Source organism: Vibrio sp. 1731 (assembly GCF_033339955.1).
Taxonomy (GTDB): domain Bacteria; phylum Pseudomonadota; class Gammaproteobacteria; order Enterobacterales; family Vibrionaceae; genus Vibrio; species Vibrio alginolyticus.
In genome coordinates this window covers 1-111,592 of the sequence record NZ_JAWOVO010000016.1, presented here as the reverse complement: position 1 = coordinate 111,592, position 111,592 = coordinate 1, and the positions used below count along the sequence as shown (strand labels likewise).

The 111,592-nt window shown below is 44.8% G+C and carries 115 protein-coding genes; 65 read left to right on the top strand and 50 right to left on the bottom strand.

Features of this window, described 5'->3' with window-relative positions; genetic code table 11:
- Nucleotides 1–883, top strand: an 883-nt coding sequence (locus tag R7035_RS17900; protein WP_318146210.1) for a GGDEF domain-containing protein, incomplete at its 5' end; no start/stop codon positions are given.
- Between the two features lie 33 nt (nucleotides 884–916).
- On the opposite strand, the gene csdA is transcribed toward R7035_RS17900, so the two are convergent.
- The 4 genes from csdA to R7035_RS17880 all read right to left on the bottom strand — a co-directional run bounded on the left by csdA (nucleotide 917) and on the right by R7035_RS17880 (nucleotide 4,568).
- Entirely contained in the window at nucleotides 917–2,128 is a 1,212-nt protein-coding gene (csdA, locus tag R7035_RS17895) for a cysteine desulfurase CsdA (protein WP_025768229.1), read from the bottom strand.
- Nucleotides 2,128–2,727 (bottom strand): DJ-1 family glyoxalase III, encoded by a 600-nt coding sequence (locus tag R7035_RS17890; protein ID WP_006742560.1) that lies wholly within the window; start codon nucleotides 2,725–2,727, stop codon nucleotides 2,128–2,130. The genes csdA and R7035_RS17890 overlap by 1 nt, the downstream gene beginning before the upstream one ends.
- The gene (gene panE, locus R7035_RS17885; RefSeq protein ID WP_262651771.1) at nucleotides 2,724–3,614 is read right to left on the bottom strand and encodes a 2-dehydropantoate 2-reductase; all 891 of its coding nucleotides are present in this window, start codon (nucleotides 3,612–3,614) and stop codon (nucleotides 2,724–2,726) included. The genes R7035_RS17890 and panE overlap by 4 nt, the downstream gene beginning before the upstream one ends.
- 108 nt (nucleotides 3,615–3,722) lie before the next feature.
- Nucleotides 3,723–4,568 (bottom strand): outer membrane protein OmpK, encoded by an 846-nt coding sequence (locus R7035_RS17880; protein WP_005391741.1) that lies wholly within the window; start codon nucleotides 4,566–4,568, stop codon nucleotides 3,723–3,725.
- Nucleotides 4,569–4,891: 323 nt separating this feature from the next.
- On the opposite strand from R7035_RS17880, the gene R7035_RS17875 reads away from it, so the two are divergent.
- From R7035_RS17875 to R7035_RS17860, 4 genes are read left to right on the top strand one after another with little or no spacing between them, the layout of a single operon-like run.
- Nucleotides 4,892–5,488 (top strand): LON peptidase substrate-binding domain-containing protein, encoded by a 597-nt coding sequence (locus tag R7035_RS17875; protein ID WP_025768231.1) that lies wholly within the window; start codon nucleotides 4,892–4,894, stop codon nucleotides 5,486–5,488.
- Complete coding sequence (locus tag R7035_RS17870) at nucleotides 5,485–6,843, top strand: DUF4397 domain-containing protein (RefSeq protein WP_256901290.1); 1,359 nt, start codon at nucleotides 5,485–5,487, stop codon at nucleotides 6,841–6,843. The genes R7035_RS17875 and R7035_RS17870 overlap by 4 nt, the downstream gene beginning before the upstream one ends.
- A 44-nt stretch (nucleotides 6,844–6,887) precedes the next feature.
- Nucleotides 6,888–7,472 carry an RNA polymerase sigma factor gene (locus R7035_RS17865; RefSeq protein WP_005380255.1) on the top strand — a complete coding sequence of 195 codons (585 nt, stop codon included), beginning with the start codon at nucleotides 6,888–6,890 and terminating at the stop codon, nucleotides 7,470–7,472.
- Nucleotides 7,469–8,128, top strand: a complete 660-nt coding sequence (locus R7035_RS17860) for a ChrR family anti-sigma-E factor (RefSeq protein WP_005380256.1) — start codon at nucleotides 7,469–7,471, stop codon at nucleotides 8,126–8,128. The genes R7035_RS17865 and R7035_RS17860 overlap by 4 nt, the downstream gene beginning before the upstream one ends.
- 63 nt (nucleotides 8,129–8,191) lie before the next feature.
- Here R7035_RS17860 and R7035_RS17855 read toward each other — a convergent pair whose 3' ends face one another.
- The 4 genes from R7035_RS17855 to R7035_RS17840 all read right to left on the bottom strand — a co-directional run bounded on the left by R7035_RS17855 (nucleotide 8,192) and on the right by R7035_RS17840 (nucleotide 11,917).
- Nucleotides 8,192–9,544: an AmpG family muropeptide MFS transporter gene (locus R7035_RS17855; RefSeq protein ID WP_256901289.1), complete on the bottom strand. Its 1,353-nt coding sequence runs from the start codon at nucleotides 9,542–9,544 to the stop codon at nucleotides 8,192–8,194.
- 71 nt (nucleotides 9,545–9,615) lie between these two features.
- Nucleotides 9,616–10,161 (bottom strand): peptidylprolyl isomerase, encoded by a 546-nt coding sequence (locus R7035_RS17850; protein ID WP_186584710.1) that lies wholly within the window; start codon nucleotides 10,159–10,161, stop codon nucleotides 9,616–9,618.
- Nucleotides 10,161–10,730, bottom strand: a complete 570-nt coding sequence (locus R7035_RS17845; RefSeq protein ID WP_005380259.1) for a YajG family lipoprotein — start codon at nucleotides 10,728–10,730, stop codon at nucleotides 10,161–10,163. Before R7035_RS17845 ends, R7035_RS17850 begins: the two co-directional genes overlap by 1 nt.
- A 32-nt stretch (nucleotides 10,731–10,762) precedes the next feature.
- A complete protein-coding gene (locus R7035_RS17840) occupies nucleotides 10,763–11,917 on the bottom strand; it encodes a methyltransferase (protein WP_005385302.1) in 1,155 nt (384 codons plus the stop codon).
- A 243-nt stretch (nucleotides 11,918–12,160) separates the two neighbouring features.
- Here R7035_RS17840 and bolA point away from each other — a divergent pair, with 243 nt between their 5' ends.
- From bolA to nqrM, 9 genes are all read left to right on the top strand, one after another.
- Nucleotides 12,161–12,469 carry a transcriptional regulator BolA gene (bolA, locus tag R7035_RS17835; RefSeq protein WP_005380262.1) on the top strand — a complete coding sequence of 103 codons (309 nt, stop codon included), beginning with the start codon at nucleotides 12,161–12,163 and terminating at the stop codon, nucleotides 12,467–12,469.
- A gap of 473 nt (nucleotides 12,470–12,942) precedes the next feature.
- The gene (locus R7035_RS17830) at nucleotides 12,943–14,283 is read left to right on the top strand and encodes a Na(+)-translocating NADH-quinone reductase subunit A (protein WP_005380264.1); all 1,341 of its coding nucleotides are present in this window, start codon (nucleotides 12,943–12,945) and stop codon (nucleotides 14,281–14,283) included.
- A gap of 5 nt (nucleotides 14,284–14,288) precedes the next feature.
- Complete coding sequence (locus R7035_RS17825; RefSeq protein ID WP_005380265.1) at nucleotides 14,289–15,533, top strand: NADH:ubiquinone reductase (Na(+)-transporting) subunit B; 1,245 nt, start codon at nucleotides 14,289–14,291, stop codon at nucleotides 15,531–15,533.
- Nucleotides 15,523–16,293 carry a Na(+)-translocating NADH-quinone reductase subunit C gene (locus R7035_RS17820; RefSeq protein WP_005380267.1) on the top strand — a complete coding sequence of 257 codons (771 nt, stop codon included), beginning with the start codon at nucleotides 15,523–15,525 and terminating at the stop codon, nucleotides 16,291–16,293. The genes R7035_RS17825 and R7035_RS17820 overlap by 11 nt, the downstream gene beginning before the upstream one ends.
- Nucleotides 16,293–16,925 (top strand): NADH:ubiquinone reductase (Na(+)-transporting) subunit D, encoded by a 633-nt coding sequence (locus tag R7035_RS17815; RefSeq protein WP_005380269.1) that lies wholly within the window; start codon nucleotides 16,293–16,295, stop codon nucleotides 16,923–16,925. The genes R7035_RS17820 and R7035_RS17815 overlap by 1 nt, the downstream gene beginning before the upstream one ends.
- A 7-nt stretch (nucleotides 16,926–16,932) precedes the next feature.
- Nucleotides 16,933–17,529, top strand: a complete 597-nt coding sequence (gene nqrE, locus R7035_RS17810; RefSeq protein WP_005380270.1) for an NADH:ubiquinone reductase (Na(+)-transporting) subunit E — start codon at nucleotides 16,933–16,935, stop codon at nucleotides 17,527–17,529.
- A 33-nt stretch (nucleotides 17,530–17,562) separates the two neighbouring features.
- Entirely contained in the window at nucleotides 17,563–18,786 is a 1,224-nt protein-coding gene (gene nqrF, locus R7035_RS17805; protein ID WP_005380271.1) for an NADH:ubiquinone reductase (Na(+)-transporting) subunit F, read from the top strand.
- Nucleotides 18,787–18,943: 157 nt separating this feature from the next.
- Entirely contained in the window at nucleotides 18,944–19,948 is a 1,005-nt protein-coding gene (locus tag R7035_RS17800) for an FAD:protein FMN transferase (protein WP_005380272.1), read from the top strand.
- Between the two features lie 22 nt (nucleotides 19,949–19,970).
- Nucleotides 19,971–20,204 carry a (Na+)-NQR maturation NqrM gene (gene nqrM, locus R7035_RS17795; RefSeq protein WP_005380273.1) on the top strand — a complete coding sequence of 78 codons (234 nt, stop codon included), beginning with the start codon at nucleotides 19,971–19,973 and terminating at the stop codon, nucleotides 20,202–20,204.
- A 158-nt stretch (nucleotides 20,205–20,362) separates the two neighbouring features.
- Here nqrM and R7035_RS17790 read toward each other — a convergent pair whose 3' ends face one another.
- Complete coding sequence (locus R7035_RS17790; RefSeq protein WP_005380276.1) at nucleotides 20,363–21,580, bottom strand: response regulator; 1,218 nt, start codon at nucleotides 21,578–21,580, stop codon at nucleotides 20,363–20,365.
- Nucleotides 21,581–21,767: 187 nt separating this feature from the next.
- Here R7035_RS17790 and R7035_RS17785 point away from each other — a divergent pair, with 187 nt between their 5' ends.
- Complete coding sequence (locus tag R7035_RS17785; protein ID WP_005380277.1) at nucleotides 21,768–22,001, top strand: DUF2789 domain-containing protein; 234 nt, start codon at nucleotides 21,768–21,770, stop codon at nucleotides 21,999–22,001.
- A gap of 76 nt (nucleotides 22,002–22,077) precedes the next feature.
- Complete coding sequence (dinB, locus tag R7035_RS17780) at nucleotides 22,078–23,142, top strand: DNA polymerase IV (protein WP_025768236.1); 1,065 nt, start codon at nucleotides 22,078–22,080, stop codon at nucleotides 23,140–23,142.
- Here dinB and R7035_RS17775 read toward each other — a convergent pair.
- Nucleotides 23,139–25,064, bottom strand: coding sequence for an ATP-dependent DNA helicase RecQ (locus tag R7035_RS17775; RefSeq protein WP_005380279.1), 1,926 nt, complete (start codon nucleotides 25,062–25,064; stop codon nucleotides 23,139–23,141). The two genes, dinB and R7035_RS17775, sit on opposite strands and share 4 nt — an antisense overlap.
- 76 nt (nucleotides 25,065–25,140) lie before the next feature.
- Between R7035_RS17775 and R7035_RS17770 the strand changes: the two genes are divergently transcribed.
- Together R7035_RS17770 and R7035_RS17765 are read left to right on the top strand one after the other, a co-directional pair.
- A complete protein-coding gene (locus tag R7035_RS17770) occupies nucleotides 25,141–25,620 on the top strand; it encodes a GreA/GreB family elongation factor (protein ID WP_165935369.1) in 480 nt (159 codons plus the stop codon).
- A 61-nt stretch (nucleotides 25,621–25,681) separates the two neighbouring features.
- Nucleotides 25,682–26,425, top strand: coding sequence for a YggN family protein (locus R7035_RS17765; protein WP_053306726.1), 744 nt, complete (start codon nucleotides 25,682–25,684; stop codon nucleotides 26,423–26,425).
- A gap of 136 nt (nucleotides 26,426–26,561) precedes the next feature.
- Here the strand turns inward: R7035_RS17765 and R7035_RS17760 are convergent, their stop codons facing one another.
- Complete coding sequence (locus R7035_RS17760; protein WP_318146209.1) at nucleotides 26,562–29,108, bottom strand: Ig-like domain-containing protein; 2,547 nt, start codon at nucleotides 29,106–29,108, stop codon at nucleotides 26,562–26,564.
- Between the two features lie 378 nt (nucleotides 29,109–29,486).
- On the opposite strand from R7035_RS17760, the gene R7035_RS17755 reads away from it, so the two are divergent.
- Nucleotides 29,487–30,851, top strand: a complete 1,365-nt coding sequence (locus R7035_RS17755; RefSeq protein WP_269334279.1) for a sodium-dependent transporter — start codon at nucleotides 29,487–29,489, stop codon at nucleotides 30,849–30,851.
- 104 nt (nucleotides 30,852–30,955) lie between these two features.
- Here the strand turns inward: R7035_RS17755 and R7035_RS17750 are convergent, their stop codons facing one another.
- The 5 genes from R7035_RS17750 to tsaA all read right to left on the bottom strand — a co-directional run bounded on the left by R7035_RS17750 (nucleotide 30,956) and on the right by tsaA (nucleotide 34,834).
- A complete protein-coding gene (locus R7035_RS17750; protein ID WP_033905530.1) occupies nucleotides 30,956–31,147 on the bottom strand; it encodes a DUF4250 domain-containing protein in 192 nt (63 codons plus the stop codon).
- Nucleotides 31,144–31,353, bottom strand: coding sequence for a YaeP family protein (locus tag R7035_RS17745; RefSeq protein ID WP_033905529.1), 210 nt, complete (start codon nucleotides 31,351–31,353; stop codon nucleotides 31,144–31,146). The genes R7035_RS17750 and R7035_RS17745 overlap by 4 nt, the downstream gene beginning before the upstream one ends.
- 111 nt (nucleotides 31,354–31,464) lie before the next feature.
- Nucleotides 31,465–32,133, bottom strand: coding sequence for a tellurite resistance TerB family protein (locus tag R7035_RS17740; protein WP_042521399.1), 669 nt, complete (start codon nucleotides 32,131–32,133; stop codon nucleotides 31,465–31,467).
- A gap of 178 nt (nucleotides 32,134–32,311) precedes the next feature.
- Nucleotides 32,312–34,027, bottom strand: a complete 1,716-nt coding sequence (locus R7035_RS17735) for a proline--tRNA ligase (protein ID WP_042521401.1) — start codon at nucleotides 34,025–34,027, stop codon at nucleotides 32,312–32,314.
- Nucleotides 34,028–34,138: 111 nt separating this feature from the next.
- Nucleotides 34,139–34,834: a tRNA (N6-threonylcarbamoyladenosine(37)-N6)-methyltransferase TrmO gene (gene tsaA, locus R7035_RS17730; RefSeq protein ID WP_005380294.1), complete on the bottom strand. Its 696-nt coding sequence runs from the start codon at nucleotides 34,832–34,834 to the stop codon at nucleotides 34,139–34,141.
- Between the two features lie 123 nt (nucleotides 34,835–34,957).
- Between tsaA and R7035_RS17725 the strand changes: the two genes are divergently transcribed.
- The 3 genes from R7035_RS17725 (at nucleotide 34,958) to R7035_RS17715 (ending at nucleotide 37,163) form a co-directional block, all read left to right on the top strand.
- Nucleotides 34,958–35,218, top strand: a complete 261-nt coding sequence (locus R7035_RS17725; protein ID WP_005380295.1) for a type B 50S ribosomal protein L31 — start codon at nucleotides 34,958–34,960, stop codon at nucleotides 35,216–35,218.
- Nucleotides 35,219–35,221: 3 nt separating this feature from the next.
- Nucleotides 35,222–35,347, top strand: coding sequence for a type B 50S ribosomal protein L36 (gene ykgO, locus R7035_RS17720; RefSeq protein ID WP_005380299.1), 126 nt, complete (start codon nucleotides 35,222–35,224; stop codon nucleotides 35,345–35,347).
- Between the two features lie 229 nt (nucleotides 35,348–35,576).
- Complete coding sequence (locus R7035_RS17715; protein WP_005380301.1) at nucleotides 35,577–37,163, top strand: AbgT family transporter; 1,587 nt, start codon at nucleotides 35,577–35,579, stop codon at nucleotides 37,161–37,163.
- Nucleotides 37,164–37,269: 106 nt separating this feature from the next.
- On the opposite strand, the gene R7035_RS17710 is transcribed toward R7035_RS17715, so the two are convergent.
- The 8 genes from R7035_RS17710 to R7035_RS17675 form a co-directional block, all read right to left on the bottom strand.
- On the bottom strand, nucleotides 37,270–38,343 hold the full coding sequence (locus tag R7035_RS17710) for a hypothetical protein (RefSeq protein ID WP_042521403.1): 1,074 nt from the start codon (nucleotides 38,341–38,343) through the stop codon (nucleotides 37,270–37,272).
- Nucleotides 38,340–39,452 (bottom strand): ATP-grasp domain-containing protein, encoded by a 1,113-nt coding sequence (locus R7035_RS17705; RefSeq protein WP_132936891.1) that lies wholly within the window; start codon nucleotides 39,450–39,452, stop codon nucleotides 38,340–38,342. Before R7035_RS17705 ends, R7035_RS17710 begins: the two co-directional genes overlap by 4 nt.
- A complete protein-coding gene (locus tag R7035_RS17700) occupies nucleotides 39,440–40,708 on the bottom strand; it encodes a F390 synthetase-related protein (RefSeq protein WP_256901284.1) in 1,269 nt (422 codons plus the stop codon). Before R7035_RS17700 ends, R7035_RS17705 begins: the two co-directional genes overlap by 13 nt.
- Nucleotides 40,696–41,559 (bottom strand): MBL fold metallo-hydrolase, encoded by an 864-nt coding sequence (locus R7035_RS17695; RefSeq protein WP_005380307.1) that lies wholly within the window; start codon nucleotides 41,557–41,559, stop codon nucleotides 40,696–40,698. Before R7035_RS17695 ends, R7035_RS17700 begins: the two co-directional genes overlap by 13 nt.
- Nucleotides 41,528–42,514, bottom strand: coding sequence for an NAD-dependent epimerase/dehydratase family protein (locus tag R7035_RS17690; RefSeq protein WP_256901283.1), 987 nt, complete (start codon nucleotides 42,512–42,514; stop codon nucleotides 41,528–41,530). The genes R7035_RS17695 and R7035_RS17690 overlap by 32 nt, the downstream gene beginning before the upstream one ends.
- Nucleotides 42,511–43,500, bottom strand: coding sequence for a ketoacyl-ACP synthase III (locus R7035_RS17685; RefSeq protein WP_213894089.1), 990 nt, complete (start codon nucleotides 43,498–43,500; stop codon nucleotides 42,511–42,513). The genes R7035_RS17690 and R7035_RS17685 overlap by 4 nt, the downstream gene beginning before the upstream one ends.
- 194 nt (nucleotides 43,501–43,694) lie before the next feature.
- Nucleotides 43,695–44,144: a YaiI/YqxD family protein gene (locus R7035_RS17680; protein ID WP_005380310.1), complete on the bottom strand. Its 450-nt coding sequence runs from the start codon at nucleotides 44,142–44,144 to the stop codon at nucleotides 43,695–43,697.
- Nucleotides 44,141–44,434: a hypothetical protein gene (locus R7035_RS17675; RefSeq protein WP_005391777.1), complete on the bottom strand. Its 294-nt coding sequence runs from the start codon at nucleotides 44,432–44,434 to the stop codon at nucleotides 44,141–44,143. Before R7035_RS17675 ends, R7035_RS17680 begins: the two co-directional genes overlap by 4 nt.
- 932 nt (nucleotides 44,435–45,366) lie before the next feature.
- Between R7035_RS17675 and R7035_RS17670 the strand changes: the two genes are divergently transcribed.
- Entirely contained in the window at nucleotides 45,367–45,852 is a 486-nt protein-coding gene (locus R7035_RS17670; protein ID WP_025768243.1) for a GNAT family N-acetyltransferase, read from the top strand.
- On the opposite strand, the gene R7035_RS17665 is transcribed toward R7035_RS17670, so the two are convergent.
- Complete coding sequence (locus tag R7035_RS17665; protein ID WP_005380315.1) at nucleotides 45,812–46,111, bottom strand: DUF3301 domain-containing protein; 300 nt, start codon at nucleotides 46,109–46,111, stop codon at nucleotides 45,812–45,814. The genes R7035_RS17670 and R7035_RS17665 overlap by 41 nt on opposite strands.
- Nucleotides 46,112–46,124: 13 nt before the next feature.
- Nucleotides 46,125–47,162 (bottom strand): DUF3549 family protein, encoded by a 1,038-nt coding sequence (locus tag R7035_RS17660; protein WP_017636035.1) that lies wholly within the window; start codon nucleotides 47,160–47,162, stop codon nucleotides 46,125–46,127.
- 76 nt (nucleotides 47,163–47,238) lie between these two features.
- Between R7035_RS17660 and R7035_RS17655 the strand changes: the two genes are divergently transcribed.
- Both R7035_RS17655 and truC read left to right on the top strand, forming a co-directional pair.
- The gene (locus tag R7035_RS17655) at nucleotides 47,239–47,553 is read left to right on the top strand and encodes a YqcC family protein (RefSeq protein ID WP_005391784.1); all 315 of its coding nucleotides are present in this window, start codon (nucleotides 47,239–47,241) and stop codon (nucleotides 47,551–47,553) included.
- A gap of 4 nt (nucleotides 47,554–47,557) precedes the next feature.
- A complete protein-coding gene (gene truC / locus R7035_RS17650; RefSeq protein WP_256901281.1) occupies nucleotides 47,558–48,328 on the top strand; it encodes a tRNA pseudouridine(65) synthase TruC in 771 nt (256 codons plus the stop codon).
- Nucleotides 48,329–48,419: 91 nt separating this feature from the next.
- On the opposite strand, the gene R7035_RS17645 is transcribed toward truC, so the two are convergent.
- The 3 genes from R7035_RS17645 to map all read right to left on the bottom strand — a co-directional run bounded on the left by R7035_RS17645 (nucleotide 48,420) and on the right by map (nucleotide 52,557).
- Nucleotides 48,420–48,803 (bottom strand): DUF3461 family protein, encoded by a 384-nt coding sequence (locus R7035_RS17645; RefSeq protein ID WP_005380322.1) that lies wholly within the window; start codon nucleotides 48,801–48,803, stop codon nucleotides 48,420–48,422.
- A 142-nt stretch (nucleotides 48,804–48,945) separates the two neighbouring features.
- Nucleotides 48,946–51,570: a bifunctional uridylyltransferase/uridylyl-removing protein GlnD gene (gene glnD, locus R7035_RS17640; protein ID WP_017636037.1), complete on the bottom strand. Its 2,625-nt coding sequence runs from the start codon at nucleotides 51,568–51,570 to the stop codon at nucleotides 48,946–48,948.
- A gap of 108 nt (nucleotides 51,571–51,678) precedes the next feature.
- Nucleotides 51,679–52,557: a type I methionyl aminopeptidase gene (gene map, locus R7035_RS17635; protein ID WP_005380326.1), complete on the bottom strand. Its 879-nt coding sequence runs from the start codon at nucleotides 52,555–52,557 to the stop codon at nucleotides 51,679–51,681.
- Between the two features lie 384 nt (nucleotides 52,558–52,941).
- On the opposite strand from map, the gene rpsB reads away from it, so the two are divergent.
- From rpsB to R7035_RS17530, 21 genes are all read left to right on the top strand, one after another.
- The gene (rpsB, locus tag R7035_RS17630) at nucleotides 52,942–53,670 is read left to right on the top strand and encodes a 30S ribosomal protein S2 (protein WP_005380327.1); all 729 of its coding nucleotides are present in this window, start codon (nucleotides 52,942–52,944) and stop codon (nucleotides 53,668–53,670) included.
- A gap of 132 nt (nucleotides 53,671–53,802) precedes the next feature.
- Complete coding sequence (gene tsf, locus R7035_RS17625) at nucleotides 53,803–54,648, top strand: translation elongation factor Ts (RefSeq protein ID WP_005380328.1); 846 nt, start codon at nucleotides 53,803–53,805, stop codon at nucleotides 54,646–54,648.
- A 147-nt stretch (nucleotides 54,649–54,795) separates the two neighbouring features.
- The gene (pyrH, locus tag R7035_RS17620; RefSeq protein ID WP_005380329.1) at nucleotides 54,796–55,521 is read left to right on the top strand and encodes a UMP kinase; all 726 of its coding nucleotides are present in this window, start codon (nucleotides 54,796–54,798) and stop codon (nucleotides 55,519–55,521) included.
- A 100-nt stretch (nucleotides 55,522–55,621) separates the two neighbouring features.
- Complete coding sequence (gene frr, locus R7035_RS17615) at nucleotides 55,622–56,179, top strand: ribosome recycling factor (RefSeq protein WP_005380330.1); 558 nt, start codon at nucleotides 55,622–55,624, stop codon at nucleotides 56,177–56,179.
- 96 nt (nucleotides 56,180–56,275) lie between these two features.
- The gene (locus R7035_RS17610) at nucleotides 56,276–57,031 is read left to right on the top strand and encodes an isoprenyl transferase (RefSeq protein WP_005380331.1); all 756 of its coding nucleotides are present in this window, start codon (nucleotides 56,276–56,278) and stop codon (nucleotides 57,029–57,031) included.
- 12 nt (nucleotides 57,032–57,043) lie between these two features.
- Nucleotides 57,044–57,886 carry a phosphatidate cytidylyltransferase gene (locus tag R7035_RS17605; protein ID WP_005385351.1) on the top strand — a complete coding sequence of 281 codons (843 nt, stop codon included), beginning with the start codon at nucleotides 57,044–57,046 and terminating at the stop codon, nucleotides 57,884–57,886.
- Nucleotides 57,887–57,936: 50 nt separating this feature from the next.
- On the top strand, nucleotides 57,937–59,142 hold the full coding sequence (ispC, locus tag R7035_RS17600) for a 1-deoxy-D-xylulose-5-phosphate reductoisomerase (protein WP_005385353.1): 1,206 nt from the start codon (nucleotides 57,937–57,939) through the stop codon (nucleotides 59,140–59,142).
- A complete protein-coding gene (rseP, locus tag R7035_RS17595; protein ID WP_005380334.1) occupies nucleotides 59,142–60,500 on the top strand; it encodes a sigma E protease regulator RseP in 1,359 nt (452 codons plus the stop codon). The genes ispC and rseP overlap by 1 nt, the downstream gene beginning before the upstream one ends.
- Nucleotides 60,501–60,544: 44 nt before the next feature.
- Nucleotides 60,545–62,959 (top strand): outer membrane protein assembly factor BamA, encoded by a 2,415-nt coding sequence (bamA, locus tag R7035_RS17590; protein WP_005391802.1) that lies wholly within the window; start codon nucleotides 60,545–60,547, stop codon nucleotides 62,957–62,959.
- 13 nt (nucleotides 62,960–62,972) lie between these two features.
- Nucleotides 62,973–63,482, top strand: a complete 510-nt coding sequence (locus R7035_RS17585; RefSeq protein WP_165935368.1) for an OmpH family outer membrane protein — start codon at nucleotides 62,973–62,975, stop codon at nucleotides 63,480–63,482.
- Nucleotides 63,483–63,488: 6 nt separating this feature from the next.
- Nucleotides 63,489–64,520, top strand: a complete 1,032-nt coding sequence (gene lpxD / locus R7035_RS17580; protein ID WP_005380347.1) for a UDP-3-O-(3-hydroxymyristoyl)glucosamine N-acyltransferase — start codon at nucleotides 63,489–63,491, stop codon at nucleotides 64,518–64,520.
- Between the two features lie 232 nt (nucleotides 64,521–64,752).
- Entirely contained in the window at nucleotides 64,753–65,205 is a 453-nt protein-coding gene (gene fabZ, locus R7035_RS17575; protein ID WP_005380349.1) for a 3-hydroxyacyl-ACP dehydratase FabZ, read from the top strand.
- A gap of 1 nt (nucleotide 65,206) precedes the next feature.
- Nucleotides 65,207–65,995: an acyl-ACP--UDP-N-acetylglucosamine O-acyltransferase gene (gene lpxA / locus R7035_RS17570; RefSeq protein WP_005380357.1), complete on the top strand. Its 789-nt coding sequence runs from the start codon at nucleotides 65,207–65,209 to the stop codon at nucleotides 65,993–65,995.
- Between the two features lie 119 nt (nucleotides 65,996–66,114).
- Nucleotides 66,115–67,254, top strand: a complete 1,140-nt coding sequence (gene lpxB / locus R7035_RS17565; protein ID WP_017636041.1) for a lipid-A-disaccharide synthase — start codon at nucleotides 66,115–66,117, stop codon at nucleotides 67,252–67,254.
- Between the two features lie 9 nt (nucleotides 67,255–67,263).
- Nucleotides 67,264–67,899 carry a ribonuclease HII gene (gene rnhB, locus R7035_RS17560; protein ID WP_085570097.1) on the top strand — a complete coding sequence of 212 codons (636 nt, stop codon included), beginning with the start codon at nucleotides 67,264–67,266 and terminating at the stop codon, nucleotides 67,897–67,899.
- Nucleotides 67,900–67,980: 81 nt separating this feature from the next.
- Nucleotides 67,981–71,460, top strand: coding sequence for a DNA polymerase III subunit alpha (dnaE, locus tag R7035_RS17555; protein WP_005385364.1), 3,480 nt, complete (start codon nucleotides 67,981–67,983; stop codon nucleotides 71,458–71,460).
- A gap of 46 nt (nucleotides 71,461–71,506) precedes the next feature.
- Nucleotides 71,507–72,466, top strand: a complete 960-nt coding sequence (gene accA / locus R7035_RS17550; RefSeq protein ID WP_005380365.1) for an acetyl-CoA carboxylase carboxyl transferase subunit alpha — start codon at nucleotides 71,507–71,509, stop codon at nucleotides 72,464–72,466.
- A 107-nt stretch (nucleotides 72,467–72,573) separates the two neighbouring features.
- Nucleotides 72,574–73,884 (top strand): tRNA lysidine(34) synthetase TilS, encoded by a 1,311-nt coding sequence (gene tilS, locus R7035_RS17545; protein ID WP_053349817.1) that lies wholly within the window; start codon nucleotides 72,574–72,576, stop codon nucleotides 73,882–73,884.
- Nucleotides 73,885–73,954: 70 nt separating this feature from the next.
- The gene (locus R7035_RS17540) at nucleotides 73,955–74,269 is read left to right on the top strand and encodes a c-type cytochrome (RefSeq protein ID WP_033905507.1); all 315 of its coding nucleotides are present in this window, start codon (nucleotides 73,955–73,957) and stop codon (nucleotides 74,267–74,269) included.
- A 188-nt stretch (nucleotides 74,270–74,457) separates the two neighbouring features.
- The gene (gene glnB, locus R7035_RS17535) at nucleotides 74,458–74,796 is read left to right on the top strand and encodes a nitrogen regulatory protein P-II (protein ID WP_005380372.1); all 339 of its coding nucleotides are present in this window, start codon (nucleotides 74,458–74,460) and stop codon (nucleotides 74,794–74,796) included.
- Between the two features lie 140 nt (nucleotides 74,797–74,936).
- Nucleotides 74,937–75,782 (top strand): endonuclease/exonuclease/phosphatase family protein, encoded by an 846-nt coding sequence (locus R7035_RS17530; RefSeq protein ID WP_318146208.1) that lies wholly within the window; start codon nucleotides 74,937–74,939, stop codon nucleotides 75,780–75,782.
- A gap of 1 nt (nucleotide 75,783) precedes the next feature.
- On the opposite strand, the gene R7035_RS17525 is transcribed toward R7035_RS17530, so the two are convergent.
- From R7035_RS17525 to gloB, 3 genes are all read right to left on the bottom strand, one after another.
- A complete protein-coding gene (locus R7035_RS17525; RefSeq protein WP_132936886.1) occupies nucleotides 75,784–76,470 on the bottom strand; it encodes a YIP1 family protein in 687 nt (228 codons plus the stop codon).
- Nucleotides 76,467–78,050: a LysM peptidoglycan-binding domain-containing protein gene (locus R7035_RS17520; RefSeq protein WP_005391819.1), complete on the bottom strand. Its 1,584-nt coding sequence runs from the start codon at nucleotides 78,048–78,050 to the stop codon at nucleotides 76,467–76,469. The genes R7035_RS17525 and R7035_RS17520 overlap by 4 nt, the downstream gene beginning before the upstream one ends.
- A gap of 254 nt (nucleotides 78,051–78,304) precedes the next feature.
- Entirely contained in the window at nucleotides 78,305–79,063 is a 759-nt protein-coding gene (gene gloB, locus R7035_RS17515; RefSeq protein WP_005380380.1) for a hydroxyacylglutathione hydrolase, read from the bottom strand.
- 37 nt (nucleotides 79,064–79,100) lie between these two features.
- Here gloB and R7035_RS17510 point away from each other — a divergent pair, with 37 nt between their 5' ends.
- A complete protein-coding gene (locus tag R7035_RS17510) occupies nucleotides 79,101–79,847 on the top strand; it encodes a class I SAM-dependent methyltransferase (protein ID WP_017636046.1) in 747 nt (248 codons plus the stop codon).
- On the opposite strand, the gene rnhA is transcribed toward R7035_RS17510, so the two are convergent.
- Entirely contained in the window at nucleotides 79,844–80,308 is a 465-nt protein-coding gene (rnhA, locus tag R7035_RS17505) for a ribonuclease HI (protein WP_005380384.1), read from the bottom strand. The genes R7035_RS17510 and rnhA overlap by 4 nt on opposite strands.
- A gap of 59 nt (nucleotides 80,309–80,367) precedes the next feature.
- Between rnhA and dnaQ the strand changes: the two genes are divergently transcribed.
- From dnaQ to R7035_RS17480, 5 genes are all read left to right on the top strand, one after another.
- Nucleotides 80,368–81,090: a DNA polymerase III subunit epsilon gene (dnaQ, locus tag R7035_RS17500; protein ID WP_005380385.1), complete on the top strand. Its 723-nt coding sequence runs from the start codon at nucleotides 80,368–80,370 to the stop codon at nucleotides 81,088–81,090.
- Between the two features lie 8 nt (nucleotides 81,091–81,098).
- Nucleotides 81,099–82,349 carry a TIGR03503 family protein gene (locus tag R7035_RS17495; protein WP_256901278.1) on the top strand — a complete coding sequence of 417 codons (1,251 nt, stop codon included), beginning with the start codon at nucleotides 81,099–81,101 and terminating at the stop codon, nucleotides 82,347–82,349.
- Between the two features lie 180 nt (nucleotides 82,350–82,529).
- Nucleotides 82,530–83,102 carry a hypothetical protein gene (locus tag R7035_RS17490; protein ID WP_137282305.1) on the top strand — a complete coding sequence of 191 codons (573 nt, stop codon included), beginning with the start codon at nucleotides 82,530–82,532 and terminating at the stop codon, nucleotides 83,100–83,102.
- 191 nt (nucleotides 83,103–83,293) lie between these two features.
- Nucleotides 83,294–83,686, top strand: a complete 393-nt coding sequence (locus R7035_RS17485) for a DUF1353 domain-containing protein (RefSeq protein ID WP_137282304.1) — start codon at nucleotides 83,294–83,296, stop codon at nucleotides 83,684–83,686.
- A gap of 84 nt (nucleotides 83,687–83,770) precedes the next feature.
- Nucleotides 83,771–84,181, top strand: coding sequence for a GNAT family N-acetyltransferase (locus R7035_RS17480; protein ID WP_005391824.1), 411 nt, complete (start codon nucleotides 83,771–83,773; stop codon nucleotides 84,179–84,181).
- 73 nt (nucleotides 84,182–84,254) lie between these two features.
- On the opposite strand, the gene R7035_RS17475 is transcribed toward R7035_RS17480, so the two are convergent.
- Together R7035_RS17475 and fadE are read right to left on the bottom strand one after the other, a co-directional pair.
- Nucleotides 84,255–86,030, bottom strand: a complete 1,776-nt coding sequence (locus R7035_RS17475; protein ID WP_005380390.1) for a SulP family inorganic anion transporter — start codon at nucleotides 86,028–86,030, stop codon at nucleotides 84,255–84,257.
- Nucleotides 86,031–86,234: 204 nt separating this feature from the next.
- On the bottom strand, nucleotides 86,235–88,679 hold the full coding sequence (gene fadE / locus R7035_RS17470) for an acyl-CoA dehydrogenase FadE (RefSeq protein ID WP_005385392.1): 2,445 nt from the start codon (nucleotides 88,677–88,679) through the stop codon (nucleotides 86,235–86,237).
- A gap of 376 nt (nucleotides 88,680–89,055) precedes the next feature.
- On the opposite strand from fadE, the gene lpcA reads away from it, so the two are divergent.
- Nucleotides 89,056–89,631, top strand: coding sequence for a D-sedoheptulose 7-phosphate isomerase (gene lpcA, locus R7035_RS17465; protein WP_005380392.1), 576 nt, complete (start codon nucleotides 89,056–89,058; stop codon nucleotides 89,629–89,631).
- A 50-nt stretch (nucleotides 89,632–89,681) separates the two neighbouring features.
- A complete protein-coding gene (locus tag R7035_RS17460; RefSeq protein WP_005380394.1) occupies nucleotides 89,682–90,527 on the top strand; it encodes a class II glutamine amidotransferase in 846 nt (281 codons plus the stop codon).
- A gap of 389 nt (nucleotides 90,528–90,916) precedes the next feature.
- On the opposite strand, the gene purN is transcribed toward R7035_RS17460, so the two are convergent.
- Together purN and purM are read right to left on the bottom strand one after the other, a co-directional pair.
- Nucleotides 90,917–91,573: a phosphoribosylglycinamide formyltransferase gene (gene purN, locus R7035_RS17455; RefSeq protein ID WP_025768256.1), complete on the bottom strand. Its 657-nt coding sequence runs from the start codon at nucleotides 91,571–91,573 to the stop codon at nucleotides 90,917–90,919.
- A 151-nt stretch (nucleotides 91,574–91,724) separates the two neighbouring features.
- Nucleotides 91,725–92,765 (bottom strand): phosphoribosylformylglycinamidine cyclo-ligase, encoded by a 1,041-nt coding sequence (gene purM, locus R7035_RS17450; RefSeq protein WP_005389861.1) that lies wholly within the window; start codon nucleotides 92,763–92,765, stop codon nucleotides 91,725–91,727.
- A 179-nt stretch (nucleotides 92,766–92,944) separates the two neighbouring features.
- On the opposite strand from purM, the gene upp reads away from it, so the two are divergent.
- Complete coding sequence (gene upp, locus R7035_RS17445) at nucleotides 92,945–93,571, top strand: uracil phosphoribosyltransferase (protein ID WP_005380401.1); 627 nt, start codon at nucleotides 92,945–92,947, stop codon at nucleotides 93,569–93,571.
- A 116-nt stretch (nucleotides 93,572–93,687) separates the two neighbouring features.
- Here the strand turns inward: upp and R7035_RS17440 are convergent, their stop codons facing one another.
- Nucleotides 93,688–94,941: a uracil-xanthine permease family protein gene (locus R7035_RS17440; RefSeq protein ID WP_005389855.1), complete on the bottom strand. Its 1,254-nt coding sequence runs from the start codon at nucleotides 94,939–94,941 to the stop codon at nucleotides 93,688–93,690.
- Nucleotides 94,942–95,306: 365 nt separating this feature from the next.
- Here R7035_RS17440 and R7035_RS17435 point away from each other — a divergent pair, with 365 nt between their 5' ends.
- A complete protein-coding gene (locus R7035_RS17435) occupies nucleotides 95,307–96,515 on the top strand; it encodes a DUF2066 domain-containing protein (RefSeq protein WP_005380405.1) in 1,209 nt (402 codons plus the stop codon).
- 140 nt (nucleotides 96,516–96,655) lie between these two features.
- Here the strand turns inward: R7035_RS17435 and R7035_RS17430 are convergent, their stop codons facing one another.
- Genes R7035_RS17430 through R7035_RS17415 form a run of 4 tightly spaced genes read right to left on the bottom strand, consistent with a single transcriptional unit; the run spans nucleotide 96,656 to nucleotide 99,507 of the window.
- Nucleotides 96,656–97,096, bottom strand: a complete 441-nt coding sequence (locus R7035_RS17430) for a DUF2069 domain-containing protein (protein ID WP_005380407.1) — start codon at nucleotides 97,094–97,096, stop codon at nucleotides 96,656–96,658.
- Between the two features lie 22 nt (nucleotides 97,097–97,118).
- Nucleotides 97,119–97,688 (bottom strand): NAD(P)H:quinone oxidoreductase, encoded by a 570-nt coding sequence (gene wrbA, locus R7035_RS17425; protein WP_005380409.1) that lies wholly within the window; start codon nucleotides 97,686–97,688, stop codon nucleotides 97,119–97,121.
- Nucleotides 97,689–98,039: an arsenate reductase (glutaredoxin) gene (gene arsC / locus R7035_RS17420; RefSeq protein ID WP_064368710.1), complete on the bottom strand. Its 351-nt coding sequence runs from the start codon at nucleotides 98,037–98,039 to the stop codon at nucleotides 97,689–97,691.
- Between the two features lie 16 nt (nucleotides 98,040–98,055).
- A complete protein-coding gene (locus R7035_RS17415; RefSeq protein ID WP_005394337.1) occupies nucleotides 98,056–99,507 on the bottom strand; it encodes a tetratricopeptide repeat protein in 1,452 nt (483 codons plus the stop codon).
- 257 nt (nucleotides 99,508–99,764) lie between these two features.
- Between R7035_RS17415 and R7035_RS17410 the strand changes: the two genes are divergently transcribed.
- Nucleotides 99,765–100,001 (top strand): sulfurtransferase TusA family protein, encoded by a 237-nt coding sequence (locus tag R7035_RS17410; protein ID WP_005380414.1) that lies wholly within the window; start codon nucleotides 99,765–99,767, stop codon nucleotides 99,999–100,001.
- A 1-nt stretch (nucleotide 100,002) separates the two neighbouring features.
- Nucleotides 100,003–101,076, top strand: a complete 1,074-nt coding sequence (locus R7035_RS17405; RefSeq protein ID WP_005389843.1) for an AI-2E family transporter — start codon at nucleotides 100,003–100,005, stop codon at nucleotides 101,074–101,076.
- 77 nt (nucleotides 101,077–101,153) lie between these two features.
- Here R7035_RS17405 and bcp read toward each other — a convergent pair whose 3' ends face one another.
- Together bcp and R7035_RS17395 are read right to left on the bottom strand one after the other, a co-directional pair.
- Entirely contained in the window at nucleotides 101,154–101,624 is a 471-nt protein-coding gene (bcp, locus tag R7035_RS17400) for a thioredoxin-dependent thiol peroxidase (RefSeq protein ID WP_318146207.1), read from the bottom strand.
- Nucleotides 101,625–101,640: 16 nt separating this feature from the next.
- The gene (locus R7035_RS17395) at nucleotides 101,641–102,183 is read right to left on the bottom strand and encodes a glycine cleavage system protein R (RefSeq protein WP_005380420.1); all 543 of its coding nucleotides are present in this window, start codon (nucleotides 102,181–102,183) and stop codon (nucleotides 101,641–101,643) included.
- Nucleotides 102,184–102,659: 476 nt separating this feature from the next.
- Here R7035_RS17395 and dapA point away from each other — a divergent pair, with 476 nt between their 5' ends.
- Nucleotides 102,660–103,538, top strand: a complete 879-nt coding sequence (dapA, locus tag R7035_RS17390; protein ID WP_005380422.1) for a 4-hydroxy-tetrahydrodipicolinate synthase — start codon at nucleotides 102,660–102,662, stop codon at nucleotides 103,536–103,538.
- A gap of 80 nt (nucleotides 103,539–103,618) precedes the next feature.
- On the top strand, nucleotides 103,619–104,638 hold the full coding sequence (bamC, locus tag R7035_RS17385) for an outer membrane protein assembly factor BamC (RefSeq protein ID WP_005380424.1): 1,020 nt from the start codon (nucleotides 103,619–103,621) through the stop codon (nucleotides 104,636–104,638).
- Between the two features lie 106 nt (nucleotides 104,639–104,744).
- Here the strand turns inward: bamC and R7035_RS17380 are convergent, their stop codons facing one another.
- Genes R7035_RS17380 through R7035_RS17365 form a run of 4 tightly spaced genes read right to left on the bottom strand, consistent with a single transcriptional unit; the run spans nucleotide 104,745 to nucleotide 107,163 of the window.
- Complete coding sequence (locus R7035_RS17380) at nucleotides 104,745–104,948, bottom strand: DUF2897 family protein (protein WP_005380425.1); 204 nt, start codon at nucleotides 104,946–104,948, stop codon at nucleotides 104,745–104,747.
- On the bottom strand, nucleotides 104,945–105,643 hold the full coding sequence (locus R7035_RS17375) for a M15 family metallopeptidase (RefSeq protein WP_053306708.1): 699 nt from the start codon (nucleotides 105,641–105,643) through the stop codon (nucleotides 104,945–104,947). The genes R7035_RS17380 and R7035_RS17375 overlap by 4 nt, the downstream gene beginning before the upstream one ends.
- Nucleotides 105,644–105,657: 14 nt before the next feature.
- Nucleotides 105,658–106,794, bottom strand: coding sequence for a succinyl-diaminopimelate desuccinylase (gene dapE / locus R7035_RS17370; protein ID WP_005380429.1), 1,137 nt, complete (start codon nucleotides 106,792–106,794; stop codon nucleotides 105,658–105,660).
- Nucleotides 106,795–106,812: 18 nt separating this feature from the next.
- On the bottom strand, nucleotides 106,813–107,163 hold the full coding sequence (locus R7035_RS17365; protein ID WP_171343220.1) for an ArsC family reductase: 351 nt from the start codon (nucleotides 107,161–107,163) through the stop codon (nucleotides 106,813–106,815).
- Nucleotides 107,164–107,454: 291 nt separating this feature from the next.
- On the opposite strand from R7035_RS17365, the gene R7035_RS17360 reads away from it, so the two are divergent.
- Nucleotides 107,455–107,742: a helix-turn-helix domain-containing protein gene (locus R7035_RS17360; RefSeq protein ID WP_005380433.1), complete on the top strand. Its 288-nt coding sequence runs from the start codon at nucleotides 107,455–107,457 to the stop codon at nucleotides 107,740–107,742.
- Nucleotides 107,743–107,776: 34 nt separating this feature from the next.
- Here R7035_RS17360 and R7035_RS17355 read toward each other — a convergent pair whose 3' ends face one another.
- Both R7035_RS17355 and R7035_RS17350 read right to left on the bottom strand, forming a co-directional pair.
- Complete coding sequence (locus R7035_RS17355; protein WP_005380435.1) at nucleotides 107,777–108,109, bottom strand: DUF4156 domain-containing protein; 333 nt, start codon at nucleotides 108,107–108,109, stop codon at nucleotides 107,777–107,779.
- Nucleotides 108,110–108,112: 3 nt separating this feature from the next.
- Nucleotides 108,113–108,466: a DUF2956 domain-containing protein gene (locus R7035_RS17350; protein ID WP_005380437.1), complete on the bottom strand. Its 354-nt coding sequence runs from the start codon at nucleotides 108,464–108,466 to the stop codon at nucleotides 108,113–108,115.
- Between the two features lie 144 nt (nucleotides 108,467–108,610).
- Here R7035_RS17350 and R7035_RS17345 point away from each other — a divergent pair, with 144 nt between their 5' ends.
- The 4 genes from R7035_RS17345 to R7035_RS17330 all read left to right on the top strand — a co-directional run.
- Entirely contained in the window at nucleotides 108,611–109,096 is a 486-nt protein-coding gene (locus tag R7035_RS17345) for a DUF2919 domain-containing protein (protein ID WP_171343224.1), read from the top strand.
- Nucleotides 109,097–109,142: 46 nt separating this feature from the next.
- Nucleotides 109,143–110,045: a Dyp-type peroxidase gene (locus R7035_RS17340; RefSeq protein WP_033907102.1), complete on the top strand. Its 903-nt coding sequence runs from the start codon at nucleotides 109,143–109,145 to the stop codon at nucleotides 110,043–110,045.
- Nucleotides 110,046–110,188: 143 nt separating this feature from the next.
- Nucleotides 110,189–111,328: a flagellin gene (locus R7035_RS17335; protein WP_042521439.1), complete on the top strand. Its 1,140-nt coding sequence runs from the start codon at nucleotides 110,189–110,191 to the stop codon at nucleotides 111,326–111,328.
- A partial coding sequence (locus tag R7035_RS17330) for a hypothetical protein (RefSeq protein WP_318073604.1) occupies nucleotides 111,321–111,592 on the top strand: 272 nt, incomplete at its 3' end. The genes R7035_RS17335 and R7035_RS17330, both read left to right, overlap by 8 nt.

Here is a 111,592-nt window from a genome sequence, read left to right as displayed (position 1 = left end):
GTTTGGCGATAAAACTCTATCACTTACTACCGTTTTTGTTTTGAGTTCCCGCTTATCCGCGATGAACCATAAAAAAGCCTATCACGATGGAAGCAATTTGATAGGTAAGACACTTCACGGCGTACTTGAAAAAGATAAAGCCGACTGGTTTATCGAACAGATAAATCGGTCACTGAAACAAGACAGTATTGTGACGATCGAGTACAAGATGTGCGCCGACAGCATTCAGGGAATAGATGCTAACAGTGGGCCAAGAGGCGACCTATACTACGAAGGCAAGATCTGCCCACTCGCTATAAAATACCGAGGTCGTCGCGTTGTCCTTATTCTTACACGCAACATCTCCAATCGCCACCGAGTTGAAACCCTTCTTCGCCATCAAAGCCAAATTGATGCTCTTACCAACATCTACAATCGACGTGTCTTTTTCGAAAAGCTCACAGAAGAGGTCATTAAAGCTCAAGAGCCGAACTATCACTCCGCGTTGTTATTGTTTGATTTGGACTTTTTTAAAGTCATCAATGATAAACGTGGTCATGATGCGGGGGATTATGTCTTAGAGACCTTAGCTGATTTGGTTTCTCACTTACTCGTCAAAGACGAAATTTTTGCAAGAGTCGGAGGGGAGGAGTTTGCGATTATTTTGCCAGAAACTTCTCTGTCGGCGGCGAAAGAGGTAGGAGAGGAAGTACGTTCCCACATTCAAAATTGTCAGTCCGAATTTGAAAAGATTGAAATTCCGGTCACGGTGAGTGTAGGCGTGGTGGAAATAGGCAGAAATGAAACCACCAAACGTTTGTATGCGCATGCAGATAAAGCGCTTTATGCTGCGAAAAGAAATGGCAGAAATTGCGTGGCGACTCTGGATAGGCAGATGGAGTAACCTTGTTGGTTACTCCAAATCAAACCGTTGGCGTTATAGCATGTCGACGGCTTTCTCTACGGCGGCGATGAGTCTTTCCACATCGCTCGTCGTGTTATAAATACCAAAAGAGACGCGTACCGTGCCTTTCACATTTAGCGCATCCATCAATGGGTGAGCGCAGTGGTGTCCTGCTCGTACCGCAATGCCTTGTTGATCGAGCAGCGTCGCAATATCTTGGTGATGAACGCCGTCCATTACGAAGGTCAGTACAGAGGCATTCGGTTGATAGCCTAGAATATGGATGTCATCCAAAGCGCTTAGTGCTTGGTAGGCCTTATCCTGAAGCGCATGGAGATGAGTCTCTACTTCGTGATGGTCAAAACCTTGGTACCACTCAATGGCTTTCGCTAGAGCAATCGCGCCCGCAACGTTTGGTGTGCCCGCTTCAAATTTTCCAGGAAGTGCAGAAAACGTCGTTTTTTCGAAAGAAACGCGTTCAACCATTTTACCGCCGCCGTGCCATGGTGGCATGGCTTCCAAAAGTTCAAGCTTGCCGTATAAAACCCCAATGCCTGCTGGTGCATAAAGTTTGTGACCTGAGAAAACGTAGAAATCGATATCTGATGCCGATAAATCAAGTTGCTCATGTACGATGCCTTGCGCGCCATCAACTACAATAACCGCGCCAACGTTGTGCGCCAGTTCAGTGATTTTTTCTATAGGTTGGCGTGTGCCTGTTACGTTGGTTATTTGCGCGCAAGCAACAATTTTACAGCGGTCAGACAGAAGCGCCTCAAATGCACTGATGTCGAACTGGCAATCTGATGTCATCGGAACTTTAATGACTTTAGCACCCGTTTGCTCTGCCACGATTTGCCAGGGCACGATGTTGGCGTGGTGCTCCATCTCGCTAATCAAGATCTCATCACCTGGTTGTAACGTGCTACGGGCGTAGGTTTGAGCAATTAAGTTCAGTGCTTCGGTTGCGCCCCGTGTCCAAATGATCTCTTTAGAGCTGTTTGCACCAATAAAGCTTGCCACTCGTTCTCGTGCCGCTTCAAATTGGCTGGTGGCATTAGCCGTTAAACTATGGCTGCCACGGTGAACATTGGCATTTTGCGCACTGTAGTAATGACTGATGACATTAATCACACATTGCGGTTTTTGCGTTGTCGCTGCGCTATCTAGATACACTAAGGGCGTATCGTTGACGGATTGGTTTAGAGCAGGAAATTGCTCGCGTACAGCATTTACGTCAAACATTATTCTTCACCAAGCTTGTGGTAGTGCAGAGTAGGCAGAGGGATCATTGGTTCAGCAACTGACCATGCGTGTTTTTTACCTGAGAGTTGAATGATTACTTCCATCGCGAACTCTAAAGCTGTACCCGGACCTTGACTGGTGATCAGGTTGTGGTTGATATCAAAGGTCACGCGTTTGCTGCGCCACTTCTCTTCCGGGATATGTGACTGAAAGCTCGGGTGACAGGTCATCAGTGATTGTGGGAAAAGATCATGGTGTTGCAATACCAACGCCGGTGCTGCGCAGATAGCAGCGACCAATTTTCCCTCGTAGATGTGCTGCTTAAGGATTTCTATCATCACCGTGCTATCACGAAAAATTTCTGCACCACCAACACCACCAGAAAGCGCTATGGCGTCAAACTCATCATCAGCGATATCGACTAGCTTACAATCGGCAGTTAGTGTGACTCCGCGAGAAGCTTTCATCGTCAATGAGCCATCAAAAGCAGCACTCGCTACTGTAACGTCATAACCCGCGCGAACCATCATGTCGATAACGGTGACGGCTTCCATTTCTTCGGTGCCTGGAGCTATTGGCACTAAGATTTTCTTACTCATTGTTCTGTCCAGCTTTGTTCTATTTGTTTGATGCGTTGGTAAAGTTTTAAATTCTCAGGCGTATTGATGCGATGTTTCTTGGCAGCCTTTAACAAGTATCCGGTTATAAAATCAATTTCCGTTCGACGCTGATGGAATACGTCTTGTCTCATTGAAGAATAGTTCTCAGCTGTGGCGTTCACCACTTGCATTACCGTATCGAAAAGAGAGCGAAACTCGATAGCAATACCTTCTTTACTCATTACTTCAACCAGTTCTTGAGTGATGCTTTCGAGTTGTATCTTAAACTCGGGCTTCGCAAGTTCACCATTCTTACACTGGAGAATCGCAGTCAGTGGGTTAATCGCGCAGTTGATCGCTAACTTAGTCCATAACGCAGATTGGATGTGTGGATTCCAAATGACCTCTGGAAGAGCATGATGCATAACATCTTGCAGAAAAGCGCACTGCATTCCTTTGTCATTATAACCACCCGCTTGCGTTGTTCCGTGACCGGTATGCAATACGTGTTGGTTATCTGGTTTGTATGCGCCGTGCGTCGTTGTTGCGAGCACTATCGGATTGTTTGGCACAACCTTCTCCAAGGCAGAGGCAGTACCCATACCATTGTGCATCAGCATGATAATCGTGTCTGTATTGATATGAGGGAGCAAAGGCTGAATGGCGTCTTCCACTTGCCAAGCTTTTACCGTGATCAAAATGAGGTCCGCTTGATTTACGGAGGAAATATCTTGATTACTGAATACGATTGCGGGTGTGTCATCCAACTGAAGTGGTTGTTGTCTCTCTGAACTTCTTCCCCACAATGAAACATTGTGCCCGGCAAGCTTAAATTTTGTTGCCCAGAGTGAGCCCACCGCACCTGGACCGAGGATAAGGATATTCACCAAACGCTCTCATTAAAAAGGTTTGCTGCAAGGATAATGAGGGAAAAAAGGAAAGCAAATAAAAATGGCGCCGAAAGGCGCCATTTTTGAGCAAACTTAGTGGTTCAATTAGAACTTGTAAGTTACAGCTAGGTAGTGGCTTACACCAGTCGATTCTAGCTCAACACCTGGAGCAACTTGTAGACCGTCTTTTACGCCATATACTTCTTTGTATGCTTTCAGGCCGTAACCAACCGCGAAGCGATCTGAGTGCCAGTAAATGCCGTTGAACATTGCACCACCGTTTGACGCGGTAGTACCAAATTTGTTACCAGCATCATCATCCATACCGAATTGGTAATCAATGTAACCTTGGTAAGAAATGAATGAACCATTGTCGAAGAAGTAGAATGGTTTGAACCAGTTAGTCGAGATTTGGAAACCGTTCCAACCTTTGTTGTTGCCATCGTAAGTGCTGTACAGGTTTAGGCCGATTTTACCTAACCAAGGAACCATTACATCAGAACCTAAACCGATTTTCTGGTTGTTTACACCACCGTTGTTACCGCCCCATTCCATTAGAGATGCAATGTATAGCTCTTGAACTGGACCGAAAGATAGGTCTTTACCAGTTACGGCATCTAGAGACATACGTGGTGCAAATTTCATGAACATCTTGTCAGGAGCGCCGTTCTCAATTGACTTATCTTGGTTATCTTTAGTCGCTAGGTTAAATACGTCTACGTAACCGTATAGGTCGAAAATACCAGAGCGACCGCCAAATTCCATTTCTAGGTAATCGTGAGCGTTGTCGTCAGCGCCTTTAACTCGTGGCATTTCATCAATTGAGTACATGTAGTTGAACTGCATCCACTTGTAATCGTTTTTGTGGATATCGCCGTCAGAGTAATCTGCCGCCATAACTGGAGCTGAAGTAGCCGCTAGAAGGCTAAGAGCTAAAAGTGATTTACGCATAAGGGGACTCTCTATGTTTGTAATGATTCAGAACACGCAATCTATGCTGCGCTTTCCAATTGGCGGGAATAATAGCGATAAAAATCCCAAATGAAAGTGATAAAGGGTGCAAAATTGAACGTTTTTGGTGAGTTGTGTCACGAAATTATCTTTATTTACGGAACTTTTTGTTCGTTGCATTTGATTGCAATAAATATGTGATTTAGATCGTTTGCGTAAGCGATTTTATGACTTTTTAAGCCAGTCGATTAACCAACATAAATCGTTAGTGATCGGAGTGATAAGGGATTCGTATGTATCCGTGAATCAAAGAGGACGTTTGAATGAAAGAAGTCATGTTATTCCCACTCACTTCAGTTGTACTCCCTGAAGGTAAAATGAATCTGCGCATTTTTGAGCCACGATATAAGCGAATGGTAAAGGAATGCAGCCTACAAAATGTGGGTTTTGGAGTTTGCCTAGTAGGAAGTGAAGGTGACCCTAAAGACGTGGGTAACGTTTCATCTATCGGAACTTTGGTCAGGATCGTTGATTTTGAAACACTCAGTGATGGCCTTCTTGGTATTACAGTTGCTGGTGAGAAACGCTTTGTTGTTAAACGTGTTCGTGCAGATGCGGATGGCTTACGCCATGCAGAGGTTGAATGGTTAGATAATTGGCAACATCCAGACAACTCACCAGATTTCTTCTATTTAAGCCAGCAGTTATCCCATGTTTATGAAGAGTTTCCTCAACTTGGAAGCCTCTACCAGCATCGTTTTTACGATGACTCTGCTTGGGTTACTCAGCGTTGGCTTGAGTTACTACCCCTAGACTGCAATCTGTTCGAACAGCTAGTCGGCGCAGAGGACTGTATTCCTGCGTTGCAATTTCTGACAGAAGCCATAGAAGCCCCGACTAACAAAGAGGCAAGGATATGAAAGGATTTAACAAAGCTGCGCTAACTGTTGTTGCGGCGTTAGGACTGGCGGCGTGTGGCTCCGACAGTGACACTATCGAGTATTCCAATTTACAAGCAGTGCATGCGTCTTCTGATGCGCCGCTTGCAAATGTGTGGATCAACGATAAACCATCATTAACGAATGTTGATTATGGTATGGGATCTGGCTACGTTAAATTGCGAGAGGGGATGAATTCGATTCAGGTCGATGTTAAGCTCCCAGGTAATGAAACCGCGACCGTAATACCTAAAACAGAACTAGATCTTGATTCCGACCTCAATTATAACGTGTTCGTTGTTGGCGATGCCGATGGTTCGCCAAACCCAGTTGAGCCTTTAGTTGTGACTCGCAGCGCCGATTCAATGGCTGATGCCAATAGTCTAGATGTTCAAGTTGTTCATGCAGCTTCAGGCGTTCCTGCTGTTGATCTTTATGTCACTGAGCCAGGTGCTGCTCTTGCTAGCGCGACTCCAATAACTAACCTTGCTTACAAAGCTTCTACCGACGTATTGAACATCCCAACTGGTGAGTATCAAGTTCGACTTGCCGTAGGAGACAGCGTTGCTTTTGACTCGGGCACAGTATCTCTTGCGGCTAATTCCAACTTGACGATTGCCGCTATCGGCACAGGAGATTCGAATAGCACGTCACCTGTCAAACTCTTGGTGTTGGACGGTTCGGGCTCTTCTATAATTGAAGATATGGGCAGCCAAGCTGAAGTAAGAGTCGGACACCTTGTCGATGGAGCGCCAGTCGTCGATGTTAACGTTAACGGGGCGGCCTTCGCTCCTCTTGCCGACTTAGCGTTCAAAGAGATTCGTGGTTATTTGGATCTTGCTGCTGGCGCTTACGATATTGACGTTTACGTGGATGGCACAACAACCAATCCGATCATAGATGTTGACGGGTTAATGGTTGCAGGTGGAATGGATTACAGTGTTTATGCAGTCGGTGTTGTTAGCCCAGCGATTGATATCGAAGCTCTGGTCGTTGAAGATATGAGACGCGCTGTGGCGACTAGCGCGACATTGAATGTGACACACGCGGCGGCTAATCCTATAGCGGAAATGGTGGATATTTACCTCACTACGAGTGCAGGAATAGATGGAAGTGATCCAACTATTGCTAATTTTGCGTATAAAAATAGTGTACAAGGATTATATGTCGCTGAAGGTACATATTATGTAACGGTAACAGTGGCTGGTAACCCAAGTATTGTTGCGGTTGACTCAGCACCAGTCAATGTAATGAACGGTGTTGTGTACCAAGTCGTTGCCATTGATGATGGGAACAACGGTGGTTTCAACTTGTTGGTCGATGACGTGACCGATTAGGACGAATGGGAGGAGGAGACTCCTCCCACAAATTAAGGCCGATTATGATGAGTGATAGCCCGAAAAAACTGGGGCGCAGTGATTGGAACGATTACATGGATAAAGTGAAGGCTCGAGACAAAGACGCGTTCGCTTTTGTATTCCGTTTTTACGCACCCAAGCTGAAGCAATTCGCTTACAAACATGTTGGTAATGAGCAAGTTGCTATGGAGATGGTGCAAGAGACCATGGCGACAGTTTGGCAGAAAGCGCACCTCTATGATGGTGAAAAGAGCGCGTTATCGACTTGGATATATACCATAATCCGAAACCTTTGTTTTGATCTGCTCAGAAAACAGAAAGGTAAGGAATTACACATTCATTCTGATGACATTTGGCCGTCAGAGTATTATCCACCTGATCTTGTTGATCACTATTCACCAGAACAAGATATGTTGAAAGAACAGGTGGTTAAGTTTTTAGATATATTACCGAAAAACCAGAGAGATGTTTTACAAGCGGTATATCTTGAAGAGTTACCTCATCAACAGGTCGCGGAATTATTTGATATACCCCTCGGTACCGTAAAATCCAGGCTGAGGCTTGCAGTAGAAAAGCTAAGGCATTCAATGCATACGGAGCAACTATGAACAAACACCCAGATAACAGCTTGTTAGAAGCATACGCTTCGGGAAGCATTGATGCAGTTTCTGGTCTTGTGGTCGCAACCCATTTAGAAACATGCACCAAGTGCCGAGCTTATGTGAACCAAGTCGAAGCAAGTCAAGCGAACATCGTAAGTGACATACCTTCTGAGTATGTTTCTGAATTTGACGACATGTTTAATGACATCATCAATGCGGAGCCAGCGACTGATAATATCGTGATCCGCGACTCTGCTGCTGTTAATGTGGCAGGAAAAAGTTTCGCTCTTCCTAAAACTCTAGCGCGTTTCTCTGACCTCGTAGGGTCATGGAGAAGTTATGGAGGCAAGGTTTTCAGTGCTCAGATTGACCTAGGGGAAGACGCTCGTGTCAGCTTAATGTACATCGGGGAAGATGTGCAAATTCCTCAACATACGCACAAAGGCCTAGAGTCTACATTGATCCTACATGGTGGATTTAGTGACGAGGATGGCCAATATGAAGAGGGCGATTTGATGATTAGAGACGCATCAGTGAAGCACAGCCCTTACACTAAGGCCGGAGAAGACTGCTTGTGTTTAACCGTATTGACTGAGCCGATGATCTTTACTCAAGGCGTGGCACGTATATTTAATATGTTTGGTAAAGGGTTATACCCATAGACCTCTTATCTTATATCTCGCAAAACAAAAACCACCGAATTCGGTGGTTTTTTATATGTTTCGTTAATGCTTGTGACGTGCTTTTTCCAATAGAGCATCAAAGTAATGTCGTAGCGAGTACAACATAATCAAGCTTGGCACGACCATGACAGCGGTAAGCACGAAGAATGTGCTCCAATCATTAAGATAATCCACTAGCTCGCCACTGAAAGAAGCAAGAGTCGTCCGTCCGAAGTTTCCTAGAGAAGCAAGCAACGCATACTGAGTTGCCGAAAATGCTTGCCCGGTTAGAATCGTCAAAAATGAAACAAAAGCGACAGTTGAGAAAGCAGTCGTAAAGTTATCGACAATAATCGTGGCTAAGTACAAGTGCTCGTTTGGGCCTACCGAAGCAATCCAAGCAAACATCAAGTTACTGGCAGACATAGCAATACCGCCGATCATTAATCCACGTACAATACCAAACCTAACGTTGAACATGCTTCCGACAAAAGTAAAGAAGATGGTGGCTCCCCAACCGATTAGTTTGGAGTAATAGCCAATCTGTTCATTGCTAAAACCAATATCTTTATAGAACGCGATCGACATCCTGCCCAAAAACGCTTCGCCAATTTTAAATAGGAAAACGAACAGCAACAGAGTAATCGCGACACGGACGCCATTGCGATTAAAGAAATCAAGGAAAGGTTCTACAACAGTCACGGTAAACCAAGCTACGACTTTTGAACCAACCACTTCTTTGTGGCGTTGTTCAGCGGCAGACTGAAGTTGTTCGCGTTGAGTCTTCGGTTCTCCGATTAAAATCGTAAAGACCATTAGAATGCCGACTATCACCGCCATCCCGTAATACACGCCATTCCAACCGACGCTATCAGCATTAACAAACGCTAAATAACCCGGTAGTGAATAACCTGTCCACCAGCCAATGACCGCCATTGCAGAAGCTTGTGGCAGCTTAGATTCTTCTGATTTTGGGAAAGTATCAATACGAAAAGCATCAATTGCGATGTCTTGTGTCGCTGAAGCCGTTGCAATACACAAGGCGAGTAGTGACGCAAACACCAAGTTTTCCGCTGGATTTACGCCGGCAATAAATAGGGTAGCGACGAGTACGATACTTTGACAAAAGAAAATCCAGCTACGTCTTTGCCCCAGTAGTCTAAAGAGGACTGGCAGCTTCACGCGGTCAACCAGAGGTGCCCACAGAAAGTTGATCGCATAGACCGCAAAAACGCTACCAAAATAGCCAATTGCGGAGAGGGTCAAGCCGGCATCTTTTAGCCAACCTGACATGTTTGAGCCGATAAGAACCCACGGAAAGCCGCTAGAGCAGCCCAGCATGAAAACCCACATGAGTCGTTTATCGAGGTAACTTTTTACCGTTTCCAACCAAGTGATGGAAGGTAATGAAGACATAAATCAATCCAATAAAATGAAGCCGTTGAAAGAGAAAGCCCTTCGATTATTCAAAGGGCTTATCGTTTTGGCTATTTAAGTAGTGTAGCTTTGGTGATGACGATTTGCGTCTCTGGTACATCACGCATTCGGCCTACCGTCGTGGTCGGCTGCTGAGCCATTTTCTGGATAACGTCGAACCCCTCAGTAACCTCACCAAATACAGCATAACCTGGTGGTCGAGCGCCATAGTTGAGAAAGTCATTGTCGACTAAGTTGACGAAAAACTGACGAGTTGCAGAGTTTGGTGCATTGGTTCGTGCCATGGCGATGGTAGCACGGTTATTGTTTAGACCATTATTTCCTTCGTTTTTGATTGGCGCGTATGTTTTCACCATCTGCATATCTTGGTTAAAGCCGCCACCTTGTGCCATGAAGCCTGGGATAATACGATGAAAAATAGTACCTTCGTAGCTCCCATCTTCTACATATTTCAGAAAATTAGCGACAGTGATAGGTGCTTTCTCTTCGTTTAACTCAACCGTAAATGAGCCAAGTGTCGTTTCAAACGCTACTTTTGGTCCAGCCCAAACGCTGCAGCTGAGTAATGCTAAAGACAGAATCGCTTTGCGTAACATTAGAAACGCTCCTGCATGTATTGACGAAGCTCAGGGTCATTGGCAATCTCTTTAAGCGTCAATGTCACCACATCATTCAATGTCTCTTCAATATCGGCATCAGAAGCACTCAATGTGCCAGATCGCTTTGCTGTACCTGTATAAGTTTTGACTAGCTTGCCCTCAGGTGTCTCTGCTGTGATTTCCAGCACAACTTTAGCATCCATCTCATTTTCCATCACCGAATGCTTCACGTTGACCAACGCTTCTTGAACGCTCAATTCAATCGCGTTGTTGCTGTTTAGATCCGCATGGAAACCTTGAGATGAGAATTGCTTCTCTAATGCTTCTTCTAACGCAATACGTAAATTCTGTTTAGCATGAAGAGGAAGAATGTTCGAACGGCCGTTATCCACCAACGCCACGTACTGCGCTGCACGTACATCTTTGCTGGTCAAACTGTAAGTCTTGCCTTGAACAATTGGATTGGTGCTCAATGTGCTTTCTGGCATCAGGTTCAGCTGAGGTTGTTGAGGGGCTGAACACGCAGCAAGCAACGCAACCGAAGCCGCAAGTACCAATTTTCTCATTTTATTATTCCTTTTAACTATTTTGCTAAAGCTTATTTTGCGCTTAATTTAGCAGGATTTTTTGTAGCCTGTAAAATCACAAACTTATTGTTGGAAGCGATAAGTTTCACATTTTTATCGCCAAACAGACGTTTGAGTTTTGCGTCGTACCCGAGGTGACGATTTCCGATAACCAGTAAACGGCCATTTTCACTTAATACTTGTTTAGCATCGCAGAACATTTGCCAAGCAATATGATCGGTGATTGCCTGTTGTTGATGAAACGGTGGATTACACATAACCATAGAGCTGCTGCTGTGTTTAAAACCGTCCAAGCAATTGTTCGCTATGCACTGTATGTCTCTATTTTCACCAAGGTTGTCGCGTAGGTTCTGTTTTGCTGATTCAAGCGCCATAAAACTTTCATCAACACATGTTAGCCGAGCATTTGGATTCAACTGACCAAATTTAACAGACAGAACACCATTGCCGCAGCCAAGATCGATGACATTGTCTATCGAAGGGTCTTGAGGCAGGTGCTGCAGCATAAAGCGTGCACCTAAATCTAAACTTTCTCCTGAATAGACATTTGGCATGTTCTTGAGTTCGATATCTTCGCCATCAACGCGCCAAGTCGTGAAAGGCATTACTTCAATCGGAGGCTCAACTGTTGCTTGAGAAAACACCAATCTGTGCTTTTTCCAGGCCAAAGATGTTTTTGTTTCGCCTAAGTATTTTTCAAACAGTTTTAGCGTCGAAGTATGAATGTCTTTCGCTTTATTGACTGCAATGACGGGGCAGGAAGCCGGTAGCGCCTTTCTTAATTGGCTTAGTATCCACACTAGATGGCGGTTACTTTTGGGCAGTTGCAGCAAGACGAGATCAATATTGGCAGGAACGAGGTCCATCGTGGTGGCAAACGCTACTTTATTGCACTGGTTTTGCTCGAGATTTTGCTGTGCACCTTTATGTGAGATGAATGAATCACTCATTAGCGTTACATGGTGCTTTTCCGAAAACCAGCAGGAGAGGGCACCAAAGCTGTCATTAATCACGAGGATGTTTTGATTGTCTGGCAAAGCAAGCTCTTCAACATGATTAATAAGATACTCATCACCGGCATCCCACGCTTGTAGCGTTTCGTTACTACGTTTTGGGAAACGATGAAGTGTTAAGCTTCGCTCGTGAAGGTTCAGTTCGGTTTTCATAGCTAAATGTAAGTTGATTTAGAAATTAAGTGTTATTGTCGCAAATGATGACGTGTCGAGATACAAAAAGCTGTCAAATTTTACGAGTTCAGTGATGGCTGCTCTCTAGGCATGTTCATGGAGTCGAGCGCCTTGAGACAATATGTCTACAAAGTGCGTCAATAATGAGAGTGACGTTTGAGTGATGCATGTCTGCTTTACTTAGGTATATACTTATGGAATTCGCATCAATGAGGAACGAATATGATCCAAGAAATCATAGAGAAGAAACTACACAGTGAGCTGCAACCCAGCTATCTCAAAGTCATTAATGAGAGCTACATGCATAATGTGCCACCAGGCTCAGAGAGTCATTTCAAAGTGATTGTTGTGAGTGATTCGTTCGCGGGACAGCGTTTGATTGGGCGCCATCGTCAAGTTCATCAAATTTTGGCAGATGAACTGGATAACCACATTCATGCATTAGCTATTCATACATACACTGATGAAGAGTGGAAGCGTGAACAAGATGGCGCCCCTGATAGCCCGATGTGTATGGGTGGCGGTCACTAAAAACGCAAGATATAAAGGTGCAGAGAAAGGTGGCTTAAGGCCATCTTTTTTCGTTTTACATTCTTTAGGGACGTTAACGTGGCACAAATTCTGGTTAAAAAATGTGTTAACAGTGTTTCAACAAATGAATGGAAATTGCAGAATATTTCAGGCGATGAATATCACTTTTCCATAAGATATGTATGGAATATGGCATTTGTGCGATGGGTCAAAGTTATGACTATTCTTTGACCTTTTAGACCTGATTCTACCGAAATAACCCCTCTATTCTAATGATTGATCATGGCATCAAGTTCCTAAAAAATGCTAGACTACGGCACCTGATAAATCTCGCGTATTCCTTGTGACGAGATTTTTAATAGGATGTTGCGATTTTGATGTTTAAAACAACATCAAAACCGGACACTGATGTCGTGTCTAAAAGTTACGCAATCAAAAGAATCTTTTTCCCGATAAAAGTAGTGCAAGTGCGTATGATTACAATAAAGAAGGGCTTGGATCTTCCTATCGCAGGAACTCCATCCCAGGTGATTAATGATGGTAAGACCATCAAAAAAGTCGCCTTGCTTGGCGAAGAGTACGTTGGCATGCGACCTACCATGCATGTCCGCGTTGGTGATGAAGTGAAAAAAGCGCAAGTTCTTTTTGAAGATAAAAAGAACCCAGGCGTGAAATTTACTGCACCAGCAGCCGGTAAAGTGATCGAAGTTAACCGTGGCGCTAAACGTGTCCTTCAATCTGTAGTGATTGAAGTGGCAGGTGAAGAGCAGGTGACATTTGATAAGTTCGAAGCCGCTCAACTTTCAGGTCTAGATCGTGAAGTGATCAAGACTCAGTTGGTTGACTCTGGCTTATGGACCGCTTTACGTACTCGTCCGTTTAGCAAGGTTCCTGCAATCGAGTCTTCTACTAAGGCTATTTTCGTAACTGCAATGGATACTAATCCACTAGCAGCTAAGCCTGAGTTGATCATTAATGAGCAACAAGAAGCATTCATTGCTGGTCTAGACATTCTTTCAGCCCTGACAGAAGGCAAGGTTTACGTATGTAAATCTGGCACTAGCTTGCCACGCTCTTCACAGTCTAACGTAGAAGAACACGTCTTCGATGGCCCTCACCCAGCAGGTCTTGCTGGCACCCACATGCATTTCCTATACCCAGTAAATGCAGAGAATGTGGCATGGAGCATCAACTACCAAGACGTTATCGCGTTCGGTAAGCTGTTCCTAACTGGTGAGCTATGCACAGATCGTGTTGTGTCTCTAGCTGGCCCAGTTGTGAATAACCCTCGTCTAGTTCGTACCGTAATGGGTGCAAGCTTAGATGACCTAACAGATAACGAGCTGATGCCTGGCGAAGTTCGTGTGATCTCTGGTTCAGTACTAACAGGTACACATGCAACTGGTCCACACGCATACCTTGGCCGTTACCATCAACAGGTTTCTGTATTACGTGAAGGCCGTGAAAAAGAACTATTTGGCTGGGCAATGCCTGGTAAGAATAAGTTCTCGGTAACTCGCTCTTTCCTTGGTCACGTATTCAAAGGTCAGTTGTTCAATATGACAACGACGACCAATGGTAGTGATCGTTCAATGGTTCCAATTGGCAACTACGAACGCGTAATGCCTCTAGATATGGAGCCTACTTTGCTGCTTCGTGATCTATGTGCCGGCGACACAGACAGTGCTCAAGCACTGGGTGCGCTTGAACTGGATGAAGAAGATCTAGCATTGTGTACCTTTGTATGTCCAGGTAAGTACGAGTACGGTACGTTACTTCGTGAATGCCTAGATACTATCGAGAAGGAAGGGTAATTTTCATGGCTCTTAAAAAGTTTCTTGAAGACATCGAGCATCATTTTGAGCCTGGTGGCAAACACGAAAAATGGTTTGCCCTGTACGAAGCTGTAGCAACAGTTTTTTACACCCCAGGTATCGTAACAAATAAAAGCTCGCACGTTCGTGATAGCGTTGACCTAAAACGTATCATGATCATGGTTTGGTTTGCGGTATTCCCAGCAATGTTCTGGGGTATGTACAACGCAGGTGGCCAAGCTATTGCAGCACTTAACCACATGTACGCTGGTGACCAACTAGCGACAGTTATCGCAGGTAACTGGCACTACTGGCTAACAGAAATGCTTGGCGGCACTATCGGTGCGGAAGCGGGTGTTGGCAGTAAGATGCTACTAGGTGCGACTTACTTCCTGCCAATCTACGCAACAGTATTTATTGTTGGTGGCTTCTGGGAAGTGTTGTTCTGTATGGTGCGTAAACACGAAGTTAACGAAGGTTTCTTTGTAACTTCTATCTTATTCGCACTTATCGTTCCACCAACGCTACCTCTATGGCAAGCGGCACTAGGTATCACATTTGGTGTTGTTGTAGCAAAAGAGATCTTCGGTGGTACAGGTCGTAACTTCCTTAACCCTGCACTTGCAGGTCGTGCATTTCTATTCTTCGCTTACCCAGCGCAAATTTCGGGTGACGTAGTATGGACTGCAGCTGACGGCTTCTCTGGTGCAACTGCTCTTAGCCAATGGGCTCAAGGTGGTAACGGTGCTCTAGTTAACACAGTAACTGGCGCTCCTATCACTTGGATGGACGCGTTCATCGGTAACATCCCTGGCTCTATTGGTGAAGTATCGACTCTAGCTCTAATGATCGGTGCAGCGATGATCGTTTACATGCGAATCGCTTCATGGCGCATCATTGCGGGTGTGATGATCGGTATGATCGCAGTATCGACTCTGTTTAACGTGATCGGTTCTGACACTAATCCAATGTTTAATATGCCATGGCACTGGCACCTAGTTCTAGGTGGTTTTGCATTCGGTATGTTCTTCATGGCAACGGACCCAGTATCAGCGTCATTTACTAGCAAAGGTAAATGGTGGTACGGCATCCTGATTGGTGCAATGTGTGTGATGATCCGTGTAGTTAACCCAGCGTACCCAGAAGGTATGATGCTGGCGATTCTATTCGCGAACCTATTCGCACCTCTGTTCGACCATGTAGTGATTGAGAAGAACATCAAGCGGAGACTAGCACGCTATGGCAAGTAATAACGACAGCATTAAAAAGACGCTGGGTGTTGTTATCGGGTTGAGCCTTGTTTGTTCAATCATCGTATCAACAGCAGCAGTAGGTCTGCGTGATAAGCAAAAAGCTAACGCTGTCCTAGATAAGCAATCAAAGATCGTTGAAGTTGCAGGCATTGACGCAAACGGTAAGAAAGTACCAGAGCTATTTGCTGAGTACATCGAACCTCGTCTAGTAGACCTTGAAACAGGTAACTTTACTGAGGGTAATGCATCTACGTACGATCAACGTGAAGCATCAAAAGATGCAGAACGTTCAATCGCATTGACACCAGAAGAAGACGTAGCTGATATCCGTCGTCGCGCGAATACAGCAGTGGTGTACCTTGTAAAAGATCAAGATGAAGTCCAAAAAGTTATCCTGCCTATGCACGGTAAAGGACTATGGTCGATGATGTATGCCTTTGTAGCCGTTGAAACTGATGGTAACACTGTGTCTGCTATTACTTACTACGAGCAAGGTGAAACTCCTGGACTTGGTGGTGAAGTAGAGAACCCTTCATGGCGCGATCAATTCATTGGCAAGAAATTGTACAATGAAGATCACCAGCCAGCGATTAAGGTCGTGAAAGGCGGCGCACCGCAAGGTTCTGAGCACGGTGTTGATGGCCTATCAGGAGCGACGCTCACTAGTAATGGTGTTCAACACACATTTGACTTCTGGTTAGGTGATATGGGCTTTGGTCCTTTCCTAGCAAAAGTTCGTGACGGAGAACTTAACTAATGTCTAGTGCACAAAACGTTAAAAAGAGCATCCTAGCGCCAGTGTTGGATAACAACCCAATCGCGCTACAAGTTCTTGGTGTATGTTCTGCTCTTGCAGTAACAACTAAACTAGAAACAGCTTTTGTAATGACACTAGCGGTAACATTTGTAACTGCGTTGTCTAACTTCTCTGTTTCATTGATCCGTAACCACATTCCTAACAGTGTGCGTATCATCGTTCAGATGGCAATCATCGCATCGTTAGTAATCGTGGTAGACCAAGTGCTAAAAGCTTACCTATACGATATCTCTAAACAGCTATCTGTATTCGTTGGTCTGATTATCACTAACTGTATCGTAATGGGTCGTGCTGAAGCATTCGCAATGAAGTCTGCGCCAGTACCATCTCTTATTGACGGTATTGGTAACGGTCTAGGTTACGGCTTCGTTCTTATCACTGTAGGTTTCTTCCGTGAGCTATTTGGCTCAGGCAAACTATTTGGTCTAGAAGTTCTACCTCTAGTGAGCAACGGTGGTTGGTACCAGCCTAACGGCCTAATGCTACTAGCACCATCAGCATTCTTCCTAATCGGCTTCCTTATCTGGGTAATCCGTATTCTGAAACCAGAACAAGTAGAAGCGAAGGAGTAAGGACGTCATGGAACATTACATTAGTCTGTTAGTTAAATCGATTTTCATCGAAAACATGGCTCTGTCTTTCTTCCTAGGTATGTGTACTTTCCTTGCCGTATCTAAGAAGGTTAAGACCTCTTTTGGCCTAGGTGTTGCAGTTGTGGTAGTTCTGACTATCGCTGTTCCTGTGAACAACCTAGTATACAACCTAGTTCTGAGAGAGAACGCGTTAGTTGAGGGCGTGGACCTTAGCTTCCTAAACTTCATCACCTTTATCGGTGTAATTGCAGCACTTGTACAGATTCTAGAGATGGTCCTAGACCGTTTCTTCCCACCTTTGTACAACGCGCTAGGCATCTTCCTACCGCTGATCACAGTAAACTGTGCGATCTTCGGTGGTGTATCTTTCATGGTACAACGTGACTACAACTTTGCTGAATCGATCGTTTACGGTTTCGGCTCTGGTGTGGGCTGGATGCTAGCAATCGTTGCTCTTGCAGGTATCCGTGAGAAGATGAAGTACTCTGACGTACCTCCAGGTCTACGTGGTCTTGGTATCACATTTATCACTGTAGGTCTTATGGCGTTAGGCTTTATGTCTTTCTCTGGTGTTCAACTGTAAGTCGGGTAAACCGCAACAATTAAGGAATAGTCAATGGACATTATTCTTGGTGTAGTGATGTTTACTCTGATCGTACTAGCACTAGTACTAGTGATTCTTTTCGCTAAGTCTAAGCTTGTACCAACAGGTGACATTACAATTTCTGTGAACGATGACCCTTCTCTGGCGATCGTTACACAACCAGGTGGTAAGCTACTGAGTGCTCTAGCAGGTGCTGGCGTATTCGTATCTTCTGCTTGTGGTGGCGGTGGCTCATGTGGTCAGTGTCGCGTAAAAGTTAAATCAGGTGGTGGCGACATCCTACCAACCGAGCTTGACCATATTACTAAAGGTGAAGCGCGTGAAGGTGAGCGTCTAGCGTGTCAGGTTGCAATGAAAACTGACATGGATATCGAGCTTCCTGAAGAAATCTTCGGCGTTAAGAAGTGGGAATGTACTGTTATCTCTAACGATAACAAAGCGACATTCATCAAAGAGCTTAAGCTGCAAATTCCAGATGGCGAATCAGTACCTTTCCGTGCTGGTGGTTACATCCAGATTGAAGCTCCTGCTCACCACGTGAAATACGCAGACTACGATATTCCTGAGGAATACCGTGAAGACTGGGAGAAGTTCAACCTTTTCCGTTACGAGTCTAAAGTTAATGAAGAGACCATTCGTGCATACTCTATGGCTAACTACCCAGAAGAGCACGGTATCATCATGCTTAACGTTCGTATCGCAACTCCGCCGCCGAACAACCCAGACGTACCACCAGGCATCATGTCTTCGTACATCTGGTCTCTAAAAGAAGGCGACAAGTGTACTATTTCTGGTCCATTTGGTGAGTTCTTTGCGAAAGATACAGATGCAGAAATGGTATTCGTTGGTGGTGGTGCTGGTATGGCTCCAATGCGCTCACACATCTTCGACCAACTTAAGCGTCTGCACTCTAAGCGTAAGATGTCTTTCTGGTACGGCGCACGTTCTAAGCGTGAAATGTTCTACGTTGAAGACTTCGATATGCTACAAGCTGAGAATGACAACTTTGTATGGCACTGTGCACTGTCTGATCCACTTCCAGAAGATAACTGGGATGGTTACACTGGCTTTATTCACAACGTTCTTTACGAGAACTACCTACGTGATCACGAAGCGCCAGAAGACTGTGAATACTACATGTGTGGTCCACCTATGATGAACGCTGCTGTAATCGGCATGCTAAAAGATCTAGGTGTAGAGGATGAAAACATCCTACTAGATGACTTCGGTGGTTAATTCCTCCAAGTGATTGAATCTATGGCTAGCTCTCCAAGAGAGCTAGCCATTATTTTTTATAGACATAAAACTGATACTCAACAGTTGATATAGGTAATCGGATTGAAAGGATTGGTCCTATTTCCCATATCAATTCAACAACATTGGGAGTTAACAAGTGAAAAAGTGGCTTGTTGCATTCGCTTCTCTATTGATTTTGGCTGGCTGTGAGCAGCCTGCAGATCAAATTCATTTAAGTGGCCCTACCATGGGGACTTCTTACAACATCAAGTATATCGAGCAAGATGGTATTCCAACGCCAAAAGCGATGCAGACAGAAATTGATCGCTTATTGGAAGAGGTTAATGACCAAATGTCGACCTATCGTGACGACTCAGAGTTAAGTCGTTTTAATCAGCATCAAACGAGCGAGCCATTTACAGTTTCGACACAAACTGCAACGGTAGTGAAAGAAGCAATTCGCCTTAACGGTCTTACTTTAGGTGCATTGGATGTGACGGTCGGCCCTCTAGTTAACCTGTGGGGGTTTGGTCCAGAAGCTCGTCCAGATGTAGTTCCAACCGATGAAGAACTCGCTGCTCGCAAAGCAAATACCGGTATTCACCACCTATCTGTTGATGGTAATACACTGTCCAAAGATCTTCCTAACTTGTACGTCGACCTATCGACGATTGCGAAAGGTTGGGGGGTTGACGTGGTTGCTGACTACCTTCAATCTGAAGGGGTACAGAACTTTATGGTCGAAGTTGGCGGTGAAATGCGTCTCAAAGGTGTCAATCGTGAAGGTGTGCCTTGGCGTATCGCAATTGAAAAACCGACCGTTGATGAACGTTCAATTCAAGAAATTATTGAACCAGGCGACATGGCAATTGCAACAAGTGGTGACTATCGTAATTACTTTGAGAGTAATGGTGTGAGATACTCTCATATTATTAATCCACGAACAGGCAAACCAATTCATCATAAAGTGGTGTCTGTAACGGTATTAGATAAATCGTCGATGACTGCTGATGGTCTTGCAACTGGTCTTATGGTGCTAGGTGAAGACAAAGGCATGGCAATTGCGAACGAAAATAATATTCCTGTTTTCATGATTGTGAAAACGGAAGATGGTTTTAAAGAGTTGGCTTCGGAAGCATACAAGCCATTCATGAAGAAATAACAACAGAAGTGAGCATGTTTTTATGAATACATTTCTAATTACCTTTGCTGTGTTTGTCGCGGTAATCACTGCAATGGCTGTCGGATACATTTTCCAAAAGAAAGTCGTGAAAGGTAGCTGTGGTGGCTTAGGGGCAGTTGGCATCGAAAAAGTGTGTAATTGTCCAGAACCCTGCGATGCGCGTAAAAAACGTGAAGCGCGCGAGGCTGCGCGTGCTGAGAAATTGGCGGCGTGGGAAAAAGATAGAATTGCTTAGTATTGGTTAATCGTACTAAGAAAGTGATAAAGCTCAGCGTTCTGCTGAGCTTTATTTTTAGGCAGCTAACCAAAGCTCAGATGTCCGAGAAAGAGCCCAATACCGTGTTTTGTTGTTTCTTTCTCTCATGTTACAGAGCAAGACCACACTGATAGTCATTAGGACGAAGAAATGATTTGGTTACGTCCGTTCTCTTTGGCCATGTAAAGTCGCTCATCCGCCACTTTTATTTGTTGTTCCAGCTCCCCCTCGATGTTGCTTACACCAATACTCGCGGTCACAAGAATGTTTTTGTCCAAATAAGTTATTGGCGTTTTTTCTATGCGCTGTCTCATTTGTTCTAAGCGTGTTAGAAAGCCGTCATAGTCGCCACTGGCTTGAATACAAAACTCCTCGCCACCAAGCCTAGCGACAATATCATTTGGAAAATAGATTTTTAGAATATTCGCTATCATGACTAACACTGCATCGCCGCCCTCATGTCCGTGTGTATCATTTACTTGCTTAAAGAAATCGATATCAAGCATCGCGATGTTTCTTTGAGCGTTTTCTACATGGGGTTGCTCAAACAGAAAGCGGCGGTTCCATAAGCCCGTTAGCGCATCTTGATTTGCCATTTTAAACAGTTCAGATGTTGCGTCTTTGATATCTAACAGTTGGTGAATACGGCAAAAAAATTCTTCTTGATTAAATGGCTTGTATAAAAAGTCATTGGCCCCTGCTTTTAGAAACCTAGCCGTCATGGTCTTAGAGTTACTACCCGACAAGCCGAGAATGGCTAATTGATTTTTATCCCACTTCCGACGTAATTCACGCACCATAGTAATGCCATCTTTAACGGGCATATCATGGTCGGTTAAAACGAGAGTGATATCTGGATTTTGCTCGACAAGCTCTAGGGCTTTTTGCCCATTGTCAGCTTCCAACGTCTGAATATATTGATGCTCCAAAAGTTGGGCAATGTGTCTTCTTACGGTGTGTGAATCATCAACGACTAAACATTTGTGTTGTTGATTGTTGGTTAGTCGCTTGAGGAGTGGTAATAGATAGGAAACGGACGCCATGCTGTCTTTCAAAATATAGTCGAGGACACCTTTTGCAAGCATCTTTTCGCGAGTGTCTTCTTGAAATCGAGCCGTTAAAACAATGACACGATGACCATGTTCCAAAACGAGGTCAATAATCTCGCCATCTTGAGCATCCGGTAAACAATAGTCTAAAACCGCACAGAAGAGGTCCTGTGCTGAAGATAACAAGTTCTTTGCCTCCGCGTAGCTTTCCGCTGCGATGACCTCATAACCAGCTTGGCTTATTGTTTGGCAAAGAAAGTTTTTAAATGCACGACTATCTTCAACAACCAGAATCTTATTACTCAAGCGCAGTCCCCAAAATTAATTGTTTAAAATCAATGATAACTAAAATTAAACTTATCGCCATCAAAAAACACATGTCAACCAAAAGTAGAACAACTACTCAAATGTTTGACACGCATCCGTTAACATCACATCATTATTCCTGTCTTAGTTATATAATTATGTTTAGCTAACGTAGGGAGAAAGTAGTATGGAAATGCATCAACATGGTATGGCTGAGCTATTTCAACAACTGGGCCTCGGTAGCTCTCCTCAAGAAATGAAAGATTTTATTAATCAACATCGACACAAAAGAGATTCTGCGCCTTTACATGAAGCTAGCTTTTGGACGATGTCACAGGCGAACTTTCTAAAACAAGCCATCGAAGAAGATGCAGATTGGGCCGAATTAGTCGATCAATTGGACGTAATGCTTCGAGATTGACGTTCGCTTAAACACGCCCATTTCTCTTCAGGTAGATTTGATTTATACTGTTTTTTTGAACAGTGCTTTGATGGCTATGTCAGATCGAATTAGAAAAATTATTCATGTCGATATGGATTGTTTTTATGCTGCCGTAGAGATGAGAGATAACCCCAGTTACCGTGGCATTGCACTCGCTGTTGGCGGACATGAAAAGCAGCGTGGAGTGATTAGCACCTGTAATTATGATGCGCGTAAATATGGTGTTCGCAGTGCAATGTCAACGGCGCGCGCGCTGCAACTCTGTCCTCATTTGTTGGTTGTGCCCGGTAGAATGCATGTATATAAGCAAGTCTCTCAGCAGATTCGTGCTATTTTTGAGCGTTATACGCCTATCATTGAACCTCTCTCATTGGATGAAGCATACCTCGATGTCACGGACTCGACAGCTTGCCGTGGCTCCGCTACGTTGATCGCAGAGTCAATTCGCCGCGATATCTGGAGTGAACTTGGGTTGACGGCATCGGCGGGCATTGCTCCGATAAAGTTTCTTGCCAAGGTCGCGTCAGACATGAACAAGCCCAACGGTCAGTTTGTGATTCCGCCAGAGAAAGTCCAAGAGGTTATCGATAGTCTTCCGCTAGAGAACATTCCTGGTGTGGGGAAGGTGAGTCTTGAGAAGCTCCACCAAGCCGGTTTTTATCGATGTGAGGACATTAAAAACAGTGACTATCGAGAGTTGTTGAGGCAGTTTGGTCGTCAGGGTGCCTCCTTATGGCAGCGAAGCCATGGAATTGATAATCGAGAAGTCGTTGTTGAGCGCGAGAGAAAGTCCGTCGGTGTGGAAAGGACATTCAGCCAGAACATCGCAACCTATGATGAATGTTGGCAAGTGATTGAGGAGAAACTTTATCCTGAACTCGAGAAACGTTTAGAGCGTGCAAGCCCAGATAAGTCGATTATTAAACAAGGTATTAAAGTCAAATTTGCCGACTTTCAACTGACAACAATTGAGCACATCCATCCGCAATTAGAGCTTGAGGACTTCAAGATCTTGCTAAGAGATATTCTTAAACGCCAAAATGGACGGGAAATTCGCCTTTTAGGCTTGAACGTGATGCTCAAGCCCGAAGACCAAGCGCGTCAATTGAGCTTTTTTTAGGCCCTTACCGTTTCTACCTGCGTTAATACCTGCTCAAAACTTACATTTGCCATTGCACCATAACCTGCTAGCTTTGAGGCTTTTAGCTGGCTAATCAAAGGAGTGCTGATTCCGCACAAGAAGCGAGCAACGGCATCATTACTGATGGCCGATGGGGAAAGCTGAATAAACTCCCGCGCCCATATCGATACTTGAGATTGTTCAATATCTTCAGGTTCTGGTGCTGTGAATGTGGCGACGTGACCACGACACACGGAGCAGTGACCACATTGCTTTGGTGCATCGTGATCCGCAAAGTAGTTCGCCAATTGTGAGCTCAAACAGTGCTCGGACTGGAACAAGTGCAGCATGGTGTGGATTCTTTCGATATCTTTGCTTTCTTTGGATTGGAACAGTTCATACAGTTGTTGGATTAAAACATCCGAGCTCTGTTTGGTTGGCATAACTGAGTACACGTCCGTCAGTTGTTTGCTCTCTAGTTCTATCCAGCCGTTCTGGTGAAAATAGTCGAGCGCTGCGACAACTCGGCTGCGTTCCGATTGATAGTTCATCCATAGCGCTTCTAGATCAACTTGGCACCACACTTTGGCTTTTTGTGAGCAGGAAAAAATAGCCTCCACAAATTGACGTCGCTCGCCTTGAAATTGATTCACAATAAATTGCTGATCGTGCAAAAACTTAAACCGATATTCCGCAAAGTAACTGTACTTTGCTTCAATGACGTTATGTAGCTCCAAATAAACCAACAAGGTTTTGAGTGGCAATTGGCGGATATTACTTTCACGCGACAAACGCAGTGGCACTACCTCCCATTGTGGAGCATGTTCTTTCGCTTGCTCGACTACATAGTTAATTGACGTAAATTCTGGTGTGTCACCATAGACAAAATTCTCCAACACCGTTAGGCCGGACGTATTGCCTAGCAGAATGCACTCCGAGCGTTGCCCGTCCCTGCCTGCACGTCCAATCTCTTGTGCGTAGTTCTCGATTGATTTGGGTAAGTCGAAGTGAATGACGCGTCGAATATCAGATTTATCGACCCCCATACCAAATGCAATCGTTGCAACAATACAGTCAATTTGGCCATCCATGAACTGCTGTTGGATTTGTTCACGAACGTCGCTTTTCATGCCAGCGTGGTATGCGTGAGCGTTAATGCCAATATGGATTAATGACTTTGCTACTCGTTCTGCTGTTTGCTGCTGCGTCACGTATACGATGGTCGGAAGCTTAGGTGAAGAGGCGATGATCTCACTGAGCTGTTCTTGTTTCTTTGTTTCCTCACACGGGATCACCGAGATATCCAGATTAGAGCGGTAGAAGCCTGTAACGGTAATATGTTCACTGGAAATATCGAACTTTTTTTGCATGTCTTCAATAACTGCAGGCGTTGCCGTTGCGGTGAGAAGTAAAGACTGTGGGATGTTCAGTTCACGTTGATATTGCGGTAGTTTGAGATAATCTGGACGAAAGTTATGCCCCCATTCGGAAATACAGTGCGCTTCATCAATGACCATCAAAGAAATCGGTACTTGGCGAATGAATTCACGAAAACGCTCATTTTTTAGTCGCTCAACAGAAATCATCAAGATTTTGATTTGTCCATTCTTCACGCCAGCCATGACCTGTTGTGCTTCTTCTCTACTTTGACTGCTATCGATAGAAGCGGCCGCGATTCCTTTACTTTGTAAAAAGCTCAGTTGATCCTTCATTAACGCCAACAACGGAGAGATCACCAACGTAAGGTTGGGTAATATGGTTGCAGGTAGTTGATAACAGAGTGACTTCCCCGAGCCTGTAGGAAAGATTGCCGCAGCAGAGTAACCATTCATAACGGCTTCAATAACGGGTTGCTGACCTTGGCGTAATGAGTCAAAACCAAATACAGATTGAAGTGTTTGATGCAGCGAGTCACTTTGCATAATAGGGAAACCTTTCTTTGATGGTAAACTTGGCTACATTAACACACCCCGAATACTAAACGCGCGTCCTAAAAGTATGAACAAAGCTGACTTAGTCCAAATTATCATCCAACATCTGGAAGAAAAACTTCAAGTTGCCCATTCATCGGCTCAGCGAGCTATCGATGCCGCCACAGATGAAGAAACTGTTCCCGAGCACAAGTACGATACATTGGCACTTGAAGCCGCGTATCTTGCTCATGGACAAGCCATGCGAATTCAAGATAGTGAAGAGGAGTTGCGTCAATATCGTTCTTTAGTGACTCGTAACTTTAAGAATGCGCCTGTTGGTGTTGGTGCTTACGTTGTTCTCGCAGATGAGAATTTGATCGAAAAGCACTTCTTTGTAGGCCCTTGCTCTGGTGGTTTGACTGTTCAATATCAGGCTCAGGAAGTCTTTGTCTTAACAGCAAAATCTCCTCTTGGTCGAGCGTTGTTCGGAAAAGAAGAAGGTGATGAGGTTGACGTAAAAATAGGAGATAAAACAACTTGTTACGAAGTCGTGACGATTTGCTGACATCTCATGTATCACTCAGTGTTATGTTTAACACGAGTAATGTTAAATAAAAGAGAATGACATGAAAAAGCTTTTTACACTCTCATTGCTGATGGTCAGTGCTACTGGTTATGCAGCGCAGTGTCGTGTGGACATCAATAATGAAGTCCGTATGGATGGGCAAAGCTTGGAAATTCGCCAAACGACAGGTGATAAAGCCGTCGTGGATGAGGATAACAACCTCTTCATCAAAGGTGAGCTAATTGAACTCAATTCTGACCAGAAAGCGGCAATTGAAGACTATCGCGAAAAAATGAACGCGTATATTCCACAAGCAAAGCAATTGGCGAGTGATGGTTTAGCGCTTGCGAATGATATTATTGATGATGTTGCGGAAAGCCTCGATGCACCTGGTGCGTTTGATAATGTAAAAGTCGCAGTAAAGGACTTTTTCGCTGATGTTGAATCACGTTACTACAAAGATGGTGATTTCATCCTGCCGGCGGAGAGTTTTGAGTCTATGACACAAGGGTGGACTAAAGACTTTGCAAAAGCACAAGAGATCTTCAATAAAGAGTTTTTAGCCAGTTCGTTGGATGCTTTATCGAAAAAAATGAAGGAAGAGGGAGGGATAAACCTCACTGCATTATCAGAGAGTATGGCTGAACTCAGCGCGAAAGTAGAAGAGCGTTTAGCCGAGCATTCGAAAGAGGTAGAACAACAAGCAGAAGACTTGTGCGATTCGCTGGATGACATGGCAGGGCAAGAAGACGATCTGTTGAAGAAAATCCCTGAGCTAAAAGATTACCGAGTATTTACGATTTAATTACTCATTAAAAAGTAAAAAACTCAATGAGATAAAGAAAGAGAGCACGATTGTGCTCTCTTTTCGTTTTTACATACTTGAATAAGTAATGGAAACAAGACGATATTTGCGTTTTACTCGCTTGTTCTTTGATAGCTTATTGCGTATTCATCTCGGTGAGTTTATCGCCGACAGGTTTTGAGAAGTTAAAGCCATCATGCTGATCCCAGTTGATAGACCATGTCATTACCCCTGCATAATTCGGGTAATGGTACGCTGGTTTAACGGTGCCACATGAAGTGCCTTTGGTTAAACAATCTAGTGCGTTGATAATATTCTGTGTTGGAGCCTGCCCTGAATTTGCCGAGCTAGGACCTGAAGGTAAACCGATTGCGACTTGATCATCGCGCAATGGTGCAAATTGAGTGCCGTCGGCCAACTCAAAACCTTCGATAAGCATTTTAGATTGCGCTACCATCATATCCACAGAGCCTTCTGGTGCACTGCCTGGCAGGTATGGGTTTGGCAAACCGCCGTTGTTATATAACTGGACGTGAAGCAAGTCGAGCGTGCTGCGTGTCTCGTTTATCACAGGAATGTAAGCTCCCCAAATACCGCTGTAAGCTACATAGCCGCCTTGAACATAAGGGTGCTCAGGCGCCATGGTTAGGTACATATCGCCACCCATGTTTTGCTCTATTTGAAGCAAAGCACGACCAAGGCGAGCTTGAATTTGCGAGCCATGAACTAAGTTAGAACCACTCTCTAAATCCACATCTAGACCATCAAAGCCCCAATCAGCGATAAGACCTGTTAGGCTAGAGACAAAGTTTGCTTCATCTTGGTCGGTATTCAGCGTAATCGTGCCTTCTGCGCCGCCAAGAGAGAGAACAAACTTCTTACCTTTAGCTTGAAGCGCTGCCATGTCCTGCTTGAATTGTGTTGGATCGAGTGCTGGACAATCGCTGTAAATATCGCCTGAATATAGATTAAAGTGCACAGTGCCATCACTGTTGCGATCATTTTCAGCAAAGGCAATATCAATCACATCCCAAGCATCTGCCATATCTGTTAGACGAATTGGACAGCCCGCACCATTTACAAAATTGTGCCAGTAACCGATGAGTTTATGGCGTTTCTCTACTTGCTCAACCACCGTTATTGCAGCGGCGTCAGACAGTGCATTGCTTCCCGACAAATCCACAGCTTGGGCGCTAACTGTAAAGTTACCAAGTGCAGTTGGTGTCCAGTTGGCTGTGTAAGGTGCTGTGGTATCGGTTGCAACAATAGAGCCGTTGATCATGAAATCAACGTGTTTAATGCCTGAAGTTAAAGACGTTGCATCGGCGCTTAATGCGAGACTTTCGCCTAATCCGACGGTTTGACCGCTGCTTGGTGAAGTCAGAGAGACGACCAAATCTTTATCGCTGACTTCCACACCAACCAGGGACTCTGACGTGTTGTTATCATTATCGGTTGCGACGGCTTTAAGCTGGTTAGCGCCAATAAGTGTGGCGTTCCAAGTAACGGAATATGGTGCTTGAGCGGTGACCCCTAAGCTAGTGTTGTTCGCAAAAAACTCAACTTGCGTGACTGTGCCATCAGCATCGCTTGCATTTGCCGTGATTTCGTTATTGCTGCCAGCGAGCACGACTTGTCCATCCGTTGGTGCCGTAATGGTAACTTGCGGTGGTGTCGAACAAGCACCTAGGCCACTCCAAGCATCTTGCCAGTATAGCCCTTCACCAGGCTCGTAAGCCCATGTCGCATCCGAGGAGCACCAACCAGCAACATCACAACGATATTTTTGGTTGAAGTGAGAAACCAGGTCGCCAGATTGATAACTTGTGCCTGCCACATAAGGTACTGCATCTGCACATCCGCCTGTTCCGGTTTCTGCATTACTAATAACCAGCGCTACTTCTTGGCTCATCGTTGCGAGGTTTGTATCATCAGTCGCTTGTGCTTTGAATGAGTATGTACCTGGACTCGCGGTCCATTGATATTCGTAAGGTGCACTAGTATCAATGGCGACAGATTGATTGTTTACGAAGAACTCAACTTGTGTGACCACACCATCAATATCGTCAGCTTGAGCGGCTACGGTTAGGTTATCGCCTACATTAAGCACTTCTGTGCCTACTGGGCTGGTCAATGAAATGCTTGGTGGTGGTAATTCGACTTGTGGTTGAATTTGGATAGAAATCGTCGTGGTGCTAACAGCTCCCTCATTATCTGTCGCAATTGCGGTCAATTGCGAGATCCCTTCAATAGCTGTCCAAGAAGCTTCGAATGGTGCTTGAGTTACCACAGCAACGGTTTGGTTGCCTGCAACAAACTCAATTTGTGTGATTTGGCCATCTTCGTCAGCTGCGTTGGCTAACAAAGTGATCGCACTGCCTTCGGGAATTTGTGCGTTGTTTATTGGAGAGGAGAACGACACCGTTGGTGATAAATTGTTGCTTCCACCATCACATTGCCCTAACGCTTTCCATGCTTCCCAAGATCCTGAGTTGGTCACGGGATCATTGCCTTGCGTCCAATATGCAGCCTCATAAGCGGCTCCTTGCGTTTTTACTAAAGCGCCCGATGTATAAGTCGCAGTGCTGTCCCAGTCGGGTAGACTTTGACAGTTATAGGCTTGAGCTTGGTAGCTGGCGCTGAGTGCTACAACCATCGCTCCGTGAAGTAGGGTGACCTTCATTTTCCTCTCCTTGAATCATGGGTATAAATGAGAACAGAGTAATAACTAGCTGATAAATAGACATTAGGGGGAAAAAGCGAAGCACAATATTCTGCTTTTCGACACAGTATCACGAGGAACAGTTCGTCCCTTACACCAGAGCTCATTATTTTTCGGCTCACTTCACGGCAGAAGGATTGGTAAAATTCAGCCACGTAAAACGAACAACAGTCGCGAGGCTTTTGAGCGATGAATATGAGATGTACGTTAAAATTTACAAGCTGAATGACTACAAATTGTTTCAACTGTCGAGGATTTAACCGAGGTGCTCTTGTTGAATAGTGAATGTTGCTATAGTGTACTAGTTAGCTAGTTCAATGATATTTTTGTGTGAGTAGTATGACACAGCAAACCTCTTCTCAGCCTCGCGAGCATTTTGGCTCTCGTCTCGGGTTCATCTTAGCTGCCGCAGGTGCCGCAGTTGGCCTTGGCAATATTTGGGGCTTCCCAACTCAAGCAGCCAGTAATGGTGGCGGTGCTTTCCTGTTAGTTTATTTGGTGATGATTCTTATCGTCGCATTTCCGATGCTGGTGGTTGAAATGGCGATTGGTCGCCATGGTCAAGCCAACCCTGTAGACAGTATGCGTGCAATCACAGATAACCCTGCCGGTAAAAAGCTCGGCGGCATTGTGGGTTGGATTGGTTTAAGCGTACCAAGCGCTGTCTTAGCGTTTTATTCAATTGTTGGTGGTTGGTTGATCTGCTTTTTACTGGGTGCAATCACAGATCTAATGGGGTTAGAAGCTGAAACTCAATGGCTAAAGGGCTTTAGTGTTGAACGTAACTTGTTCGGAACCATTACTTTTTATGTACTGACGATTCTCATCGTACAAGGTGGCGTAAAACAAGGTATTGAGAAGTGGTCCACACGTTTGATGCCAGCATTGTTTGTTTTGTTTGCTCTGCTATTTGCTTACATCATGACGCAAAACGGTGCGATGGAAGGTCTGAAACATTACCTAGTGCCGGATTTTGAAAAGGTATGGGACCGCAAGTTGATTCTTGCTGCAATGGGGCAGGGCTTCTTCTCGCTTACGATCGGTGGCTGTTCAATGCTGATTTATGGCTCTTACTTGAGTAAGAAAGAGAACCTACCAAAGATGGCGATGAACGTGACCATGGTAGATACTGCCGTTGCTTTCATTGCAGGATTAGTGGTGATGCCAGCGATGTTTGTGGCAATGCAAAAAGGCGTTCAGATCTATGCAGAAGATGGCTCTCTATTAAGCTCTGATACGTTGGTATTTACCGTATTGCCATTGATGTTTGATAGCTTAGGTTTGCTTGGTCAATTGTTCTCTATTGTGTTCTTCTTATTGCTGACGATTGCGGCGCTAACGTCCTCCATTTCAATGTTAGAGTGTCCAGTGGCTTTAGTGAGTGAGCGCTTCAATACTAAGCGCAGCGCAACGAGCTGGGTTTTAGGTGGTCTCATTGCCTTGTTCAGTGTGGTGATTGTTTATAACTTTGGCGCTCTGTTTGGTATGGTCGCGACGGTTGCTACTCAGTATCTACAACCAACCGCTGCGCTCTTATTCTGCTTATTTGGTGGTTGGGTATGGAATCGCAACTCAAAAATCAAAGAGCTTGAGCAAGGTTGCCCGGAGTTTACGCAAGGTTGGTTTGGTAAGTTATGGCCTGCGTATGTGAAGTTTGTATGTCCAATTCTTGTGGCGACAGTCATCTGGGCTTCATTTGGCTAACCGAGACGCCTATCGAATAAAAGAAAAGGGCTTGATGGTAACTCATCAAGCCCTTTTTCATATTGGTTATTCTCGTTTCGGTTATCCGCCAAGCATGGTGTGGATTAACGGAATTGTCCTGCTTCTGGAAGAAAGTCAAAACCAGCAGAAGCCAGTTTTGTCTCCAGTGCTGTGCGCTCGATATCGAAGAAAGCCACCAGTTTGTCCAGATCACCTCCGAAGTCATCGCGTAGCTTCATATTCACAATGCTCATCAGCATGACAGGGTCCATGGATTCAAAGTTCGTTAGATTCATGACTTATCCTCAAAATCTGAAATCAGTAGGTTTGCCGCAGCAAATGCCGCTTTTTCACGCACTTCTTTTGGTAGCGATTCATCCGCTGCAACATCGTTCAGTGCTTTAACTGCACATGAAATTGCTTGGGGAATATAAGCTTGATCGCCACTACCAATCTGAGCATAAAGCTCACGAACCAGTTCACAACAGCCGTATACTTGCATGTTTTCTTTCCACTAAATGATAACTTATCTCAATATACACACAGCGGATTTGAAACTCAAAGTACAGAGTTGTTTTGGCTCAAGTTGAAGGTTTGCTTGAGCGAGATTTAATCACTGCATTTGTGCTTCTAACTGCTGAGTGACTTCTGGTGAAAGTTGAAGTTGTTTTGCTAGTTCTTGCAGATACGCTTTTTCCATAAAGTTTTGTTCATCAGCGACGATCAAAGACGCTAGGTAAATTTCTGACGCTTGTTGAGGAGAGGTCGCCTGATTAGCAATTTCAGCAGGATCAAGCGGTTTGTTTAACTCTTGCTGAACGAGGTGACGAACGTGCTCATCTGCGCCCATATCCGCGAGAGCTTGTTCAATGCGCGCCATTTCCTCTTCATCAACGTGACCATCAGCTTTTGCAGATCCAATCATTGCTTTTAAAATTAAGACACTGTGTTTACTGTCATCGGGGTCAAAGGTTTCTTGAACACCTTGACCGGATTGCTTGGCTTGCCAGTCGTTATACACTTTGTAGGCCAAGGCTCCAAGCGCAGCTGCGCCACCGACTTTTAATGCGTTTGACCCTATTTTTTTAGTCATTTTTTTACTTTTCTTTGAGCCCATCAGCATACCGATGAGGCCTCCGCCTACAGCACCTGCTCCTAGCGTTTTTAGACTACTTGAATTTGATGAGGATTTGATGTTGTTGGTTTGTTTGCCCAATGCATCTGCACCTTGCTTAAGTAAGTCTGATTTGAGTGCTTGGTTTAGAAGACTTTTTAAATCCATAACTGACCTCCTTTAGATGATGAAATCAGTTTAATAGCAAGAAGCTGAACCAAAGATTAACAAAGTGAATAGTTCGAAAAAGGTGGAGGGAGGATGTTGAGCTGTAATAAAAAGGGCTGACCGAAGCCAACCCTTTTTAACTATTTGAAACTACTTCAAATGCGAACTCGTCTAGTGCTTACTTTAGTTGAGCTTTTACGTGCTCAACAATGTCAGTCATTGCGACTGCTGTTTTCTCACCAGTAGCACGGTTCTTGTATTCGAAGTTGCCTTCTTTCATTGAGCGGTCACCGATAATAATGGTATGCGGTACACCAATAAGCTCCATGTCAGAGAACATTACGCCTGGGCGTTCTTTACGGTCGTCAAATAGCACTTCGATGCCCATTGCTGTTAGCTCAGCGTACAATTTCTCAGCGGCTTCTTTCACTTCTTCTGACTTGTGCATGTTCATTGGAACGATCGCTACCTGGAATGGTGCGATTGCATCTGGCCAGATGATGCCGTATTTGTCGTGGTTTTGTTCAATAGCAGCCGCTACTACGCGAGTGATACCGATACCGTAACAACCCATTTCTAGGATGACGTTCTTACCATCAGGACCCAGTACACCACAGTTCATCGCTGCGGAGTAAGCGTTACCTAGTTGGAAGATATGGCCAACTTCGATACCACGCTTCAGCTGGATAATGCCCTTGCCACATGGGCTTGGGTCACCTTCCACAACGTTACGTAGGTCTTCAACTTGGCCAAGCTCTACATCACGACCCCAGTTAATACCGAAGTAGTGTTTGCCATCGATGTTCGCGCCCGCACCGAAGTCGCTCATTACCGCAACGCTGCGGTCAACAATGAACGGCAGTTTAAGGCCAACAGGGCCAAGTGACCCTGGGCCTGCACCGATAAGCGCACGAATTTCTTCTTCAGGTGCCATTTCCAGTGGAGCTGCAACCTGAGGAAGGTTTTCTGCTTTCACTTCGTTCAGTTCATGATCACCACGAATAATAAGCGCGATGATTGGCGCATCAACTTCGTCAGATGCTTTCACAAACAGTGTTTTCACTGTTTTTTCAATTGGTAGTTCGAACTGCTCAACCAATTCAGCGATTGTTTTCGCGTTTGGCGTATCAACCAACGTCATTTCTTGTGTTGGTGCCGCAGCCTCAGAGGCTGGAGCTAGTGCTTCTGCTTTTTCAATGTTTGCCGCGTAATCTGACTCGCTAGAAAATGCGATGATATCTTCGCCGCTTTCAGCCAGTACGTGGAACTCTTGAGAGCCGCTACCACCGATAGCACCGCTATCTGCAAGTACAGGACGGTAATCCAGACCCATGCGATCGAATGCTTTACAGTAAGCATCATGCATTGCGTCGTATGACTTTTGTAGTCCGTCTTTATCAATGTCAAAGCTGTACGCATCCATCATTGAGAATTCACGTGAACGCATTACGCCAAAACGTGGGCGTCGTTCGTCACGGAATTTAGTTTGGATTTGGTACAGGTTTAGCGGAAGCTGTTTGTAAGAGCTCACTTCATTGCGAACAAGGCTAGTGATCACTTCTTCAGCGGTTGGGCTAAGTACAAACGGACGAACATGACGGTCAGTAAAGCGAAGTAGCTCAGGGCCCATCTTTTCGCTGCGGCCTGTCTCTTCCCATAGTTCAAACGGCTGAACAACGGGCATCAAAGTTTCGACTGCGCCTGCATTGTCGATTTCTTGACGAACGATGTTTTCGACTTTACGCAGTACACGTAGACCAGTAGGTAGCCAGGTGTATAAACCTGAAGCCAGCTTACGGATCATACCTGCACGTAGCATGAGCTGGTGGCTCACTACTTCTGCGTCGTTTGGAGTCTCCTTCAGAGTAGAAAGAAGATAATTACTGGTACGCATTAAATTTATCCGTTTATTTAAGTTAGATACTCAAGCTTGAATAAGCAGGAGTATGGGAGTTCCCGAAAGGGAAATTTGTTAGCCGTCTATAATATCAGCCAATTGCGTTTGTCAAAAGCTTTCAATAGCGGTAACCGTTATTAAGTTGCTTGTTGCTGTGAACTTTACGTTCAAGTCGAACAAATTTACCGCATATTCTTTGTCGTCCGGTTTGTTTTTCTTATATGCAGGGCGAGGATCTTGTGCCAGAACTTGTTCAATGACTGATCTTACATAGTCAGTATCGGATCGATTTTCTATCGTTGCTAATGCTTGAGCAGAAAAGGTGACTTGTGACTTTTCTGGCTCTTGGTCTGCGTATCCGCCTTGTGCTTCCGAAATAGAATCCGAATAGGGGATATAAGGCTTAATATCCACAATCGGTGTCCCATCCACGAGATCTACACTGCCTAAATCAAGATAGATTTGATCGCCTTGCTTAGTGACTCCTTTCACTTCAACGGCTGACATTCCGATTCCGTTTGGACGGAAAGTCGAGCGCGAGGCAAAGACACCAATTCGTTCATTGCCGCCTAATCGTGGCGGACGTACAGTTGGTTTCCAACCAGCTTCCAGATTCTGATCAAATAGAAACAACAACCAAACGTGAGAGAACTGTTCTAGCCCACGCACTGCTTCAGGGCTATTTGCTGCACCTAACAGTTTTACGCGTGCTTTAGCCTCTGGTACTAAGCGTGGTTGGCGCGGAACTGCAAACTTTTCTTTGTACGGTGTCTCAATGACGCCGATGGGTTCGATGGAATACATGGTGGACATCTTTAAGAATTCATTGAGATGAAAAGTATCACAAATTTCTCTTGCTTTTCTTGTTGATAATGATTATTAATTAAAATGTTATAACATAACAATTTAATTGAAAGGAAAAGTATTATGAAACCAGGAATCCACCCTGAATATCGTCCTGTGGTGTTCCACGACACGAGTGTAGATAAGTACTTTGTCGTTGGTTCTACGTTGAAAACGGAGAGAACCATCGAATGGAAAGATGGCAAAACTTACCCTTACTTTACGTTAGATGTGTCGTCAGCTTCTCACCCGTACTACACCGGTAAACAGCGCGTTGTACAAACCGAAGGTCGCATTGCGAACTTCAACCGTCGTTTTGGTCAATTTAAGAGCGAAAAGGAATAAATCATGAAGGTAGTAAAATCATTAAAAAGTGCAAAAAGTCGTCATCCGGATTGCCAGATTGTAAAACGGAGAGGGCGTCTTTATGTCATTTGTAAAACGAACCCGAGATTCAAAGCTGTGCAAAAGTAATCAACCTGCATATATCTAACTTATGGTTTTGTTTAATTGATAATATTGAGTTAATTATCTTACATGGATGAAATATCTACATTTTTATTCAATGTTGGTTATAAATGCCTCTGTTCGTCACAGTTTGTAACATTTAGGGCTTTTATTTGACCTTCTACTCAAGTACCCTTCGCACGCTTTTTGACATTTTTGTCACATTTGCATAGGAATAAAAACAAGGAGGGAACAGATGAGTTCATCTGATTCAATTAAACAAAACTCGCCTAAGAAGCCGCTGTTTACGCGCTTTTTGGATACTGTCGAATATTTGGGGAACTTATTACCCCACCCGATCACACTATTTGCCATTTTCTGTTTAGCCATTCTGGTGATGTCGGGTATTGCAGGATACTTCGAAGTTTCCGTAGTTGACCCTCGTCCTGAGGGTGCAAAAGGTCGTGCCGCGGATGGCATGATTCATGTCGTTAGCTTGCTTAACGCTGATGGCCTTGAGCTAATCGTTACCAATCTAGTGAAAAACTTTGTCGGCTTTGCACCTTTGGGTACGGTATTGGTTGCGATGTTGGGTGTTGCTATTGCTGAATACTCAGGCTTGCTATCTGCAGCAATGCGTGGCTTAGTCATGGGTGCATCTCAACGCATGGTAACAGTGACGGTCGTTTTCGCGGGTATCATTTCAAATACGGCATCAGAGCTTGGCTATGTGGTACTTATTCCACTGGCTGCAATGCTGTTCCATTCTTTAGGTCGTCACCCACTTGCCGGTCTTGCTGCGGCGTTCGCTGGTGTATCTGGTGGTTACTCAGCAAACCTACTTATTGGTACGGTTGACCCGCTGTTGTCAGGCATTACTGAAACGGCGGCGCAAATGATCGACCCAACTTACACTGTTGGTCCAGAAGTTAACTGGTACTTCATGTTTGTGTCGACATTCTTCATTGCAATCACAGGTGCGTTTGTTACTGAAAAAATTGTTGAGCCAAAGCTTGGCAAATACAGTGAAGAAGAAGCCTCAGAAGATTTGTCGAACGACAAAATGGGTGGCTTAACAGACATTGAGAAGAAAGGCCTAAAACTAGCAGGTGTTGCTGTACTGGTTGTTTCAGCGCTGCTTGCTTGGACGGTTGTTCCAGAAGACGGCATTCTACGTTCTGATGCAGGTACAATTGCAGGTTCACCATTCCTGAAAAGTATCGTGGCATTCATCTTTGTGTTCTTTGCTATTCCAGGCTTTGTGTTTGGTAAAGTTGTTGGCACGATGAAGACGGATCGCGATGTAATTGATGCAATGGCGAAATCTATGTCTTCTATGGGCATGTACATTGTATTAGTTTTCTTTGCGGCTCAGTTCGTTGCTTTCTTTAAATGGACTAACTTCGGTCAGGTATTCGCGGTTGCTGGCGCTAGCTTCCTGCAAGAAATTGGCTTAACTGGCCCAATGTTGTTCTTTGCCTTCATCCTGATGTGTGGATTTATCAACCTAATGATTGGTTCGGCATCGGCACAGTGGGCAGTAACGGCTCCGATTTTTGTTCCTATGTTGATGCTTGTTGGTTATGCACCGGAAACGATTCAGGCTGCTTACCGAATTGGTGACTCGACGACAAACATCATTACTCCAATGATGAGCTACTTTGGTTTGATTCTTGCCGTAGCGACTCGTTACATGAAGAACTTAGGTATCGGTACGCTGATCGCGACCATGCTACCTTACTCAATCTGCTTCATTGTAGGTTGGAGTGTGCTGTTCTACCTATGGGTATTCGTATTTGGTTTACCAGTAGGCCCTGGCGCAGCAACATACTACACACCGTAGAAAACGGTTACCTCACACAGCTCCATTATAAAAAGCCTGCGAACGTCGCAGGCTTTTTTATCGATTGAGACTGTGTACGCAGGCTTACCTGATTATAGATGTCGGTTTATAGCTGAAAACGCATCAACAAAGGGCGATAAAAGTGCTGAGTGAGCCAGCATAAGCTTTTCCAAATTATGCGTTTGTACCAAGGTAAGTGCGCAATATAAACATAGCTAAATTCAATTTCTGGCCGGGCTTTTCTGTTGCGTTTAAAAGCCGGAGCACCTGAGCTCATATTAAAGCGACGCTGGAATATCATTGCGTGGCGGATGGTATAGGCCGATATTCGACGATACAATGCGAGGCGTTGTGGCTTATTGGTATCGTAGCCAAAAATTGGGCAAGTCATATCATTATCAATTTCTACAATGCCTAACGTAGCCAGCATCTCTTCTTGATAAAACAGTCCCACTAACTGTACTAATTTGTTCTGGCTCGCCTGTTTTAAATATTGGGTTGAAAACTGTATGTTATTGAGGCTGTATTTATCAAGGTAAAGCATGTCATATAACTCTTTGGCACGCTGAAACTCTTCATCAGTGGTCAGTGGCCTAAACTGCCAATCTTTATCATTAAGCAGTTTGAAGTCTTTCGTTAAATCTCGGTTGAAGCTGAACGCTTGCCAATCATCAAGTAAATACACTTGTCGTGTTACCAAGCTTTGCCATTTTGGCTGCTTCAATCGCTGAATTAAGTGTAAATGCTGACGCTGGTTGAGGGAGCGAAGCACCAAGGGAAAGGTGGGGTATTGATCGAGTGCGACGCGACGCAGTTCATCGAGATTTAAGGCTGCCCATTGTTCGCTATACATATTGGTGGACAAGCACTGATTGTTGAGCGTTTGGACTTGATCCAATCCAGCCAGTGATAAGATTGGTTTAGTCATATTAATAAGTAACTTACATACCCATCGAACAGCCACATTTTTGACTTTGTGAAGCTCTTCTTCGGCGTAGCCACTAAGCAGTGTCATAGGGGAGACTGCATAACAGTTGTTTGGTATTTTTGGTGTTACGGAGTAAGGAATGGCAACGTCATCGATATAGTAGCAACCAAAGCTTGCTGTGCATTCATCAATAGGATTTGACTGCATGAGAGTGATAAAGGTTTGATGCCATTCTTGAGAGGAAAGTGTCATGAGTTCAATGCCTCTCCATTCCACTCAATATCAACGGTAGAAGCGTCGCTCCACTTCGTCTTGTTCTGCCTAGCTAACCGGAGTAATTCAAACATACTCCGGATTTGGCTCCCGGCCGGTAAGTTATGCTGTTGCATCACATTCACTCCAGACCACCAATCTTGCCAAGTTCGAGCCTTGAACAGGGATAATCCACCTGCCGCGATGAGTGTTATTGGACCTAAATGATGCAATCGCTGCTTGGAAGGACTGGTAAATTCCATATTAGGAAGCAGTTGGTTGCATCGAGACGAGAGTAGGTGCAAACCACTGGTGGCTCTTGGGTTACATTCAATCACGTAGAGTTCATCTTGTGATTTGATGAAGTCAAACGACACTTGCCCATGATAAGTATGACGTTTACCAAAAGCTGCGATAAATGTATCTAGTCGTTCGCACGAGATCGGCTGAAAAGCACTGGCGGCCGAGCCGTTTACACAGTATTTCGGCACATAAGCTTGGTGTGCTTTAAGGTCACCATGTTCAAAAATGGCATAGTTACACACCGGAGTCCCATGGATTTTTTGTTGCTGAACCCAAGGGTAAAGGGGCGATATCGTGGCGGCAGAAATAGACTGAGTTGTCACATCTCTTATGACTTGCCCGCCAAACCGAGAGTAAACGGGCTTTAGAACGGTTCTCTTATTAATTTCAATCTCACTTTTATCAGCGACCAAACGAGTTTTTGGAAGTGTGATTTCTGGCAAACTTTGAAGCTGTTCAAAGACGGTCAACTTGTTGTGCAGGGCATTGAGTAGTCCCACATTGGGCAGAAAAAAATCTACTTCTGGGCATTGTTTGGCAACATGAGCCAAGTAATACACTTCTTCACAAGTGGGTATCACCATATCAATACGCATCTGAGTAATGATTTTTAGGATCTGCTGTTGATAGGTGGGAAACGCAAATCGAGGCGAAGCGGTGGGGATATAAGACTCGATGCCTCGCAAAAACGATCCTAGAGGTTTTTTTAGCGAATCGGTGAGAGTTACGTCATGTCCATGATGCATACACATGGTTGCCCACTCTAGTGCAACTGGTGATCGGGCTCCGGTGATTAAGACCCGCATATGTTCACCACACGTCGTTGTTTATTCATTGGCGTCCAAATAGGCGCAGGGCGGTAACTAAATCTGACAGGATCAAGCCGCAATTGGTCAAACAACTTTATCAAGGCTTGATGTATAACCCGATGGTGGTGAACATCCGCTTCAATTTGAATGGCTTGTGACCCTGTTTGGGTGATTCGGTAATCCACGCGACTTTGGGCGGATAGTGTTATAGCGCGGTAGATGAGATCTGGTAACACCGTCACTGGGACGTGGTTTGCGTTTAGCGTGAGGCGATCACCACATCGTCCGGCAATTGCGCCAAGAGGTTCAAATACGCCATTATCCTGTTTATTCTCAATAATATCGTCGAGCTGATAACGAATAATTGGCTGAGTTTTACGACGAAAATCGGTAATGATTGGGCTGTAATGAGTACGTTCGGTATTCAGCCAATGTTTTTCGATGTAAACAACATCTTGATTCCAGCGCATTTGTCCATGCTGATCCGTACATGCAAGAAAACCTTCAGTACATTGATAGACTTCATGGAGTTCGCTGTCGAACCGTTGAGAAATAAAGTGACGGTCACTCTCGGTTAGGACTTCTGCACCAGAAATGATCCGCTGTGGTTGAATTGCGGGTTGACCAAATTGACCGCTGAACTGGGCGCAGAGCTGAAGAGCTTGCGCACTACCAACCAAAAGCGTGGGTTGGAACTCATCCAGCTCTTTTATCCATTCTTGGTAAGGTTTGGTTAAATCGGCATAAAAAAATGTTACAGGCCCTTTCGCGACGGATTTATACAGTGGGCTGTTGGCGCGCAAGGCTAGAGCAATTCGGTGTTTTTGCCATAGGTTGGGCAACAGGCGAGCCAATATATTGCCAGCCCATAGTTGTGTTTCCTGTTTGTCAGCAAGAAACAACCCGCGCATGCCTGATGTGCCCGAAGAAAGCCCAACAGTAACATCGCCAACTTTCGAAGCGGCGAAGTTGCGTGACTGTTCTGCGTCGAGTGCTTGTTGCATTAGCTGTTCAGCATCTAAGCCTTTCGTATTCAACTCCGAGAGGTTCTCCATTATGGTTTGCTTATTCATGATAGGGAAATCACTGAGTGGTGCACCTTGAAGTGAGCGGTAATACGGTGAATGACGGCATACCCAATCCAAGTGTTGCGTTAAGTGTTGTTGCTGCCATGTTTCGACTTGTTCCCTTGAGCCGAAGGGGCGGTAGCGGGTTCGCCAGAATTCTGAGATAAGCGTTCTCACTTCATCCATCCTTCTTTGATTAGCTGCTGGATAGTTTCCTGACAATGTGAAGGCACGAAGCGAACAAAGTGGTGGGTTTGTTGGTAGCAACTTCTCAACTCGGAGAGGGTGTTTTTATAGGCTTTTGTATCATCGCAAAGCATGTTCGCCAGCCAATGTTGATCGATATTTTCACTCAAGCTCTCGATTAACCAGCATGCATCGGCGAGTAAGAACAGCCAACTTTGGTCTCTTTTAACTAGCAAGCCCACTTGGCCAGCTGCATGGCCTGGCAAGCTAACCATATAAATAAATCCATCGTCGAACATGTCTTTACAGAGCAAATTAACACCTTGGCACTGAGGAAGAATTTGGCTGATTGGTACAGAAAAATCACTATGAATGAATAAGTTAGGTTCAAGCTGTGGAGGAAGTAGAGCTTTTAGGTATCCTTTTCTTACGCCTCCAATTCGACCACTTTTAGTAATTGCATCTACCCCTTTTTGTTGGCAATGCAATTGAGAGTGGGAAAACTCAGACACGGCAGCAATGTGATCAGCATGGAAGTGGGAGAGCACTAAGTGTTCAATATCATGAGGTTTGAGACTTTCTTTTGCTAACTGCGCAACAATTCCGTGTTCTTTTTTATAGCGACAAGGTGTTGTCCAAGCATAAAAACGTTCAGGGAAGGGACGAGTCGCGCTAAAAAAATGCTCGTGATATCCCGTGTCAAACAGGATGTTGCCTTGTGTTGGGTGCTGAATTAACGCAACGGCTGCCGGAAATGCTCTAGGCTTGATACCAGAACCTGGTTTGACAACAAAGCCTGGGTGTACGCAGTGTCCAGCCTCAAAGATTTTTATTTTTAGACCAGTTTGCATACTGCTGTATTCCTTCTTGAATTGAAAAAAGCGGTTGGTAATTCAGTGTTTGTTTAGCCTTGCTGATATCCAGAGTTTGATGATAGTTAAACAATCCTGCGCTGTATGAGGTGAGCCTTGGTTCTGGCTGATGTGGTAAGTGCCTTCGTATTTGCTCACTGAGCTTTAATAATGGTGATACCACACCGTATGGTAATGATTGTAAAGTTACTTTTAGGTTTAACCCCTCACATAAAGCTTGCAGAACAGTCTCAATTGGCATTGGTTCGTTGTTGGAAATGTTGAACACATCACCATGCTGAAGTCGGTCTGCCTGAGTGCAAGCGAGCATCGCTGCATGGGCAACGTTGTCGACATAGGTCAGATCAACCACAGGATTTCTACCCGATGGCAGAAGCAGAGTGTTGTTTTTTATCGCCTTAAGCACTCTTGGGATAATCGCGCGATCATTGGGTCCAAAAATGCCACGCGGTCTTAAAATGATCGCTTTGCTTTGGCCTTTTACGGCTTCAATTTCCGATAGGTATTTTGTGTGTGCATAATCATTACACCAGTATGAAGCTATGGCGTCGGTTTCTCGAATATTCCAACGGTCTTGATGGTCAAAGTAGACGCTGGTGGAGGAAATATGGATAAAACGCGAGATTTGATGGGTATTAGCCGCATTGACGAGGCTTTTGGTGGCATCTACATTGGCTTGATAAAACGCCTGCCACTTTCCCCATGGGCTTGAGAGAGCGGCACAATGGATGATTGCATCCATACCTTGGCATACCGCATGAACTGCTGAGTGGTCTCTTAAATCGACTATATGTGGGATAACATCGAATTGCTCGGCGAGTTGTTTAGCGATGACTGTGTTTCGTGCTGTAAAATGCAGTTCATGCTGCTGGTGAAACATTCTCAGAATTGCGCTACCCAACATCCCGCTGCCACCAGTGACCAATATCTTCATAGTTTTAGCACTCCCATCCCTAGTGACAACCCTGCGGCGGTGCCAGCTAATAACACATGTTTTCCTGCGGTTTCTGGCTGATTACGCAGCCAGTGTAAGTTAATTGGGAGTGAGGCGGCGACTTGGTTTCCCAAAGTCGAAAAGTGATTAACGGTTTTCTCTGTTGGTAGCCCGGTGAGTGAAGGCAGTTTTTTTAATCCATGCGCGCTGGCTTGATGAGGAAGAAAATAATCAATATCGCTGAGTGTTACCGGAGAGGCGTCAAACCCTTTTTTTAGAAACGCTGGTAAGGCTTTACGCACATGTTTAAAGAGTGCTTTGCCCTCCATCTCAAACTGGCAACTTTTTAAATAGGCTTGATGCTCGGAGGTATGCGGATTGATATGACTACCTCCGCCCTTAATTTGACAAAATGAATACCCGGTATGATGCGTTTCAAAGTGACTGGTGAGCAATCCATCATCGTTGCGTTCTTCGAGCAAAAATGCGGCGGCACCGTCTGCGAATAGCGTTGCAACTTCTGGTTTGAGCGTAAAATTTCGATTCAGTGTGATGCCAGTGGCGAGTTCGCTGGTGACAATAAGAATCCGACGGTATCGTTTTGCTAAGAATAGACTCTGGGCAAGATCAAGCGCAGAGAGAAAGGATAAACAGGTGCTGTTCAAATCAAAGCTTTCTAGCCATGTTGGAGCGTCTAACGCGGCGAGAACCGCTGAGGCGTCGTAGGGTAGAGACTGGTGGTGTGTGCCGCTAGCGTAGATAAGAAGATCAACGGAGCTTAAGGTATGTGTGTTTCCTAAACACTGCTCTATTGCCTGCACCGCCATGTAAATAGCGGTCTCTTTTGTATTGGCTACATGACGATATTCAACGTCGAATTTATTTCGGCAGGTCCCTGGCGCTAATTTTAGGAAGCGATCCATCTCTCGATCAGACCATTGATTCGTTGGCAGGTAGCTTCCACTGGAAACGATGTTAAAGCCCATTATTCTCTATACACTTATTAAAAACGTCGTTCAAAATAAACCACGTTGCATATTGAAGCTATGGCGAGCGAGATGAAAAATAAACAGAACAAAACAAATGGGAGTAAGAGCACGCTTTGGGTGCAATGCTGAGAATGAATTTTCAGGAATGAGCCAGGCTTTGATTTGCTGGCTCAATATGAATAGAGTGAGGGTTACTTCTTGAATTTCGCCAAAATACGATCCAAATGGTTTGCAAATTCGCGTCGATCGGTTTGAGAAAGCGCGGCGGGCCCACCTGTCTGAATTCCGCTTGAACGCATGGTTTCCATAAAGTCGCGGATATTTAGGCGAGCTTTGATGGTGTCTTTTGTATAGAGCTCGCCACGAGAACTGAGGGCTTGAGCGCCTTTAGAGATGACCTCATCTGCAAGCGGAATATCTGACGTGATCACCAAATCGTTGGCTTCTACACGCTTGACGATTTCGTTGTCTGCGATGTCAAATCCCGCAGGGACTTGCAGCGAGTGGATGTTGTCTCTTTTCGGCACAGGGACAACGTGGTTAGCGACAAACGTACATTCAATCCCCGTACGCTCGGCGGCACGCACAATGGTTTCGCGAATAACTTTCGGACACGCGTCTGCATCTACCCATAACTTCATGATGATTTCTCACTGAGTTTCGCTTCTAACTCTTCAATACGAATGGCTAGCATTTTTACGGTGCGTTCTAGGGCTTCAAGACGATCATTATCGGTGTGGTGCTGTGCTGCGATTTCAACCTTGGGTACGCGTTGAGCACTCTTCCAACTTTTTATTGCGGTGATTAACGCTGGCATTGGAACTGGCGTTTTCAATCGTGCTTTCACTAACGCTACGGTTGGCTCTTTTCCTTGTTGTTGCAACTGTTCCATTGCCGCTTCTAATTCTTTAGTAACGTCTTGAGTTAACATTTTTAATCCTTAACAACGATATATCTATCATCATACGTTGAGTGCGCTGATTTGGCGAATGGCATTTTGGAGAGTGTAGTGTGAGAGATCTCTTACATAGGTTGTGAGAGAAAACGATTTCGTAAGCGGAAAAAGAGAAGATAAAGAGCTTAAGTTTATGATAAATAATGATTTAACAACTTGTTAACCAATGTGAGGGCCAAATATTTATCTTGGATAGATTGTCTATTTTTGGAAAAGGCGTAAATTGAGAGTTGTCAGCAGGAAGCAGACATGGAACAGGAAAGCACCAAGGATTTGGTTATCGTCAGGAAGACGATTTGGTTGGTCAGGATGATTAATCAAGCATGGAGCGTAGGACATTGTAAGGATACGATCATCAATAGGATGTTGATGACTAAGGATAGACAATGGACCCCTCTAGGATTGAGGTTATGGACAGCATCAGGAAGATGCAAGGGACACCGCTCAAGGAACAAGTGACGTGTGCTAACGAGGAATGTTAGCAGTCAGGATGATAAGGACACCGCTAGGACGGCGACGTAAGGAATAAGCTGACGGAATCAGCCACTATTATGGATGATGCATGGAGCACTTTTAGTAGCCGGACTGCTGCGAGTAAGACCATGACCCCGATACTTATGTGTCGGGGTCTTTCTTATATAAAAACGATATCCAGTGCTCTCATTGAATTAAGCATCTCGATGTTACTTGGGGATATCAATATCACAAAATATATAAATTCCTAATAACACTTAATAAAAAACAACTCAGATCAATATCCTTTCCAACCAGTTGGTTTAACTTTCGGCTTCTCTACAAGGTGTTATGCCCGCAATCATTGAGCATGTTCAGCTCATCGAGTTTGTGATCTGCGGATAGATTAAGTTTGTTGTAATCAAGGAACAGATGTGGCCATAGTAACCAGAAGAATGCTTCTTCTACCCTACAATGAGTCGTTGCAACTAGAATTCGTCATGCTGAATTGCTGTGCGAAAAACCGTGCTGAATTGAATGGTCCGTATACAGTTGCGTCTGCCAAACAGATGTTTGAGAAAATACTGGATGATGAGAACATTTATAGTATGGCAGTGCTAGAGAGCACCAGTCGTGACTATATGGGGCACGTGTTTATTGCTAATCTCGATTCCGAACCTGAATTAGGGTTTATTTTTGATAAATCATATTGGGGTAAAGGGTTAGCAACAGAAGCACTAAAAGCATTTTTCCCCAAAGCGTGCCGTGAGTTGGGCTTGAATAAGGTGAAAGCTAACGTGAATAGCAATCATCAGGCTTCTATGGCGGTACTGAAAAAGCTGGGATTTGTTAAAACAAAAGAAAGTAAGGATGTATATGGTCCTTACTTTGAAATGGAATTTACAAGCGATGCGGTGGTAGGTGAAAGTTCTGCGGCCTGAAACCGACCATGGTTAACTCTCCTTGGTAGCAATCGTCACCAAGAGATGAAAACTCAAATTGATACACCGTATGCCAACGCCAGACTCCGTCTGGCGTTTTTAGTTTATGGGCACCAAAGGCGATGCTGATTAATTGGAGATCCAATTGCTCACATTTACGCGTGATGGCCGCTTTTGCGAGTTCGGCTTGGCGACGCTGTTGCCAAAACAGGTAACAGAAAAAGCAGAGCCCTAAAATTGCTAAAAGATCACCAATCATTCCTGAACCTTTCTTAGCTTTTTGTTGCTTGTTGTAAGCTTACTAGCGCATTTGCTAGTTCCTCTGATGGGTTTGAATGCAGCAAAGGCAATAACACCATTCTTAACTCTGGCAGCATCACTAAATCGGCAAATAACTGATTAAATAGGGCTTGATTACCGGTTTGAGCTAAACGCAGCAAAAACTGTTCTGCTACCTTTTCATTGGCGAGTAAGTGCCAAGCGCGACCCGCCACACCAATCAATACCTCCTGATGGCTTAAACGAGGGCTATGCAATATCGCATCTAATACTGGAGAGGCGACTTCTGTTGGCGCACCAGCAAGGGCTCGGATAAGTGCTGAAAGTAGGAAGAGATCAGGTTCGCTACTTGCGATTTCTTGCTGTGCCTTTTCCGCGATACGTTCTGCTAAACGCTCTTGAAGCTCTACATGCTCAAGCGCACCTAATAGGGCATAAAGTGGCTCATTTGGTAGGTGGTTCAACGCTTTGCGTATCATTACCCCGTTTTGCTCTTTGTCCAAACGAGCGGCCATGTCGGTGATCCCTTGCAGACCTACGGTTTGCCAATTATCCCAGCCTAAACCACCTGAAAAGTAATGCTGAGTGTGCTCATAATATTGGCTGGTAGGAAGATCGAGGTTCGCGCGGACCTGGCTATGAAACACGGCCATTTTGTCTTCGGAAGGTTTGAACGTATATGGGTTATTAGACAGCTTTTGCTGTTGCTCTTCAGAGATATCACCATTGAGGCGTGTTCCCATGGCTTCCACTACGTATTTAATGAAATTGCCGATATCTGATTGCTTTAACAAACCGCGCTCGTCCAATTCAAACTTTAGAAACCAAATCCAAGGTTGCTTTTGTTCATTCCAATAAGCGATGGCAAGGTGTGCTTTACGCTGCATTGGGAATGGGTACGGTGCTTGACCTTTTTCTACATCGGCAAACTCTTTCTTAGCGATGGTTTTGATACGACGACCAAGATCGAAGATTTGATAATCACAGCGGCTGTTGTTCAACAGTTGAGTGAGGGTTTGAATGTTTTCCATTAAATACGACGTCCTAACGTTCTTTTCACAAGAAATGGTATCATTCTCGGCTAATTCAAGGTTCGAGATAGAATTAATGGTAACAAATACTCAATTGGTCGACTTACTTCACCAACTTGAAACGCAGCTTAAAGAACATAAGTTGTGGCAACACACTAGGCCTTCAGAGCAAGCCTTACAAAGCGTGGAGCCATTTGCGATTGATACATTGCATCCTCATGAGTGGTTGCAGTGGATCTTTATAGACAGAATGCACGTGCTAGTGGAAAACAACCAACCATTGCCAAGAGGGTTTTCTCTCGAGCCCTATTTTTCAGAAGCGTGGAAGCAGGAACCGCAGTTCGCAGAGCTGCTTGTTACAATCCGAACCATTGACGAACTGTGTAAGTAAACGAATGCTAGAACAAGAAATAGCGCGATCTTCAGAACCAGTTGAGCTGGAGATCGTTTATCAGGATGAATATTTTGTAGCGGTCAACAAGCCTGCCGGCATGTTAGTGCATCGCAGTTGGTTAGATAAACACGAAACTCAATTTGTCATGCAAACTTTGCGCGACCAAATTGGTCAGCATGTGTTCCCATTGCATCGTCTGGATCGTCCAACATCTGGTGTGCTCGTGTTTGCTTTGTCGAGTGAAGTCGCATCACAAGTCATGCCGATGTTTGCTGAACATAAAATGGAAAAGACATACCACGCGATAGTACGCGGTTGGATTGAGGAAGAGGGCGTCTTGAATTACGCGCTCAAAGTCGAGTTAGACAAGATTGCGGATAAGTTCGCTTCACAAGAAAAAGAAGCGCAAGAAGCGGTGACGGAATATAAGCCGTTGGCTAAAGTGGAAGTTCCCTATTCGACGGGTAAATTTCCTACAACGCGTTATTGCTTAGTTGAGATGAAACCTAAAACGGGGCGTAAGCACCAACTTCGTCGTCATATGGCACATCTACGCCATCCGATCGTGGGTGATACAACGCACGGGGATGGAAAGCACAACAAGCTGTATCGCACAGAGTTTGATTCTCATCGTTTGCTACTGCATGCTTCAGAGTTACGGTTCGTCCATCCATTTACCGATCAAGAGATTGTCATGACGGCCAATCTTGATGAAACTTGGCAGCAATTGTTCACTCGATTTGAGTGGGATGAATCGATGATTAACCGATAATCGGTGCAGTTAGATCTAGATAATGATTGGGTACAAATAAAAAGGGTTAGCATCAATGCTAACCCTTTTTTAATATTTAAGACTTAACGTTTTACTTTAGTTTTTCGAGATCTGCTTCGATCTCTGCGATCTTGCTCGAAACGACTTTTTCTAAATGACGAAGGTCTGAAAGAATTTTCTCTTTTACATCAACCTCAGGTTGTTTCGTTGGCTTAGTGATTTTATTCAGCTCATCAATGACTAATGTGAGGTTACGGTTGATTTCCGTTACTTCTTTATATTTGTGACTGCCACTATCAACAAGAACATTTTTGATTTGGCGTGGGTATTTGAATTTAACGCTTTTAGCGAACAGCTCGCCTTTTTGCTTGTGGAAATAGATCTTGAGCACGTCTTTGTGTGCTTCTTGGCGTAGGGAATAACGTTCAATCTGCTTAGGGTCGTGAATACCCAAACCAGTGAGGTGGGGATACATAGGCTACCTCTATTACATCGAATTGATATTCATATAACTGTAGCAGCCTATGTATGAGCTAGATAGCTGATATTTAGCCAAAATGCTTAACTTGTGGGCAAGATCGCTCTCGCCCTGAACCGAAAAGATTGGCAGGTTTGATCTAAGCTGCGACCTCATCAGATAACTTTTCGATCAATCTCTCTCTTAGCTCATCTTGCTGTTCTTCACTTAATCTTCCTCCTGCATCACTGGTTAAAATAAACAAGTCTTCTGCTCGCTCACCAATGGTGGTGATTTTGGCACCGTGAAGGTTGATATTTAAATCAGCAAACGTACGGCCTACTTTGGCCAACAGCCCTGGTGTGTCTAGCGCGACAAACTCCATTAAAGTGTGTTTTTTACCTTTGGTTGGTAAGAAGTCGACTTTGGTTTTCACGTTAAAGTGCTGAAGTTTGTTCGGAGTACGGCGCGTTTTAATCTTGGTTGGTCGGCCTGCCTCCAGTACATGAGTGAGGTGTTTAATCACCGCGGCGTGACGAGACTCATCGATCGCTTCGCCATGTTGATCGAGTACCATAAAGGTATCAATCACGTGCCCATCTTTGCTGGTCATGATTTGCGCGTCGTGTACATTAAAATTACGCCTATCTAACTCCGCCACGACTGTCGCAAATAAAGCAGGCTGGTCTTTCGTATATACAAACACCTCAGTGCCGCCACGAGTGGCTTTTTTACTGATCAACACCAAAGGCTTAGTCGGATCTTCCATGCGAAGTAAGTGTTCGCAGTGCCACGCGATTTGCGTATGGGTATGACGAAGGAAGTAGTCAGCTTTGAAGCGTTGCCACAATACTTCAATTTCGCGCGCGGCAAACCCCTCTTTGCGCAGCATTGCGGAGGCCATTTGTTGATTGTGGCGAATTCGCTCACGCACATCGACAGGGTTCTCTAGGCCTCTACGTAAAGCACGTTGTGTGGAGTAATACAGCTCCGCAAGTAAAGTTCGTTTCCAAGCATTCCAAAGTTCTGGGTTGGTTGCACAAATATCTGCAACTGTCAGGCATACAAGATAATCGAGAGATTCTTCGTCTCTGACTTTTTTGGCAAACTCGGTAATGACATCAGGATCATAAATATCTCGGCGCTGTGCGGTGACAGACATTAATAGATGATGTCTTACCAACCAAGCGACAAGTTTCGCTTCGGGCTTCGATAAACCATGCTCAATGCAGAAGTCGTACGCTTCTCCTTCACCGATAATCGAGTGATCGCCGCCACGACCTTTCCCGATATCGTGGAAAATAGCGGCAATAATCAGCAGCTCTTTCTTTTGCATCCGAGGGTAGACGTCACAGCAAATAGGGTGCTTCGCATGATTTTCTGGGTCACTAAAAGTGTTGATGTGTTTAAGTAAGCGAATACTGTGTTCATCAACGGTGTAGGCATGGAATAAGTCAAACTGCATTTGACCAACAATCTGACTCCATTGCGGTAAATAGGCCGCCATAACCCCTAATCGGTGCATGAGGCTGAATGCTTTGTGAAGAGCATTAGGGTGACGACATAACGCCATGAACTTTTCACGCGCAGCAGGAATGGTGTGCAAAAACTTGTTGAGCCGACGCCGAGCGGTGCGCAGTTGACGCAGCGTTGGTGGGCTCACCCCTTCAATAGTTGAGTCGTTAGCAATATGTAAGAACATATCCAGAATAGTTTCTGGGCGAGCTTGGAACAATGCGGGTTTCCGCGCTTCAATTAAAGAACCGCGACGTTGAAAGTCCGTATCGAGAATCTCGGCACTTTCTGTCGCCCCACCATTAATGATCGCTTGGTCAAAGAGTTTGAGTAGCATTTTATTGAGCTCTGCCACACGACGAAGCGTGCGGTAGAACTCTTTCATCATCATTTCTACGCCTCGGTTGCCTTCTCCGACGTAGCCTAAATTTTCCGCAACTTGTGCTTGATGAGCAAAGGTCAAGCGGTTGTCATAGCGGCGAAGCTCCATGTGCAGAGCGAAACGTACTCGCCAAAGGAAGTCCTGACATTCAACCAATTCTCGGTATTCTGCGTCAGTTAAAAATCCGTATCGGCTCATTTCCAACAATGAAGTAGCACCAAAGTGACGTCGAGCGACCCAGCTTAATGTATGAATATCGCGCAGCCCGCCAGGGGTTGATTTAATGTCCGGTTCTAAGTTGTAGGTCGTGTCGTGGTAACGTGCATGGCGTTCGCGCTGCTCTTGAATTTTAGCGCGGTAAAACGTCTCACTTGGCCAGAAGGAGTCTGATAACACGACTTTCTTCAGTGCCTGAAAGGTGTCCTCGCTTCCACACAGCAGTCGCGCTTCTTGCAGGTTTGTCGCGACCGTTAGATCGGCTTTACCAATTTCAGCACATTCAGTAACGGTGCGAACAGCGTGTCCGACCTCGAGTTTTAAATCCCACAACAGCGTAATGAATTCGCTGATTTTTGCTTCTAACGCGGTTGGCAGTTTATTGTTCGACAGAATCAAAATATCGATATCGGAGAGCGGATGCAGCTCGCCTCGTCCGTAGCCACCAACGGCAACTAGGGAAATGTTGTAAATATCCTTGAAACCAAAATGTTGCCACAAACGATTGAGAAGCAGATCCATATATTCAGCTCTGGCTAAAACCAAGCTTGTTACCGGATGATGATTGAGAAACTCTTGGTTTTGATTAGAGCTAAACTTCTCTAATTCTTGTTTGAGTTCACCGATATTGATTTGTTCATCGGAAAAGGTAAGAGGGGACTGAAGTGTCATATTTGCCATCCGTGCAAGCTAATCTAATAACAATCTAACAAATTTGCGGCAGATAAAAAATATCCCCGCCGAAGCAGGGATATAGTAAACAACGAGTGGTTGTCAGCTTTACGCGTTTTTCATTAGGCGAGGAATCGTATCGTCGCTACGAAGCGTCAGTACTTCACAACCTTCTTTTGTTACTACAATGGTATGTTCCCATTGCGCAGAGTTCTTGCCGTCGCCCGTGTAAACAGTCCAGTCATCTTGTGCATCAACAGAGCAACCAAATTTACCTGCGTTAATCATCGGCTCAATAGTAAAGCACATGCCTTCTTTTAATACGCGGCGGTCTTTGTTCTTGTAATGAACCACTTGTGGTTCTTCATGGAACTCATCGCCGATACCGTGACCACAGAAGTCTTTCACAATAGAAAACTTGTTGCGAGGATTGTTCTTGTTGTTCTCTTTGATGTACTTCTCGATAGCTGTACCGATGTCGCCAACTGTTGAACCTGGCTTAACGGTACGCATACCAACGTACAGTGCTTCTTGAGCTACCATGCACAGACGTTTGTTTGCAGGCGAAACATCACCGACTAGGAACATCTTAGAAGTGTCACCATGGTAACCCTGAGGACGCACGCTCAGATCGGCATTCTCATCATTTGGAACGATTACGGTAATATCAACGTTTAAGATGTCACCATCTTTTAGTACCGCCGGCTTCATTTGGCCGTTGCTACCGATTTCGTCTTTTTCCGCTGGAATACCGTGGCATACGATATGGTTGATTGAAGTACAGATCGACTTAGGGAAACCATGGTAATCAAGCGGAGCAGAGTATGCACCTTTTTCTAGAGCGTACTCATGACAGATTTTGTTTAACTCTTCTGTCGTCACACCAACTTTGATGTGTGGTTCGATCATTTCTAGAATCTCTGCGGCTAGCTTGCCCGCAATGCGCATGCGTTCTATTTCTTCAGCAGTTTTAATCTTGATTGACATTGGCTTTCTCTACTTATTCCTAAGCACGTAAACGTGCGAATGGCCGCATTCTATCAGACATCGGGGCGTTAACCCAAGTTAGATAGGAATATGCATCATTCTTAATTCGATCATATGTTTAAAGTTTTGCTTATAAATAGGAGAAAGTGGCTCGGTGAAGAAATAATTTTTACTAGCCACAGTGAGCTAAAATATGGTATAAAGCGCGCCGGAATAGAGGACTGTTCTCTTCGTTTAGCAAAGTTAAGCGGCGAAGCAAGCTTCATCCGAATAACCTTTTATCTTTAAATCACACACATTCCGTCACATATTCCGGGGTGCTGAGCAGAAGCTTGGTCGGAGTTATGGGGAATGTGGAGGCCTAACCCCATAGAGGATTTTAAAATGGCAACTGTATCAATGCGCGATATGCTAAAAGCTGGTGTTCACTTCGGTCACCAGACTCGTTACTGGAACCCAAAAATGAAGCCATTCATCTTTGGCGCTCGTAACAAAGTTCATATCATCAACCTAGAAAAAACTGTACCAATGTTCAACGACGCTCTAGCTGAACTAGCTAAAGTTGGCGAGAAGAAAGGTAAGGTTCTATTCGTAGGTACTAAGCGCGCTGCATCTGAAGCTGTTAAAGAAGCTGCAATCGCAAGCAACCAGTTTTACGTAAACAACCGCTGGTTAGGCGGTATGCTTACAAACTACAAAACAGTTCGTCAGTCTATCAAGCGTCTAAAAGAACTAGAGACTCAATCTCAAGACGGTACTTTTGACAAACTAACTAAGAAAGAAGCTCTAATGCGTACTCGCGAAATGGAGAAGCTAGAGAAATCTCTTGGTGGTATCAAAGACATGGGCGGCCTACCAGACGCTCTATTCGTAATCGACGCTGATCACGAACACATTGCAATTAAAGAAGCTAACAACCTAGGTATTCCAGTATACGCTGTGGTAGATACTAACTCTAACCCAGACGGCGTTGACTACGTAATCCCAGGTAACGACGACGCGATCCGCGCTGTACAGCTATACCTGAACGCTGCTGCTTCAGCAGTATCTGAAGGTCGTAACAAAGACGTAGCTGCAGTTGCTGAAAAAGACGGTTTCGTAGAAGCTGAATAATAGCGGCTCTGTGTCACACTTGGTCTATGTGAAACCTTTGTGTAGCATAAACTAAGTTATAGTTAGCAATGGGGGCCGACAATGTTAGGCCCCTGTTTTTTACCTTATTTCGAATCAAACGAGGAAGACAGAATGGCAACTGTAACTGCTGCTCTAGTTAAAGAACTTCGCGAGCGTACTGGCGCTGGCATGATGGAATGTAAGAAAGCGCTTGTAGAAGCAAACGCTGACATCGAACTAGCAATTGAAAACATGCGTAAATCTGGCGCAGCGAAAGCAGCTAAGAAAGCTGGTAACGTTGCAGCTGAAGGCGCAATCATCATCAAAGAAGAAAACGGCGTTGCTGTTCTTCTTGAAGTTAACTGCCAAACTGACTTCGTTGCTAAAGACGGTAACTTCACTGCATTCGCAGAAGAAGTTGCAGCTGCAGCTCTAGCTTCAAAAGCTTCTGTTGAAGAACTACAAGCACAATTCGAAGACGCACGTGTAGCTCTAGTAGCTAAAATCGGTGAAAACATCACTATCCGTCGCGTAGAATACGTTCAAGGCACTGCAATCGCTTCTTACCGTCACGGTGAGAAAATCGGTGTTGTTGTTGCTGGTGAAGGCGACGCAGAAACTCTTAAGCACGTTGCAATGCACGTTGCTGCTTCTAAGCCAGAGTTCGTTAACCCAGAAGACGTACCAGCTGACGTAGTAGAAAAAGAGAAAGCGGTTCAAGTTGAAATCGCAATGAACGAAGGCAAGCCTGCTGAAATCGCTGAGAAGATGGTTGTTGGCCGCATGAAGAAATTCACTGGCGAGATCTCTCTAACAGGTCAAGCTTTCATCATGGAGCCTAAGAAAACTGTAGGCGAAATGCTGAAAGAAAAAGGCGCTTCAGTTTCTACGTTCGTTCGCCTAGAAGTAGGTGAAGGTATCGAGAAGAAAGAAGAAATGAGCTTCGCTGAAGAAGTTGCAGCAGCTCAAAAAGGTTAATCCTTAGAGACTGTATAAAGATTAGACCGTAGCCAAGGCTGCGGTCTTTTTATGAGCAGTGAACGATTAGCCGTGATGAATAGCCATAACTGAAGTTGTGTCTATTCATGACTGTTAATCAACAACTCTCTTTGGAAGGTAAACTCCATGACTACGAACCCTAAACCAGCGTATCAACGTATTCTATTAAAACTGAGTGGTGAAGCTCTTCAAGGTGAAGACGGTTTTGGTATTGATCCTGCGGTCCTTGATCGTATGGCACAAGAAGTTAAAGAACTGGTTGAACTGGGTGTTCAGGTTGGTGTAGTTATCGGTGGCGGTAACTTGTTCCGTGGTGCAGGCCTAGCTGAAGCTGGTATGAACCGCGTAGTTGGTGACCACATGGGTATGCTTGCTACAGTAATGAATGGCCTAGCGATGCGTGATGCTCTTCACCGTGCATACGTAAATGCGCGCGTTATGTCTGCAATCCCTCTAAAAGGCGTGTGTGACGACTATAATTGGGCTGATGCGATCCGTGAGCTTCGCCAAGGCCGAGTTGTCATCTTCTCTGCTGGTACTGGTAACCCGTTCTTTACAACGGATTCTGCTGCTTGTTTACGTGGTATCGAAATTGAAGCGGATGTTGTACTAAAAGCGACGAAAGTTGATGGTGTATTTACTGCTGACCCTGTAGCAAACCCAGACGCAGAGCTGTATGATAAGCTATCTTATGCAGAAGTTCTGGATAAAGAGCTGAAAGTTATGGACTTGGCGGCGTTTACGCTAGCTCGTGACCACAAAATGCCAATCCGCGTATTTAATATGAACAAGCCAGGCGCACTACGTCGCGTGGTTATGGGCGAAGCAGAAGGCACGCTCATCAACGAATAAGCTTGGCTTAAGGTGCCACTCCAAAGCGTTAGGGTGGTGCTTGCTTTGCTCAACCGTTTTAGGCTTTCTTCAGGAAAGATGACATTTTTAAGGTGAAACTGTGATTAACGAAATCAAAAAAGACGCGCAAGAGCGCATGGATAAAAGCGTTGAAGCGCTTAAGAACAACCTTTCTAAAATTCGTACAGGTCGTGCACACCCAAGCCTACTATCTGGTATTTCTGTAGAATACTACGGTGCAGCAACACCTCTAAACCAAGTAGCAAACGTTATTGCTGAAGATGCGCGTACACTTGCAATCACGGTTTTTGATAAAGAGCTGACGCCGAAAGTAGAAAAAGCGATCATGACGTCTGACCTTGGTCTAAACCCTATGTCAGCTGGCACTATCATCCGCGTTCCACTTCCACCGCTAACGGAAGAGCGTCGTAAAGACCTAGTTAAGATCGTTCGTGGTGAAGCTGAAGGTGGTCGTGTTGCTGTTCGTAACATCCGTCGTGACGCAAACAACGATCTTAAAGCGCTTCTAAAAGATAAAGAAATCTCTGAAGATGAAGACCGTAAAGCACAAGACGAAATTCAAAAGCTAACTGACGTTGCAGTTAAGAAGATCGATGAAGTTCTTGCTGCAAAAGAAAAAGAGTTGATGGAAGTTTAATACTCCCACACACATCACTGTTGGAAAACGCTGTGCTCACAGCTCAGCGTTTTTTTATGTTAGTCTATCCAACTGATGGAACTCAATTAACTCCCTATGCAAAATTCTCAAGCCTTCTCTGATTCCCTTCCTAAGCATATTGCCATCATTATGGACGGTAATGGCCGTTGGGCTAAGTCCAAAGGAAAACCTCGCGTATTTGGTCATAAAAAAGGCGTTAGTGCCGTTCGTAAGACCGTGGCTGCTGCTTCAAAACTAGGCATTAGAGCCATGACGCTGTTTGCTTTTAGTAGTGAAAACTGGCGTCGTCCGGAGGAAGAAGTGGGTCTTTTGATGGAACTGTTTATCACGGTCCTGTCTAGTGAAGTAAAAAAACTACACAAAAATAACTTACGGTTGCGCGTGATCGGTGATACCAGTCGATTTAGTGAGCGTCTACAAAAGAAAATTGTAGAAGCAGAAAACCTAACGGCAGATAACACGGGTATGGTGATCAACATTGCAGCCAACTATGGCGGTAAATGGGACATCACAGAAGCTGCTAAAACGTTAGCGCTAAAAGCACGTAACGGTGAAATTCGTGTAGAGGATATCAATGAGCAGCTAATCACTGAGCATTTGACCATGGCAGACCTACCGGAAGTGGATCTTTTAATTCGCACCAGTGGAGAGTGCCGCATCAGCAACTTTATGTTGTGGCAAATGGCTTATGCAGAAATGTACTTTACACCAGAGTACTGGCCAGAATTCGATGAAGACAGTTTGGTAGAAGCTGTAACTTGGTTTATCAACCGAGAACGTCGTTTTGGCTGTACAGGTGAACAAATAAAGGCATTGATGGCAGCTCAATAAGGACTAGTTAGTTTGAAACAGAGAATAATAACAGCACTAATTTTAGCTCCCCTGGTTATTTTAGGCATTTTTAAATTACCGCTAATGGGCTTTATTGCCGCTTTAACTGCAATAACGCTATTAGGTTTTTGGGAGTGGACTCAGTTTACAGGAAGCAACTCTCGCATTGCTGCCCTTGTGCCGGCAATCATTATTACCGGACTTAGTTTTCTATACATCTCGCCTGATGCATATAGCCTCAATCACTTAACGACACCTCATTATGTCGTCTTGGGTATTGGTTTTGTTTGGTGGATTATTGCTAGCTTAATGGCGATTACTTACCCCAAAACGACGAAATCTTGGCAAAGTAATTTTGTTTTACGTCATGTATTTGGTTTTCTGACATTAATTCCATTCCTTTGGAGTGTGATTATTCTCAGAGCGTATGACATCACTGTAGATCCATACCACGGCGCAAAGCTTGTGTTGTACGTTTGTTTCTTGGTATGGGCTGCAGATAGCGGCGCCTACTTTGCAGGCAAAAGCTTAGGCAAACGTAAGATGGCTCCTCATGTAAGCCCCAATAAAACCATTGAAGGGCTAATTGGTGGCATTATCACGGCATTAATCGTAGCGTGGGCATTTGCTGATTGGTTCGATATCCAGTTCACTAGCCCTGTCCATATGGTGCTAATTACGCTGGTTACTGTCGTTATTTCAGTGCTTGGTGATCTGGTTGAAAGTATGTTCAAACGTGTCTCAGGCATTAAAGACAGTAGTAACATTATCCCAGGGCACGGTGGTGTGCTAGATCGTATCGACAGCCTAACCGCAGCATTCCCAGTTTTTGCTCTTCTTTACTACGTATTCTAATTTATCAGGAGCGGCGTCGTCGCTCCTGAGCTTTCTAACGGTCTTACAACATGCAAAAGTTAACGATTCTTGGTGCTACTGGATCAATTGGTGCAAGCACGCTTAAAGTGGTCGAACAAAACCCAGATCTGTTTTCTGTCGTTGCCTTAGCGGCAAGCACTAACGTTGAAAAGATGATCGGTCTATGTCGTCAGTGGCAACCTAAGTATGCGGTCATGGCAGATAAAGCTGCGGCGTCTCAACTTCAAGCTGAGCTACACTCGGTTTCGCCAGGTACCGAAGTGCTAGGTGGTGTTGATGCGCTATGCCATATTGCTTCGCTGGACGAGGTCGACAGTGTAATGGCTGCTATTGTAGGAGCCGCTGGCTTATTGCCTACCATGGCTGCCGTGAAAGCAGGTAAGCGAGTCTTGTTGGCAAATAAAGAAGCACTTGTAATGTCAGGCCAGCTATTTATTGATGCTGTAGAAGAATTTGGCGCAGAGCTACTTCCCGTCGACAGTGAACACAACGCCATTTTCCAATGTTTACCACAGCAAGTACAAACCAATCTAGGTCGTTGCAATTTACAAGAACATGGCATTTCTCATATTTTGTTGACTGGATCTGGTGGTCCTTTCCGTTACACTGACATCGCAGAACTGGAGCAGGTGACACCCGCTCAGGCGATCGCTCATCCAAACTGGTCGATGGGGCCAAAGATTTCTGTTGATTCTGCCACGATGATGAATAAAGGCCTTGAGTATATCGAAGCTAAGTGGCTATTTAATGCTGCTCGCGAACAACTGAAGGTGGTTATTCATCCTCAATCGGTAATTCATTCTATGGTTCAGTATCGTGATGGTTCGGTCTTGGCACAAATGGGAGAAGCGGATATGGCGACGCCAATTGCGCTCACCATGTCATACCCGTCAAGAGTAGAAGCTGGGGTTAAGCCGCTAGACTTCACGAAAGTTGGTGAGCTGACGTTTTTGCAGCCTGACTTTGCTCGTTACCCATGTTTAAAACTCGCAATTGATGCTTGTTATGAAGGTCAACACGCAACAACGGCATTGAATGCAGCTAATGAAGTCGCTGTTGATGCATTTTTAAATAACAGACTAGGTTTTACCGATATTGCTCGCATCAATGAGTCTGTGTTGAATAAAATCAACGCAAGCTGCAAGGCTGAGAATGCGAATAGCTTGGAAAGCTTGCTCGAGCTAGATAGAATGGCACGAACTATTGCCCTAGAAACCATACGCGAGCGTAGCTGATGACTGGTATATTGTGGAATCTCATTTCTTTTATCGTCGCACTGGGCATTCTTGTTGCCGTGCACGAATTTGGGCACTTTTGGGTTGCTCGCCGTTGCGGCGTTAAAGTTGAAAAGTTTTCAATCGGCTTCGGCAAGTCTATTTGGAGTAAAGTAGGCAAAGACGGAACGGAGTACAGCATCTCAATGATCCCTCTCGGCGGCTATGTGAAAATGGTTGATAGCCGTGTCGATGAGGTGCCAGAGCATGAGAAGCACCTAGCGTTTGATAAGAAGCCGTTATGGAAGCGAACCTCTATTGTTGCGGCTGGCCCCATCTTTAATTTTCTTTTCGCAATTTTTGCCTATTGGCTGGTATTTCTAATTGGTATCCCAGCTGTTAAGCCTGTAATTGGTGAAGTTACGCCCAATTCGATTGTTGCGGAAGCTGGAATTGAATCTGGAATGGAACTTAAATCGATATCTGGTATCAAAACTCCGGATTGGGAATCAGTAAATATGGGATTGATTTCTCATATTGGCGATGATTTGATGACGGTAACACTAACGTCAGCGAATGAAGTTGGTTCAGAAGTAACGAAAACGCTCGATTTACGTGAGTGGAAGTTCGACCCAGAAACTCAGTCAGCGATGCAGTCGTTAGGTTTTGCTCCGTATACACCGGAGGTGTATCGAGTTATCGAGCAGGTCTCGCAAGGTGGAGCGGCGGAAAAAGCCGGTGTGCTTCCAGGTGATGAGGTTGTCGCAATTGGTCAACAACGCGTAACCGAATGGAAGCAAGTGGTTGAAGCGGTTCGTTCTAATCCTGATACACCGCTTGAATTGACGGTGTTACGTCAGGGTTATGAGCAAACATTGACGCTGACGCCCGGTAGCCGTGAGCTAGCTAACAAAGAAGTCGTTGGTTTTGCAGGTATTGCACCTAAAGTCGCAGAATGGCCAGAAAGTTATCGCTTCGATCTTCAGTTTGGTGTATTCGAGTCAATAGGTAAAGCAGTAGACAAAACTGGCCAAGTCATTGGTTTGACAATCAGCATGCTTAAGAAGCTGATTGTTGGAGACGTTGGTCTGAATAATCTGAGTGGACCAATATCAATAGCCAAAGGCGCAGGCGCGACAGCAGATTATGGTTTGGTCTACTTTTTAGGTTTTCTCGCTCTAATTAGTGTTAACCTAGGTATTATTAACCTCGTTCCTTTACCAATGTTGGATGGCGGTCATTTGTTGTTTTTTGCAATTGAAGCAGTCATTCGACGTCCTGTTCCTGAGAAAGTGCAGGAAATGGGCTTTAGAATTGGTGGTGCGATCATCTTCTCGCTCATGGCGTTAGCGCTATTTAATGATTTTACTCGTCTGTGATAGTTCAGAGACAAAAGCAGTAGCAAGGAATAATTAGAACAAGTATGGCGATTAAGCGAATTCTATTTGCAAGTTTACTGGCGACCAGTGTATCTGCAAATGGAGCAGAGAACTTCGTAGTTCAAGATATTGAAATCGATGGATTGCAGCGTGTAGCACTGGGTGCTGCATTGTTGAAAATGCCTGTACGTGTCGGTGATACCATTGGCCAAGGCGATGTTGCAGAAATTATCCGCGCCCTGTATGCATCTGGTAACTTTGAAGATGTGAAAGTGTTGCGTGACGGTGGTGTTCTGATGGTTCAAGTCAAAGAACGTCCTACCATTGCAAGCATCTCTTTTTCAGGTAACAAAGCAATCAAGGACGAGCAGCTACAAGAAAACCTGAACGCGTCTGGCGTTCGTGAAGGTGAAGCGCTTGACCGCACCACGCTAAGCAACATTGAAAAAGGCTTAGAAGACTTTTACTACAGCGTAGGTAAATACAACGCAACAGTAAAAGCGGTGGTGACTCCACTACCACGTAATCGTTCTGATCTTAAGTTTGTCTTTACTGAAGGTGTGTCGGCAAAAATTCAGCAAATCAACTTTATCGGTAATGAAGTGTTCAGTGATGAAGAACTGCTTTCGCGCTTTAACTTAAATGTTGATGTGCCGTGGTGGAATTTCCTTTCTGATGAAAAGTATCAAAAGCAAGTTCTTGCAGGTGATATTGAAGCACTCAAATCATTCTACCTGGATCGTGGTTACTTAAAATTTAACGTTGATTCGACACAAGTTGCAATCTCTCCTGACAAGAAAGGGGTATACATTACTCTTGGTCTAGAAGAGGGCGAGGTTTACACCGTTAAGGACGTGAAGTTCCGTGGTGATTTGATTGGTGAGGAAGCGACGTTCGAAAGACTTGTGCCATTTGAAGACAATGAGACATACAACGGCTCGTTGGTGACTTCAATGGAAGAAGGGATTAAGCGTGTGCTTGGTGAGTCCGGTTATGCTTATCCTCAAGTGAATACCATTCCAGAGTTTGACGACGAGAATCAAGAAGTTTCTTTGGTCGTTAACGTAGACCCGGGTAACCGAATTTATGTTCGTGATATTCGCTTCACGGGTAATAACTCAACCAAAGATGAAGTCCTTCGTCGTGAAATGCGTCAGATGGAAGGCAGTTGGTTGAACTCGAAATCGATTGAAACGGGTAAAACTCGTCTAAATCGTTTGGGCTACTTTGAAAATGTTGAAGTACAGACGGTTCGAGTTCCTGGTAGTGATGATCAAGTTGACCTAGTTTACTCTGTCAAAGAAGCAAACTCTGGTAGTGTTAACTTCGGTGTTGGCTACGGTACAGAATCGGGTGTGAGCTTCCAGGTTGGCCTGCAACAAGATAACTTTATTGGTAGCGGTAACCGTGTTGGTATCAACGCGATGATGAATGACTACCAGAAAAACATCAGTCTAGATTACCGTGATCCGTACTGGAACTTAGACGGTGTAAGCTTAGGTGGTAAGGTTTTCTATAACGAATTTGAAGCTAAAGAAGCCAATATCGTTGACTATACCAACGAAAGCTATGGCGCGAGCTTAACGTGGGGCTTCCCATTCGATGAGTTGAACCGTTTTGAATTCGGTGTCGGTTATACGCACAACAAGATCGGTAACTTATCGCCTTACTTGCAGGTAGAGCAGTTCTTACGAGCACAAGCAGACAACATTGATTCTAGTGGAGCGTTGAACACAAACGACTTCGACTTCAATATCTCTTGGACACGTAATAACTTAAACCGTGGCTATTTCCCAACAGCAGGTAACCATCAACGTGCATTCTATAAAATGACCGTACCTGGCTCTGACGTTCAATATTTCAAAATGCAGTACGATGTTCGTCAGTATGTGCCATTGACTAAAAAGCACGAGTTTACCCTCTTGTTCCGTGGCCGCTTAGGTTACGGTAATGGTTACGGTCAAACGGATGGTAACGATAACTTGTTCCCATTCTACGAAAACTACTACGCAGGTGGCTTTACATCGCTTCGTGGCTTTGGCTCAAACTCTGTTGGTCCTAAAGCGGTTTACCGTGATACATCTGGTTCAAACAATGGCGCAGATACAGCAACAGATGACTCTGTTGGTGGTAACGCCGTAGCGCTAGCAAGTGTTGAGTTGATTGTCCCAACACCATTTGCATCAGAAGAAGTACAAAACCAAATTCGTACCAGTATCTTCTTTGATATGGCAAGTGTTTGGGATACGGAGTTTGACTACCGCGATTCAGGTGCGGAATATGGTGACCGTTACTACTACGATTACTCAGATCCAACCAACTACCGCTCTTCTTACGGTGCGGCGTTGCAGTGGATGTCTCCAATGGGGCCACTAGTATTCTCACTAGCGAAACCAATTAAGAAATTTGATGGCGATGATGAAGAGTTCTTCACATTCACTATCGGTAGAACTTTCTAAAGAGGAAAATATTTTGAATAAAATGATCAAAGCGGCTGGGATTGGCCTTCTTGCACTGAGCTCTTCAATGTTTGCAAATGCGGCAGAAGCTGCACAGAAAATTGCTTACGTAAATACAGCTCAAGTTTTTCAAGCTCTTCCTCAACGTGAAGTTGTACTACAAAAAATGCAGAAAGACTTCAAAAGCAAAGCTGATGAACTGAAGTCAATCCAAGCACAAGCTAAAACAAAGATTGAGAAGCTACAACGTGACGGCGAGCTTTTGGGTCAAGACGAAGTTGAAAAGCTACGTATCGATATCGCGAAGCTCGACAGCGAGTACAAAGTGAAAGCACAAGCACTTGAAAAAGCAAGTGCGCGTCGTGAAGCTGAAGAAAAAGCGAAGCTTTTCAAAACGATTCAAGATGCAGTTAAGAAAGTCGCAGACAAAAATGGTTACGATCTTGTGATTGATATCTCTGCTTTGCAGTACGGCAAGCCAGAATACAATATCTCTGAAGACGTAATTAAAGCTCTAAAATAAGAAGTTATGAAGACATTAACATTAGCCGAATTGGCGACAATTACCGGGGGTGAGCTGTTTGGTGACGAGTCTCTCGTTGTAAGCCGTGTTGCTCCAATGGATAAAGCACAAGAAGGTGACGTAACCTTCTTGTCTAACCCAAAATACGCAAAACACCTTTCTGAGTGCCAAGCTACCGTTGTTATGGTAAAGGCTGAGCATAAAGATCAATGCGTTGGAAATGCGCTAGTGGTTTCAGACCCTTATGTCGCATTTGCTCGTGTGGTCCAAGCGATGGATACCACACCAAAACCGGCAGACGATATTGCACCAAGTGCTGTGATTGCCGCTGACGTTAAGATGGGTGAGAACGTTACAATCGGCGCTAACGCTGTGATTGAAACGGGCGTGGAACTCGGCGACAACGTAAGTGTTGGTGCTGGTTGTTTTATCGGTAAGAACGCCAAGCTAGGGAATAACACCAAGCTTTGGGCTAATGTCACTATCTACCATGAAGTGTCATTGGGTGATGACTGTCTCGTTCAATCGGGTACCGTCATTGGCTCTGATGGCTTCGGTTACGCGAATGACAAAGGCGAGTGGATTAAAATTCCTCAGCTTGGTTCAGTGCGTATCGGTAACCGCGTTGAGATTGGTGCTTGTACTACGATTGACCGCGGTGCACTCGAAGATACTATCATTGAAGACAATGTCATTCTGGATAACCAACTTCAAATCGCGCACAACGTGCAGATCGGATATGGTACCGTGATGCCTGGTGGTACTATTGTCGCGGGCAGTACAAAAATTGGTAAGTACTGCCAGATTGGCGGCGCGTCTGTTCTGAATGGCCATATCACTATCGCAGATGGTGTGGCGATTACAGGTATGGGCATGGTAATGCGCAGTATCGAAGAAAAAGGCCTTTACTCATCAGGTATCCCACTACAAACGAACAGAGAGTGGCGTAAGACCGCAACTCGAGTTCACCGTATTGATGAGATGAATAAGCGCCTAAAAGCGGTTGAAAAACAGCTGGAACAGAAAGAAGAAATTTAGAACAAGTTATCTTTCGCTCTGTATTTAACACGAAGGCTAACAAGTTCTAGTTCCATATTCTGTAAGAAGACTCGCGAAATGCGGGTCTTTTTCTTCTATAATGACGCGCTCTAAGTAGATTTAACTCCAAGATGGTGCGTATTTTGCTAGTATATTGCAAAGCGATTCGGCTTTACGACCTGTTGCCACGTTTGCCATCTTGGCGGCAAAAAATTGATATAGGAAGACGACTTTGACTACTGAAAAGAAAACGATGAACATCTCTGAAATTCAAGAGCTACTACCTCATCGCTACCCATTCTTATTGATCGACCGAGTGATAGACTTCCAAGAAGAGAAGTACCTTCACGCGATTAAAAACGTGTCGGTTAACGAACCTCAGTTCACAGGTCACTTTCCTCAACTACCAGTATTCCCAGGTGTTTTGATTTTAGAAGCAATGGCTCAGGCAACAGGCTTACTTGCATTTAAATCATTTGGTGCACCAACAGAAAATGAACTGTACTACTTTGCAAGCGTAGACGGCGCGAAATTCCGTAAACCAGTGGTTCCGGGCGACCAATTGGTTATTGAGGTAGAATTTCTGAAAGAACGTCGCGGCATTGCTGCATTTAGCGGTGTAGCAAAAGTTGACGGCGAAGTGGTATGTTCTGCAGAACTGAAGTGTGCTCGTCGAGAGTTTTAATATGATTCATGAAACCGCTAAAATCCACCCGGCAGCGGTGGTAGAAGAGGGCGCCAAAATTGGTGCTAACGTAACAGTAGGTCCTTTTACGTACATCACCTCTACGGTTGAAATTGGTGAAGGCACAGAAGTGATGTCTCACGTTGTGATCAAAGGTCACACAACTATTGGCAAAGATAACCGTATTTTCCCACATGCTGTCATTGGTGAAGAAAACCAAGACAAAAAATACGGTGGTGAAGACACAACTGTGGTTATCGGTGACCGTAACGTCATTCGTGAAGCGGTCCAAGTTCACCGCGGCACAGTGCAAGACAAAGCAACCACGATCATTGGTGATGACAACTTATTGTGTGTGAATGCACACGTTGCGCATGATGTTGTTATTGGTAACCACACTCATATCGGTAATAACTCGATTCTTGGTGGTCACGTTACTGTTGATGACTATGCCGGTGTGATGGCACTGTCTGCGATTCATCCGTTTTGTACAGTGGGCGCTTACGCATACATTGGCGGCTGTTCAGCTGTGGTGCAAGATGTCCCAGCTTATGTACTCGCGCAAGGTAACCACGCTACTCCATTCGGCTTGAACCTTGTTGGCTTGAAGCGTAATGGCTTTGAGAAACCAGAGATTCGTGCGCTACAAAAAGCGTATAAAGAAATCTACCGTTCAGGTAAGACGCTAGAAGAAGTGAAGCCTATTCTGGCTGAAATGGCTCAAGAGTGGCCGGCTGTGAAGCGTTTCTCAGATATTCTGGAAACGACGGAACGTGGCATTATTCGTTAATTGGCGAATGAACCAATAAATAAAAAGATCGTGACCAAATTTGAGGTTACGATCTTTTTGTGTTTTATGGATAAGGCAAACCGTTATCCATAGCGCACAGGAAAAATAGCGAAGTAGATATGGAAAGACCATTACGTATTGGCATCATTGCCGGAGAATTGTCTGGCGATACGCTAGGTGAAGGCTTTATCAAAGCAGTAAAGCAACAATATCCAGACGCAGAGTTCGTAGGCATTGGTGGTCCGAAAATGATAGCCCAAGGTTGCGAGTCTCTGTTTGATATGGAAGAGCTTGCGGTGATGGGATTAGTCGAGGTTTTAGGCCGCTTACCGAGACTTCTTAAAGTGAAAGCTGAGCTCGTTCAGTATTTTACTCAGAATCCGCCTGATGTTTTCATCGGGATCGATGCTCCTGACTTCAACTTACGCCTGGAGCTTGACCTCAAGCAAGCGGGCATTAAAACCGTTCATTACGTGAGTCCGTCTGTTTGGGCTTGGCGTCAGAAGCGCATCTTTAAAATAGAAGCGGCAACGAACTTGGTGCTAGCATTTCTTCCGTTTGAGAAAGCGTTCTACGACAAATTTAATGTACCTTGCGAGTTCATTGGTCATACCTTGGCTGATGCCATCCCACTAGAATCAGAACAAGCGCCTGCACGTGAGTTGCTTGGTTTAGAACAAGATAAAAAGTGGCTTGCTGTCCTGCCAGGCAGTCGTGGTAGCGAGTTAAAAATGCTCTCAGAGCCATTTATTGAAACCTGCAAGTTACTCCATAAAAAATTTCCAGAACTGGGGTTTGTTGTCGCGCTTGTTAATCAAAAACGCCGTGAGCAGTTTGAACAAGCATGGAAAGAGCTAGCGCCAGAGTTGGACTTCAAGTTAGTTGATGACACCGCACGCAACGTCATCACCGCATCCGATGCCGTGATGTTGGCCTCCGGTACCGTAGCGTTGGAGTGTATGCTTCTCAAGCGTCCAATGGTGGTGGGTTATCGTGTGAATGCATTTACTGCTTTCTTAGCTAAACGTCTATTGAAAACGAAGTATGTGTCATTGCCGAATATCTTGGCGGATGATGAGCTCGTCAAAGAATATCTACAAGATGAGTGCACACCAGACAATTTGTTTACTGAGGTTTCTCGCTTATTGGAAAGCGACAATAAACCGATGTTAGATAAGTTTACGGAAATGCATCATTGGATCCGTAAAGATGCGGATCAACAAGCCGCAAACGCGGTTCTAAAACTGATTGAAAAATAGAGATTTATCATGGCTGTTAAACCAAAAGCGACCAAAACCAAAGTTGAACTCCCTCCGTTTGAATATCCGCAAGGTTACCAGCTTGTGGCCGGAGTCGACGAGGTAGGACGTGGCCCTTTGGTGGGAGACGTCGTCACCGCTGCGGTTATCCTTGATCCTCACAATCCTATTGAAGGGTTGAACGATTCGAAAAAATTGACCGAAAAGAAACGCATGGCGTTGCTTCCTGAAATCAAAGAAAAAGCATTGGCGTGGGCGGTCGGGCGTTGTTCTCCTGAAGAAATCGATCAACTGAATATTTTGCAGGCGACTATGGTTGCGATGCAGCGTGCAGTGGCGGGGTTACAGGTTCAACCTGATTTGGTGTTGATTGATGGTAACCGTTGTCCGGAGCTGCCAATGGATGCTCAAGCTGTAGTAAAAGGCGATCTACGTGTTGCCGAAATCAGTGCGGCGTCAATTATTGCCAAAGTCGTGCGTGACCAAGAGATGGAAGAGTTGGATAAACTTCATCCACAATTTGGCTTCGCGAAGCACAAAGGTTACCCAACTAAAGCGCACTTTGAAGCGATTGAGCAACACGGAGTGATCAGTGAACACCGCAAGAGTTTCAAGCCAGTAAAAAAAGCGTTAGGCATAGAATAATCAAACGATCTAATTGGTGTTATAAACCCAACCTCTTTAGGTTAGAATCCCCAACAAAATAGAGTTACACGGTACCTGTTAATGTCAGATCCCAAATTCATCCACCTGCGTGTTCATAGTGACTTCTCGATGGTGGATGGCCTCAACAAAGTTCCGCCAATCGTAAAGAAAGTTGCTGAGCTCGGTATGCCCGCAATGGCGTTGACCGACTTTACCAACCTATGTGGTTTGGTGAAGTTTTACGGTACGGCGCATGGCAGTGGTGTTAAACCGATCATTGGTGCTGACTTTAAAATGCAGTCGGACGAGTTTGGTGAAGAGCTGACACAAGTGACTTTGCTTGCGGCGGATAATGTAGGTTATAAGAACCTGACGTTATTGATATCAAAAGCGTACTTACGTGGACATGTTCAACACCACCCTGTGATTGATAAAGCCTGGTTGGCTGAAATGTCTGAAGGCTTGATTGTATTATCCGGCGGTAAAAGCGGGGAAATTGGTCGCGGCCTTTTGAAAGGCAACCGTCAAATAGTGCAGGGGTGTGTTGATTTTTATAAACAGCATTTTCCAGATCGCTTTTATCTTGAGCTACTTCGTACCGGTCGTCCAGATGAAGAAACTTATCTTCACTTTGCGGTTGAATTGGCAGAGCAGCAAGACTTGCCAGTAGTGGCGACCAATGAAGTTGTATTCCTGAGTCCAGACCTATTTGATGCTCATGAAATACGCGTAGCGATTCACGATGGTTACACATTAGAAGATCCGCGTAGGCCAAAAAACTACAGTCCGCAGCAATATCTTCGTACAGAAGAAGAAATGTGTGAGCTGTTTGCTGATATTCCTGAAGCGTTAGAAAACAGTGTCGAGATAGCGAAGCGTTGTAACGTGACTGTGCGCTTAGGTGAGTACTTCCTACCAGCTTTCCCAACCGAAGGGATGAAAGAGACTGAGTTCCTAGTCATGAAATCCCGAGAGGGGTTGGAAGAGCGTTTAGAGTTCCTATTTCCAGATGAGGAAGAGAGAAAACGTCGCCGCCCTGAATATGATGAACGTCTTCAGATAGAGCTAGATGTTATCAACCAAATGGGATTTCCTGGTTACTTCTTGATCGTAATGGAGTTCATCCAGTGGTCAAAAGATAATGGAATTCCTGTCGGTCCTGGACGTGGTTCCGGTGCTGGTTCTTTGGTGGCTTACGCACTAAAAATCACCGATCTGGATCCACTAGAATACGACTTGCTGTTCGAACGTTTCTTGAACCCAGAACGTGTTTCGATGCCCGATTTCGACGTCGATTTCTGTATGGATAAACGTGACCAGGTTATTGACCACGTTGCGGAAATGTACGGTCGTGACGCGGTGTCTCAGATCATCACGTTTGGTACCATGGCGGCAAAAGCGGTAATCCGTGACGTTGGCCGCGTATTGGGCCACCCATTTGGTTTTGTTGATCGTATTTCAAAGCTGATCCCGCCCGATCCAGGTATGACGCTAGATAAAGCGTTTAAAGCTGAACCTGCACTACCTGAATTGTATGAGGCCGATGAGGAAGTTAAAGAACTCATCGACATGTGTCATATTTTGGAAGGCTGTACGCGAAACGCCGGTAAACACGCTGGTGGTGTTGTAATTTCACCTACAACAATTACCGATTTTGCGCCAATTTATGCAGACGCTGAAGGTCACTTTCCGGTTACTCAATTTGATAAAAACGATGTTGAGACCGCTGGCCTAGTTAAGTTTGACTTCTTAGGTTTACGTACCTTAACCATTATTGACTGGGCGTTAGGGCTGATTAACCCACGCCTAGAGCGAGAAGGTAAAGAACCGGTTCAAATTGAATCCATACCGTTAGAAGACCCCGCCTCTTTCCGTTTGTTGCAAAACTCTGAAACGACAGCAGTATTCCAGCTTGAATCTCGAGGCATGAAAGAGCTGATCAAACGACTTCAGCCAGACTGTTTCGAAGACATCATCGCATTGGTAGCACTCTTCCGTCCGGGTCCTTTGCAATCGGGCATGGTAGATAACTTTATCGACCGTAAACATGGTCGAGAAGCGATCTCTTATCCAGATGAAAAGTGGCAACACGAGTCGCTAAAAGAGACGCTAGATCCAACCTACGGCATCATCCTGTACCAAGAGCAGGTAATGCAGATTGCGCAGATCTTAGCAGGTTACACGCTAGGTGGTGCGGACATGCTTCGTCGTGCAATGGGTAAGAAAAAGCCAGAAGAGATGGCAAAACAACGTGCTATCTTTGAAGAAGGTGCGATAAAGAACGGTATCGATGGCGAGTTGGCGATGAAAATCTTCGACTTGGTAGAGAAGTTCGCCGGTTATGGTTTTAACAAATCGCACTCTGCTGCTTATGCATTGGTTTCTTATCAGACTCTTTGGCTGAAAACACATTACCCTGCCGAATTTATGGCTGCGGTAATGACAGCCGATATGGATAACACGGAAAAAGTCGTTGGCTTGGTCGATGAGTGTTTCCGTATGAAGCTCACCGTGCTGCCACCAGACATCAACTCTGGCTTATATCGCTTTAATGTTGATGAAAATGGCGCAATTGTTTACGGTATTGGTGCGATAAAAGGGGTAGGTGAGGGTCCTATCGATGCGATTCTTGAGGCGAGAAATAAAGGTGGTCACTTTAAAGACCTATTTGATTTCTGTGCTCGAGTTGATCTAAAACGCGTCAATAAACGAGTGATAGAGAAGCTGATTTACGCGGGCGCGTTGGATCGACTAGGCCCACACCGCGCGGCGATGATGGCGTCACTCAATGATGCGGTAAAAGCAGCAAGTCAACATCACCAAGCTGAAGCGTTTGGTCAAACGGATATGTTTGGTGTGCTAACGGATGCACCTGAAGAAGTAGAGCATAAGTATACGCAGGTTCCGCCTTGGCCAGAAAAAGTGTGGTTAGAGGGCGAGCGTGATACCCTAGGTCTATATTTGACAGGGCACCCAATTAACGCCTACGTAAAGGAACTAAACAAATACACCAGTTGTCGACTAAAAGACGCAACGCCCACTCGCCGCGACCAATCTGTCACGGTGGCAGGTCTGGTTATTGCCGCTCGTGTAATGACGACTAAGCGTGGTACACGAATTGGCATTATGACACTGGATGACCGAAGTGGTCGCATGGAAGTGATGTTGTTCTCAGATGCACTGGATCGATACGCTGAACTTCTCGAAAAAGACAGAATTTTGGTCGTTTCTGGACAGGTCAGCTTTGATGACTTCAACGGTGGCCTTAAAATGTCGGCGCGTGAAGTTATGGATCTCGGCAGTGCGCGCGAGAAATACGCTCGTGGTTTGTCGGTATCGATAGATGCAAATCAGATCAACGATCAGTTTTTTGAGCAGTTCAGCCGTATTTTAGAGCCGCACAAAGCCGGAACCGTACCCGTCAATGTATACTACCAGCGTGCCGACGCCAGAGCGCGGTTAACATTGGGCACCGAGTGGCGAGTTACGCCAAGTGATACATTACTCGACGATTTAAAACAGTTGCTTGGCAAAAGCCAGGTAGAACTCGAATTTAACTAAAAATTCAGCGCAATATGTTAGACGCTGAGTAAACAAGGATTCATAGATGAGCCTAAACTTTCTTGAATTTGAAAAGCCAATTGCAGAACTAGAAGCGAAAATTGAAGCATTACGTGATGTCTCTCGTCACGGTGGTGATTCTGCGATTGACCTGGATAAAGAAATCGAACAGCTTGAGAAGAAAAGCTTAGAGCTGAAGAAAAAAACCTTCAGTGACCTAGGTGCATGGGAAACAGCTCAACTGGCTCGTCACCCACTACGTCCTTACACGCTGGATTACATCCAACACGCTTTTGAGGAGTTTGATGAATTAGCGGGTGACCGCGCGTTTGCAGACGACAAAGCGATTGTGGGTGGCATGGCTCGCCTTGAAGGCCGCCCTGTGATGATCATTGGTCACCAAAAAGGTCGTGAGACCAAAGAAAAGGTGAAACGTAACTTTGGTATGCCGAAACCAGAAGGCTACCGTAAGGCTCTACGCTTGATGGAAATGGCAGAGCGTTTCAACATGCCGATCATCACATTTATTGACACGGCTGGCGCATACCCAGGTGTGGGCGCAGAAGAACGTGGTCAATCTGAAGCTATCGCGAAAAACCTAAAAGTGATGTCTGGTCTTAAAGTACCAGTAATCTGTAACGTTGTCGGTGAAGGCGGTTCTGGTGGTGCATTAGCAATCGGTGTAGGCGACTACGTGAACATGCTTCAGTACTCTACGTACTCAGTAATTTCTCCTGAGGGTTGTGCTTCAATCTTATGGCGTGATTCAGACAAAGCGCCACAAGCGGCAGAGGCAATGGGCCTAACTGCTCCGCGTCTTAAAGAGCTTGAACTGATCGACGAAATCATTGAAGAGCCACTAGGCGGCGCTCATCGCGATCATGTTCAAATGGCAGCGAATATGAAAGCGACACTACTTCGTCAGCTAGAAGATCTAGAACAATTGGATGAAGAGACGCTACGTGAGCGTCGTTACCAGCGTCTAATGAGCTACGGTTACTGTTAATTTCGGTGATTGCTATTAAGCGTTAGCTGATATCTCAAGTGATAACAGTTAAAATAGAAAGGGTTGGATGAGAGTCCAGCCCTTTTTTTGTACCTATCGGATCGCTTATGGAATCGCTTTACCCGCATTTTGCTCAAGTTCTCGGCCGCTACTATCAATTAGGCACTAAGGTTGTCTTGGCGTTTAGCGGAGGAGTGGATTCACGTCTTTTACTCGAATTACTCAGTCGCTACCAACAAGCGCACTCTGTAGAGTGTCACGCTGTGTATGTGCACCATGGTTTAAGCTCGAATGCCGATAATTGGGCCGATAAATGCTTACTTTGGGCACAACAAGTGGGGATATCGTGCTCGATCGAGCGAGTGAGCTTAGACATCAGCAATGGTGAAAGTATTGAACTTCTTGCTCGTGAAGCTCGCTACCAAGCCTTAACTAAGTACATTCAAGAAGGTGATATACTGTTGACTGGTCAACATGCCGACGATCAAATAGAGACTTTTCTCCTTGCGCTTAAGCGCGGCAGCGGGCCTAAAGGGTTATCTTCGATGGCGGAGAGTATGCCGTTTTCTTGCGGATCTCTAGTTCGACCATTGCTTACTATCAAGCGGAAGACCATCGAAGAAGCCGCTACTAAATTAGGCTTGGAGTGGGTGGAAGACGAAAGCAATCAAGATACCCGTTATGATCGTAACTTTCTTCGTCATTGTGTTATTCCTGAATTGTCTGGTCGCTGGCCGAGTATCCATCAAGCGGTTCAGCGCAGTGCAAGTTTATGTGCTCAACAAGAAGCGCTATTGGATGAACTATTGAGCGCGGTGTTTGAACGCGCTTTACAAACGGATCTAAGTTTGAGTATTGAAGAACTGGCTAAGCACAGTGGATTAGCGCGTGCGCGCTTGATTCGTATGTGGCTGTCTAAGCTTAATACTAGTATGCCGACTCAGGTACAACTCAATCTCATCTGGAATGAAGTCGCATTAGCTCAGCAAGATGCCAACCCCAAACTACAACTTAAACAAGGTGAAGTGCGCCGTTTTCGAAATTGTCTCTATTGGGTAACGGAAACGGCTGACGTCACTGAGTGGCAAAGTACGATTCAAGTTGATGCGACTTTGTCGCTGCCAGAGCGGCTAGGGGAGCTGACCTTAACGACGAGTTCTAGCAACGCAACGATTGCGCTTCCGAGTCAGCCAGAATTGCTTCGCGTGACCTTTAATCCGGAAGGCTTATCAGCGCATCCAACCACGCGTAATCACAGTCGAAAACTGAAGAAGTTGTTCCAAGAATACAATGTGCCAAGCTGGCTGCGTCGTCAAATTCCGATTTTGATGTATCAAGACCGAGTCGTTGCTGTGGCAGATCTGTTCGTTGATCAGGCATTTAATGGTCAAGATTGTGAACTTATTTGGCGCAGGTAATGAAAATTCATGCCACAATGTCGATTATAAAATATAAAAATCCTTAAATAATAATTGATTAGGTGAAGCAATGAAGAAAACAATCATGGGTGCAATGGTGGCGTTAACCATGTTCAGTGGGCAAGCTCTAGCTGCGGGAGATGTCGCAGCAGGTCAAGCAAAGTCGGGAGTATGCGCGGCGTGTCATGGCGCTGATGGTATTGCTGTCATTCCGGGTTACCCAAATCTGAAAGGGCAAAATGAGCAATATATTATCAGTTCAATTAAAGCTTATAAAAATAAAGAGCGAACAGGTGGGCTTGCTGCTGTGATGCAAGCTCAAGCTTCATTGTTGTCTGATGAAGACATCGCTAACCTAGCGGCTTACTACGCAAGTTTGAAGTAAACGCGAGTCTGAAGTAAAGCTTGGACGATTGGGCATTGAGCAGTCCTCATTGGGTTTTATCAACTCACGATATTCGCTATGTTAATTTGCTCAGCCTGGATTTTCGCTGGTGGATCAGAGACAAACATTGAATGTTGCGAAACGCTAAACGATAATAAGCGCAATCGATTGAAGCTTAAGGGATGAACATGAAAAAAATTGAAGCGATTATCAAGCCATTTAAACTGGATGATGTTCGAGAAGCGCTAGCTGAAGTTGGCATTACAGGGATGACCGTCTCTGAAGTGAAAGGCTTTGGTCGCCAAAAAGGTCACACCGAGCTTTACCGTGGTGCAGAGTACATGGTGGACTTTCTACCTAAAGTGAAGCTCGAAATCGTTGTAACGGAAGATGTGGCTGATAAATGCGTAGAGACAATCATTGAAACCGCGCAAACTGGTAAGATTGGTGATGGTAAAATATTCGTCACTGATATTGAGCGTGTGGTTCGTATTCGTACTGGTGAAGAAGACGAAGACGCGATCTAAGGTTTCTTGTCACCTGTTTCGTATTTATTATGCTAAAAGGGAGCCAAGTGGCTCCTTTTTTGTTGTTTGCTTATTAGTGAAATCATTTAACCCGAGATTGGTTGTTCTAGATTTCGGGTGCCTACATTCAGGTTTGTCGTATGTTTAAGCGTTTTTTTCTGGCGTTAGCTTTTCTCGTAATAGCGGTATTGGTTGGCTTCCAGGTTATTTTCACCGTACCAGATCAGCCGCAAATTATTACTCAAACAGGTACCGAGCTGACACAAGATATCAGGTGCATCGAATTTAGCGATTCAAAAGCTCTCGATCATGACGGCAAAATCAATGTGCTTGTCTGGAATATCTACAAACAGAACCGGGCTAACTGGCAACGTGCACTCGATGAGTTTTCTGCTGATAAGCAGTTACTGTTATTGCAAGAAGTCAGCATGACACCATCATTTAAACAGTGGTTGGTGGATGGTCGCTGGGTTAGTAATCAAGTGAGTGCTTTTAAGGCGCTGGGTAGCGGTGCCGGTGTAATTAGTATTGCTCAAGGGCAACCAGAAAAAGCCTGCGCTTACACCTCTAAAGAGCCGTGGCTTCGCTTACCTAAGTCTGCATTATATAGCCAGTATCACTTGAGTAATGGCGAGAAACTCGCAGTGGTGAATGTACATGCGATTAACTTCACCGTAGGTACAAAAGAGTATGTATCGCAGTTAACGGCGCTTGAAATGCTTTTAAAGCATCATGTGGGGCCAATTCTATTTGCTGGAGACTTCAATAGCTGGAGTGAATCTCGCGTTAATGCGATGAGGCAGGCCTTAAAGGCTGCGGACTTACAAGAGGTGACGTTCTTGCCGGATCATCGAGTCCAATTTATAACAGGGTTACCACTGGACCATGTGTTTTACCGAGGTCTGACGCTTAAGTACGCAAAAGCGCCGCAGAGCGACGCTTCCGATCATAACCCATTGTTATTGTCATTTACGTTAAATAACTAGCTTAGGTTACCACAATATAAAGTGCCCAAATAACGTAGAAGAATACCCATGGCAGGCTTGCTATCACCAAAGCTTGGCCACGTTCAAACTCCGTCCACGTCAGTACAACGCCGTAGCCGAGCACAATGTACCAAGGCAGAAGCAAAGGTAACGAGCTAGCGAAATGAGACCATTCGTTAGTAAGAGGCAGCTTTAATAGACCATTGAGGCTATTTAAATCGGCAGCGTAAGTCATTACCTGACCATGCTTGAGTAGCAAGCTCGCGTAGCTTGCTACATCGCCCAATACTGCTGGGAATAAGATAGCACACGATGCGGCAAACCATTTCCAGTAACCGTATTGTTGTTTGCTTGCCTTTGTTGCAAGAAAGAACCAAAGCGCGAGCAATAGTAAGGTGGCAAAGCGGTTGAATACATCATTGATGATCGCGCTTGCCATTAGCGTGTTTGGTTCTAATAGCTCAATCTGCTTCGGGTCGATTTGCTGAAATTGCGCAGCAAGTTGGTCACTGAGCCACGTGAAATCGACATTCGAAAAGTAAGCACCCCAGAATAAAAACGGACTAAGCATCAGGAAGGTGAACGGTTGCCATCCCCATCCACCGCGTTGATAAAGCGCGAGAAAACAAGATGTTGGAGAACGAAAAATGTCCAACAGCATCACAAGTGGATTGCTTGATGGGTTCATACACTTACCTTCGTTACGTCAACGTACAACTTAAGCTTTTGACCTGGTTGTAAGTATTTTTTCTTGTGTAGCGAGTTCCATTTCACGATGTCGTTCGTTTTTACTTTGAACTTGCTTGCAATGCCGCTAATGGTGTCGCCAGAGCGAACGTTGTAGAAAACGGTACGGATCACAGAACCTTTGTCTGAGTCCTTCCATATCACTAGCTTTTGACCCACACGCAATGGATCTTTAGGGCTCATACCATTCCATTTAGCTAACGATTTATACGACACTTTATTGTTACGTGCGATTGACCACAGACTTTCTCCAGACTGAACGACATGGGTGAGCTTGAGTTGACCACGAGCACGAGATTGAGTCTTGTTTAATCGGTTTTGTGCCGTTAATGCGTATTTTGCATCGTCTTTTGTTGATGTCGGAATCAACAGGTATTGACCAATACGAATATTGTTATTCGATAGGCCGTTGGCACGTCGAATGACTTTCGTGGTTGTGCCGTATTTATTAGCTAGCACGCTTAAAGAGTCGCCAGATTTCACCTTGTAGCGAGCGACCTTCATCCCTTTACCGCGATTTTTCTCCACCTTGGTGAGAAAAGTCTCTTTTTTCTCTACGGGAATCAAAAGTTGGTGCGGCCCCTCAGGCGCTGTCGACCACTGGTTGTATGCTGGGTTGTAACTCTGCAACTCTTTTACGCTAATGCCGGCATAATCTGCGGCAATAGCCAGATCTAACTGCTCTTCTGGATCAACAAGCGTTAGAACAGGCTTGTTTGGAATTGCAGGAATATTAAGTCCGTACTTGTCTTGGTTTGCGATAACGTCAGCCAAGGCCAATAGCTTAGGAACGTAACTGCTGGTCTCTTTTGGTAAGTCTAATGAGAAGAAATCGATAGGTTTACCGAGCTTTTTATTCTTACGAATTGCGCTAGAAACTCGGCCTCCACCGCTGTTATAAGCGGCGATTGCATGTTCCCAGTTACCATCAAAACGCTCGTTTAGTTGTACTAGGTAGTCCAGCGCTGCATCCGTTGCTGCTGCCACATCTCTGCGACCGTCATACCAGTAGTTTTGCTCTAATCCCATCATTTTTCCGGTGCCTGGGACAAATTGCCACAACCCAGCCGCGCTACCATGTGAGTAGGCAAAGGCATCGAATGAACTTTCCACTACAGGAAGTAATGCAAGCTCCATTGGGAGTCCGCGCTCTTCGATACGTTTTGTGATCATGTATAGAAAAGGAGTCGCACGCTTAGATACCGTGTAAAGGTGATTTGGGTGCTTTAAATACCACGTACGGTAGTAGTCCACTTTCTTGTGGTTTGGGATATCCATGTCCAGCTGCATGGCGATACGTTGCCACACATCTTCTTGTTCTTGGGGGGAGAGAACTTTAGGCGCGTCGTTAGCGGATTTTTTTGCTAGTGACGATTTATTGCCCGGTTGAGCTTTTACTGCATTTTGCTTTGCAGTCTGCTCAGATTTATTGGTTTCTGGTGTAGAAGACGTTGAATCTGACTGAGTCAATTGACAGCCAGATAATAACAACGCCAACGCCCAAGTATACTTCAAACGCATGGATTCAGCCTATTTAGGGCCTGTTTATCTTCACCTGCCTGTCGCGCAACGTAATGTGCGTGGCAGTCGCAAGATAATAGACATCTTTTAAACACTAACTAATTTATAGAGGCAAAGAGCTTCTAATTATGCAATGGGGAGAAATTCAAATAGATTTATATCAACCCCAAACGTAAGAGAAGCGCCAGTGGCGCTTCTCGAAAAATCAGTCCCTGATAATACTGGGGTCTTGCAAACTTACAAGCAGAAAATGGTTAAAATTCGTTCTTCCACTCGCGTAAAGCAGTAAAAACCGAGCATGGATCGCTATTTTTAATGCGACTAGCAACAGATTGAACCACGTCAGGGTTAGAGGTTCGCAAGAACGGATTAATCCACTTTTCTTTGCGTATTGTTGTTGGAAGTGTCGGAATGTTGAGTGCTCGCAGTCGGTTTACATCGTCGCGATATTGGCGAAGTTGCTCATTGTCAGGTTCAACCGCTAGAGCAAACGCCACGTTACTCGCCGTGTATTCATGTGCGCAGAAGACTTGAGTTTCTTCTGGTAGAGACGTTAGTTTGCTCAGTGATTCAAACATTTGCTCAGGCGTACCTTCAAAAATACGACCGCAGCCAGCAGAAAAGAGCACATCACCGCAAAACAGTTTTCCGTCTCCAACGTAACCGATATGGCCCAAAGTATGACCGGGTAACCCAAGTACTAAGAAAATCTCACCAAACAACTCTAGCTTGTCGCCTTCTTCCATTGGTGTCGTTAGGGTTGGAATTGGCTCTGATTTTGGGCCCACAACGGCGACGTTAGGAAATGCACGCACTAAGTCTGGAACGCCACCAATGTGATCGTTGTGGTGGTGCGTAATTAAAATCGCTTCTAAAGTTAATTCGTTAGCCTGCAGAAATTCTAATACTGGCTTCGCATCGCCCGGATCAACGACTGCGCAGCGCTTATCGCTATTTTGTATCAGCCAGATGTAATTATCATTAAATGCGGGTATGCTTTTGATCTCTAACACGATTCGTTCTCCGTCACCCATTTTAGTCAGGTGGTTAATGAAACCAGCACTCAGCAACAAAACTATACCACACCCGTCGACTTGGTCAGCAATGAACAACGGTCCGTGGGTGCTTGAGTCAATCCAGACCCGACTTGATGAATGGTGTCCGAAACTCTTCGGCTACCATATGCTCAAACTGGGCGGGTTGAGCTGTGAGCTAACCAGCTGTAATTGTAACATTCAACACCAAGTCAACGTAGATATCCAGAACCCGTTGCATAATGTGATTGCAGATGGTTACGAATTACCCTTTTTGGAAAAAAGCTTTGATGTTGTGATACTCGCTCATCAGCTCGACTATGCAAGCGATCCACACCGTTTGTTGCGTGAAGTCGATAGAGTGATGATGGATGATGGCTATGTAATTATTACTGGATTCAACCCATTAAGCTTGACTGGATTAGCGAGTTTACTTCCATGGCGTAAACATAATTTGCCTTGGAGTGGACGAATGTTTACGTCGAACCGCATCAAAGATTGGTTAGGGTTACTTAATTATCAAGTGATTCATTGTGATCGTTATGCGCTGTTTCCGATGAAACGTTACCGTACGATGTGGACATGGTTGGAAAATAGTCTTGGTGATTGGGCATCACCCGCTGGGAGTTTGTATTACATAGTCGCGCGGAAACGGACATACCCTCTCAAGCCTATCAAACCGCATTGGCGCTTGAAGAAAAAGCTCACACCACTTGGGGTGATGAATCGAGAGGGTAACACTATGAGGAAAGAATCTCGCTAAGAGGGTTGGTAACCTGTATCTTCCTCAGTTGGGTTTTCTGCAGCAGTCCGGGCTAGCTCATCACACATTTCGTTCTCACGATGGCCTGCGTGGCCTTTTACCCAATGCCATTCAACTTGATGGCGTGCGGTTTCTTTGTCTAGAGCTTGCCATAAATCGGCATTCTTCACGGGTTTTTTATCCGCTGTTTTCCAACCACGCTTCTTCCAGTTATGGATCCACTGAGTAATACCTTGGCGCACATATTGGCTGTCAGTCGTTAAAGTGACTTTACAAGGTTGTTTTAACGTCTGTAGCGCGACGACAGCCGCCAACATTTCCATGCGGTTGTTGGTAGTTAACGTATAGCCTTTGGAAAGTGTCTTTTCTACGTCTTTGTAACGCAATACTATGCCGTAACCACCTGGTCCTGGGTTACCTAAACAAGAACCGTCAGTGAAAATCTCAACGTGTTTGGTCATATTTTTTGGTACTATTAGCCGAAACATTTAATAAAGCATAGTCTGACATACATAACCTTATGAATACCAGCAGCAATTCTGAATATAACCGCATTGTCGTTCTCGATACCGAAACCACAGGTATGAACCGCGAGGGTGGTCCTCACTACATGGGACACCGCATTATTGAAATCGGTGCCGTGGAGATCATCAACCGTAAGCTGACTGGTCGTCACTTCCACGTTTATTTAAAACCCGATCGTGAAATCCAACCAGAAGCGGTTGAAGTTCACGGTATTACGGATGAATTCTTGGTTGATAAACCGGAATACGCGAGCGTGCACCAAGAGTTTCTTGAGTTTATTAAAGGCGCAGAACTTGTTGCCCACAACGCGCCCTTCGATACCGGATTTATGGATTACGAGTTTGGCATGCTCGATCCTAACATCGGCAAAACGGACGACTACTGCAAGGTGACCGACACCCTTGCAATGGCGAAGAAAATCTTCCCTGGTAAGCGAAACAACCTTGATATCTTATGTGAACGTTACGGTATTGATAACTCGCACCGTACACTCCACGGAGCTTTGCTCGATGCGGAGATTCTAGCCGACGTTTACCTCTTTATGACGGGTGGTCAAACGAGTCTAGAATTTAACGCGAATAAACAAGAGGGTGGGGTAGAAACCATTCGTCGTATTGAAGGAAGAAAAGCGCTAAAGGTTTTGCGCGCAAGTGCCGATGAACTAGAAGCTCACCAAAAAAGATTAGAGTTGGTGAACGACTGTATTTGGCATCAATAGGAGAAGCTATGTTGAGGGCTTTGTTGGTCGCGTTTTTAGCGATATGGAGTAGTCTCTCGAGTGCTGCGAGTGAATCTACAATGTCTTTGTTAGACAATCGCTTTCGAGTTGATCCAACCATCGAGCAGATCACGTTTTTGGTTTATCGTGAGCAAAGTTCTCAGCCAGTTGTTTTAGTCCGTCCTGACGGTAAAAAATACTATGCTTGGGGCTCTTACGACAATGTACGTTGGTATCAAGAAGCCTCACTCGATATTATTTCCGTTGATAACCCTATGCCAGGTCCATGGCAGGCTGTGGGGAAAGTTACGCCTAAAAATAACATCCGCTTAATTTCTCACCTAAAGCTCAGTACGGATCTGTTCCCAAACCGATTATATAATGGGGAAGCGCTTAAGTTTACAGCTCGCCTGACCTCCGACGGCAAACCTCTTGTACTGCGCGACTTCCTTGATCGCGTGAATCTGCGCGTGACATTTACCAAGTTTGTCGAAAATGAAGATGAGCTGATCAAAGAAGCTCGTCCAGTGTCGATGGTTGTGGGTGAGTTTTCTGATGACGGCCGCGGCTTGGATGAAAAAGCAGGGGATGGTGTGTTTACGGTTCAGCTCCCGATAGACGTTGAGCCTGGTAAGTACCGCGCGCGCATCACGTCTGGCAATGGCGTATTCTTACGAGCGCAAGAACAAGTCATCTTGGTTTATCCGAACCCAATCTCTCGTACTTTTATTCAGGCTCGTAATTCCGATAAGCCACACCAATTAGTGGTGAGTGGCGAGCAAGGTATGATTGCACCAGGCTCTATAGCAGTCACAGTGAAAAAGGACGCACCCGATGGTTTCATTAGTTACAGCCAAGGACAGGTCTCTAAAGATGGAATGAGAGTTACGTTGAACCTCAATAACGATGCTGAGCTTGGTAAGTACGCATGGCGCGGCGAGATCTTTGCCACTGATTTTGCAACCCAGCGCTCGTTGGTGTTTCCTATCCCAGAGCAAACCTTCAGTGTTGTTGATGAAGTTGATCTAGAAGCTGCTCGAATTGCAAAAGAAGCTGAATTAGCCGAACAGCGCCGTATTGAAATGGAAAAGCAAATTATCGCTGAGCGAGAGGCTGAGCGTAAGCGCAGCATGATTATTATCGCGGTGGGTAATTTGATAATGCTGCTGATTGTGATCATTGCATGGATAGTCTGGCGCAAAATTAAAGCGAAGCGCGATGCCATGCCAGAGATGCAATTAGAAGTACCAAAGAAATAGTAGTAACACATAAAGCGAGAAACGGAGCCAATCGGCTCCGTTTTTTTATCAAGTTACCAAGTTGGAAGAAGAAAAATGGATAAATTATGAATATTTAAGTTTACTGTATTCAAATATATGTTTGGGATTTTATATAAATAATATATCATTTTTACTTTCTAAATTGGTTGCATTTTTAATGTGACTAACTTTCAAAACAATCAATTAAAGATAAAAGAAATAATGAATAAAATTTTAGCTTTTTTTTGTGCAGTGATAATTGTAGGTTGTTCTTCTATTGATAATGGTGTTAATAATCCAGATTCGGGAAGTAATAATTTAAAATCACTTGATACCTTCACTTTCGATCCCTTAAGTAAAATCCAAAAAGTAGAAATACCAACTTATTATGATGGCTTGTTTGATACAGCAAGACCCTATTTAGATGAAAAGTACCCTTACACTTATGTCAGTAAACCTCAAGCATACATAATTGATGACGAGATTATTTCTTTTGCTCCCTGGTTTCCTGTCGAAGGAAGGTTTACGGTTTTTCCAACCGCTCACTATATAGTTATAACTCAAGAAACCGAGAGTGGCTTAGTCTCCGCACGATTTAATCATGAACAAGTAATTAAGCTGTTAAGTGAAGAGTATAAAATTACTGAGCATACAAGTCCGTTTTTTCATTATGTTCTAGAGGTTTCTCCAAGTGAACAAGCCAATTTTGTAGAAGATATCCATAAAAAATTGAGTAGACTTCCTTCAGAATAAGGGTTTCTGGTTGAATTTTGATCAATAAAGTCAGGGGTTCTGGCTTTATTGATTGCATGGAGTTCTATTCATATTGATTTGGGCTTTGTAATAGGTAGTACGCCATAATAACAAGAGCCGATCTTGTAGGGTTTCTGGATAAATATTCAGCTGTGCGTGATAAATAAGAATAAGTAAACGCGAGGTCTCTGATGAAATACAAAAAGCGTCAGAAGTACAAATACACTCTCCATTCTGAAGAAAAGATTGAGACTCACATTTCAGTGAGTCAGGCGTATGACAGCCCTTTTCTTAGTTTGTCCAAACAAGGCGTGTTAACGATTAAAAAGGGCTATGCATGGGATGGAGCGAGTGGGCCAGCGTTAGACACAAAAAACATTATGAAAGCTTCTTTAGTGCATGATGCTCTTTACCAACTCATGAGGGAAGAGGTGTTGCCTCAAAGTGCTCGAAAGCATGCGGATACGTTGTTGAGAGAAACATGTTTAGAAAAAGGAATGTCTAGCTTCAGAGCAACTTATATCTATTATGGCGTCAGAGTTGTCGGCGGGTTCTTTTCTAGACCCGATACTTTGTGTGCTTAATGGGAACATCTTTCCAACGTTTAACTGTTTATTTATACAGTTTAGTTATGTAAGCTCCAAGGTGATACAAAGGAGTAGTACATAATGACAATAAGATATGAAGAGCATGTGCCAAGCCCGAAAGAATACTGTGATATGCGTATCAAAGCCGGGCTATCACCCAAATCGTTGAAAGCTGCTGAAATTGGTCTACCCAATTCGTTATATGGCGTATCTGTTCGGGATGAAGGAAAGCTCATTGCAATGGGTCGGGTTGTTGGTGACGGGGCGTGTAACTTCGAAATTGTCGACGTTGCCGTTGATTCTGATTATCAAGGCAACGGTTTAGGTAGAAAAGTCATGGAATACATCGACGGTTATCTTTCTTCTGTTGCACTTGAAGGCTCTTACGTTTCTATGATTGCTGATGAACCGGTCTTTTACGAAAAGCTTGGTTATAGGCTGGTGGCTCCTAAAAGCCAAGGGATGACAAAAAAGTTTAAGCCAAAGGCGTAACACGTATTCAGCTGTGAAGATAAGCACTAGAAAACAGGAGTTTAATTTCCTGTTTTCTATATTAAATTTGTATTTAAGCCACTTCTGGAATAGGTTTGGGTGGCTGCTCTAAATCAGGCTCTTTTTGAACAGTAGGAATTTGTCCCTCACCCACAGCACTGATGTAACAGCCACTAAGTTTAATGGCAAGGTACATATCAGCTCGCAGTAAGATGCCTCCTTCACTGGTGCTGATACCAGTAAGCTCACACCATTGACGAAGACGTCGTTTCCTTCCTGCGAGGATTAAGCGTACACCTCTCTTTTTCAAAGTATTGTGAATATCTGCCAGTGTTGCCATCACACTGAGATCCAAGTGAGTAAAGCTCGATACGGCGTCGATGACAACGCAACTTGCGTCTTTGTGATGCTCTGCCTGCTCTAACACTCTACGTTTAAAGTAAGGAGCATTGAAGTAAGTTAGCGGTGAGTTAAAGCGGTAAATCACCATTCCAGGAATAGGCGAAGCTTTTCCTGAGTCGTCGATGGTCCGAATGGTACCTTTTTCATCCAAGCCAAGTAGCTGATCACTCGGTCGCATGACAATCCGTAAAAATTGAAACAGCCCTAACAGTACCGCCAAAGTGATCCCCGGTATTACACCCACGATCAACACAGAAATAAAAGTAATGATGGCCAGATAAAATGCATCTTTGTCACGAGATTTTAATTTCCAAATTGCTTTAAGATCGAGCAGCGATAGGGACGCAATGATCAATACAACACCAAGTGAAGCGATAGGGATGAACTGTAAAGGCTCGTAAATAAATACCGCAATAATGGCAATGGTGATTGCGGCGACAATCGAAACTAATTGAGATTTACCGCCATTTGCATCATTGACGGCTGTGCGTGAGTCAGCGCCGCTTATCGCGAAACCTTGCGAAAACGCTGAGGCAATGTTGGCAAAACCCAACGCCTGAAACTCTTTATTAGCATCAATATCATAACCGTTTTTAGCAGCGAAACTGCGGGCGGTGAGCATCATGCTAACAAAACTGACAATCGCAAGGTTGAGCGCCGGGACCACTAGTTCACGGACTTCACCTAGCTCAAACTCCGGTGTTTGAAACTGAGGGAAGCCACCTTGAGTGAGTCCGACAACCGATACGCCCATCTCTTGTAAATGGAAAAACCAAACTGACGCAGTAGTTACGAGGATCGCCAGCATGGCAGCAGGCCAAGTTGGTCGGTAGCGTTTGGTGAGCAAATAAACGACAACTGTCACGATACTCAGAGTTACAGTAGGCCAATGAAGATCGGTTAATCGTTGTGGAGCTTCCCATAAACGTTCCAGTAAATAACGTTGCTCGTATTTCAAACCGACTACTTTCGCAAACTGACCAACGATAATTGTGAGAGCAACACCGTTGAGTAGACCCAAAAGAATCGGACGAGAAAGGAAATCTGCAAATACCCCTAGCTTGAAACGACTTGCCAGTACACACCAAATTCCCGTCATCGCTGTCATGGTCATAACCAACTGCCAATGTTTTGTGGGGTCACCTGCGGCAAGTGGTGTCACAACAGCAGCAATCACTGCACAGGTTGCTGCATCGGGTCCGACAATGAGTTGCCGAGATGTGCCCATCATGGCGTAAACCAACATTGGCAGTACACACGAATACAGACCGACAATTGCGGATACACCAGTTAATTGTGCGTAAGCTATGGCAACTGGCAGTGCAACCGCGACAACAGAAAAGGCGGCTCTAAAGTCGTTAACAAACCATTCTTTTTGATAATGCTTAAGCTGAACAAGCCCTGGGAACCACTGTGCGAGTAATATTTTAGCCAACGGATTTACCATATATGTGAGTGAGTTACTTAAAGTATACACCGCTTAGTTGGAACGTCTGTGAGTTAGTTATCACTGGAAATCGGGGGAAAGATTGGAGTGCGAGGATTTTATTGCGCAGGGGGGAGCTTTGTAGTGTGAGGTGTTATGAATCCGATTCTGGAAGCAATAAAAAACGGGAGCTGATACTCCCGTTTGTGGTCTCAGATTCTAGAGTTACGCGACACTATCCATCTGAGGGTATAGCGGCTTTGCGGCAAGCAGTTCCGGCTCAAAATCGTCAACGTTGATTGTATCTAGACGATGCTGTTCCGCTTCTCTGAGTAGATCGGCTTCTTCTTGCGTGATAAAGCCTTGCTCTAGCCCTTCCTGAGCAATCATATCCAAACGTAAGAATGGGCGACGCTTACCTTGCGCTTTACATACTTTGTCAAACACAGGTTCAGCTTGAAGAATGACTGACAGCGCAAGCTCAATCTTACCTGCTGCGTTGTGCTCGGTTGGTTCAAGGTATTGACCGCGACCAATGCGTGAGCGCGTTGCACTTGGCGTTTGTAGAATGCGCGCCACTTTACTGTCTAGTTTATCGCTTGGCGCTTTGCGTACACGACCGAATGGCATGATTAACACGCGCAGTGCACGACCAATCACTTTGTTCGGGAAGTTTGCTAAGAATTCGTCTACCGCCACTTCCGCTTGTTTCAAACTGTCTTGTAGACCCCAGTGTACTAATGGTAAATCTTCGACTGGGCGGCCATCTTGCTCAAAACGTTTCAACGTCGCAGAGCTCAAATATAGCTGGCTTAGAATGTCACCAAGACGTGCTGATAGACGCTCTTTACGCTTCAAAGAGCCACCTAGCACTGCCATCGAGATATCCGATAGTAAGGCAAGGTTTGCACTGTAGCGGTTCAATTGTTGGTAGTAACGCTTGGTTGCATCTTTGGTTGGCGATGAAGAGCCCAGACCGTCGCTCAAACCAAACCAGATACTGCGCACTAGGTTACTCATTGTAAAGCTCACGTGACCAGCAAGCGCTTTATCAAATTTCTCGACAGCATTACTTGCTTCAGAATACGCCGCGTTCATTTCTTCAAGAACGTACGGATGGCAACGGATTGCGCCTTGGCCAAAGATGATCATTGAGCGTGTTAGAATGTTAGCACCCTCAACCGTTACTGCGATTGGCGCACCTTGGTAACCACGAGCTAGGAAGTTAGAAGGTCCCATACAGATACCTTTACCGCCTACGATGTCCATTGCATCGATGATGCTTTGCTGGCCGCGGTGCGTACAGTGATACTTCACGATAGCTGAGATAACTGAAGGTTTTTCACCTAAGTCGATACCCGCAACGGTTAAGTTGCTTGCTGCATCCATCACGTAAGCATTACCACCCAAGCGTGCTAATGGTTCTTCAACTCCTTCCATATGGCCGATTGGCTGTTTGAACTGACGGCGAATACGTGAGTAAGCACCGGTTGCCATTGCCGCAGTTTTGATGCCACCTGTTGAGTTTGAAGGTAGCGTGATACCACGTCCAACCGACAGACACTCAACCAGCATACGCCAACCTTGGCCCGCCATTTTTTCACCACCGATAATGAAATCGATAGGAACAAAGATGTCTTTACCGCGCGTTGGACCATTTTGGAATGGTACATTGAGCGGGAAGTGTCGGTTACCAATCTCAACACCTTTGACATCAGTTGGGATAAGCGCACAAGTGATGCCAAGATCTTCTTTGTCGCCTAGCAAACCTTCAGGATCGCGAAGTTTAAATGCTAAGCCTAGTACCGTTGCGACTGGCGCTAGGGTGATGTAGCGCTTGTTCCAAGTCAGGCGCATACCCAGTACTTCTTTTCCTTCCCATTCGCCTTTACAGACCACACCGTAATCTGGAATAGATCCAGCGTCAGAACCCGCTTCTGGACTTGTTAGGGCGAAACAAGGGATTTCCTTACCTTCAGCTAGACGCGGTAAGTAATGATTTTTTTGATCTTCAGTACCGTAGTGTTGCAGTAGCTCACCTGGGCCCAAAGAGTTAGGAACACCAACGGTAGACGATAGAACGCCAGAAACACCCGTTAGTTTTTGTAGTACTAGTGATTGCGCGTATGCTGAGAACTCAAGACCACCGTACTTTTTCTTAATGATCATGGCGAAGAACTTATGATCTTTCAGGTATTGCCAAACTTCTGGCGGTAAGTCCGCGAGTTCATGGGTCACTTGGAAATCACTCACCATGGCGCACACTTCATTCACAGGGCCGTCTAAAAAGGCTTGTTCTTCCGCACTTAACTTAGGTGCTTGAATTGCGTGTAGCTTTTGCCACTCTGGTTTGCCTTTAAATAGTTCGGCTTCCCACCAGACGGTACCTGCGTCTAACGCTTCTTTTTCGGTTTGAGACATAGCTGGCAGCACTTTCTTGAAAAGCACTAACGCTTTGCGGCTAATTAAAGACTGACGGACGCCAGGAACCGCGAGCACAGCTGCGGCGAGAACGTAAATCGCCCAACCAATAACGCCAACAGTACCAGCTACTGTAAGAGCCAGCATGGCTGCGGTGAGTAAGCTAATAGATTTCACGAGAGACATGCGGTGGTAGAGCGTAATGCCTAGCACGATCGCCATCGTGATGATTGAGAGCAAGATGTCCATATATATTTTCCTTTTCAGACTTTATAAGTTTTGTACGTCTGCATGTTAGGTAAGAGGTCTAACCAGTTGGTTTAAGTGTAATCAAAATATTAAGGAAATGTAAAACATAAGATTGGATAAAAAGTGATCTAAGTAGAGTTAAAATTCTAAAGTTGAGATTTGAGTGATGGTTTCATGAGCAAGTTGACAAGTTTATTACCATCACTAATCTAAATCTGTTGGTTCACTATCGACACTAATTCTCGTTTGTGGGTAAACTCAGAGTAATCAAACCCGAGTTCCGGTTTATGAAATGTCCGATACCAAATTGGTATCAGAACAATTTGCTCAGTGAGTCAAGAGCTGACTGAAGCCGAAATAATAAAGAGAACGTCTTATGTACCATGATCTGATTAGAAGTGAATTAAACGAAGCTGCTGAAGTGCTCAACAAATTTTTAAGCGATGACCATAACATTGCGCAAATCGAAGCAGCGGCGAAAATGATTGCTGACTCATTCAAGCAAGATGGTAAAGTATTGTCATGTGGTAACGGTGGTTCTCACTGTGATTCAATGCACTTTGCCGAAGAGCTAACAGGCCGTTACCGAGAAAATCGTCCTGGCTATGCTGGTATTGCTATTTCAGATCCAAGCCACCTTTCTTGTGTGAGTAATGACTTTGGTTATGACTTCGTGTTTTCACGTTATGTAGAAGCGGTTGGTCGAAAAGGTGACGTACTGTTTGGTCTGTCGACTTCAGGTAACTCAGGTAACATCCTGAAAGCGATTGAAGCAGCACAAGCGAAAGGCATGAAGACGATTGCGCTAACAGGTAAAGATGGCGGCAAAATGGCAGGCCTTGCAGATATTGAAATCCGCGTGCCACACTTTGGTTATGCAGACCGCATTCAGGAAATTCATATTAAGATTATTCATATCATCATTCAGTTGATCGAAAAAGAGATGGAATAATCGTTTACGGCCACCGTTTCGAGCTGTGTTGTTAGGGAGTTTTTTAAACCATGTGTGAATTGCTCGGTATGAGCGCTAATGTTCCAACGGATATTTGTTTCAGTTTTACTGGGCTCATGCAGCGTGGAGGTCGAACCGGCCCACACCGTGACGGATGGGGGATCACCTTCTACGAAGGGAAGGGCTTTCGAACCTTCAAAGATCCCAAGCCAAGTTGTGAGTCTAAAATTGCAGAGTTGGTACAAAATTATCCCATCAAAAGTCGTGCGGTCGTTAGTCATATCCGACAGGCGAATCGTGGTGGTGTTAATTTAGAAAATACTCATCCCTTTACACGTGAGCTGTGGGGTAGGTATTGGACGTTTGCGCATAACGGTCAGCTCTCTGGCTATCAAGACTTGCATACAGGTCGACATCGACCTGTCGGTGAAACAGATAGTGAACTGGCATTTTGCTGGTTATTGAAGCAAATGGAAGATCGATATCCTGAGCCACCAAAGGATATGGAGTCGGTATTCTTATATGTTGCTAAATGTTGTGATGAGCTAAGAGAGAAGGGTGTATTTAACATGCTTCTGAGTGATGGTGAGTATGTAATGACGTATTGCACCAATCATTTGTATTGGATCACAAGACGCGCACCGTTTGGAAAAGCCGCGTTGCTTGATGAAGATGTGGAAATTAACTTCCAAGAAGAAACAACGCCACACGATATCGTTTCTGTGATCGCAACTCAACCTTTGACGGGCAACGAAGCTTGGCAGCGTATGAAACCTGGCGAATACGGCTTGTTTCACCTAGGTGAACTAGTCAAAAATAATGCCTCTGAACTGGTAAATGTGCCGTTTGCGGCGGCTAAGCCGGGCAATCAAGCGCCAACCGAACCGTTAGAGTGATGGTCTCTTACTCTGAATATAAAAATAAAGCTCGCTTAATCGCGAGCTTTATTTTTATGCGTTTTAAACCGAGGGCGGATACGGATGAGCATTCTTACTTTCTAGAGTGCTGGTAGTAGAGTCCTAGTCTCGCTAAGGCTTGCTGTAAAGACGTAACTGATAGAAATTTCTCATAAAACATCTCGTCAGTCTGAACGGTGAAGAACGAACCAGATTCAGAATCTACTTTCCGAGTGTTATGTTACTCAAGTGGTTATGGGATTTTTTAGAATGTTGGGTTTTAGGTTTCTAGTCTCACCATGGTTTTCTTGAATCAAGTTTATAAGTATTAAAACAACCAAGAGCAGCCCTCAGGCTGCTCTTTTGTGCTTGGAGTTTATTATTCAGGGCTACTCATCTGAGGCGTACCCATGTACGCCAAGCTCTGCGCCATCTAAATAGGCTTTACCATCCTTCATGATCAACCGCTCGTCTACCAGCCACTTAGCCACCATAGGGTAGATTCGGTGCTCCTGCGCCTGAACACGTGCCGCAAGTACACTAGCATCATCGTCTTCGAACACAGGAACTTTTGCTTGCAGTATGACAGGGCCACCATCAAGCTCTTCCGTTACAAAGTGCACACTCGTACCATGTTCTTTATCGCCAGCATCAATTGCTCTCTGGTGTGTGTGTAGCCCAGGATATTTTGGTAGAAGAGAAGGGTGGATATTGATCATCTTACCCATGTAATGAGAAACAAATGCGCTGCTCAGAATGCGCATGTAACCAGCAAGAATAATCACGTCTGGTTGGTATTCATCTATTTGACTCATTAGCTCTGCATCAAAGCTTTCACGCGAGCTGAATGCTTTAGGGTCGACAAAGTGACCGTCTACATCAAACTTTTTTGCACGTTCTAAACCAAAAGCATCTGCTTTGTTAGAGAACACGGCTGCCACTCGTGCGTTTGGCATGCTGTCTTCGCAAGCTTCCAAGATAGCTTGCAGGTTACTTCCGTTACCCGAGATGAGGACCACAAAGTTTTTTAGGGTATGGTTTTTCATGATGTCGAGAGCGCCTTGGTATTGTAGGTTGGAGTTATGTAGCTTCTAAACTACCTACTAATAGAATGGTTTTTAGTGTTCTAGATAGCAAAATGAGGACCTAGTCATCTAGTGTCCTCATTCTTCTTATCTTTTGAGCTCGATTTGCAAATTATTGGATTTCAACTTGCTCTTCGTTCGCGTCTGCTTGTGCGATTTGACCAATCACCCACGCGTTTTCGCCTTCTTCTTTAAGAAGAGCAACTGCTGCGTCTGCCTGGTCTTTCGGTAGTGCGACGATTAGACCTACACCACAGTTGAATGTGCGGTACATTTCGTGTGTGTCGACGTTGCCTTTCTCTTGTAGCCACTTGAAGATAACTGGCCATTCCCAACTGTTACCATCGATAACTGCTTTCGTGCCTTCAGGCAGTACGCGTGGGATGTTTTCCCAGAAACCACCACCAGTGATATGAGAAATCGCATGGATGTCGTGTTTCTCAATCATCTTAAGTGCTGACTTGATGTAAATTTTTGTTGGTTCTAGTAGGTGCTCACCAATAGTGCGGCCTGCTAGCTCTTCGCTCTTATCTGCACCAGATACTTCTAGGATCTTACGGATAAGGGAGTAACCGTTTGAGTGTGGGCCGCTTGAGCCAACAGCGATAAGTGCATCACCAGCAGCGACTTTCGTGCCGTCAATCACGTCTTCTTTTTCTACTACGCCAACACAGAAACCAGCTACGTCGTAGTCTTCGCCTTCATACATGCCCGGCATCTCCGCAGTTTCGCCACCAATTAGGGCACAACCTGCTTGAACACACCCTTCTGCGATACCTGAAACAACATCCGCTGCGGTATCAACGTCTAGTTTGCCTGTTGCATAGTAATCTAGGAAAAACAGTGGCTCTGCCCCTTGCACGATAAGATCATTTACACACATTGCCACTAGGTCGATGCCGATCGTGTCGTGCTTATTCATATCCAGTGCTAGGCGAAGTTTGGTGCCAACGCCATCAGTACCAGAAACCAGTACAGGTTGTTTGTATTTAGTTGGCAATTCGCATAGCGCGCCAAAACCACCGATACCACCCATAACTTCAGGGCGACGAGTACGTTTTACCGCACCCTTAATACGATCCACAAGCGCGTTGCCTGCATCAATATCTACACCAGCGTCTTTATAGCTAAGAGAAGAGTTGTTACCACTCACAGGGAAGTCCTCGGTATTAAGTTGGATATGAAAACGGCGCTATTCTAACAGTGCTTAAACATAGATAGCAAACGTTTGCGTCTGTTTTTTTCTTTAGTGATTTATCCTGATATCCCTGTGAAAATCATGTATAATCTGAAGGTTTGTTTAAATATTGCCAACTATAGCCGGAGATGGACATGAAAGTTGTTGAAGTAAAGCACCCTCTAGTAAAACATAAAATTGGTCTAATGAGAGAAGGTGACATCAGCACAAAACGTTTTCGTGAGTTAGCGACTGAGGTCGGTAGCCTACTTACTTACGAAGCAACGTCAGACTTTGAAACAGAAAAAGTGACCATTGATGGTTGGAACGGTCCGGTAGAAGTAGACCAGATTAAAGGTAAAAAAGTAACCGTAGTGCCAATCTTACGTGCAGGTCTAGGCATGATGGATGGAGTTCTTGAGCACATGCCAAGCGCACGTATCAGTGTTGTGGGTATTTACCGTGATGAAGAAACGCTTGAGCCAGTTCCTTACTTCAACAAGCTTGCTTCAAACATCGAGGAGCGTATTGCGCTTGTTGTTGACCCAATGCTTGCAACAGGTGGTTCTATGATTGCTACGATCGATCTCCTAAAAGAGAAAGGTTGTAACCAAATCAAAGTGCTAGTACTTGTTGCTGCACCAGAAGGTATTGAAGCGCTAGAAAAAGCGCACCCAGATGTTGAGCTATACACTGCGGCAATCGATGAGAAGCTTAATGACAAAGGCTACATCGTTCCGGGTCTAGGCGATGCAGGTGATAAGATCTTCGGTACTAAGTAATTCTTTGATGTATTACTATGACTGAACAGAAAAAGGCTTGGTGAAAACCAAGCCTTTTTTGTATCTACAAGAGGAGAAGAGTAAGACACGCCAACTAATAAAGCGGCGCAAACGAACTATTTCGCGCTTTCTTCTTCCATTTGTGCGTTATCCACAACGTGGTTTTCACCTAAATCGTTTGGTAGCACAAGGTTAAGAATAATTGCCACGATACCGCATAGGCTCACACCTTGTAGACTGAACTCACCAATACCGAAAGCCATACCACCAATGCCAAACACAAGTGTTACGGCAACAATCACTAGGTTACGAGACTTATGTAAATCAACGTTATTCTTGATCAGTGTGTTGAGGCCTACCGTTGCGATGGAGCCGAACAGCAGAATCATGATGCCGCCCATAACAGGAACTGGAATCGTTTGAAGAACCGCACCTAGCTTACCTACCAATGCAAGTACGATTGCGGTGATTGCTGCCCAAGTCATGATCACAGGGTTAAATGCTTTGGTTAGCATTACCGCTCCTGTTACTTCACTGTAAGTGGTGTTTGGTGGAGCACCCACCATCGAAGCTGCGATAGTTGCCACCCCGTCACCTGCGATTGTGCGGTGAAGGCCTGGTTTTTTCAGGTAGTTTTTACCTGTAACGTTTGAGATAGCAAGCATGTCACCTACGTGCTCAACCGCAGGTGCGATAGCGACAGGAATCATGAACAAAATTGCGTTGATATTGAACTCTGGCGCGGTGAAGTTTGGCATGGCTAGCCAAGCCGCTTGTTCTACGGGAGTGAAATCAACCACCCCGTAGAATAGAGAAACAGAGTAACCAGCAAGAATACCACCAACAATAGGAACGAGCTTCAAAAAGCCTTTTGCAAAAACGCTGAGTACAATGGTTGTGAGCAGTGAGACCGCCGAGATAATGATCGCAGCATCACCATTAACTAGCTGTGCAGCTCCATCACCAGTTTTACCTACCGCCATGTTCACTGCTGTTGGGGCAAGGCCAAGGCCGATAACCATGATCACAGGGCCAACGACAACGGGCGGGAGAATTTTATGGATAAATCCAACACCACGCACTTTGATCATCGCCCCTAGAGCCACATAAACTAAGCCAGCTGCCATCAAGCCGCCCATCGTTGCACCGATACCCCAAGTTTGGATACCGAACATAATAGGAGCAATAAACGCAAAAGAAGAGGCAAGGAAGATGGGAACAGAACGTTTAGTCATTAATTGGAAGAGGAGGGTACCGACACCGGCACCAAAGAGGGCTACGTTTGGATCAAGGCCAGTTAGGAGCGGCACAAGCACCAAAGCACCAAAAGCGACAAAGAGCATTTGAGCGCCTTGTAACGCGTTTTTCATAATAATTCCCTATTTTCAAGATACGCAGACAAATCCGGCGAATACTATCATCCTGCAATCGTTTGCAATGTTGCATAGATCAAACTTTCGATTGAATTTTTCCCATAAATAGCACTTTTGAGAGTTGCTTGCTTGCAAATTGTCCTCTTTTACGTGTCTTGCGTGAAGATGAAAAATGGACAGCCTAACTTGTTGAGATAGCTTAATAAGCAATGAGTTTATTATAAAAAATAGCACTGAAGTGCTGGTTGAGGCCCGAGTTAACAAAGCTGGTCATAATACAGACAATTTACTCAGTACTTGCCTTGCTCAAGATTTGATAGTTGCTTATTATTCGGGTTCTTGTTCAGAGGATTATAAAAACTATGCGCTATTTAGCTCTCTTACTGATAGGTTGGTTGTCCCTACCAGTATATGCATTAACTCAGGTGGATATCTATCGTGCCGAAGTGGTTATCGACAGTGAGCAGAACGACGGTGAGTCTTTGGCTCGTCAACAAGGTATGCAGGATGTGATTGTTCGAGCGACCGGTTCTCAATCCTCTTTAAGCAATCCAGTGATTAAAAAGGCACTTAGCTCAAGTGCGCGTTACATTTCTCAACTAAGCTATGGGCAGGTTGATGGAAAAGCGAGCTTAAAAATGTTGTTTAACAACGACCAAATCAGCTCTCTTTTAACACAAGCACAATTGCCATCTTGGTCGCCAAATCGTGCCAATATTTTAGTTTGGATGGTTGAAGAACAGGGTTACGATCGTAACATTGCGTGGGAACATTCTGAATCTTCAAATGTTGCAGCACTTCGTAGCGCAGCGAAATTAAGAGGCCTACCAATCACTATCCCGGTTGGGGATTTTGATGATGTAACCGGTGTTAATGTCTCTGATCTTTGGGGCGGCTTTATTGAGCCAATTGGTCAAGCTAGCCAGCGCTACCCAGCTGACGCCGTTTTGGTTGTACGGGCTCAAGGTGAACAAATTCGTTGGACACTCTACGACCAGTCGCCAACGAGAATTGTAGAAGCGCAACGTTCTCCGCGTAGCGGGTCTGTATCAGGTGCTAATGCTATTGCAGAAATGGTGGATGGCATCGCAGACTACTATGCAAGTAAGAGTGCAGTTGTGGTTTCAGGAAAGTCTTCAAAAGCGCTAGCAGTGAAAGTCCTTAATGTAACCTCTGCCACGGACTTCTTCCGTTTAGAGAATGCGTTAAAACAACTTAATTCGGTTGCGGGTACAGAGATTAAGCGTGTTCAAGGGGACGAGTTAACGCTCAACATCCACCTTTTGGCATCACAACAAGCTTTTGAGAAAGAAGCTTCTTCTATTTCTCAATTAATGGTTTTTGAAGATCCTTTAGGTGAAGTTGATGCCCCAGCTTCAACTCAAGAAGAAGAGCCATTGGTTCAGAGTAATGAAGCAAAAGACGCCGCGACGCCAAAAGAAGCGCAGCCTGAAGTACCAGTAGATATTGTGGCAGAAGCAAGTGACGAAACACAGCCAACTCAGCCGATGATTGTGGAGCCTGCCCGAGAACAGTATGACTTGATCTACGAGTGGCGCTCGGCATCGTAATCTCCTTGGTAGCGTTCCAGGCGTGAAACGCAAGGATCAAAGACCAATGTGGTAAGCATAAAAAAGAGTCGCAATAGCGACTCTTTTTGTTTTCTAAATTCGTATTCGAACCAATGATCAGTGATTGACTGCAATTGGCGTTATTTATTGAATTTCGCTTTTTCTTCTTTTTCTACTTGAGAGAGGCGTTTCAACTTAAGACCTAGCTCTTTGCCTCTCGCTCTAGCAAACAAAATATTGCCAGCGAAACCGAGTGAAGTCAGTATCAGTTCCACTGCCGCAAGCCAGCGTTCACCCCCATCCACATAAAGGATGGTCAGCGCATGCAAGAAATACAGCATAAGAACAAAGTTAGCCCAAGCATGAGTGTAAGGCTTACCAGCTAAAATACCAGGCAACGGAAGTAGTAGCGGAATACACCAAGCAATAGCAAGTGTTGTGCTGCTGAGGTGGGGATGAGGGGATAACGCAAGCTGCCAAATAGCGACCCAGGCTAATAAGGCTAAGTTGCCAAATAAAGCCAGGTAACGATAGGTTTTAGCCTGTGTACCGAGTGGTGTTTGGTCTAAAGAGTCAGACATCGATTAACTATCCTTGATTTTACTAACAGACTTTTAGTTTTAACGCTGCAGTTGCCAGCCTTTTGCCTAATTGTTGTGCCAGGCGAATCTCTTCACTGCTTAGGGTTGCCTCATGGCCTACACTGCTGGCGCCATACGGAGTGCCTCCGGACTGCGTAGTGTGTAACTCTGGCTCGGAATAAGGAATGCCCAAAACCATCATCCCGTGATGCAATAAAGGGGTCATCATGCTTTGTAACGTTGTTTCTTGACCACCATGCATCGAGGACGAAGAGGTAAAGACACAAGCAGGCTTATCGATTAAGTCACCACTGACCCATAAAGATGTAGTCTGATCCCAGAAGTGCTTTAAAGGCGCAGCCATGTTGCCAAACCAGACGGGACTGCCAAACGCTAGACCGTCGCACGTTTTCAGTTCCTCTAGAGTAACAATTGGATCAGAAGGGGAGTGTGAGTGAGGTGACAATTCTTCAACTGTACGCAAAATTGCTTGGCATTGAGGAGTCGATTCGACTCCTCTTGCTATTTGTCTTGCCAGTTGTTTTGTCGAGCCATGACGGCTGAAATACAAAATAAGGATCTGGCAATCCATTTATAAAATATCCAACACTTGCTCTGGTGGGCGACCAATTTTTGCTTTGCCGTTGGCAACGACTACCGGACGCTCAAACAACTTTGGATTTTTCGCCATTGCTTCGAATAATTGCTCATCGCTGACGGAGTCTTCGCCTAAGCCAAGCTCTTTATATTCAGTTTCTTTAGTGCGCATCATTTCACGTACAGATGAAAAGCCAAGCTGGGCGTACAGCGCTTTTAGTTCATCCACGTTAAGTGGTGTGTCTAGGTATTTGACGACTTCCGGTGTAACACCATTTTGCTCAAGCAGTTCAAGTGTTTGACGGCTCTTTGAGCAACGAGGGTTGTGATAAATCACGACTGACATGGTTTTCTCCATTTCGTTATTGTAATGCCATGAATCGATCTCTTTGGATCATGAGTTGGTCGATACGGGCATCGTATCGCGCTTGCTCTAAGCTGCCCAACTTGGCCATTTTACTTGCTTCACTATAATATTGAATCGCTTTATTCCAATTTGCTCGCAATGCCAAAATTTCCGCTCGAGCAGCCAATTCTTCATCGCTACGCCCTAGCGCGTGGTAGCTCTTCGATATTAGGTGCCAGCCATTTGTATCTTCAGGATAGTCATGAGTGTATCTTTGAAGAACTCGCGTGGCTTGATCGTTTTTATTGTCCTCAAGTAGCGCATTGGCGTAGTTAATGGTTAATACTTTATTTTGAGGGTTACGAGATAACGCTTTACGGAGCATCTCGGTCGCTTTTTCTGGCTGCTTCTTCTCGATATATAAATCCGTCATAGCGTCCAAGTAAAACGGGTTACTTGGGTCTTGTTCCAGTAACTTTTTCAAAATTGGTTCCGCTTGAGATAGGCGTTTATTGTCTAAATGCACGAGTGCTCGACCATAATCAAAAGCAGGTGTAATGTCCGCAGAGGCTTTCTTTTGAGTTCGCTCAAACCAGCTCAGGGCGGCTTGTCCATCAATGCCAGCGTAACGAGCCACAATGCGCGCGCGAGCTAGATGATAGTCTATTGAAGGCACAACACGCATTGGAGGATAGGTTCTTGCTCGCGCACGGCTATCGGTAATTCGATCTTCAGGCAGAGGGTGAGTCAGGAGCATTGGTGGCGGTTTACTCGCATAACGATACTCATCAGCAAGACGGCCAAAAAACCTTGGCATTGCTTGAACATCAAAACCGGCTTTTGCTAGTGTCGAAATACCAAAGCGATCCGCTTCTTTTTCGTTTGCACGAGTGTAGTTGATTTGACTTTGCATGTTGCCCGCGGTTGCTGCTGTAATTGCAGCCATCCCCGCTTCGGGTGAGGCAATTGAAAGCAGTAGTGCCCCCGCAAGTGCGGCTAATGTGGCCGGAGAGCGGCGTGCTTGTTCTTCCATACTCCGAGCAAGATGACGTTGTGTGACGTGCGCTATCTCGTGAGCGACAACAGAGGCCAGCTCACTTTCTGAACGAGCATGAAGAAACAACCCAGAATGCAGCGCTACATAGCCACCAAAAAATGCGAACGCGTTGATATTACGGTCGCGAATCATAAAGAAGTGGAACGGCGTTTTTACATCATTCGCATTGGCCACTAATTTGTGCCCAAGAGAGTCAATATATTCATTGATGACAGGGTCATTAACGATAGGTTTACTGGCTCTGAGCATACGCATATAGGCGTCGCCATAAATCAACTCTTGGTCTATTGAAAGCGTGCCACCAGCAGCTGTGCCAATGTCTGGCAAGTCAATGCTATTGGCATAAGTTGTCGGCGAACTGATGGCAGCAGCAAGACATAAGCAAACTAGCGAGCGAGTGCGTTTTAACATACGTTTAAAAGGTTCTCCAAAATACATAAGCATGTGGTTACAGGTCGAGAGCCTATTAACAGCGCCACATACGTTTTGGTTATCCGTGAGGATATAAGCTAACAGTAAGACCGGAAATAAATGAATTGGTTTCGTAAATTATTTTACATCCGAGCTATTTCAGCATGTGGTTAAATCATGTCAGAAGTGCTAGCACCAGCTCAAAAAGCCGTTACAATACAACCCTATCATAAGTGCAGAGCAATACAATGGAATCCATGTTACTTGATTTGCGTGAGCAACGTTGTCCTATGGCACTGTTACTTGCAAAGCGTCATGCTGCTGAGGTCTTTCAAGGAGAAGCAAAGCAGTATCATCAACTTGTCATTCAAGTAGTGGACAACAGCTCTAAACGAGACATTGTGAACTATCTTAGTGCCCAAGGGTACTCGGTTGATTGCCAATCTACATCAGAGCACTACACATTGACTGTCTTCAATAAGGAATCCGCATAAGATGTTTGAAATGGTTAGTCGTTGGTATAAACGACGTTTCTCTGACCCTCACGCAGTAAGTCTCGTCGCGATCTTGCTGTTTGGCTTTATCACCATTTACTTCTTTGGACACTTGATTGCGCCATTACTTGTCGCGATCGTTTTGGCTTATCTACTTGAATGGCCAGTTGTCAAAATGTGTCGTATGGGCGTGCCGCGCACTTTGTCGGTTATTATCGTGATCTTGGTCTTTGTCGGGTTAATGTTAATTGCGTTGTTTGGCTTGGTTCCGACGATTTGGACTCAGGTCGGTAATCTAATTAACGATATTCCGAACATGTACAACGGGCTACAAAAGTTTATTGTCACATTGCCAGAGCGCCATCCTGAACTAGCCAATTTAGAAATAGTAGAAACCGTGGTGACGAACGCCAAAAACCAAGCACTGGGGCTGGGTGAAAGTGTCGTCAAAGGGTCGCTTGCTTCATTAGTTAGCATTGCAACGCTAGCGGTATATTTGATCTTAGTGCCACTCCTTATCTTCTTTTTGCTTAAAGACAAAGAAGAAATGCTGCGAATCGCAAGCGGTATTCTGCCGAAAAACCGTAAATTGGCGAATAAAGTTTGGCATGAAATGAACGAGCAGATATCAAATTACATTCGCGGTAAAGTGTTAGAGATTTTAATCGTGGGCGGTGTGAGCTACGTGACTTTTGCCCTTTTAGATCTTCGTTACTCGGCGTTGCTTGCCGTAGCCGTTGGTCTGTCGGTTTTGATTCCTTATATCGGTGCGGCGGCTGTTACTGTACCTGTTGCTATCGTTGGTTTGTTCCAATGGGGTTTAACGCCTCCGTTTTATTGGTTGTTGCTTGCTTACGGTATTATCCAGGCGCTGGATGGTAATGTGTTGGTTCCTGTTCTGTTTTCCGAGGCAGTAAACTTACACCCAGTTGCTATCATTGTGGCTGTATTAGTCTTTGGTGGGCTGTGGGGTTTTTGGGGGGTGTTCTTCGCCATTCCTTTAGCGACATTAGTCAAAGCCGTATGGCATGCATTACCAAGCACGGAAGAAAACGAACCTGTCGAACAAGAGTAGTTGTTACCAAAGGTACGATGGTTAAAAGAAAGCCCAGCAGTTTGCTGGGCTTTTTGTTTGTAGAAAAACAATAGCGTTTAAGCGTTTTCGTTTAAGTAGTTTAATACGACTTCGTGGTGATCTTTGGTTTTGAACTTGTTGAACACATGTTCGATCACGCCTTCTTCATTGATCAGAAAGCTAATGCGGTGAAGACCGTCGTATACTTTGCCCATGAATTTCTTTTCGCCCCAAACGCCGAACTGGTCAGCAACGGCATGGTCTTCATCAGAAAGCAGAGTGAAGTTTAAATCATCGCGCTCGATGAACTTGCCTAGGCGCTTTACAGGGTCGATGCTTACGCCGAGTACCACCACGTTATGTGCATCGAGTTCAGCTTTGATGTCACGAAGGCCTTTTGCTTGTGTAGTACAACCCGGCGTCATCGCCTTAGGGTAAAAGTAGAAAAGTACTTTCTTGCCTTGAAAGTCTTCAAGAGAAACGGTATTTCCGTCTTGGTCGAGCAAAGAGAAGGCTGGCGCTGGCGAGCCTGCTGTCAGCGTATTCATTTTGATTTCCTTTACTTTATAGTGTGTTTTTAATGAAATTCAGAGAACCTTGTACGTTGAGCGACTTACAAAGTTCATCGAAGTCTTCTTGTAACTGCATCAAATTAAAATCCGCGCTTACAGATGCAGTAATCGCAATGTGAAACTGGTCAGAATCGAGTTGAATTTTCGACTTGCTGATGGTTTGCGCGCTAAGAGAGTCTAAACCAATCTGCTGATCAGCGAAGAACTTAGTAAATTTTTCAGTTAACCCAGGGCGGTCTTCAGACTCAATAAACACTTCCATGGTGTAGCTGTTATCGAGCAGTTCGTGCGCCGCTGTGCGTTTCATGATCGTAATAAGGTCATGTTCTTGGCCAAGCAGGGGCAATTGCGTTTCAACTCGAGTCACGCTGCTGGCGTTCCCAGTCAGGAGCATGATCAGCGTAAATTCGCTGCCAAAGATAGCGATACGGCTATCGACTATGTTACAACCAGCTTGAGTAACGAGCTGTACGACTTGGTTACAAATGCCTGGACGGTCCGTTCCAACTGCTGTAAGTACCAGATGTTGCTTCATAAATGAGCTTCTTGTCCTTTCTTCAATAGAGAGATGTTAGCACAGATATTGCGAAGAAATATCGAGCCAGTTCTTTTTTAGTCCATAAAAAAGCAGTCGGAGCTTGAGGGGAGTGGTGGGAAACAAACAGTAAATGCAGGCTATAGGATAAACAAAACGTTTGCATGATGTGCTTGCCTATTGTCTGGCCGTTTTATTCACTTAGATCTGACTTGGCTAACAAGACCAGAGAGTATATTTTCCTTGCTTGTGCTCTTCAGTATTTTCCAAATCACTGATAGATTCTAAAGTCACTCGAAAGCCCAACACGATTATCAATATTGCCGTTAATCAAACCAAATAGAGCAATTAAGTTGCTAGACCTCTAACAACTGATAATTATTCATTCATTTGTACTTTGTAAGCGAGTTTACGCTCTTGTGTTTTTCAATCGCATTACAGTACCATGCAGAAAGAGTTAAATGAGGGAGATAAACATGTTTTCAGGAAGTATCGTAGCGCTGATTACGCCATTCAAAGCAGATGGCGAAGTAGACTTTGACGGTCTGCAAAAGCTAGTAGAGTACCACGTTGAAGCGGGTACAGACGGTATTGTGGCAGTAGGCACAACAGGTGAGTCAGCGACACTGACCATTGAAGAGCATGTAAAGGTCGTTAATAAAACTGTTGAGTTTGCCGACGGTCGCATCCCTGTGATTGCTGGCACGGGTGCAAATGCTACCCATGAGGCAGTAACATTTAGCAAATTACTGGCTGATTCTGGTATTGCTGGCTTCCTGAGTGTGACACCGTATTACAACAAACCAACTCAAGAGGGTTTGTTTTTACATTACAAGGCAATTGCCGAAGCGAGTGATGTGCCTCTAATTTTGTACAACGTACCAGGCCGTACTGCTGTTGATATGCAGCCAGAAACAGTGGCACGCTTGTCAAAGCTTGATAATATCGTGGCTCTAAAAGATGCAACGGGCGATTTGGAACGAATTGCAATTCATCGTGAACTTTGTGGCGAAGATTTTATCTTACTAAGTGGCGATGATGCGACAGGGCTGGATTTTGTGAAACTTGGCGGCAATGGTGTTATCTCGGTAACGAACAATATTGCAGCTAAAGACATGGCAGACATGTTCCATTTGGCAAGTGAAGGTAAGTACGAAGAAGCAGAAGCGATTAACCAACGCTTGATGACTCTACACAAAAACCTTTTCATCGAAGCAAGCCCTATCCCAGTAAAATGGGCAGCGCAAAAGCTTGGTTTGATTGAAGAAGGTGGTTTGCGTCTTCCTTTAACTACGCTTTCTGAAAAATCGCAGCCGATCGTCGAGCAGGCGCTAACAGACGCCCATATTTATTAAGATTGAGCTATTAAGATTGAGTTACTAGGATTGAAGTTCATACTGGGGGCCAAAGCGCCCTCGGTGTTTTAGGAGTATAGATGAAGCTTTCAAGCCAGTTAGTGTTAAGTTCATTAGCTGTATTCGTATTGACTGCCTGTTCAGGTGGTGCCAATCAACGTCGTCAAGCAAAAGATGACTTCGAGTATTTGAACTCCCCCAATTTGGGTGAGTGGAATGTCCCACAGGGTGCACAGCCTCAGTTTTACCCTAACTACGAGATCCCTCAGGGTAACTACGCTGGTGGTGTCGGTAAAGATGTCGACATTCGTCCACCTCAACAAGTCCTAGAGCTTATTCCCGGTGCACGTCTAGACCGCAGTAGTGATGGTGAAGTGACACTTTGGCTACTTCGTAAAGATGAACTAGATAAAGTTTGGCAAACGGTGCAAAACATGGTCGCGGCCAACGAGATTCCAGTTGAAAGCCAAACAGACTCTCGCATCGAGACAGGATGGGTGACTTGGGATTCGCCAGATGAAGAGCTAGAAATTGGCAGCCGATATGAAATCGTACGCGCTGAAGCAAATGGTCGACACGGCTTTAAGGTGAGCCTTATTGACTGGCGTGAAGGCAATCAAGTGAAAGAAGTAACGGCGACCAACCGTGAGCGCTACAATGTGTTCATGACGAACTTGGTCACCGCTCGCTACGATCAAGAAGTGCGTGAAGAAGCACAGCGTAAAGCGCAAGAGTTGGTTAAACAGATCCCAATCACAATGGGTAAAGACCGCAGCGGACTTCCAGTGATTATCGCGCGTGCGCAATACAACATGCTTTGGCAGCGTCTGCCTAATATTCTACCTAAGATGGGCTTTAAGATTGAAGAGCGTAGCCAGTCTCAGGGCACAATCACTGCGAAATATGCGTCTCCGGATGATGAATTCTGGAACGATATCGGCGTTAAACCAGTGGAGTTAGCCGCTGGTAAGTACACATTCTTACTTGGTGATTTAGGCAACCGTACGTCTATCAATATCACCGACTCCTCTGGCAAGCCAGTAGAAGAAGAGTTTTTGAAATCACTAGCGCCTGTATTGGCTGCAACAGTGAAGCAGTAAACAAAGCGAGCTTAACGCGGCGTGTTTACTTAATGATAGAAAAGGGACCTAGTGGTCCCTTTTTTGATGTTTAGATTAAATGTGTCGAGATGAAGCTGGTGAGTAACTAACGAGGCTCGTTTTTGTTTTTATCTTCTTCAGCGTAGCGCTGTTTATCCAATGTGTTCAGCTTATCTAAATCGTTCTTACGGCTTTTATCCATCTGACCAAACTTCATTTTTGCGGTATATTTGAGTGCGGCAATATTACCAATGACCACGCTCAACACTACAATAATAATGACCCAAGGATTGGTTAGTATTTCTATCATAGAGCCTCCGGCGGCGTGATATTGTGAATAAATTTGGCAACGACGTTATCCAAATTATTCAGTATGACGTCAATCCCTGCAATGTTGTCGGTCTGATTTTGTTTAATCAACTGGCTTCTGAGTACATCAAGCGTCAACTGCTCGAGGCATTGCTGCCCGACAGCGCGGTGACTAATGTGCCAAGGCTCAATCGAAACGCCACCTAAATCATGCTGATAAGGAAAGAAGAAACCGAACCGACCAAGGTTGGCTTTTAACCATTGGTAGAACGCCTGCTGGTGGCCTTCAAGATACTCCCAAGGTTCCAACTTGAGTTTGGTGTCAGCAGGCAATAAATTGCGCGCATAGACATCAAAATCACAACCCCAATGATGACGACTTCCTCCGGGCAATGCCGACCAGCGCAAAATGGCCATCAATTTCTCTTCGTCATTTAACTCTGCTTTATTCAAAGGGCGGGAGTTGATGTCGAGAATTGGCAACTCACCAGAAAACTTCCCGTTCCAGATGGCTTTTTGGCGATTAAAGTCACGAAAACCACTGGCGATTTCCATTTTGAAACCTGCTTCTGTTGCCGCTTCAATCATCTTTAGCAGATCGTCAGCCACTTCAGGGTGGAGTAGAAACGCTTTTTGCCCCACTAGTGTGGATTGAAGATGAGAATCAGTGATTCCGGTGAGTTGCTCTGGTGTCATTGTGTTCTCGCTGATTATTTCGCCAATAGGTGTTTCAACGTGTTTTCGTACATGTCCGTCAACTTTTCAAGATCGTCGACTTTCACACACTCGTTCACTTTATGAATCGTAGCGTTAACAGGACCTAACTCTACGACTTGACCTCCCATTCGAGCAATAAAACGACCATCAGACGTACCGCCAGTTGTAAGTAGCGCTGGCTTCGTATCATTGACTTCGGCCACTGCAGCTACAACCGCGTCTAGCAGTGCGCCCGTATCGGTCAGGAATGGGTCACCGTTGAATGTCCATTTTAGGTCGTAGTCCAGCTCATGCTTGTCCAATGTTTCGGTAACACGCTGAACAATTGCGTCATTGTTAAGCTCAGTACTAAAACGTAGGTTGAACTGAACATGGAACTCGCCAGGAATAACGTTAGACGCACCAGTGCCAGCCGATACATTCGGGATCTGGAAACTGGTCGGTGGGAAGTAATCATTCCCTTTGTCCCATTCTGTCGTCGCGAGTTCATGAATCGCGAGTAGAGACTCATGCACTGGATTGCTGGCTAGGTGAGGGTAGGCCACGTGGCCTTGTGTTCCTTTTACCGTTAAATCACCAGTGATGGATCCACGGCGTCCATTTTTCACTACATCGCCAACCACGTCGGTGCTGGATGGTTCACCAACAATACACATATCGATGTTCTCACCACGTTCCATCAACGTTTCTACAACGCGAACGGTACCATTGATAAATGGCCCTTCTTCATCTGACGTAATCAAAAAGCCAATTGAGCCTTTGTGGTCTGGGTTTTCTTCAATGAAGCGTTCGACAGCAACGACCATAGCAGCTAGTGACCCTTTCATGTCAGCTGCGCCGCGGCCATGCAAGTAACCATCAATAATGGTCGGTTCAAACGGATGTGTATTCCAGTGTTCCAATTTGCCAGCTGGTACCACATCGGTGTGGCCAGCAAACGCAAATAGCGGCGCTTCTGAACCACGTCGAGCCCAGAAGTTCGTGGTGTCTTCAAATACCATCACTTCAATTTCAAACCCGAGTGCTTTTAAGCGCTCGATCATCAAATCCTGACAACCTGCGTCTTCCGGCGTTACGGACTGTCTACTGATCAGATCTTTAGCAAGTGCCAATACTGGACTGTCTGTCATCCTTGAGTATTCCTTTATTTAAGAGTTGAAAATGCTAGCGTATTGATCAGCTTTAAAACCGATATGAAGTTGATCATTTACTTTTAAAATTGGGCGTTTAATCATCGCAGGGTTTTCTACCAAAAGAGCGATGGCGTTTTCCTCGTTAAGTGTGTCTCTCTGCTCTTGCGCTAATTGGCGGTAGGTTGTGCCACGTTTATTGAGCACCTGTTCCCAACCTAAAGCGCGACAAAATTCACTTACCATTTCTGCATCAATGCCTTGCTTACGGTAGTCATGGAAGTCGTAAGCAATATCCTCGGCTTCTAACCATTTCTTGGCTTTTTTGATCGTATCGCAGTTGGGAATACCAAACATGGTAATCGACATAGTGTTTCCTTTTTCTTTGTTCTATTTTTCACTGGCGCGGTTAAGACGCACTTAAGTGATTTGGGCTGTTAAAGCATCCTATCAAGAAGCAATCAAACTGACAAAATGCGGTGGAAAATATTTTCAGATAGATTGAGATAACTAATGTCACATAACTTATTTACGATGAATGCGCTATAAATCGAATAAAAATTCGTCTAAATCAAATGGAAAAGTCGAGTTATTGATCAAACGCAACACCTCGCTGAGCAAAAACGAAATAATGAATCAGCACAATTTTAGGAGGTGTCAATGGAATTGAGTCCTGTTTTTGCAAGGCGGCTATATTTGGCCTTGTTGGTGGAAAACCTAGAAAGGCCGAATGTGCCAAAGTTGATCGAAAAAACGGGGTGGCCTCGTCGTACTATTCAAGATGTACTCAAGGCGTTACCTGGGATCGGCATTGAACTCATATTCGTTCAAGATGGCCGACGTCATAATGACGGCTATTATCAACTTTCAGATTGGGGGCCTTTTGATAGCCAATGGGTTCTAGAGCGGGAGAGAGATATCGCTAGCAGTCTTGGATTTCGTGCATAAGCCAGCAATTGCTGGCTTTTTTCATATTCAGGCCTCATCCATTGCAGCGGTAGGCGGAACCCAGCACGCTAAATGAAGTGATAAAATCTTGTGGGGAAACCATAAAAACGGTGTCCGCATCGATAGCCGCTGCATTGTTTTTTAAATCGTTCATCGCGCCTTGCATCATCGCGTCATTAGTCATGAAAATGTAGTTATACCAATGGCCTTCACTTCCGGTGACTTCGCCTTTGTATTCGCATCGCTCAGGGTCGAATTGCGCGTCAATGCGAATATGAACATCTTGACTTTGAGCATGAGTAAGGTGAGAAGGCATCGTGCAACCCGTTAGAAGCACGACAAAAAGTCCAAGTAACAGGCGTTTCATTAGCTATTTCCCCAATACTATGTAAGCAGCAAAGCCAATCCAGCTCAGGACAAGTAGTGTCCAAGGCAGTTTGCTTGATGAATGGTTTGGCGCATCGTCGGTGATATTGTCTTGTTCGATAATCTCTTCATGCTGACGTTGTTTTTCACGTTGCTGTTTTTTCTTCGCTTTATCGGCTTGGCGGTTGCGCTCTTTTTGTTGTTTCTTATATTGCGCGATGCCTTTTTCGATACCTTGAGCGATGAGCTTGGTTTGCTCTTTGGTTTGGCCGGGCTTTTGCGTGGATTTAGCAATTCTCATCGCTTCGGCTTGTGTTTCTTGAGAAGGCACAGGGGTGGCAGGAGTTCTTTTTTTCATGTTTCTCATCAACGTCGCTGTAAATCTTTGTTTAGTTTACCTGTGTAAGGTGCTGAAATGAACTTCAGTTCTCATCTTTGTTGGCTTGCAACTCTGAAACGATAGGTTAAAGTGACGTTTTTATCACATAAAGAAGAAGATGTTGTGCGCTATTCGTTTGACCAATATGACGCTCATGGATTTTTAAAGGCGCCGATCATTTTATGGGTGGGATGGATGTTTCTTGTGCGTTCATGGATGGTGTTTGCCATGGCTGGTGTAAGTCGTGATAGTGGCAGCAAGCTACTCGCTATTGTTTACCCAGATTCAAGTACGTTGTATTTAGGTTTGGCGATGGGCATTCCAAGTTTGCTTCTTATGTGGTTAATGGGGCTTCGTCATCCCGACAGAGGATGGGTAAACAGAATTACTCGCTATGGTCGCGAGATCACTTTGATCTTGTGCGGTATTCAACTTGCTCAGACCATGTATCATGTGTACCTAGAACATGGAGTGTTTAATTGGGCAAACGCCCTTACCATTACCTTATTAGCTTGGTTTATGATCTATCTTCTAAATGGAATATGGGTAAAAGACTGTTTTCATGTGCCACAATTGGCGCACGATGAACAGCAGCATTCAAAGAATTAAAAACAATAACTTCCCACTCTGGGGCAAAGTAATAGAGGAAACCTCAATGTCACAAGCTCAAACGGCGATCGTGCCAGAAGCCGGGCCATTTGCACTGTACACTCAACTCAAAGTGAACCAAAACCGTGAAAACGTATTAGAAAAACTGAAAGCACTGCCAAAGTTGGTGGAAGAGTTAAACATTACCCAGCCAGGTGCTGCGCTGACGCTTTCTATCGCATTCACAAAATCGTTTTGGGAACACCTTAATGTAGACGCGCCAGAAGAGCTTATTGATTTTACTCAACTTGGCGAAGGTGACATCGTTGCTCCTGCAACAGACGTAGATGTGCTTATTCACTGTCACTCGACTCGTCACGACTTGCATTTTTACGTGTTGCGTAAGTTCCTAGAAGAGACGGCACAAGATGTCACCATTGTGGACGAAACATATGGGTACCGTTACCTTGATGCTCGTGATATGACAGACTTCATTGATGGCACAGAAAACCCGAAAGGGGAGGCTCGCGCTGATGTGGCTCTAGTAAAAGAGGGCCCATTTGCTGGAGGCAGTTATGTTATGGCTCAGCGCTTTGAACATAACCTTGCCGCTTGGAATCGATTGAATGTCAAAGCGCAAGAAAAAGTGATTGGTCGTACCAAGCCAGACTCTATCGAGCTAGAAGACGTTCCTGCTGCATCACACGTTGGTCGAGTTGATATCAAAGAAGAAGGTAAAGGTTTGAAGATTGTTCGCCACAGCTTACCATACGGGACGGTAACAGGGCCTCATGGCCTGCTGTTTATTTCTTACTGCAATACACTTCATAACATTAAAGTGATGCTAGAAAGTATGTACGGCGTGACAGATGGTAAAACAGACCAAATGCTTCGTTTCACAAAAGCGGTAACTGGTGCGTACTTCTTCGCTCCTTCACAAGAAATGCTCGCAGAGCTAGCCATCAAGTAAGTTCTCAGACTTTATTTCTTAAGCCCTCCAATTGGAGGGCTTTTGTTTTCTATTTCTATTCCAATCTCTTTTCAAAAAACACTAAACTTTTCTGTTACTTGGTCGATAAGTACTCAAAGCCTTAATTTTAGGACTCTTTATTCGTGGCGATCACCGTTAATACCAATGTAGCAGCACTTGTCGCACAGCGTCATTTGACCAGTGCAACGGATATGCTGAACCAATCCATGGAGCGTTTGTCTTCAGGGAAGCGTATTAATAGCGCAAAGGATGACGCTGCGGGTCTGCAAATCTCCAACCGCTTGCAATCACAAATGCGTGGTTTGGATGTCGCGGTACGTAACGCGAATGACGGCATTTCCATCATGCAAACTGCGGAAGGCGCGATGAATGAGGTGACCAATATCATGCAACGTATGCGTGATTTGTCGCTACAGTCAGCCAATGGTTCAAACAGCAAAGCGGAGCGCAATGCACTGCAAGAAGAAGTCTCTGCTTTAAATGATGAGTTAAGTCGTATTGCAGAAACGACCTCCTTTGGCGGACGTAAATTGCTGAATGGCACATTCGGTACATCGTCTTTTCAAATCGGTGCAACGGCTGGTGAAGCGGTACAAATTGGCCTGCGGACCATGCAGCCGGAATCTTTAGGTAGCTTTTCAATGAGCTCATATCAAAGAGTCAGTTCAGATTGGACGGTTCAAAACGGAAATAATGAAATTGTTATCAGCTACCGTGATAACAATTTTGAAGAGCAGGAGATCCGTATTGAAGCTAAAGCTGGCGATGATATAGAAGAACTCGCGACTTACATTAATGGGCAAACCGATAAAGTGAAAGCGTCTGTTAATGAAGAGGGGCAACTGCAGTTACTCATGTCCCACAAGGACGCCATAAAATACCCTGGACCAACCTTCAGTGGTGGCCTGGCTGATGAGTTAGAACTTGGCAAGTATGTCACCGTAAATAGAACGGTAGATAGTATTGATATTAGCACGGTCGGTGGCGCTCAGATGGCGGTCGGTATTTTAGATGATGCTTTGAAAACGGTAGATGGCAGTCGTGCGGAGTTAGGCGCGTATCAAAACCGCTTTAATCACGCGATCAATAATCTAGATAATATCCACGAAAACTTAGCCGCTTCCAACAGTCGTATCCAAGACACTGACTATGCCAAAGAAACTACGCAAATGGTGAAGCAACAGATTTTACAACAGGTCAGTACTTCTATTCTGGCACAAGCAAAACAAGCGCCAAACCTAGCATTGACCTTGCTTGGCTGATGAACGGCCTTGCCCGAATTTAACGCAAAACCTGCCTGTATCGACAATTCGAAAAGAAGCTTTAGCAAAAAATGAAAGTTTTTTTGCTTTTTTATCCGCTTTGTCACGATTACCCCTCCAAACGAATTATTTTCAAAAAAATCTAAAATTTTCTCTAAAGAAAACAGGGTATGCGCCGTTAATAAAAGTAACTTTGAGAGAACTACTTGGTTTTCCGAGACGTCGGAAACCGCTACACCGGAAAATCAATTGGAGAAATCACCA

Coding starts and splice junctions, on each gene's coding strand:
- R7035_RS17480 (WP_005391824.1), top strand. CDS start 83,771: ATGACAATAAGATATGAAGAGCATGTGCCAAGCCCGAAAGAATACTGT.
- ykgO (WP_005380299.1), top strand. CDS start 35,222: ATGAAGGTAGTAAAATCATTAAAAAGTGCAAAAAGTCGTCATCCGGAT.
- R7035_RS17745 (WP_033905529.1), bottom strand. CDS start 31,353: ATGCAAGTATACGGCTGTTGTGAACTGGTTCGTGAGCTTTATGCTCAG.
- R7035_RS17670 (WP_025768243.1), top strand. CDS start 45,367: ATGCTTCTTCTACCCTACAATGAGTCGTTGCAACTAGAATTCGTCATG.
- fadE (WP_005385392.1), bottom strand. CDS start 88,679: ATGGACATCTTGCTCTCAATCATCACGATGGCGATCGTGCTAGGCATT.
- R7035_RS17870 (WP_256901290.1), top strand. CDS start 5,485: ATGAAAGGATTTAACAAAGCTGCGCTAACTGTTGTTGCGGCGTTAGGA.
- dapA (WP_005380422.1), top strand. CDS start 102,660: ATGTTTTCAGGAAGTATCGTAGCGCTGATTACGCCATTCAAAGCAGAT.
- R7035_RS17495 (WP_256901278.1), top strand. CDS start 81,099: ATGTTGAGGGCTTTGTTGGTCGCGTTTTTAGCGATATGGAGTAGTCTC.
- R7035_RS17350 (WP_005380437.1), bottom strand. CDS start 108,466: ATGAAAAAAAGAACTCCTGCCACCCCTGTGCCTTCTCAAGAAACACAA.
- R7035_RS17865 (WP_005380255.1), top strand. CDS start 6,888: ATGATGAGTGATAGCCCGAAAAAACTGGGGCGCAGTGATTGGAACGAT.
- arsC (WP_064368710.1), bottom strand. CDS start 98,039: ATGTCAGTCGTGATTTATCACAACCCTCGTTGCTCAAAGAGCCGTCAA.
- wrbA (WP_005380409.1), bottom strand. CDS start 97,688: ATGGATTGCCAGATCCTTATTTTGTATTTCAGCCGTCATGGCTCGACA.
- lpxD (WP_005380347.1), top strand. CDS start 63,489: ATGAAGACATTAACATTAGCCGAATTGGCGACAATTACCGGGGGTGAG.
- R7035_RS17845 (WP_005380259.1), bottom strand. CDS start 10,730: ATGAGAAAATTGGTACTTGCGGCTTCGGTTGCGTTGCTTGCTGCGTGT.
- bcp (WP_318146207.1), bottom strand. CDS start 101,624: ATGAATACGCTGACAGCAGGCTCGCCAGCGCCAGCCTTCTCTTTGCTC.
- R7035_RS17410 (WP_005380414.1), top strand. CDS start 99,765: ATGTTACTTGATTTGCGTGAGCAACGTTGTCCTATGGCACTGTTACTT.
- R7035_RS17680 (WP_005380310.1), bottom strand. CDS start 44,144: ATGAAGTTATGGGTAGATGCAGACGCGTGTCCGAAAGTTATTCGCGAA.
- R7035_RS17760 (WP_318146209.1), bottom strand. CDS start 29,108: ATGAAGGTCACCCTACTTCACGGAGCGATGGTTGTAGCACTCAGCGCC.
- R7035_RS17475 (WP_005380390.1), bottom strand. CDS start 86,030: ATGGTAAATCCGTTGGCTAAAATATTACTCGCACAGTGGTTCCCAGGG.
- R7035_RS17765 (WP_053306726.1), top strand. CDS start 25,682: ATGAAAAAGCTTTTTACACTCTCATTGCTGATGGTCAGTGCTACTGGT.
- R7035_RS17840 (WP_005385302.1), bottom strand. CDS start 11,917: ATGAAAACCGAACTGAACCTTCACGAGCGAAGCTTAACACTTCATCGT.
- R7035_RS17485 (WP_137282304.1), top strand. CDS start 83,294: ATGAAATACAAAAAGCGTCAGAAGTACAAATACACTCTCCATTCTGAA.
- ispC (WP_005385353.1), top strand. CDS start 57,937: ATGCAAAAGTTAACGATTCTTGGTGCTACTGGATCAATTGGTGCAAGC.
- R7035_RS17520 (WP_005391819.1), bottom strand. CDS start 78,050: ATGCGTTTGAAGTATACTTGGGCGTTGGCGTTGTTATTATCTGGCTGT.
- R7035_RS17825 (WP_005380265.1), top strand. CDS start 14,289: ATGGCTCTTAAAAAGTTTCTTGAAGACATCGAGCATCATTTTGAGCCT.
- R7035_RS17755 (WP_269334279.1), top strand. CDS start 29,487: ATGACACAGCAAACCTCTTCTCAGCCTCGCGAGCATTTTGGCTCTCGT.
- purN (WP_025768256.1), bottom strand. CDS start 91,573: ATGAAAAACCATACCCTAAAAAACTTTGTGGTCCTCATCTCGGGTAAC.
- R7035_RS17890 (WP_006742560.1), bottom strand. CDS start 2,727: ATGAGTAAGAAAATCTTAGTGCCAATAGCTCCAGGCACCGAAGAAATG.
- R7035_RS17395 (WP_005380420.1), bottom strand. CDS start 102,183: ATGAAGCAACATCTGGTACTTACAGCAGTTGGAACGGACCGTCCAGGC.
- rseP (WP_005380334.1), top strand. CDS start 59,142: ATGACTGGTATATTGTGGAATCTCATTTCTTTTATCGTCGCACTGGGC.
- R7035_RS17375 (WP_053306708.1), bottom strand. CDS start 105,643: ATGACACCAGAGCAACTCACCGGAATCACTGATTCTCATCTTCAATCC.
- R7035_RS17355 (WP_005380435.1), bottom strand. CDS start 108,109: ATGAAACGCCTGTTACTTGGACTTTTTGTCGTGCTTCTAACGGGTTGC.
- R7035_RS17430 (WP_005380407.1), bottom strand. CDS start 97,096: ATGTCTGACTCTTTAGACCAAACACCACTCGGTACACAGGCTAAAACC.
- nqrM (WP_005380273.1), top strand. CDS start 19,971: ATGAATACATTTCTAATTACCTTTGCTGTGTTTGTCGCGGTAATCACT.
- bamC (WP_005380424.1), top strand. CDS start 103,619: ATGAAGCTTTCAAGCCAGTTAGTGTTAAGTTCATTAGCTGTATTCGTA.
- rnhA (WP_005380384.1), bottom strand. CDS start 80,308: ATGACCAAACACGTTGAGATTTTCACTGACGGTTCTTGTTTAGGTAAC.
- R7035_RS17655 (WP_005391784.1), top strand. CDS start 47,239: ATGGTAACAAATACTCAATTGGTCGACTTACTTCACCAACTTGAAACG.
- R7035_RS17750 (WP_033905530.1), bottom strand. CDS start 31,147: ATGAATCTAACGAACTTTGAATCCATGGACCCTGTCATGCTGATGAGC.
- R7035_RS17740 (WP_042521399.1), bottom strand. CDS start 32,133: ATGGATTTAAAAAGTCTTCTAAACCAAGCACTCAAATCAGACTTACTT.
- R7035_RS17690 (WP_256901283.1), bottom strand. CDS start 42,514: ATGAAGATATTGGTCACTGGTGGCAGCGGGATGTTGGGTAGCGCAATT.
- R7035_RS17440 (WP_005389855.1), bottom strand. CDS start 94,941: ATGAAAAACGCGTTACAAGGCGCTCAAATGCTCTTTGTCGCTTTTGGT.
- R7035_RS17770 (WP_165935369.1), top strand. CDS start 25,141: ATGAACAAAGCTGACTTAGTCCAAATTATCATCCAACATCTGGAAGAA.
- R7035_RS17705 (WP_132936891.1), bottom strand. CDS start 39,452: ATGCGGGTCTTAATCACCGGAGCCCGATCACCAGTTGCACTAGAGTGG.
- R7035_RS17435 (WP_005380405.1), top strand. CDS start 95,307: ATGCGCTATTTAGCTCTCTTACTGATAGGTTGGTTGTCCCTACCAGTA.
- R7035_RS17710 (WP_042521403.1), bottom strand. CDS start 38,343: ATGACACTTTCCTCTCAAGAATGGCATCAAACCTTTATCACTCTCATG.
- dinB (WP_025768236.1), top strand. CDS start 22,078: ATGTCAGATCGAATTAGAAAAATTATTCATGTCGATATGGATTGTTTT.
- rpsB (WP_005380327.1), top strand. CDS start 52,942: ATGGCAACTGTATCAATGCGCGATATGCTAAAAGCTGGTGTTCACTTC.
- lpxA (WP_005380357.1), top strand. CDS start 65,207: ATGATTCATGAAACCGCTAAAATCCACCCGGCAGCGGTGGTAGAAGAG.
- glnB (WP_005380372.1), top strand. CDS start 74,458: ATGAAAAAAATTGAAGCGATTATCAAGCCATTTAAACTGGATGATGTT.
- R7035_RS17660 (WP_017636035.1), bottom strand. CDS start 47,162: ATGGAAAACATTCAAACCCTCACTCAACTGTTGAACAACAGCCGCTGT.
- bolA (WP_005380262.1), top strand. CDS start 12,161: ATGATCCAAGAAATCATAGAGAAGAAACTACACAGTGAGCTGCAACCC.
- nqrE (WP_005380270.1), top strand. CDS start 16,933: ATGGAACATTACATTAGTCTGTTAGTTAAATCGATTTTCATCGAAAAC.
- R7035_RS17695 (WP_005380307.1), bottom strand. CDS start 41,559: ATGCAAACTGGTCTAAAAATAAAAATCTTTGAGGCTGGACACTGCGTA.
- tsf (WP_005380328.1), top strand. CDS start 53,803: ATGGCAACTGTAACTGCTGCTCTAGTTAAAGAACTTCGCGAGCGTACT.
- accA (WP_005380365.1), top strand. CDS start 71,507: ATGAGCCTAAACTTTCTTGAATTTGAAAAGCCAATTGCAGAACTAGAA.
- R7035_RS17540 (WP_033905507.1), top strand. CDS start 73,955: ATGAAGAAAACAATCATGGGTGCAATGGTGGCGTTAACCATGTTCAGT.
- R7035_RS17725 (WP_005380295.1), top strand. CDS start 34,958: ATGAAACCAGGAATCCACCCTGAATATCGTCCTGTGGTGTTCCACGAC.
- R7035_RS17855 (WP_256901289.1), bottom strand. CDS start 9,544: ATGTCTTCATTACCTTCCATCACTTGGTTGGAAACGGTAAAAAGTTAC.
- R7035_RS17405 (WP_005389843.1), top strand. CDS start 100,003: ATGTTTGAAATGGTTAGTCGTTGGTATAAACGACGTTTCTCTGACCCT.
- R7035_RS17415 (WP_005394337.1), bottom strand. CDS start 99,507: ATGTTAAAACGCACTCGCTCGCTAGTTTGCTTATGTCTTGCTGCTGCC.
- R7035_RS17850 (WP_186584710.1), bottom strand. CDS start 10,161: ATGTTACGCAAAGCGATTCTGTCTTTAGCATTACTCAGCTGCAGCGTT.
- map (WP_005380326.1), bottom strand. CDS start 52,557: ATGTCAATCAAGATTAAAACTGCTGAAGAAATAGAACGCATGCGCATT.
- upp (WP_005380401.1), top strand. CDS start 92,945: ATGAAAGTTGTTGAAGTAAAGCACCCTCTAGTAAAACATAAAATTGGT.
- truC (WP_256901281.1), top strand. CDS start 47,558: ATGCTAGAACAAGAAATAGCGCGATCTTCAGAACCAGTTGAGCTGGAG.
- glnD (WP_017636037.1), bottom strand. CDS start 51,570: ATGACACTTCAGTCCCCTCTTACCTTTTCCGATGAACAAATCAATATC.
- R7035_RS17685 (WP_213894089.1), bottom strand. CDS start 43,500: ATGGGCTTTAACATCGTTTCCAGTGGAAGCTACCTGCCAACGAATCAA.
- lpcA (WP_005380392.1), top strand. CDS start 89,056: ATGTACCATGATCTGATTAGAAGTGAATTAAACGAAGCTGCTGAAGTG.
- R7035_RS17815 (WP_005380269.1), top strand. CDS start 16,293: ATGTCTAGTGCACAAAACGTTAAAAAGAGCATCCTAGCGCCAGTGTTG.
- csdA (WP_025768229.1), bottom strand. CDS start 2,128: ATGTTTGACGTAAATGCTGTACGCGAGCAATTTCCTGCTCTAAACCAA.
- R7035_RS17530 (WP_318146208.1), top strand. CDS start 74,937: ATGTTTAAGCGTTTTTTTCTGGCGTTAGCTTTTCTCGTAATAGCGGTA.
- R7035_RS17735 (WP_042521401.1), bottom strand. CDS start 34,027: ATGCGTACCAGTAATTATCTTCTTTCTACTCTGAAGGAGACTCCAAAC.
- R7035_RS17860 (WP_005380256.1), top strand. CDS start 7,469: ATGAACAAACACCCAGATAACAGCTTGTTAGAAGCATACGCTTCGGGA.
- dnaQ (WP_005380385.1), top strand. CDS start 80,368: ATGAATACCAGCAGCAATTCTGAATATAACCGCATTGTCGTTCTCGAT.
- rnhB (WP_085570097.1), top strand. CDS start 67,264: ATGGCTGTTAAACCAAAAGCGACCAAAACCAAAGTTGAACTCCCTCCG.
- R7035_RS17360 (WP_005380433.1), top strand. CDS start 107,455: ATGGAATTGAGTCCTGTTTTTGCAAGGCGGCTATATTTGGCCTTGTTG.
- R7035_RS17365 (WP_171343220.1), bottom strand. CDS start 107,163: ATGTCGATTACCATGTTTGGTATTCCCAACTGCGATACGATCAAAAAA.
- R7035_RS17775 (WP_005380279.1), bottom strand. CDS start 25,064: ATGCAAAGTGACTCGCTGCATCAAACACTTCAATCTGTATTTGGTTTT.
- R7035_RS17380 (WP_005380425.1), bottom strand. CDS start 104,948: ATGATAGAAATACTAACCAATCCTTGGGTCATTATTATTGTAGTGTTG.
- R7035_RS17700 (WP_256901284.1), bottom strand. CDS start 40,708: ATGGATGAAGTGAGAACGCTTATCTCAGAATTCTGGCGAACCCGCTAC.
- R7035_RS17340 (WP_033907102.1), top strand. CDS start 109,143: ATGTCACAAGCTCAAACGGCGATCGTGCCAGAAGCCGGGCCATTTGCA.
- R7035_RS17880 (WP_005391741.1), bottom strand. CDS start 4,568: ATGCGTAAATCACTTTTAGCTCTTAGCCTTCTAGCGGCTACTTCAGCT.
- R7035_RS17830 (WP_005380264.1), top strand. CDS start 12,943: ATGATTACAATAAAGAAGGGCTTGGATCTTCCTATCGCAGGAACTCCA.
- R7035_RS17525 (WP_132936886.1), bottom strand. CDS start 76,470: ATGAACCCATCAAGCAATCCACTTGTGATGCTGTTGGACATTTTTCGT.
- dnaE (WP_005385364.1), top strand. CDS start 67,981: ATGTCAGATCCCAAATTCATCCACCTGCGTGTTCATAGTGACTTCTCG.
- bamA (WP_005391802.1), top strand. CDS start 60,545: ATGGCGATTAAGCGAATTCTATTTGCAAGTTTACTGGCGACCAGTGTA.
- R7035_RS17675 (WP_005391777.1), bottom strand. CDS start 44,434: ATGTTAACTCAAGACGTTACTAAAGAATTAGAAGCGGCAATGGAACAG.
- R7035_RS17820 (WP_005380267.1), top strand. CDS start 15,523: ATGGCAAGTAATAACGACAGCATTAAAAAGACGCTGGGTGTTGTTATC.
- R7035_RS17665 (WP_005380315.1), bottom strand. CDS start 46,111: ATGATTGGTGATCTTTTAGCAATTTTAGGGCTCTGCTTTTTCTGTTAC.
- R7035_RS17610 (WP_005380331.1), top strand. CDS start 56,276: ATGCAAAATTCTCAAGCCTTCTCTGATTCCCTTCCTAAGCATATTGCC.
- R7035_RS17715 (WP_005380301.1), top strand. CDS start 35,577: ATGAGTTCATCTGATTCAATTAAACAAAACTCGCCTAAGAAGCCGCTG.
- tilS (WP_053349817.1), top strand. CDS start 72,574: ATGGAATCGCTTTACCCGCATTTTGCTCAAGTTCTCGGCCGCTACTAT.
- pyrH (WP_005380329.1), top strand. CDS start 54,796: ATGACTACGAACCCTAAACCAGCGTATCAACGTATTCTATTAAAACTG.
- nqrF (WP_005380271.1), top strand. CDS start 17,563: ATGGACATTATTCTTGGTGTAGTGATGTTTACTCTGATCGTACTAGCA.
- R7035_RS17645 (WP_005380322.1), bottom strand. CDS start 48,803: ATGTATCCCCACCTCACTGGTTTGGGTATTCACGACCCTAAGCAGATT.
- R7035_RS17875 (WP_025768231.1), top strand. CDS start 4,892: ATGAAAGAAGTCATGTTATTCCCACTCACTTCAGTTGTACTCCCTGAA.
- R7035_RS17510 (WP_017636046.1), top strand. CDS start 79,101: ATGAAACCAGCACTCAGCAACAAAACTATACCACACCCGTCGACTTGG.
- dapE (WP_005380429.1), bottom strand. CDS start 106,794: ATGACAGACAGTCCAGTATTGGCACTTGCTAAAGATCTGATCAGTAGA.
- R7035_RS17460 (WP_005380394.1), top strand. CDS start 89,682: ATGTGTGAATTGCTCGGTATGAGCGCTAATGTTCCAACGGATATTTGT.
- R7035_RS17785 (WP_005380277.1), top strand. CDS start 21,768: ATGGAAATGCATCAACATGGTATGGCTGAGCTATTTCAACAACTGGGC.
- lpxB (WP_017636041.1), top strand. CDS start 66,115: ATGGAAAGACCATTACGTATTGGCATCATTGCCGGAGAATTGTCTGGC.
- tsaA (WP_005380294.1), bottom strand. CDS start 34,834: ATGTATTCCATCGAACCCATCGGCGTCATTGAGACACCGTACAAAGAA.